This is a genomic window from Nonomuraea sp. NPDC048881 (assembly GCF_040649795.1).
Taxonomy (GTDB): domain Bacteria; phylum Actinomycetota; class Actinomycetes; order Streptosporangiales; family Streptosporangiaceae; genus Nonomuraea.
Map to the genome: position 1 here is coordinate 138,970 of NZ_JBEZGC010000011.1, position 110,750 is coordinate 249,719.

A 110,750-nucleotide genomic window follows, 5' to 3' on the forward strand; every position below is an offset into this window, starting at 1 on the left:
CCGGCGGGCGACGGTCCGGCGGGCGACGGTCCGGCGGGCGACGGTCCGGCGGGCGACGGTCCGGCGGGCGACGGTCCGGCGGGCGACGGTCCGGCGGGCGACGGTCCGGCCGCGGCCGCGCCCCTGGTGGAGTTGCGTGACGTGCACGTCGGCGACCGGCTCCACGTCGGGTCGCTGATCGTCCGGCCGGGCGAGCGGGTGCTGGTGAGCGGGCCCAACGGGGCGGGCAAGTCCACGTTGCTGCGGGTCCTGGCCGAGCGCGCCGGGCGCCGGGCCGGCCACCTCCCCCAGGACGACGACCTCGATCCCGGCCTGGCCGTGCTCGCCGCGTTCGGGCACGACGGCTACGCCGACGAGCGGCGCGCGGCCCTGCTGGACACCGGCCTCTTCCCCGCGCACGCGCTCGACCGGCGGGTGGGCGAGCTCTCGGTCGGCCAGCGGCGCCGGCTGTCGCTGGCCAGGCTGCTCATCAGGGAGCACGACCTGCTGCTGCTCGACGAACCGACCAACCATCTGTCGCCCGTCCTGGCCGACGAGCTCGACCACGCGCTCGCCGCCTACCCGGGGGCGGTGGTCATGGTCACGCACGACCGGGCGCTGAGGCGCCGTTTCACGGGCACCGAGATCCGACTGACAGGGGGACACATATGTTGACCATGATTTCCGCGGGCTCGCCCTACGGCGTGGCCACCGCCGCCGACGGCGCGCTCTGGTTCACGCTCGTCCACCAGGGCCGTGTCGGCAGGCTGGTGCCGGGGCACGAGCCGGTGATCCATCAGCTCGACCCGGCCGACGGGCAGCCCGGCGTGATCGTGCCCGGCCACGACGGCGCGATGTGGTTCACCGAGGGCAAGGGCGGCCGGGTCTGCCGCATCACCGGCGACGGCCAGGTCACCGCGTACCCGGCCGACTCGCCGTACGGGATCGTCGCCGGGCCCGACGGGGCGATGTGGTTCACCCAGATGGGCAGCGGGCGCATCGGGCGCATCGGCGCCGACGGCGAGCGCTCCGACTTCGACGTGCCGGTGGAGGGCGGTATGCCCGCCTTCATCACGGTGGGCGGCGACGACGCGCTCTGGTTCTCGATCAACCAGGGCCACGCCGTCGGCCGGATCTCGCTGTCCGGGGAGGTCACCGTGCATGCGCTGCCCACCGAGGGCGCCGCCCCCGTGGGCATCACGCTCGGGCCCGACGGGGCCGTGTGGTTCGTGGAGATCGGCGCGGGGCAGGTCGGCCGGATCGATCCGGCCGGGAAGATCACCGAGTTCCCGCTGCCCGATCGGGCCTGCCGTCCGCACGCCATCGTGGCCGGTCCCGACGGCGCGCTCTGGTTCACCGAGTGGGCCGCCGGGCGTCTCGGCCGCATCACGGTCGACGGCTCGATCGAGGAGCACCCGCTGCCCACGGTGCCGGTGCCGCCGTCCGCGACCGCCGGGCAGGGCGAGCCGACCGCCGGGCAGGGCGAGCCGGGCGCCGGGCAGGGCGAGCCGGGCGCCGCCGGCAGCAGTGAGCCGCACGGGCTGACGGTCGGTGCCGACGGAGCGATCTGGGTGGCCCTGGAAGCCGGCGCCCTGGCCCGCATCCTGCCCACCTCGCCCACCCCCGACCAGTGACGGTTGCGCCCAAGCGGTGAGCCGCGGGGGGCGTGGCCCAGACGACCGTGGCGGGTGCTGACAATCCTCCGGATCCCCTTGGCGGCGCGCTGGGGCCGGGGTGGCGGTGGGGGGCCGGGGCGGAGTTGACTGGGGGGATGCATGCCATCATCGTCTCCGCCCAGGGCGGTCCAGAGGTTCTCGAATACGTCGAGCGTCCCGATCCGGTGCCGGGTGACGGGGAGGTCGTGGTCGACGTCGCGGCCAGCGGGGTCAACTTCATCGACATCTACCACCGTTCCGGCGCCTACCCGCTCCCGGTGCCGACCCCGATCGGGTCCGAGGGGGCCGGCGTGGTCTCGGCCGTCGGGCCGGGGGTCGACGGGCCGGCCGTCGGCGACACCGTGGCCTGGGCCGGCGTGCTGGGCAGCTACGCGGAGAAGGCGGTGGTGCCGGCCGACCGGCTGGTGCCGGTGCCCGACGGCGTGTCCGCCGAGCTGGCCGCGGCGGCGATGCTCCAGGGCATGACGGCCCACTACCTCACCCACTCGACGTACGACGTCAAGGAGGGCGACCAGGTGCTGGTGCACGCCGGCGCCGGCGGCATGGGCCAGCTGCTGATCCAGGTCGCCAAGCTGCGCGGCGCCAAGGTCTACAGCACGGTCTCCACGCCGGAGAAGGAGAAGCTGGCCCGCGCGGCCGGGGCCGACGAGGTACTGGGCTACGACGAGTTCGCCGACGCGTTGCGCGGCCGGATCCACGTCGTCTACGACGGCGTCGGCAGGACGACGTTCGACGGCGGCCTGGAGGCGCTGCGCCCGCGCGGGCTCATGGCCCTCTACGGCGCGGCCAGCGGCCCGGTCCCGCCGTTCGATCCGCAGGTGCTCAACCGCGCCGGCTCGCTCTTCCTGACCAGGCCCACACTCGTCCATTACGTCGCCGAGCGCGAGGAGCTGCTCTGGCGGGCCGCCGACCTGTTCGGCTGGATCTCCTCGGGGCAGCTCAGGATCAACGTGTCCGAGCGCTACCCGCTGGCCCAAGCACGACGGGCCCACGAGGACCTGGCCGCCCGGCGTACGACCGGAAAGTTGCTGTTGATTCCCTAGCGCTACGCTCGCCCCTTGTGGACATCAATGCGGCAGTCTGGTCGTTCGCTGCCGTCGTCGCGCTCCTGACGATCACGCCGGGGCTCGACACGGCTCTCACCCTGCGCACGTCGCTGCTCACCGGCAGGCAGGCGGCCTGGGGGGTGGTGCTGGGCATCCAGCTCGGCACGCTGGTCTGGGGCGTGCTCACCGCGGCGGGGCTGTCGGCGCTGCTGGCGGCCTCGCGGTTCGCCTACGACGTCCTGCGCTGGGCGGGGGCGGCGTACCTGGTGTGGATGGGGGTGCGCATGCTCCTCGCCAAGGCGCGGGCGGGCGAGGAGGAGGACGGGCGGCACGCGTTCGGCTTCGGCAAGGGGTTGCGGCGCGGCCTGCTCACGAACCTGCTCAACCCCAAGGTGGGGGCGTTCTACGTGGCGATGTTGCCGCACTTCATCCCGGCCGGCGCGCCGCACGCGGCGATGGGGCTGCTGCTGGCCGGGGTGCACGTGGCCGAGGGGCTGGCCTGGAGCGCGGTGCTGATCGGGTTCGCCTCGCTGATGAGCGACGTCCTGCGGTCGGCCCGCGTACGGCGGATCCTCGACCGGGTGACCGGCGTGGTCATCGTCGGGTTCGGGCTCCGGCTCGCCCTTCACGACTGATCCCACGGCCAGTCCAGCAGCCGCGCGCCCAGGACCGCGGTCTCCAGGGTGAAGCGCTGGGTGGGGTCGTCGGGCGAGAAGCCGGTCAGCCGGCGGATGCGTTCCAGTCGGTACGTCACCGCCCGCGGGCTGATCCGCAGCCTGCGGGCGGCCGCCGCCTGGTTGCCGTGCGCGGCGAAGACCGCCTCCAGCGTCTCGACCAGCGGCTCGTGCCCGCCCCTGGCGTGCAGCAGCGGGCTCAGCACGCTGGTCACCAGGTCCTCGATCGCGCCGCGGTCGCGCAGCAGCACGGGGAAGACCAGCAGGTCGGCGGCCTTGACCACGTCGAGCGTGAGCCGCAGCGCGTCGGCCAGCTCCAGCGCCCCGGCCGCCTCCCTGAAGGAGGTCACGACGCCGCCCGGCCCGCGGTGCGGCCGTCCGACGCCGACCCGCCATCCGGCCGGGAAGCGGGCGCGTACGTGATGGGTGAACTCCCCCACGGCGGCGGGCAGCGTGGCGGGCACGACGCACACCAGCAGCCCTTCGCGCACCGCCACCAGCACGTTGTGCGAGCCGAACCGGGCGATCAGGTCGCGCTCGATGCGGTCCTGGTCGCCGTCGCGCAGCCCGCGGGCGGCGGCCACCACGTACGACTCGGCCAGCCGGAGGCCGAAGTGCTCGGCCCGTTCGGCCAGCCGCTCGGCCCGTCCCTGGAGCAGGTCGTCCACGAACTCCCTGCGGGCCGTCTCCTCGCCTCTGAGGGCGGCGAGCTGGGCCAGCTCGTACCCCTCCATGAGCGCCGAGACGGCCCTGCGCAGCGCGGGCAGCACGTCCGGCAGCCCCTCGGCGGCGGCGAGCGCGCCGTCGACCAGCGTCCGCAGTGGGACGCCCTGCTCGGCGGCGCGCGTGCCGTCGGCGCGGCAGGCGTCGAGCGCCGCCCGCGAGGGCGGACGCCCGGCGGCCGCCCCGGCCAGCACCTGGCGATGCCCGCCGAGCAGGTCGGCGGGCATCCTGGAGAGCACCATCACACTCCTACGTCACGCCTGTCGAAGGACAGGATCGCGGTGAGCGCGAGCACTGCCGTCGCTCCCGCCAGCACAAGGTAGTCCCCGACCGGCAGGCCCTCATAGAGCGGCCGGCCCTCGGCGTAGTAGTGGAACGGCGAGAGCCACTTCAGCCAGGCGATGGCCGCCACGCCACGGCCGAGCGTGACGACGATGTACCCGGCCGCCACCCACACGCCGACGACGGACGAGGCGATCATCCTGCGGCCGGTCACCGCGCCCACGGTCAGGGCCACGGTGCCGAAGAACAGCGCGAGCAGCAGCACCCCGACGTGCGCGGCCAGGACGCGGTCGAACGGCACCCCGAGCTCGGCCGCGTCCCCGGCCGCCCACGCCACGGCCAGCGTCACGGCGAACACCGCCAGCAGCGCCAGCGCCAGCGCGCAGAACCGCTGGAGCACCAGCCGCTTGCGGTCCACCGGCAGCGTGACGACGAGCTCCAGCGTCCCGGCCTCCTCCGGCTGGGCGATCGCCCGGTTGGCCAGCATGGTGGCGAGGACGACGAACAACATCGGGACGAAGAGCTGGTAGACGACCGTCTGCAGGAAGTTGACGCCGAGCGCCAGGTCGGGCATGCCGCCCATGAGGTCCCTGAGCGGGCCGGGGTACTTGGCCAGGGCCTGCTGGTTGAACGTTCTCGGGTCCTGGCTGACGCTGCGGAAGATGCTGATGTAGAGGGCCATGAACGCGCTGATGCCGACGGTCCACCAGATCAGGGCCCGGCGGTGGTCACGCAGACTCTTGGTGATCATGGTGCCGGTCCTCCTCGCTGTAGTAGGTCAGGAAGATCTCCTCCAGGTCGGGCTCGGCGCTGACCAGATGGACGACGGTGAACCGGGCGGCGGCCTTGACCAGGGCGTCCGGACGGCCGTCGATCGTGCACCGGACGCTGGCGCCCTCCACCCGCAGGTCGCGCACCCCCGGCAGGCCCTCGAACGCCGACGCCGGCACCGGGGCGTCGAAGTGCAGCTCCATCCGGCGTACGGCCTTCTCGCGCAGCGCGGCCACGTTCTCCACGGTCACCAGGCGGCCCGCGCGGACGATGCCGACCCGGTCGGAGACGCTCTCCACCTCGGCCAGCACGTGCGAGGACATGAGCACGGTCCGGCCGGCCGCCCGCACCTCCCGGACCATGGCCAGGAACTCCTGCTGGACGAGCGGGTCGAGCCCGCTGGTCGGCTCGTCGAGGATGAGGAACTCCGGCTCGTGCATGAACGCCTGGATCAGCCCGACCTTCTGCCTGTTGCCCTTGGAGAGCTTGCGCATCGGCACCGACAGGTCGGCGTCGAACCGTTCGGCCAGCTCCTCGATGCGGCTGCCCGGCACCCCGCCGCGGACGCGGCCGAGGAAGCCCAGGTAGTCGCGGGCCCGGTCGCGGCCTTCGAGGGCCAGCTCGCCGGGCAGGTAGCCGATGCGGGCGCGGGTGGCGGCGGCGCGCGGATCGTGGCCGAACACGCGGACCGTGCCGCGCGTGGGCCTGATCACGTCGAGCAGCAACCTGATCGTGGTGGTCTTGCCGGCGCCGTTGGGCCCGAGGTAGCCGAAGATCTCGCCGGGCCGGATCTCCAGCGTGAGGTCTTCGAGGCCGCGCCGCCCGCCGTAGTACTTGGTCAGCCCTTCGGCCTGTACCACTGCTGTCATGCCGGAATCGTCCCGCCGGGGCGGTGGTGGGGTCACTGGCCGAAGTCGGCAGCGTCATGGCCGGTTTTCTTCCGGGACACGGCAACGAGAATGGGCAGCGTGAGATGGGCAGGGTGAGGAACGTGGAGACGGCGTTCGTGCTCGGTGGCGGTGGCGTGCTGGGGGCTCACGAGGTGGGCATGCTCCAGGCGCTCGACGACTTCGGCATCCGGCCCGACGTGGTCGTCGGCACGTCGGTGGGGGCGCTCAACGGCGCGCTCATCGCCGCCGACCCCGCGCGGGCGGTCGACCGGCTGACCTCGTTGTGGCGGTCCGACGTCGTGCGCACGGCGTTCGCCGGGTCGTGGGTGACGCGGCTGTCCACGCTGGCCAGGACCGGCACCCACCTGCATCCCAACGGTCCCCTGCGGGAGGTGCTGGCCGGGACGGTGCGCACGGAGCTGATCGAGGAGCTGGCGGTGCCGTTCCAGTGCGTGGCGGCCTCGGTGGAGCGGGCCGCGGCCCACTGGTTCGCCAGCGGGCCGCTGGTGGAGGCGGTGCTGGCGTCGTGCGCGGTGCCGGGGCTGCTGCCGCCCGTGAAGATCGGCGGGGAGCACTTCTTCGACGGCGGGCTGGTGCACAGCATCCCCGTCGGGCGGGCCGTGCAGCTCGGGGCCAGGCGGGTCTACGTGCTGCACGTCGGCCGGATCGAGCGCCCGCTGACCGCGCCCCGGCGGTTCTGGGAGGTGGGGATGGTGGCGTTCGAGATCGCGCGGCGCTACCGGTTCGCCGAGGAGATGGCCACGTTGCCGCCGGGGGTGGAGGTGCACGTGCTGCCCGCCGGGGTCGCCGCGCCGCTGTCGACCCTGCGCTACCGCGACCTGTCCCAGATCTCCACCTACATCGAGCGGGCGCACCAGGCTTCTTCGCACTATCTGCGGACAAGAGGAGGATGAAGGCAGGGCCTCAGGGCAGGCAGACCTCAGGGAGGCGCCGTTGATCCCACCGCGTATCGTCCGCCGGATCGTGCTGGCTCCGCTCGTCATCGTGGTCACCGTGGTGGTGCTGGTGACGTTGCCGTTGTGGCTGCTGGTCACGTTCGGGGCGTCCTTGCGGCTGCCGCCGCCGCAGCGCAGGGGGTTGCGGTTCGTCTGGTTCGGCGCGGCCTGGCTGACGCTGGAGTCGGCGGTGCTCATCGCGTGCCTCGGGCTGTGGCTGTCGGGGGCGTTCGGGCGGGCCCGGCGCCAGGAGCGGCACTACGCGCTGATCCGCTGGTTCCTGGCCAAGGTGTACGCGGCGGCGGTGCGGATCTTCCGGCTGACCGTGGACGTCGAGGAGCCCGCGCCCACCCCGCAGGAGCGCGCCGCCCGGCTGAGCCGCCCGGTCGTGGTGCTCTCCCGGCACGCCGGGCCGGGCGACTCCTTCTTGCTGATCTATCACCTGCTGGCGGTGTACGGGCGGCACCCGCGCATCGTCATGAAGGCCGCCCTCCAGTACGACCCGTCGCTCGACGTCGTGGTCAACCGCCTGCCGAACGCTTTCGTGCCGCGGCGGTCCGGACGCGAGCGGGTGATCGAGGAGATCCGGCGGCTGTCGGCGACCATGGACGACCGCGACGCGCTGGTGATCTTCCCCGAGGGCGGCAACTTCACCCCGCGCCGGCGGCGGCTGGCGATCCGCCGGCTGGAGGACAAGGGGCTGGCCGAGGAGGCGGAGCGGGCGCGCGGCATGATCCACCTGCTGCCGCCCCGCCCGAACGGGGCCATCGCCGCGATCACCGCCTGCCCGGAGGCCGACGTGGTCTTCGTCGCGCACACCGGCCTGGACGACCTCGTCACCATCGGCGACGTGTGGCGCAGGCTGCCGTACGCGGCGCGGATCACGGCCAGGTGGTGGCGGGTGCCGGCGGCCGAGGTGCCCAGGGACGACCGGGAGAGCCAGGTCCGCTGGCTGTACTCCCACTGGGAGGAGATCGACGCCTGGATCACCGCCCAGGGCGAGCGTTCCCGGCGGGATCAGGCCGAGGGGGCGCCCGGCGGCAGGTAGGGCACGGGGGCCGGGCCGTCGCGCAGCAGGCCGAGCAGGGCGTCGGTGTCCAGGTGCTGCTCGACCAGGTCGCCCAGGGCGTCCAGGCGGGCCTCGCGCAGGCGGCCGAAGTCGGTGTCCGGGGCGGGGACGAAGGCGCGCCCGGCCCGTTCGGCCACGTCGGCCAGGAAGGCCCGGCGGAAGGCGTCGTTCTCCAGGGCGCCGTGCCAGGTGGTGCCCCAAACGTCGCCGGCACGGCAGCCGTCCAGGAAGGGTTCGCCGCCCTCGACCGTCGCCCGCCCGTGGTGGATCTCGTACGCGCTGACCGGCTGCCCGTAGGCCTGCCCGACCGGCCGGGCGAGCCGCTTGTCCGGTGCGAACTCGACGCGCACCGGCAGCAGCCCGAGCCCGTCCACCCGGCCCGCCCGCGACTCGACCTCGTCCACGATCTCCCGGCCGAGCATCTGGAACCCGCCGCAGATCCCGAGGACGGGCCCGCGCCGCGCGAGCAGGGCGTCGGCCAGGCCGGTGCGCCGCAGCCAGGCCAGGTCCTCGACCGTGGCCCGCGAGCCCGGCAGCACCACCAGGTCGGCGTCGTCCAGCTCGACCGGGTCGGTCACGAAGCGCACCACCACGCCGGGCTCGGCGGCCAGGGCGTCCAGGTCGGTGAAGTTGGAGATCCGGGGCAGCCGGACGACCGCCACGCGCAACGTCTGCCTGCCCAGCGGCCGGCCGGTCGCGACCCGGCGGTTGTCCAGCGCGAGGGAGTCCTCGACGTCCAGCCAGAGGCCGTCGAGCCAGGGCAGCACGCCGTACACCGACCGGCCGGTGAGCTTCCTGATCATGTCGAGGCCGGGTTCGAGCAGCTCGCGGGCGCCCCGGAACTTGTTCACCACGAACCCTGAGACAAGGGCCTGGTCGGCCGCGTCCAGGAGCGCGACCGTGCCGTGGAAGGCGGCGAACACGCCGCCCCTGTCGATGTCGCCGACCACGACGACGGGCAGCCCGGCGGCCCTGGCCAGGCCCATGTTCGCGATGTCGCCGCGGCGCAGGTTGATCTCCGCGGGGCTGCCGGCGCCCTCGCAGATCACCACGTCGTACTGGGCGCGCAGCCGGTCCAGCGAGGCCAGGGCGGTGGTCCGCAGGAGGTCCTTGAGCGCGCCGTACTCCATGGCGTCCACGTCCGCGACGGGCTCGCCCAGGAGCACGACCTGGCTGCGGCGGTCGCTGCCCGGCTTGAGCAGGACGGGGTTCATGTCGGCGACCGGTTCCAGCCCGGCGGCCTGGGCCTGCATGGCCTGGGCGCGGCCGATCTCGGCGCCGCCGGCGGTGACGTAGGAGTTGAGCGACATGTTCTGGGCCTTGAAGGGCGCCACGCGCACGCCCTGGCGGGCCAGCCAGCGGCAGATCCCGGCGGTGACCACGCTCTTGCCCGCGTCGGAGGTGGTGCCGGCGACCAGCATCGCGCCCGTGACCTGCCCAGGATTCATGCGATCACCGTACATGAGCCCCAAACTGCGAAATTTCCCAGAAAACGCCCATTTACGAATCGTGTGACTTCTGCCACTCTGGCTAGAACGTTCGCCTAGAACAGAATTCTAGATTTTCCTACGGGAAGGGTGGGCATGGTCAGGACGTTGGGTTCGCCGCGTGCCGGCGTCATCGACGCGCGGACCAGGGCGCCGTTCGGCTGGGCGCCGCTGGTCGTGCTCTTCGTCGTCGGGCTCGTGGACCGCATGGAGTACAACCTGCTGTCGGGGGTGCTGCCGCTCGTCCAGAAGGAGTGGGGCTTCAGCGACACCGCCGCGGGCTCGATCCCGACCGCCGCGGCGCTGGCCGCCGCGATCGTCTCCCTGCCCGCGGGCTTCCTGGCCGACCGGTTCAGCCGGACGCGGATCATCGCGGTGGTCGTGCTGCTGTGGGCCGTCGCCACGCTCGGCTCGGGCCTGGCCACCGGCTTCGTGATGTTCTACCTGATGCGGGTGCTGCTCGCGGCGGCCGAGAACATCGACAACCCGGCGGCCGGCAGCCTGCTCGCCGACTACTACCCGCCGGTCAGCCGGGCCAAGGCGTACGGGCTGACCCGCGTCACGACCTACCTCGGCGGCATCGGCACGCTGCTGGGCGGCGTGCTGGCCGAGGTGTTCTCCTGGCGCACCGCGTTCCTGGTGATGGTGGTGCCCGGCGTGCTCACGGCGGTGCTCGTGTGGTTCCTGCGCGAGCCGGGCCGCGGCGACCTGGACCGGATGGTCGCCGGAGCCCCCGCAGAAACCACAGGATCGCCTGAGGGCGCCGCGTCGCCCAAGGCGCCTTTCTGGCAGCAGTTCGGGCAGGTCATCCGCATCCCGACGCTGCTGTTCGTCTGCGTCGGGCTGGGCCTGCTCACCCTCGGCCTGGCCGGGATCTTCTACTGGCTGCCCACGCTCATGGTCCGCGAGTACGGCGTCGGCGTCGGCGCCGCCGGCTCGCTGAGCGGCCTGATCACCATCGCCGGAACGCTGGCCGGCACCCTGGTCGGCTCCTGGCTGGGCCGCAGGTGGCACGGCACCCGCAAGGGCGGCAGGCTGCTGGCCGGCGGCGGCGGCATCACGGCGGGCGCGGCCGTCCTGGCCGGCGCGCTGGCCATGGACTCGATCGGCCCGATGACCGCGCTGGTCCTGCTGGCCTGCTCGCTCATGTCGATCGCGATCCCGAACATGACGGCCTGCCTGGCCGACGTCGTCCCGGCCGCCGCGCGCGGTCTCGGCTTCGCCGTCCTGCAACTGCTCATCACGGCGGCCGGGGCGTTCGGCTCGCTCGTCGTCGGCATCGCCTCCGACCGGTTCGGCTCGCTGATCGGCGGCATGTACCTGCTGGTCGTCCCCATGATCGTGGGCGGCCTCCTGACGCTCGGCGCCCGCGCCTCCTTCGAGCGCGACGCCGCGCGGGTCATGGACGCCGCCCGCGCCGGCTAGGACGGCAGGCAGACGGTCAGCGCGCCCGGGGCCACCTTCGCCTTGATCTTGGTGGTGGCCTCGCGGTCGCCGCCGTCCAGCTCGTACGTCATCGGCGAGCCGAACCGGGCCGACACCTTGCGCGCCCGGGTGATGCGCACGAACGGCGAGTCCTCCGACCGTCCGGCGGCCATCTTGCCCATCACCCGGGCCCACTGGATCGGCCCCTTGGCCGTGGACAGCCCGACCTCCAGCCAGCCGTCGTCGGGCCGGGCGTCGTCGAACGCCTCGACCCCACCGGCGATCGTGCCCACGTTGCCGAGCAGCAGGCAGCTCGCCTCCCCCTCGAACCAGGTGGACCCGTCGACCTTGACCGTCATCGGCACCAGGGGCCCGCCGACGTGCCGGACGGCGGCCTTGACGTAGCTCAGCTTGCCGAACTTCCGCTTGGCCTTGCCGTCGGCCTCGGCGATCATCTCGGCCTCGAACCCGGCCCCGGCCATGACCGCGAAGTGCTCGCCGTTGAGCACCCCGAGGTCCAGCTCGGCACGGCGGCCCTCGAAGCCGATCCGTACGGACTCCTCCAGGTCGGTGGGGATGCCCAGGTTGCCGGCGAACAGGTTGGCCGTCCCGGCGGGCAGGATCGCCATCGGCACGCCGGAGCCGGCCATGGCGTCGGCGCAGCGTTGCACCATGCCGTCACCGCCCCAGACGAACACCAGCTCCGCGCCCGCCTTGAGCGCCTTGCGCACCTTCTTGGGCGCCTTCTTGCTCTTGGGCACCTCGTGCCAGATCAGCTCGCCGACGTCCCGCTCGGTGAGCAGCACGCGCAGCCGGTCCAGGCCGGCGCCGAGGATCTTCTTCTGATGTGCGACAACCGCGATAGTGGGGGACACTCCTCCCGCACTACCCGGGCTTTACCGGGTTATTGATGGCTTTTGTGCGGGTAGCGGTGGCCGAATGCGCATCCAGGACTGGTTCCTCACCGAGGAGGAACGCGACAACCGGGCGACCGGCCTCGACGCGTGGTCCAGCGGCAACGACGTACGGCCGCTGATCCACGGCGCCACGTACTTCGCCGAGCTGAAGAGCTGTCTGGAAGCGCTGCGCAAGGACGACCTGCTGCTGTTCGCCGACTGGCGGGGCGACCCCGACGAGCGGCTGACCGACGACGGCCCCACGGTGAGCGCCGCCCTCGGGGCGGCGGCCGAGCGCGGCGCCGTCGTCAGGGGCCTCATCTGGCGCTCCCACCTGGACCGCCTGCGGTTCAGCGCGGCCGAGAACCGGCACCTGGGCGAGAAGATCGAGAACGCGCACGGGCAGGCGCTGCTGGACACCCGGACCAAGCCGGGCGGCTCGCACCACCAGAAGTTCGTCATCCTCCGCCACGACCGCGACCCCTCGGCGGACGTGGCCTTCGTCGGCGGCATCGACCTGTGCCACAGCCGCCGCGACGACGCCGAACACCTGGGCGACCCGCAGTCCTGCCCGATGCCCGACGTGTACGGCCCCCGCCCGCCCTGGCACGACATCCAGCTCGCCATCCGCGGACCGGCGGTCGCCGAGGTGGAGAAGACCTTCTGCGAGCGCTGGGAGGACCCGGCCCCGGAGACCAGGGACCCGCTGCGCCGCCTGCGCGACCACTTCAGCAAGCTGGACGACGCTCCCCCGCTGCCCGACCCGGGCCCGCCGCCCCCGCCCGCGGGCACGCACCACGTGCAGCTCCTGCGCACCTATCCCGCCCGGCACAGCGCGTACCCGTTCGCGCCGGACGGCGAGCGCAGCATCGCGCACGCCTACCACAAGGTGCTCGGCAGGGCCCGGTCGCTGGTGTACCTGGAGGACCAGTACCTGTGGTCCACGGACGTGATCGAGCCGTTCGCCCAGGCGCTGGAGCGCGAGCCGGAGCTGCGCATGATCATCGTGGTGCCCCGCCACCCCGACCAGGACGGCTGGCTGGCCGGCCCGGCGAGCCTGATCGGCCGGGTCGAGGCGCTGGACCGGCTGATGCGGGCCGGCGGCGACCGGGTCGCGATCTACGATCTGGAGAACCACCAGGGCACCCCCGTCTACGTGCATGCCAAGGTGTGCGTGGTGGACGACGTGTGGGCGTCGGTCGGGTCGGACAACGTCAACCTGCGCTCGTGGACCTACGACTCGGAGCTGAGCTGCGCCGTCCTGGACGAGCGGGAGGACCCGAGACCGCCGCACGGCGCCCTGCGGTTCGCCCGCGACCTGCGGCTGGCGCTCATGGCCGAGCACCTGGACGAGGAGTCGGAGTCCGGCCGGGACGAGCTGTGCGACCCGGTCGCCGCGTTCGACGCGTTCGCCGAGTCGGCGGCCCGGCTGGAGGGTTGGCACTCGGCCGGCTGCCGGGGCCCGCGCCCGTCCGGCCGGTTACGCCCGCACCCGGCCCCCACGCTGTCCCGGGTGCGCAGGGCGATGGCCATGCCGCTCTACCGGTTCGCCGTCGACCCCGACGGCCGGCCGCCGGAGCTGCGGAGATCGCGGAGGTTCTGATGAAGACATTCCTGCTCGACAGGCTGGGACCACGGATGACGGTCGCGGCGTTCGCCGTCGCGCTCATCATGATCCCGTTCTCCCTGCTGCTCGTCGTGGCCAAGATGCCGCTCAACCGGCTGGACGCCGGGGTGGCCCATGAACTGCACGAGTACGCGCTCGCCCATCCCGGCGTGACCAGGGTGCTCATCGTCTGGACCGACCTGTTCGGGCCGTGGCCGTGGCGCGTCGCGGTGGCGGCGTTCACCGTCTGGCTGCTGATGCACGGCAGGCGCAGGCTGGCCCTGTGGGCGATCACGACCGTGACCGCGGGCGGCCTGATCGGGCTCGGCCTGAAGATCCTCGTCGCGCGGGTGCGGCCGCACCTGCCCGACCCCGTCGCGCTGGCGCCCGGCGACTCCTTCCCCTCCGGCCACGCGGTCAACGTGACGCTCGGGGCCGGGGTCGTCACCCTGCTCCTGCTGCCGATGCTGCCCCGGTGGGGGCGCCGGCTCGCCTGGGTGCTGGCCTGTTTCGTGGTGGTCTCGGTGGGCTTCACCAGGATCGCCCTCGGCGTGCACTGGGTGAGCGACGTCGTGGCGGGGGTCGTGCTGGGCGTGGCGGTGATCGCCGCGACCGCGGCGGCGTTCGAGACGTGGCGGCGCGACACGGGCAGACGGCCCACCGCGCCGCTGACCGAAGGTATGGAACCCGAACCGGTGAAGGTGCCCGATGAGCAAAGCTGAGCATGTCCGGTACTACGCGTTGACGCTGGTGTTACCTCTGGTGCTGATGGGCGCCGTCACGTACGGCATGGGGCTGCTCATCGTCGGCGTCCCCCAGCCCGGCGACGTGGCGGTGAGCAAGGACTTCGCCTCCATCCGCACGTCGCTGTGGAACACGCTCACCGACTACGGCACCAGCCTGTCGGACACGCCGTACGTCGTGGCGTTCACGGCGGTGGCGGTGATCCTGTTCCGGCTGGTCTACAAGCGCTGGCGGGAGTCGATCTTCATGATCGCGGCGGTCTGGGGCCAGTCGCTGGTCTTCCTGGCCACCACCGAGCCCGTCGGCCGCAGCCGTCCGCCGGTGCCCCACCTCGACCCCGCGCCGCCCACCTCCAGCTTCCCCTCGGGGCACGTCAGCGCCGCCGTCGCGTTCTACTGCGGGCTGGCGCTGGTGCTGACGACGCACGTGCGCAACCGGGCCCTGCAGGTGGTGATCTGGACGATCGGGATCGCCGCCCCGCTGATCGTCGCCTTCTCCCGGCTCTACCGCGGCATGCACTTCTTCTCGGACGTGACGTGGGGGCTGCTGCTCGGGGTGTTCTGCGTGGTGGTGGCCGCGCGGTCCGTCCTCTACCGCACCTGGGACAGAGGACCGGCGGCCGCGGAGGGCGACCGCCGGCGTCCCGCCTCCGTGCGGGACTAGCGGCGGTGGTGGGCGGGCTCGCGGCGCGCCCGCCGGCGGCCGGTCGGCCGTCCGGCGGGCCGCCCGGCCTGCCTCCTCCGCCGTCCGAGCAGGTAGGCGGCGGCCATGATCGCCAGCCCCCAGGGGGTACGGGCCAGCCAGCGCGCCACGAAGATCTTCATGAACTTCCTCATGCCCGCCCGCTGCCCCCGCCGGGCCCCGTGATGCGCAGGCCCGGCCCCACCAGGGACCATGCCGCCGCGGCGCCTACCATACGGCCCATGACCACGCACGGATTCACGCTCACCGCGAAGGGCCCGTTCGACTTCGGCGCCGCGCTGCGCTTCGTCGAGGACTGGCCGGCCACCAGCGCGCTGCCCTCCGACGGCCGGACGCTGCGCTTCGCCTACTGCGCCGAGTCCGACTGGCTGCCGATCGGGGTGAGCGTCACCGCCGCCCCCGGCGGCGTCGCCGTCACCACCACCCGCGCCCCCGGCCCGGCGATCCGGGGCGAGATCGCGCGCATCCTCTCCCTCGACGTGGACGCCACCGGCTTCGCCGAGCTCGGCGCGGCCGACCCGGTCCTCGGCGACGTGCAGCGGGACCGCCCCGGGCTGCGGCCGGTCTGCTTCTGGAGCCCGTGGGAGGCGGCCTGCTGGGCGGTGATCGTGCAGCGCTCGTCGATGCTCATTGCCTCGCGCGTCAAGCAGCGCATCGCCGACCGGTACGGCGCCGCCGTCACCGTGGACGGGCAGGCGTACCAGGCGTTCCCGCCGCCCGTGAGCCTGGTGGACGCGGGCGGTCTCGGCCTGCCCGCACAGAAGGAGGAGTGGCTGCGCGGCCTGGCGCGGGCGGCGCTCGACGGCGTGCTCACCACCGAGCACCTGCGCTCGCTCACCCCCGAGGACGCCCTGGCCGAACTGCGCGCGCTGCCCGGCGTGGGGCCGTTCTCGGCCGGGCTGATCCTGATCCGCGGAGCCGGCGCGCCCGACGCGTTCCCCGGCGACGAACCCCGGCTGTTCGGCATCCTGCGCGAGGCGTACGGGCTGCCCGAGGACGCCCCCGCGGGCGCCTACCGCAAGCTCGCCGAGTCGTGGCGGCCCTACCGGTCGTGGGCGTCGTTCCTGTTCCGCGCCACCGGCTACCGGGCCGCCGCAGACTGACCGAGCCCGCTCATGGCCCGCGCGCCCGATGATCCTTAGAGTGGTCGCCATGACGGACGACGCCGACATCCGGGCCGGCGACCACGACCGCGACCAGGTGGCCGACAGGCTGCGGCAGGCGGTCGCCGAAGGCCGCATCAGCCTCGACGAGTTACGCGAACGCATCGACCGCACGTACGCCGCGAGGACCGTAGGCGAGCTCAGTGCCCTCGTCGCCGATCTGCCCGCCCTCTCCCCCGCCCCCGCCTCTCCCTCGGACGTGCTGAGGATGCACACCGAGCACTGGCGGGTGAGCCGGGCCGGGCGGTGGGTGGTGCCGCCGCGCATCGACGTCCGGCTGGGCGTCTGGGGGACCGCGAAGCTCGACTTCCTCGCCGCCGAGTGTCCCCATCCCGAGGTGCTGGTGCAGGTGACGATCACCTCGTGGTTCGGCGACCTGCATCTGAAGGTGCCGCACGGCTGGCGGGTGCGGGCCGACGAGGTGGTCTCCCCCGGGCTCGGCCGGGTCCACAACAAACCGGTCGAACCGCCGGCCGCCGACGCGGTCGTGCTCCGCCTCTCCGGCCACAGCCAGGGCGACATCTGGATCCGCTACCGACCCACGGCTTGATGTCCGATCAGTTCGCGTTGATCACCTCACCGCTTGAGCACGGCCCGCCCCCGCCTGGGCGTGGTCGTCACGTCGTCACAAGGAGGTCAGGGCGGCGAGTTCGCGCCACTCCGGGAGGGGCACGTCGCCGGGGCGGTCGGTGAGGACCTGGAGGCACACGTGGTCGGCGCCCGCGTCGAGGTGGGCCCGTACGCGCTTCTCGATCGCCGCCGCGTCGCCGTGGGCCACGATCGCGTCCACCAGCCTGTCGCTGCCGTGCTCGATCTCGTCCTCGCCGAAGCCGAGCCTGCGCAGGCTGGCGGCCTGGTGGGGCGCGCCGGTGCGGTAGAAGGAGACGTGCTCCGCGGCCACCTCGCGGGCCCTGGCCGGGTCGCGGTGCAGCACGACGGCCTGCTCGACGGCCAGCAACGCGCCGGGCCCCATCGCCTCCCTGGCCCGCGCGGTGTGCTCGACGGGCACGAAGTACGTGTGGGCGCCGAGCGTACGCCGGGCCGCCAGGCCCAGCATCTTCGGGCCGAGCGCGGCCAGCATCCGGCGTGGCGCGTGCGCCGGGGCCGCCGATTCCAGCGGGACGGCGTCCATGGCGTCGAGGTAGCCGCCCATCGTGGTCACCGCCCGGCCCAGGCTGGGGATCTTGTAGCCGTCCATCTGGATCGGCTCGTCGCTGATGCGGTGGCCGCCGAGGCCGAGGAGGTACCGGCCGGGGTGGGCCTCGTTGAGCGCCCGTTCGGCGGCGGCCATGGCGATCGGGTCGCGCAGGGCGATGTTGGCGATGCCGGCGGCCACCGTGATCCGCCTGGTCGCCGAGAGCAGCAGCCACGACTGGCTCACCGAGTCGCGGCCGAACCCCTCGCCGAACCACAGGGCGCCGTACCCCAGCTCCTCGATCTCGGCCGCGGCCTCGCGCGCCTCCCCGGCGGGGCGGGCGTCGAGGGCGAACGTCCACAGGCCCACCTTGCCCAGGCGGGGTCCGTCGTCGGTCATGGGTCACCGTCCCGTCTATACGGAGAACTTCTCCGGTTACGTCGGGGACTATAATCGGAGACGTTCTCCGATTCAACCCGCGGGAGTGTCCAGTGCCGGCACGGGCCATGCGCGCCGACGCGCGCCGCAACTACGAGCAACTGGTGGCGGCGGCCATCGCCGTGGTCGCCGAGGAGGGGCCCGACGCCTCGCTCAACGAGATCGCCAGACGGGCCGGCGTCGGGGCGGGCACGCTCTACCGGCACTTCCCCACCCGCGAGGCGCTGCTCGCGGCCGTGTTCGAGGGGCGGCTGACCCGGCTGTGCGCACGGGCCGAGGAGGCGGGCCAGGCGCTGCCGCCCGGCGAGGCGCTGGTGGCCTGGCTGCGGTCGCTGGTCGCGCACGCCATGACCGACCGGGGGCTCGGGGCGCGGATGATGCTCACGCAGGACGGGGCCGGGGTCGACTGCTGGGCGATGTTGCGCGCCGCCGCCACCCGGCTGCTGCTGCCCGCCCAGGAGGCGGGGGCCGTGCGCGCGGACGTCGAGGTCGCCGACCTGGTCGAGCTGGCGGCGGGCATCGCCCAGGCCACCCCCGACCCGGCCCGCGCCGACCGCCTCCTCACCCTCACCCTGGACGGCCTCCACCCCCGCCCCTGAACCTCACGCGGACCCTCAGCGGGCCGCCGTCGTGAACGCGGACATCCCGGCGGTCCAGGCGGCCTCGATGTCGGCGCCGGGCGGGAAGCGGCCGTCGAGTTCGAGCATGACCAGGCCGTGGGCCAGCCCCCAGACCGCGCGGGCGGCGGCCTCGCCCCGCACGATCCGGACCAGCGGCAGCGCCGCCCGCTCCTCCACCCCGGCGGGCAGCAGGTCACGCGGCAGCGGCCCCGCGCTCATCAGCCGGTACAGATGCGGATGGCCCAGCGCGTACGCCCGGTAGGCCCGTCCGAGCGCCGCCAGCCCGCCCCCGTCGTGCTCGGCGCGTTCCAGGGCGGTGGCCAGTTCGGCGAGGGCGATGGCGATGAGTTCGGCCTCCACGGCGGACTTGTCGGGAAAGTGCTTGTAGAGCGACGGCGCGCGGATCCCCAGCCGCGCGGCCAGCGCGCGCATGGTCAGCGCGTCCGCCCCACCCGCCTCGACCAGCTCCCGCGCCGCCGCGACGATCTGCCCCGCGCGCGGCGACAGCTCAGCCACGCGCGCTCCTCGGACCGTGGCCGAGGAGCCGGGCGACGGCGACGTACGTCATCCAGGCCAGCCCCGCCGTGAAGACCGGCACCCAGCCCAGCGGCGAGACCGAGTAACCGACCAGCACGGCCAGCGGGATCCACGGACGGTGGGCGAGGTCGTGCACCACCGCAGGCCCGCCGAACCTGGTCGCGTACGGCGCCAGCACGAACAACGCCGAGCTGACCGGCGTGGCGCCCCCGTGCTTGACCACCTCGAAGACGAGGAACGCCAGGCAGAAGGCGGCGAGCACGGCCCACCCGGAACGGCCGGCCACCCGCCTGACGGTCACCGCGGTCATGATGCCCTCCCTCAGAAGCTAACGCTGTTAGCCGGACTCTAGGCTAACGACGTTAGCCTGTCCAGCACCAAATAGGGTGGAACCATGATCGATCGGGAGGTGGCCGTGCTCATCGGCCTGCAGGCCTCCGGCAAGTCCACCTTCTACCGGCGCTGCCTGGCCACCACGCACGCGCACGTGAGCAAGGACGACTTCCCCAACGCGCGCCGCCGTCAGCACCGCCAGCTCCGGCTGATCCGCGAGGCGCTGGAGGAGGACCGGAACGTGGCCGTGGACAACACCAACGCCTCGCCCGAGGAGTGGCAGCCGCTCATCGTGGCCGGCCGCGAGCACGGCGCGCGGGTGGTGGCCTACTGGTTCCCGCCCAACGTCAAGGCCTCCCTCCAGCGCAACGCCGAACGGACGGGCCGGGCCCGGGTCCCCGAGGTGGGCGTCTTCGCCACCCTCAGACGGCTGCGCCGGCCACGCGCCTCCGACGGCTTCGACGCGGTGTACGCGGTGGAGTTCGACGGCCGCGGCGGCTTCCTCGTCCGCAGGCAGGACGGCTGAACCGAGGCCGCGTCAGGGGCGGCGGGTGGCGAAGCGGTAGGCGATCTTGGCGGGGGTCAGCCAGCGTACGTGGGCGCCGTTCCGCGCCCGGCTGACCAGCCGCTCGGCCAGCCACGGCGCCACCGTCTCCACCGGGTCGGCCAGGATCGCGAAGATGCGGGCCGACCGTTCCCGCTCGGCCGCCGAGTAGCCGTGCGTCAGCAGGTCGGTGACCACCATGCCGGGGCTGAGCAGGCCCGCCGTCACCCCGTCGGGGGCTTCCTTGGCCAGCGCCCTGGTCAGGTACGTCACGGCCCGCTTGGTGGCGCCGTAGACGGCGAGTCCGGGCACCGCCCGGCCGTCGCCGCCCAGCCCCTCCATGTTCCAGACGTGGCCGCCGCCGTCCTGCGCCGCCATGCCCGCCACCGCCACCGCGCAGCCGTTGACCGTGCCCAGCAGGTTGACCTCGGTGACCGCGCGGGCCTCGGCGGCGGGCAGCCGCCACAGCGGGAGGCGGTCGTGGGAGATCCCGGCGTTGTTGACCCAGATGTCCACCCGGCCGTGCCGCCGTACGGCCTCGTCCCACAGGTCCTGGAGGCGGGCGCGGTCGGCGACGTCGGCCACGACGGCCGGCACGCCGAGCTCGGCCCCCGCCGCGGCCACGCGGTCCGGGTCGGTGCCGCACACGGTGACCCGGTGGCCGCGGGCGGTCAGCGAGCGGGCGAGGCCGAACCCGAGGCCGCGGGTGCCGCCGGTGATCACGATCGAACGGGACGCGCTCACGCCTCGTGCTCCTTCCTGGCCGCCACGGTCGCCTCGATCGCGTCCGCGAGGAACCTGCCGACGACCTCCCGCTCCGCCGGGGTGAACGCGTCGATCGCCGCGGTGAGCCGCCGGACCAGCGGCGCGAAGAAGGCGCCCGCCAGCTCGACGGCCTGCTCGTTCAGAACGACCTCGACCTTGCGGCGGTCGCCCTCGTCGCGCCGCCGCACGACGTGGCCGGCCTGCTCCAGCCGGCCGAGGAGGGCGGTCGTGGCGGGGGCGGAGAGGTTCAGCGCGGCCCCCAGCCCGCCGGGCGAGAGCGGCCGGCCGGCGAGGTGGGCGTCGAGGATGACCACCAGGGCGTTCATGTCCGTCCTGTGCAGCCGGTGCCCGACCGCGAAGCCCTCCACGAACCGGTCGCTCTCCACGTTGAGCCGGCGGATGAGGACCATCAGGTCATAGGCCGTCATGTCACCCCTTATATTTCTATCGTGGAAGTATTCCATCGTGGAAAGAAAACGTTAGCCGCGATCCGTCCTGAGACGGTACTCGTCGCCGGGGTGGTCGCGAGCGCCGTCCTGACCGGGCTGATCTGGTTCCTGGGCCGGTGGCTGGACGACGTCGTGCTGCTGCCCGACCAGGGCGCGTCCTGGTACTACTGGAAGCTGCCCGAGCCCACCGTGTGGACCAGGCTGTCGGCCTGGGCCGGTTACGCCGCCCACCAGCTCGTGTTCTGGTGGCTCATCCACCACGCCCAGACCCGGGTCCGCCGCTACTCCGCCGGCCTCCACCCGGTCAACGTCGTCGCGCTGGCGGCGAACGCCGGGTTCGTCGCCCTGCACACCGTCCAGACCCACCTGTTCTACGACGGCCTGGCCCAGGACGTGTCGATCTACAGCTCCCAGGGCTCGGTCGTCCTCCTGCTGGTGGTCGTCCTGATCATGGAGAACCGGCGGCGTGGCCTGTTCCTCGGCCGGCCCGCGCCCATCAGGCGGGAGATCGTCGACTTCGCCCGCCGGTACCACGGCTACCTGTTCAGCTGGGCGGCGGTCTACACCTTCTGGTACCACCCGGCCGAGTCCACGCCCGGCCACCTGATCGGCTTCTTCTACATGTTCCTGCTGCTGCTCCAGGGCAGCCTCTTCCTGACCAGGGCGCACACCAACCGCTACTGGACGGTGACGCTGGAGCTGGCCGTCGTGGTCCACGGCACCCTGGTGGCCGTCATGACCTCGGGCCCGGACGGGTTGTGGCCGATGTTCCTGTTCGGCTTCCTCGGCGTCTTCGTGATCACCCAGATGCACGGCCTGGGCCTGTCCCGCGCCGCCCGCTGGGCGCTGACCGGCTGCTACGCGGCGGCCCTGCTCGCCGTGTACGCCCTGCGCGGCGACCTGGCCGGCACGAACGAGGCGATCAGGATCCCGGCCATCGAATACCTGCTGGTCGGCGTGCTGGCCCTGCTCGCCTGGGGAGCCGGCCGCCTGTGGGCGCTCAGAGCGGGAGCGGGATCCGGTCGAGGAACCAGTACAGGCTGACCGCCACGATGGACAGCGACACCGCGGCCACCGTCCAGCGGGCCGCGGCCGTCCGCCGCAGCAGCACCAGCAGCGGGAAGAGCACGGCGATGATCGCGAGCTGGGTCACCTCGATCCCGACGTTGAAGCTCAGCAGCGACAGCAGCAGCTCCCACGACCCGCTCTCGCGGATGTCGAGCGCGCCCGCGAACCCCAGCCCGTGCATCAGGCCGAAGGCGAAGACGACGGGCAGCCGCCAGGCCCCCGGCCGGTCGCGGCCCAGCAGGTTCGCCAGCGCGACGACGACGATCGAGGCGGCGATCACCGGCTCGACCACCGCCGCCGGCACGGCCACCACGCCCATGGCGGCCAGCAGGAACGTGATGCTGTGGGCGACCGTGAAGGCCGAGGCGGTGACCACGACGTCACGCGCGCCGCGGGCGCCGATGATCAGGGTGAGCAGGAAGAAGACGTGGTCCAGCCCGAGCACGAGGTGCTCGACGCCGAGCAGGAAGAACTCCCCGATCTGCCCGGCCGCCGCCCGTTCGGCCAGGCGCAGGGTCGGGCTCGCGGCGGTCAGGACGGCCGAGCCCCGCTCGCCGGCGAGGTCGTAGCGCAGGAGCGTCTGGGTGCTGTGGACGAACGTCTCGGCGTCGGGGAACAGGGCGCTGGAGATCGTGTGCTCGCCCCCGTCCACCGCCGGGCAGGCGTAGGCGAGGGTCAGCGTCGCGAAGGCGGCCTTGCCGCGCGGGTGCACGTCCGCCCCGCCCACCTGCCGGGGGACGCACGCCCGGCCGGCGCGGGCGACGGCGAAGCGGCGGGTGACGTAGCCGAGCACGGCGTCGCGATTGACCGCGAGCTGCCGCAGCTGCTCGGCCCGCTCCTTGGCCTCGTACGCCTCGGCGTAGAGCCAGGCGGACTTCATCAGCAGGTCGTACTCCAGGTCGAGCACGACCCTGACGTCGGTGGCCGTGCCGGTCACCTCGGCGTGGGCCTTCGTGGTCGCGTCGTGCGCCGCCGCGGAGGCGGGATGCAGCAGGTCGGCCAGCGCCGCGCACAGGATGACGGCCAGGACGACGGCGTACGGCCAGCGCCAGCGAGGCATGTCTCGGGTCTCCAGGGTCAGGGGGAAGGGCGCCGCCCCGGGCGCGGGCCCGGGGCGGCGAGGGGGGCGGATCAGCGGGTGAACCAGCGGTACATGGGCGAGTCCTTGTCCCACTTGCCGGGACGGCCGTGCTCGTCCTTGGTGACGAAGACGCTGGGCTCGGACGCGGTGACGCCGCCGCCCGCGGAACGGGCCGTGACGAACCAGGCGTAGGCCGTGTCGTCCTTGAGGTGCTGCCACGTCACCGAGGCGACCTGGCCGGAGGCCGCGGTGCTCCTGCCGATGATCTTCGTCGGCTTGTAGAGCGCCAGGGAGTCGGTCCTGAAGCTCGTCGTCCGGGTGGTGAGGTCGACGGGCAGGACCATGTTGTCCTCGCGCCCGTCGTAGCGGCGCAGCGGGTCGAACTCGCCGGCGCCGAAGTCGCCGAGCAGCGGCGAGTAGGTGTCCACGCTCAGCTCGGCCCGCTTGACGTCGAACTGCAGCAGCCGGAAGTAGCTGGCCCCGAACTGGAGCTGGTCCTCCGGCTTGTAACCGCCGATCTCGGTGAGCCCGAGCCGATCGGCCGAGACCGTGTAGAACTGGTAGTCGGCCAGCAGCTCGACCACGCCGTTGCCGACCTGGCCGACCTTCGGCTTCACGTTGGTGCCCACGCCGTGCTCGTGACCGGCCAGGATGAGGAAGACGTTCGGGTTCTTCTCCACCACCGTCTTGTAGAGCATCGAGCCGTCGGGGGCGGAGAAGGCGGCGCCGCGGCCGTCGGGGTTGGCGCTCGGCACGAGGTAGTCGTGGGAGAGCAGGATGCCGTTGCGGTCCGGGAACTTCTTGAAGACCGAGTCGGCCCACTCGGCCTCCTCCCTGGTCACGCCGTACGACAGGCCGACGACCACGAAGTCCAGGCCGCCCGCGGAGAACAGGTCGTAGTGGTTCTGGTTGTCGCCCTCCTTCCACGGGCCGCCGTACTTCGCGTGCCGCCAGCCCTGGGAGGCGTCCTGGTAGCGGGACGGGCCGTAGTACTTGTTGTAGATCGCTCCGGGGCCGTCCTCGGTGCCCGACTGGTTGTCGTGGTTGCCGGCGATGACGCCGTTCGGGATGTTCGCCTGGTCGAGCACGCGCTGCTGCTTCGACGACACCTCGAACTCGCCGACGACCTCGCGCTGCGTGGCCTCGTCGGCGGGCTTGCGGATGTTGTTCTCGATGATGTCGCCGGTGTGGGCGACGTAGGAGATCTTGCGCTGGTCCTTGTTGGCGGTGATCCAGTTGACGATGCCGGCGTAGGCCGACTCCCACACCGCGCGCTCCTGCGGGGTCTCCTGCTCCACCGCGCCCTCGGAGATGTACTGGGTGTCGGTGAAGTGCACGATCGAGAAGTCGTACGTGGCGGGGTCGGCGAAGCCGTTCGGGGCGCCGGGGTCGATGTCGTCGGCGAACGGGTCCTCGCCGGTCACCATGACGTGCACCCGCTGCCGGTCCACGTACTCGGGGCCGACGACGGCGGTCAGGACGGTCCTGCCGTCGGCCCCGCCGCGGGCGCTGGTCAGCAGGTCCCACGCCTTGGCCTCGGTGTTCCAGGCCCGCAGCGAGGCCAGCCGCTCGGGGTCGACGACGCCCTCCCAGCGCAGCACGGGCGCGTCCACGTGGCCCTGCACCTTGACGTCGAAGCGCTGGTAGACGAGGTCGCGGCCGGTGGGGGCGTCGAGCGTGCGGCCGTCGCCGGGTTCGAGCCCGTCGGCCCTGATCCGCTGCTCGCCCGGCACCTTGAGCGTCGTGGGCAGCGTCGTGGCCGTGCCCTGGTACGCCTCGTCCGGGGTGAGAATCCTGGCCTCGGAGAACGTGGCCGTCACGGGGCCGCCGCCGGGCTCGCCGACCTTGGCCGACAGCGTGACGGGGTCGGTCACGTCGGCCGTCCCGGAGGCGGGGGTGAGCTCGGCGGGGGCGTCCGGGATGCCGGCCGACTCGAAGACGATCTCCCGGGCCGCGGTGTTGCCGAGCCCGTCGGCTCCGGTGACCGACAGCGTGTGCCGGCCCGCCTTGAGCCCGGGGCCGATCCGGGCGCCCAGCTCCACGGCCTGGCCGTCGAGCTTGACGTCCGGCCCGGACACCACGCCGGAGGCGTCTTCGAGCTTGACGTCCAGGACGACCGTCGCGGTGATCTTCTCGTCCGCGGCGGGGACGCTCCGCGCGACCTTCGGCGCGGAGTTGTCGGTGATCAGGACGCGTTCGGCGGTCTGGCCGGAGGTGGACCTGGCCGCCAGGGTGTGCCGGCCGTCCTTGATCGCGGTGGTGTCCAGGTCGGCGCGCAGGCCGCGAGCCGGGGCGTCCACCAGGAACTCCAGGTCGATCTCGGTCAGCGGGTTCGCCGTGTCGCCGCAGTTGCCGTCGCCCATGCCGTAGGACGGCTTGATCATCTGACCGGCCGCGGTGCCCTGCGCCGGGGTGAGGACGATGTTCGAGATCGCGAAGTCGTCCCGGTTGGCGCCGCACGACGTGGGGTACGTGCCGGCCACGAAGTCGATCGTGTTCCAGCCGGGCACGAGGTACTCGTTCGGGATCGGCAGGTCCACCCGGCGGCTCACGAAGTCGCCGTCGAGCACCACCTTCTGGCCGTTGACCAGCACGAAGTTCTGGTAGCGGGCCTCGATCGAGTTGCTGCCCACGGTGAAGCCGAGCGTCGCCTGGCCCGCGCCGAGCGTCTCGGTGACGTGCACGGCGGGGGCCTCGATCGTGTAGCGCAGCTCGGCCTCGCGCGGGAGGGCCTGGTCGCTGCCGCAGTCGCCGTCGCCCAGCGCGTACGAGGGCTTGACGTCCGTCCCGGTCACCGTGGCGCCGTCGAGGGTCAGGGCGAGGTTCGCGATCGTGAAGTCGTCGCGGTTGACGCCGCAGGCGTCCTTGTAGTCGCCGGTGACGACCTTGATCGTGTTCTCGCCCGGCGTCAGGAACCTGGCCGGGACCGCGACGGTCACGCGCCGGCTCGCATAGGTGCCGCCCAGGTCGATGCGCTTGCCGTTGACCAGCAGGAAGTCGTCGTACTTGTCGTCGATCGAGTCCGCGCCGACGTCGAAGGCGAGCATGGCGGCGCCGTTGCCGAGCGTGGCCCTGGTGACCGGCTTGCCGCCGTCCACGGTCAGCGACTCGACGCCGCCCGCGCCGGCCGCCGGGACGGTGGCGTTCACCGTCTTGACGCCGGCCACGAGGGTGCCGTCGGTGGGCAGCAGCCGCGGCGCGCCGGCCGGGGCGTTGTTCACCGTCACGGTGTTGCGGACGGTCGCGCCGGCCGCGGTGGCGGCGCTGAGGACGTGCTCACCGTTGGCCAGCTCGGTGGTGTCCAGGTCGGCGGCGAGGCCGGTCGTGCCGCGCGGGTCGGACTGGGTGAAGAACCTGAGCGTGGCGCGCTTGAGCAGCGTGCTGTTGCTGCCGCAGTTGCCGTCGCCGAAGTTGAGCGTGTACGGGTTGTCCTCGCCGTCGGCCACCTCGCCGAGCAGTTCGAGGCCCACGTCCGAGAGCACGAAGTCGTCGTAGTTCTGCCCGCAGGACGACTGGATCGTGCCGACCACGATCTCGACCGTGTTCTCGCCCTTGACCAGGTGCTCGTTCGGGATCTCGATGGTGGCCCGCTGGTTGGCGAAGTTGCCGATCTCGGCCTTGTACGCGCCGTTGACCTGCACGTAGCTGTGGTACTGCGCCTCGGTGGAGTTCGAGCCGACGTCGAAGGCCAGCTTGGAGACGCCCACCGTCGCGGTTGCGGTGACGGGGTTGCCGTCGAGGTCGAGCTTCGTGACGCTGTCGCCGGCCGTGACCGGGACGGCGGCGACCTTCGCGGTGCCCTCCAGGTAGGAGCCGGTGGCGGGGGTGAGGGCGGGTGGGGCGGGGGTGCTCGTGGGGGTGGGGGTCGGCCGTCCGCGGCCCTGCTCACCCGGGTCGGCGTGCGCCGCCGTCACGAAGCCGCCCACCAGCACCGCCGCGAGCGCGGTGGTGACGGCGAGCCGTCCCCTGCTCCTCGAACCGCCTGATAACTGTCGTGCTGCCATCGGCTGCATCGGGTCCTTCCATGACGTTCACGGGGCAGCCGATGAGGCGGCGTGCCCTTCGAGCGGACACGTTGGAGCGCACGGGTGAACGTTGTGCATGGAGAGACTGAAGGGGCGGGGAACTGTCTCCTCATTCTGGTCATCTGCCCACAGACGGGAACAACCCCGACAAGAGAGACGGCGTGACCCGCGGCCCGAAGGCCGGGTGTCACGCCGTCGTGCCGGTCAGGCTCAGCTCTGGTGCCCCGGGAGGTTCTTGCCGTCCTGGGGCTTGTTGCCGGAGGACTTCTTGTCGGCGCCGGTGCGGCTCTGGGTCGAGGAGCTCCGGCTCTTGTCCTTGTCCTTGTCGCCCGTCTTCGTCTTGCGGGCCTTGCTCTGCGCCATGACGGTTCCTTTCTTCGATACGCGGAGTCAGCGGGTCGCTTGGCTCCGTAACTGCGCGTGCCCGTGGTCCGGACGGTCATACGGCAGGCCGGTCAAGGTTTCCTCAATAGGCCGACATATCCATACATGTGCCGCCGGTCGTCAGATCTCGATCACGGACTTCCCCGGCACGCCGCCGCGCTTGTCACGGAACGCCCGACCGGTCTCGGCCAGCGGGTACACCGCGCCGACGTGGGCGCGCAGCAGCCCCGCGCCGGCCCGCGCGGCCAGCTCGGCGAGCTGGGCGCGGTCGGGCTCGACGATGAAGAACACCGCCCGCCCGCCCTCCGGCACGACCGGCGGCGGCGCGGTGATCGAGATCAGCGCGCCGCCCGGCCTCACCTTGGCCGCCGAGCGGGCGAGCAGGTCGCCGCCGATCGTGTCGAAGATCAGGTCCACCGGCTCGACCGCCTCCTCGAACGGCTGCCGCTCCAGGTCGACGAACTCGTGCGCCCCCAGCTCCACCGCCAGGCCCGCGACCCGTCCCCGTCCGGTGGCGATGACGTGCGCGCCGGCCCGGCGGGCGAGCTGGACGGCGAGCGTGCCCGTGCCGCCGCCCGCGCCGTGGATCACGACCCTCCGGCCCGCCTCCAGGCCGCCGTGCGTGAACAGGCCCTGCCAGGCGGTCAGCCCGGCGAGGGGCAGCGCGGCCGCCTCGGTGAAGGTGACGTTCGCGGGGATCGGGGCCAAATCGCGCGCCTCGACCGCCACATACTCCGCCGCGCCGCCGTCGCGGTGCCAGTCGGTCAGGCCGAAGACGCGGTCGCCCACGGACAGGCCGGTGGTGCCGTAGGCGACCTCGGACACCACGCCGGCCACCTCGTGGGCGGGCACGGACGGCGCCCGGTCCCGTCCGGCCCGGTCGGTCCAGGTGCCCGGCCAGTCCAGCTCGTCAGGGACGAAACCGGCCGCGTGCACGCGCACCACCACGTCGCCGGTGGCCGGGCGCGGCACGGGCACCTCCTCCAGGACCAGGTCGCCGCCGGGCCGGTGAACGCGTATCGCTCTCATGGTCATCGCCTCTCCGCTCATCGTCATTGTCGGCGACAGGACGGGACGGCGGCCCGGAGTGTGACAGCGACGCGCCGGTCAGGGCCAGGCCCACCGGATGCCGACCAGGCCCGGCTGGAGGGCGGCGGCCATCAGGTGGACGGCGTGCTGGGCGTTCAGCGTCAGCTCGGAGGCGGTCAGCTCGCCGCCGCCCGGACCGCGGCGGGCGAAGCGGTGGATGCGCACCGGCAGCTCGACCGGGTCGAAGGCGACGCGCAGCACGTACTGGCCGGCCGGGAAGCGGAAGCCGCGCTCGTAGAAGCAGGACTCGGCGCCGCTGAGGTCGGCGATCTCGTACCGCAGCACGTGGGTGTCGCCGACCCGCAGCGACCGGTCGAACAGCAGCTCGGCGACCACCGTGGCGGTCTCGCCGTCCCTGGTAACGCGGCCGACGCGGCAGTCCTCCAGGGCCGCGACGGTGACCCGGTCCACGTCGCAGCCGGCGTCGCCGCGGTAGATCATGATGTAGCGGTCGGCGCCCTCCTCGTGGGCCTGCACCACCTGCGTGGTCTCGCGGCTGGTGAGGCTGCGGTCGGGGCCGATGCGCAGCGACTCGTACATCACGGCGATGTGCAGGCGGCGGTCGTCGGCCACCGCGTCCAGCTCGTCCAGCATGGCGGAGACCACCTGGGCGGGCCGGAACAGTGTCGAGTACGCCACCCCGGGCGCGCGGCCGCGCGGCTTCGGCGGCCCGAGCAGCCCGATCAGCGAGCGCGGCGGCAGGTCGAGGATCTCCTCCAGGGCTCCCACGGCCCGCAACGACTCCTCGCGCTCCGGCCGGCGCAGGCCCTGCTGCCAGTAGCTCAGCGTGCTCACCCCGACGTGCAGGCCGCGCTGCGCCAGGCGGTGGCGCAGCCGTTCGAGGGTCAGCCCCCGCGCTCCGACCGCGGCCCGCAGGGCGACGTGAAAGGGGCCGGCGCGCAGCGCGGCCTGGAGCTCATCCGCCACGTTGTGAATGTTCACAGATTTCCACAGATTCGTCATCACTTCATGAACGTCATGAAATGTCACCTTCCACAGTGATCTGTCAGGGAAATCCGCTCCCCCTTGTACGGCCATCTCCGCAGGTCGAACATCCTTCGCAGCACCCCCCAGCAGAAGGAGCGCCTATGTTCCGCCTGGCCGTGGCCCTCGCCCTAGCGGCGGCCACCTGGATCGCGAGCGGCCCCCCGGCCGAGGCCGCGACCTGGTACAAGCTGAACTTCACCCAGCAGTCGCAGCAGTACTCCAACTGGTGCTGGGCCGCGACGGGCAACTCCGTCGCCGCCTACTACGGGTACTCCTACAGCCAGAACCAGTTCTGCAACCTGGCCTTCAACCGCGGCGTCAACACCAGCTGCCCGAACAACCAGGCCACCCTCGGCAACGACCAGACCGCCTTCCGCCAGATCGGCATCAACCCCGGCGTGTACGTCTACGACTACCTGACCTACGCCGCCATCGTCCGGGAGATCGACGCCGACCGCCCGATCATGGCCCGCATCCAGTGGACCAGCGGCGGCGGCCACATGGAGGTCATCTACGGCTACGACCAGAGCTCGTCGTACGTGTACTGGAGCAACCCGTGGCCGTCCAGCACCCGCTACAACTGGTCCACCTACAACTACTACGTCTCGAACTCCTCGTTCTTCTGGACCCACTCACTCGACTACATCGGCGCGTGAAGGAGGCCATCGACATGAAGCTCTTCGCAGCGGTCGCGGCCCTGACCGCGCTGTTCCTGTGGGTCCCGAGCCCGGCGCTGGCCGACCCCGGCGCGCCCACCCCGGCCGACGTCGACGCCGCCAGGGCCGCCGCCGCGGGCGCCGGCGACACGGTCGGCCGCTTCTTCGCCGGCCAGGGCAGGAAGACCAGCCTGGCGCCGGTGGCGGCGCGGGTCGACGGCCCCACGGTCGCCGTCAACGACCTCAACCCCGACTTCGTGGCCGGACGGTCGGCGGAGATCGCCCGCTTCGCCTTCCTCGCCACCGGCGCCACCGCGCCGGACGGGCAGACCGCCTCCGTCTGGACCACCCGCGACCGCCGGGGGACGTGGGTGGTCAGCAACATCGCCAGCGGCGGCGACGAACAGCGGTACGCGGGCCAGACCGGCACCGTGTTCCGCGAGCCGCAGCTCAACGCCTGGTACGCCCTGCGCGACGGCACGGTCGTGCCGCTCAACGACGAGGCAGCGCAGTCGGTGGGCCGGGCGGGCGTCCCCGTGGCCGACTACCGGCGGCTGGCGCAACAGCGCTACGCCGCCAAGCTCCCCGGCAGTTCCTACGCCAGGGACGGCTACGCGGGCGGCTACGGCGTCCCCGGCCCGGGGAGCACCCCCTTGCCCTGGGTCGTGGGCGCCGTGGTCCTGCTCGGCGCGGCGATCACCATTCGCCTGCTGCGCGCGCGCCGCACCTGACAAGATCCGGTGCACGGCCCGCGCCTCCGACGGCCATCTCGGCGGAGGCGCGGGCCGCCTTTTTCTGAGTAGCCCCTACTCATGCCCTCCCCCGCCGCCCGCCCGCACCATGGCGGCACAGCTGCTCATCCACGAGGGGGGACGACCATGGCAGACATCCACAGCGCGGCGGCCGCCGGGCCGCCGTCCCCGCCGGCCGCGCCGGTGCTGGACAACTCGGCGCGGGAGGTGCTGAAGGGCACGCTCGTTCCGCTGCGGGTGCCCAGCGCGCACGACGACCCACAGGACGGCGCGGGCGGCGGCATCGTCAAGCTGGGGGCGGTCCGGCAGCTCGCGCTGGCCCCCGGCGACACCGACGCGGTCCGTGACCGCCTCCGGGCCGGGAACGCCCAGGAAGGCGTCTCCGGCGAGGCGTTCGACCTGCTCAGGCGGTTCGAGGAGCAGCCGGTCGCGGCGCTGCGCCCCGATCCCGCCGCGCTGGCGCGGGTGCCGGCCGCCGAGCTGGCGCTGTTCGCCGCGACGCTCGTCGAGCTGCGCGCAGAACGGCTGCGCGAGGCGGAGGGCGCGGGCGCCCGGGAGGCGGCCGGCCGGGCCGCGCAGGCACTCAACACCGCCTCGGTGGCCCTGCGCGGCCTGGCGGTCAACACCGCGGCGCCGCCCATCGGCATGCTCAACCTGGAACGCATCGAGATGGTGCCGGTCGGGATCCAGCGCGGCGAGCTCGTCTCGACCATCCCGCTCGCGCCCGGCGAGGTGACCGCGGTCACGCACAAGGAGTGGTCGGTCACCTCGAAGGAGTTCACCACCATCGTCACCGACTCGCTGGAGGAGGTCAGCGAGACGGGCGTGACCGACAACACCGACCTGTCGCAGTCGACGGCGTCGCAGAGCCAGCACTCCAACCAGTTCAACATCACCGGGACGGTCCAGGGCGGCATCCCGATCATCTCCGGTTCGAGCACGACCGGGTTCACCGCGCAGGGCTCGGAGTCGGCCTCGGCCGCCGAGAGCATCAAGCACGCCCGCGCCACCACGCAGAAGGCGTCCTCGCGCTCCCGCCGCGAGCACAAGGTGACCATCTCCACCACCACCGTGACCGGGTCGGAGGAGACCTCGACCCGGGTGCTGAGGAACACCGGCAACGACCCCGTCCGGATCGACTACTTCAGCCTGATGCGCAAGTGGCGGGTCCGGCTCTACCGGTACGGGCTGCGCCTGACGTACGACATCGCGGTCCCCGAGCCGGGGGCGTCGATGCGGCGGGCGTACGCGGAGCTGGAACTGCTGCGCTCGCAGCAGGGCCCCTTCGAGTTCCCGGTCAAGCACGCCGACATCACCACCGAGCCGGTCGACCAGGACGGCCACCCGTCGCCGACCGGCGTCCCGAAGTACCAGTGGCTGGCCGACCGGCACGGCGTGACCGTCCGGCCGCACCCCGAGGAGCCGACGCCGCTGACCGTCAGCTCGCACGTCAACACCGACGGGAACTGGTGGTTCCTGGACCTGGAGTTCGACGTGCCCGGCGGCACGCACATCCGGGAGATCATGCTGGACGCCCAGGTCGGCAAGGACGACTCCGACGACAAGATGAACTTCGACGTCATCGGGGCCCGTTCGGAGCCGACGTGGCGCAACCTGTCGGACGCGCTCATCATCCGCGACCACCGGATCATGTCCTTCGACGGCGCCACGCCCTACATGCGCGGCTTCACCGGCCGCCACAAGATCACGTTCTTCTTCCACCACTCCGAGCGGGTGTTCGTCGGGCTCGGCGTGCGGCTCGACCTCACGGACGAGGCCGTCGAGCAGTGGCGCACCGACGTCTGGAACACGCTCTACAACGCCGCCCAGACCAGGTACTTCGCCGAGCAGGAGGACATCGCCGCGCGCATCGCGGCCATCGAGGACAAGCTGGCGAACGTCGACACCCTGACGCTGCGGCGGGAGGAGAGCGACGAGATCATGAAGTGCGTCCTGCGGTTCGTCCTCGGCAGCGACTTCGACTTCATGCCCGCCGACGTCCTGGCCGCCTTCCTGGCCGCGCACGTCGACCTCCAGCACGGCATCGGCTTCGACGGGCCCAGCCTCGGGCTCAGCGCCGAGCAGTGGACGCTGCTGCGGCGGCACGAGGACCTGGTGCGTTTCATCAACCAGGCGATCGAGTGGGAGAACGTGGTGACGTTCCTCTACTCCTACTTCTGGGACGTCCCGCCGAGCTGGCCGTTCATCCGGCAGTTGCGGCACCCGGACCCGACCAGGCAGGCGTTCCTGCGGGCCGGCAGCGCGCGGATCGTCCTGACCGTGCGCAAGGGCTGGGAGGAGGAGTGGATGCGCTTCGCCGAGGGGGGCGCGGTCGGCGCGCCGATCCCGGCGCCGTACCTGACGATCGCGCAGGAGATCGCGGCCTACGACGACCGCAACTATCCCGGCATCCCGCCCGCCAACCCCGAACGGGCGGCCGCCCGGCTCCAGGACGCCGCCTTCACCACGTCCTCGTCGGACCTGGCGCCGAGCCCGAACCCGGTGAACATCAAGGTCGGCAACAGCTCGGCGTTCGTCGTCGGGCTGCCGGTCGTGCTGGACGCCGAGGACGACCGCCGCGTCCAGGAGGCCCAGCTCGTCGTCGCCGTCCCGGACGCCACCCACCTCACGGTCGAGCGCCTGAGCTTCGCCCACCGCGGCACGCAGGCTCCCGTGCCGATCCTGCAACCGGGCGAGAAGGGGGCGCTCATCGCCGAGTGGCACGAGTACACGCCGTCGTCCGGCACCGACATCGCGCTCACGTCCAACCTCGCGACGATCTCGTAGGGCGGCGGACGGCCCGATGACGTACTTCTGCTTCCAGAGAAGCCAGAACGACCGGGTCTCCCGGATCTCCCTCACCGTCGGCGAGGAGACCCAGCCGATGATGTGGAAGGGCGAGCAGCCCGACGACAACGTGCACGCCGTGCTCTTCCACCACACCCCCGGCCTGGTGTTCCTGGAGGAGACCCGCGCCTCCTACGGCCCGCAGGGCTCCTACCGGGTGTTCGCGCTGACCGGCAGGACGCCCGGATCGGGCCGGTTCGAGGCCATTGAGGTACCCCGGACGGGCGCCCTGCGCACGCTCGGCCGGTTCGACCTCGACGTCCGCGACGCCACCGACGACCAGGCCGACCTGGTCTACACCGGCAAGTTCCTGTACTGGCGCAGATCCATGCCCGCCTCCCTCCAGGGCTCCGGCACGCTGCTGTACGCGGCCACGTCCGGCCTGGTGGGACACCAGATCGGCGCCATGCAGAACAGCAAGGACCACGGCCCGCTGCCGGAGGGCCTGTACACGTTCCTCACCCACGTCGACCCCCGGCAGAATTCCGTCGAGGCGGCGAACCAGCGGGGCGACAAGGCCGTCTCCAACCCCGGGGAGGGCATCCAGTTCCTGCCCGTGGGCGGCAACGGCCCGGTCTTCCCCGACTGGGGCACCTTCCGCGTCCGGCTCACCCCGATCCAGGGGAACATGTACGGCCGTGGCGGCTTCTACCTGCACAACTCGCACAAGGGGTACAGCCACGGCTGCGTCGAGGTCGGGGTGAACGCCGACGGCCTCGACTTCTTCTCGGGCCTGCTGGCCTACGCCGGCAGCCAGCCGCGCAAGGCCAAGCTCGTGCTGCGCGTCCGGTACTCCTACCCCGAGCAGGGCACCCTGGGCAGAACCCTGCGCTGACCCCTCAGGCCGCGCCGCCGGGTCACCAGCGGCAACGGGCGCGGGCGGCGGAGACCGTCACCTCGTGGGTGTCGTCGGCCGTGACGGGCTGGTTGCCGACCAGGACGGTGAGCCGGCCCGGGGCGGGCACCCGCCAGGTGCCGAGCGGGGCCCAGCGTCCCCGGAAGGCGCGCTGGTCCACGGTCACCGGCGGGCCGAGGTGCGGCGGGTTCGTGTTGTTGTCGTCCAGGTAGTAGAAGGCCAGGCCGGTCGAGCGGAGGTCGTCGGGGACGTGCACGTCGATCGTGCAGCGTGCGCCGCCGCGGGTGTCGAAGTACCAGTTGACCGCCTGGTTGAAGTGGGCCGGCTCGTTGCCGACGCGCAGCGCCAGCGCCGCGCCCGCGCAGCCGTCGCCCTTCCACCCGCCGGTGACGGGACGCCAGGCGGGGTCGGCGTAGAACCACTCGGCCGCGCACCGGGGGCCGTGCACGGCCTGCCACCGGACGGGGCCCGTGGGGGCGGGGCCGGGCGGCGGCTGGGTGACCACCACGGTCCCGGGATCGTCCGCCGCGGTCGCCCGGATGGCCACCGGGCCGCCCGTCGTGGGGGCCGTCGTGGGCGTGGTGAGCCGGGGGAACAGGACGGCGGCCGTCGCGCCCAGGGCCAGCAGGACGGCTCCGGCCGCCAGCGCCCGGCCCGGCCAGGACGTCCGCGCGGGCTGGGTCGTCCCGGTGGGACCGTCGTCGGCTGGGTCGTCCTTTGCGGGGCCGCCCTTGACCGGGTCGCCCTCGGTGGGGCCGGTCTCGGCGATGAGCGCCTGGTACTCCGCGTCCGAGGCCCAGGACAACGGGCCGGCGGCGCTTTCGGCGAGGGCCGCCGCGCGGTCGGACGTGATCCGCTCCGCCGGGTCGCGCGCGGCGCACGAGCGGATCAGCTCGGCGAGCGCGGGCTCGACGCCGTCCACGTCGATGTCGGCGTTCAGGCTGCTGTAGAGCACCGCCATCGGCTCGCCGCGCCCGAACGGCGGACGGCCGGTGGCGGCGTAGGCGATCGTGCCGGCCAGCGCGAAGACGTCCGCCGCCGCCGTGACCGGCTCCTGACGTACGGCCTCGGGGGCGATGTAGCCGGGGGTGCCGACGATCTCCCCCGACGTCGTGATCGTGCTCTGGCCGGGGGCCCGCGCGATGCCGAAGTCGATCAGCCGCGGGCCCTGCGGCGACAGGATGACGTTGTGCGGCTTGAGGTCACGGTGCTGCACACCGTGCCGGTGCACGTCGGCCAGGGCGGCGGCCAGCCCGGCGAGCAGCCGCCGGCACAACCCCGCCGGCAACGGCCCCCGTTCCGCCACCGCCCGCAACAGCGTCGGCCCCCGCACGTACGCCGTCGCCAGCCAGTACGGCGGCGCCGTCACCCGGGCGTCCACCAGCGGCGCCACGTACGGGCTGCGCAGACCGCGCAGGGTGGCCGCCTCGCGGCGGAAGCGTTCCATGGCCTCGGGGTCGGCCGGGTCGTGCTTGATGACCTTGATGGCCACCAGGCCCAGGCGGCGGCTTCTGGCCAGGTACACCACGCCCATGCCGCCCGCGCCGAGGCGCCCGAGCAGCCGGTGGCCGCCGATCTCGGGTGGGTCCGTCGCCTGTAACGCCTGCACGCTCATCCCAGTCGATCATTACAGACCGAGCGCTCGGGAGGCAGCCCCTACCACGGCCGGATCGGGCCGGACCGAGCGGGCAGCCTCCTGCCACGGCCGGATCGAGCGGGCGGGAGCCTGGGGTCAGACCGTGCCGTCCGGCACGGGGAGCAGGCCGCGTTCGGCGAAGACCTTCTTGGCGACGAACGTCGCGTTGAGCGCACGTGGCATGCCGCAGTAGACGGCCGAGTGCAACAGGGACTCCGTGATCTCATCGGGCGTCAGGCCGACATTCAGGGCGGCGTTGATGTGCACGTCGAGCTGGGGTTCGCAGCCGCCGAGCGCGGTGAGCGCGCCCAGGGTCACCAACTGGCGGTCGCGGGGAGCCAGGCCGGGACGGTCGTAGATCTCACCGAAGGCCCAGGCGACCACCTGGTGGGCCAGTTCGGGCGAGATGTCGGCAAGGGCGTCCACAACCCGCTGCCCGGCCTCGCCGTCGACCTTCCGCAGCACCTCCAGGCCATGCTCGTAGCGCTGTTCACGGTCGGATCCTTCAGCAATGTTCGTCATGTCCGAAACGGTAGAACTTCGAGCGCACTCAAACGCAAATCCCCCTCACAGCGACGGCGAGAGGCACGCCCCGACGGACGCGACGGCGGGGGGCAGCGAGGGGCGGGCGCGCAGCACGATGAGGCGCAGCGCGGGGGCGCAGCGCGGGGGCGCAGCGCGGGGGCGCAGCGCGGGGGCGCAGCGCGGGGGCGCAGCGCGGGGGCGCAGCGCGGCACGGTGAGAGCAGCGCGGGGGCGCAGCGCGGGGGCGCAGCGCGGGGGCGCAGCGCGGCACGGTGAGAGCAGCGCGGGGGGGTGGCGCGGGGGCGGCGCGGGGGGTGTTTGGGGGGTTATGTCTTTGGTTTGGGGGAGTTGTCTGAGGTTTCTTGGGGGTGATGTCTGGCTTATTTGATATTCGTGGGGATTTGTTCTGGATATCGGCACTAGTCTAGAGATTGCATGAAAGTTCGTGGTTATTCGGGGTTGATGAATACTACAACTCCCTCGTTCTCGCCCGCGCGTCGCCACCCCAGGCGCTCGTACAGGCGAATGGCGTCGGGGGCGTTCACGGAGGTCAGCAGCCAGCTTCGGTTTTCGCCGCACAGAAGGTTCAGAATGCGCCCGGCCAGACCCCGGCCGCGGGCGCGCGGAGCGACCGCCAGCTCGTCCACCTGGAGCGCGCCGGCCAGCATCCGGGACACCCCGTCCGGGCCGAGCGCCGCGAGCACCTTGCCGTAGCTGCGGGTGCGCGGCAGCGGGGTCGCGGTCGGCCAGGCCGTCCCGAACCCGCACGGACCCGCGTCATCGACGGCCAGCACCGCGCGGAAGCCGGGCCGGGCCGCGTCGGCGGCGAACCGGACGCCGAACTCGGCGACCTCGCCCTCCCCCTCGTTCCACGGCGGTCCGCTGAACACCTCGCGATAGAGGTCGATCAACTCCGCCCGGCGCGCGAGCGCCTGCTCGCCGGTCAGCAGTTCCAGCCGTGCGTCCGTACGTTCCGTCACCCTCAACCTCACTGTCTAGTCGTGGTACGACAGTGACGATAGCGGACGTCCGGTCAAACCGGCACCCCCGCCCCCGCGGCGCCGGCCGCCCGGAGCGCATGTTCCCGGCAGCGCCGCTTTTTCGGGGCGACAGTGCTAGGGAATGATCGAGTTACAGTAAAGCGACACCACCGCTCTTTGTCGCAATAAAACTGGACAAGTCGGCTGTAAGGGCCTGGTAAATCTGGTCAAGCTTTAGGAGCTCATGCCTGTCTTGTCAGAACTCCGAACTCAATGCGCGGGTAAGACTGCTCATGCCGGAGACCGACGGCAGTCGAGAAGTCCCGCGGCGGTTCTGGAAACTTCTGAACGGAAAGCGCGATGAAATCAATGATGAAGAAGCCGGCGGCCGTGCTCGCCACGAGCGCGTGCCTGCTGCTGGGTGGCGGCCAGATGCCGGCCGCCCAGGCCAGCACGGCCGGCACGGCGTCGTATCAGAGCCCAGCCGATGAGAAGCCGGTCCTCCGGGGCGGCTGCGGCTGGCGTCACTGCGGTCCTCGCTGGTGGGGCCCGCGCTGGGGCGGCTGGTGGGGCGGCGGTCACCACCACGACCACGACCATGACCACCACCACCGCGTAGGCCCGCGTGGTCCCCAGGGCCCGCGTGGTCCGGAAGGCCTTCCCGGCCGGTCCGTCCACAAGCCGGACCGCCACGACGACGACGACCACGGCCGCGAGGACCATGGCCACGACGACCACAACGAGGACGACGACTGGGGCGAGTGGGGCGAGAACTTCGACGGGTTCTAAATGACCCGCGGCGAAGTTCCCGCTGACACACCAGCACGCTGAACGGCGGGGTTCCCGGCGACATGCGCACACCGGCCGTCCGGACGAAGACCGGCTCCCGGTCCGGCGACCGGCCACGCGCCCATGTCCCGGCGAACCCCGCCCTGCTGCCCCACCCTGCTGTCCCCGCCCCGCACAGCCCTCGCCCCGCACATCCCCGCCTCTGCACATCCCCGCCTCTGCATGCCCCCGTCTCTGCATGCCCCCGTCTCTGCATGCCCCGGCCTCGCACGCTCCCGCCCCCACCAGCACCGGAAGCCCCTCCGGACGCCCCTGCCCCGCCTCCCCGTCGACCGCGCGCCATACCGCCGGAACGGGAAACCGGACGGTAATGCCTTTTCTCACCGGCTGGGCTATGGTCGGCCTTATGACGGGACCGTGCAGAGCGCCACGAGGCCCCATCGCGCTGTGTTGCGTGGTGGGCCTGGTTCTGCTGTCCCTGCTGGTCGCCGGCCCTTCCTACGCCGACGACCAGACGACCCCGCGCCCCCTGTCCGCCGGCCACGAATGGACCCCGGACAAGAGCGGCGACCGGATGCCCAGCCTGCCGCCCCAGGCGTCCAGCGGCCGTGAGCACCACGTGCTGTCGTTGTGGCCGCCGCTGCGCGGCGCGCGGCACGCCGAGGCCGCCCACCTCGCGCTGCTCCCGGCGCCCGGCTCCGACGCGGCCGCGATCCGCGACCCGCAGCAGGTCGGGCACCGCACCGCGGGCTCGCGCAGCCCGCCGCTGATCTAGCTCCCTCCCTCTTCACGAGTCGCCGCCTCCCGGCCCGCCGAGCGCGCCGCGGGGCCGGTCGTCGCGCCCGGCCTTCGCACGGCCGGGTCCACGCGTTGCCCGGCCGCCCGCGGGTTCCGCGCGTTCCCGTACGGCCGGAGGTCGCCGTCGTGGCGTGCCCGCGTGCGGGATGCGCCCTTTTCTCTCGTCTTTCGCGTACGAGTTCTCCGCGTCAGAGCAAGGAGCCGATCATCGTCATGTCCGACGCCGGATCAGTCCACCAACACTCACCGCGAACATCCGCGGTGCACCGCGCCCACGTGGTGCTCGACCTGGGCACCTCACGCACCCGTTCGCTGTCCCTGGACGGGTTCGCCATCGCCGACCGTCCCTCGGCGGTCGTCGTCCCGTCGCCGGAGAGCGCGGCCGGGATCCCGGTCCGCCCGATCCGCCGGGGCATGGTCGTCGACCCGGGCGCCTGCCTGCGGCTGGTGCATCTCGTGCTGCAGGACGCCTGGCTGGCCGGCGGCCGGCCGCTGGAGCACGTGATGGCCGCGGTGCCGAGGGCCGCGACGGGCAGCGACCGTCAGGCGGTGCGCGCGGCCGTCGCCGAGGCGGCCGGCTGCCAGGTGACGCTGGTCGAGGCGCCGCTGGCCGCCGCCGCTGGCGCCGGTCTGGACGTCGCGGGGCCGGGACCGTACCTGCTGCTGGACGTGGGGGCGGGCATCGTCGAGGCCGTCGTCGTCAGCGGCGGCGCGGTCAGCGACGCGGCGGCGCTCCAGCTCAGCGCCACGACGAGCACGGGCCTGCTGCCGGACGCCCTGGACGGCGTCGTGGAGATGACCGCGGGCCTGCTGCGCCGCCAGCCGGCCCACCTCCGTCCGGCCGTCCGCGACAACGGCCTGACCGTCACCGGCGGGGGCGCGCTCCAGACGCGGCTGCTGGACCGCCTGCACACCGCCCTTCGCACGCGGATCAACGCCGCGCCGGAGCCGCAGCACGCCACCGTCCGCGGCCTGCTGCGCCTGTGCCTGCGCCCCGCGGCGCCCGTCATCGCCCTCTGAACCCCCGCAATCACAGCGCGGAAAGGAAACCACCATGACCGACCACCTCAGCACCGTGCAGCTCCAGTCCCTGCGCCAGGACATCGACGAGCAGCTGGAGCGGCGCAGCCGCCACCTGCTGGGCCTGCAGGCCGCGGCCCAGGACGGCAACGGCGCGGACGACACCTGGCAGGAGCTGCTGGCCTCCCTCGCCACCGCCGACCGGGCCATCGCCGAGCTCACCCAGGCCCGCGACCGGCTGACGGCCGGCTCGTACGGCCGCTGCGCGCACTGCGAGGCGGGCATCCCGTTCGAACGGCTCAAGATCCGGCCGCTGGCCCGGTTCTGCATCAACTGCCAGCGCCAGCACGAAGCCGCCTGACCTCCGGGACCGGCCGCCCCTCACGACGTCGGGCGGCCGGTCCACCGCCGGCGGCCGTGTGGACAGGAATATGCAGACCGGTCTAGTGTGTGCCGCATGGCGGTCAAGGGGGACGAGACGCGGGCGCGCATCATCGCGGCGGCCCGCGCGCTGGTGGAGGCGCAGGGCAGTCACGGCACCGGCCTCAACGAGGTGCTGGCGGTGGCCGGCGCGCCTCGCGGGTCGCTCTACCACCACTTCCCCGGCGGCAAGGACCAGCTGGTGGGCGAGGCGCTCGCCGCCGCCGGGCGCGAGGTCGACGCCATGATCGACGATCTGGCCGGCACGTTGCCGGCCGCCCGGGACCTCGTGCCGGCCGTCCTCGACGCGCTGGCCGACAGGATGGTGGCGGCCGGGTACGCCAAGGGCTGCCCGGTGGCGACCGTGGCCCTGGAGGTCGCCTCCTCCAACGAGCAACTGCGGCGCGTCTGCGCCGGCATCTACGAAGGCTGGCAACGCAGGCTGGCCGACGCCCTGCGCGCCGACGGGCATGCCACGGCCGACGTCCTGCACACAGAGAAGCACGACGCGGGCGACGACACGGGCAACGACACAGCCGACGAGCTGGCGGCGACCGTGCTCGCGATGATCGAGGGCGCGCTGGTGCTGGCCCGCGCCAGTCGTTCCCGGCTGCCGGTCGAACGGGTCCGCCGCCAGGTCGTCAGGCTGCTGGCCTGAGCCGGCGGTTTTTCGTGCCCACAGAATATGCAGATCGGTCTAGAGAGGAATCGTCATGGAAGACGCCGTGGTGTTCGGCGCGACCGGCTTCATCGGCAGATGGACGGTCCTGCACCTGCTGGAACAGGGCCGCGCCGTGACGGCCGTCGCCCGCCGCGCGGACGACGGGCTGGGCCGCTGGCTGCGCGAGCGCGGCGTGCCCGGCACGCGGCTCACCGTCGTCGAGGGCGACGTCACCGCCGGGCCCGGCCTGGGGCTGAGCGCGGCCGTCGAAGGGGCGGGGGGCGTGCGGGACGTGTTCAACGCCGCCGGCGTCTACCGCTTCGGCATGGGACGCGAGGAGGCCAGGGCGGTCAACGTCGAAGGCGCGCTCAACGTGCTGAACTGGGCCGCCGCCCGTCCCGCGCTGCGCCGGCTGGTGCACGTGTCGGGCTACCGCGTCGGGCTGGACCCGCGGCCGCGCCACCCGCTCCCCGAGGCCGAGCTGGCGGCCCTGTACCGGGACAAAGGGGCGTACGAGGGCTCCAAGGCCGAGGGGGACGCCGCCGTACGGGTCGCCGCGGCGCGGCTCGGCGTGCCGCTGACCGTGGTGAACCCGAGCAGCGTCATCGGCCATTCGCTGACCGGCGAGGCCGGCCAGTACCTCGGGCTGGCCTCGCTGGTCCGCGACCTGTGGGCGGGGCGGCTGCCCGCGCTGCCGGGCGGCGCCCGTACGTTCGTCCCGGTGGTGACGGTGGACCATTTCGCCCGGTTCATGGCGGCCGTGCCCGAGCACGACCCCGAGCCCGGCGGCCTGCACTGGGTGCTCGATCCCGCCACGCCCGACCTGCCCGACCTGATCCGGCTGCTCGCGGACCACCTCGGCGTACCCGCGCCGCGCCTTCGCGTGCCGGCGGGCGTGATCCGCCGGCTGCCGTCCGCGCTGACCGGCGCCGAGCCCGAGACGCTGGGCTTCCTGACCGAGGACCGGTACGACACGGGCTCGGCCGACCGGGTCGCCGCGTCCGCGGGGCTCCGGCGGCCACCCGTGGAGGACGCGTTGCGCCGCTGGGCCGACCGGCTGGTCGCCGACCGCTTCGGGGCCGCGCCGGCCGCACGTCCCGGTGGTTTCCACAGCGTGGCGGGGTCGCGTACGTACGTGGCGGGTGAGCGTACGTCGCCGCGGCTGGTCCTGCTGCACGGGCTTCCGCTCGACGGCGACTCCTGGCACGGCGTGCTCGACGATCTCGACAGCACCCTGTCCGCGGCCCGCCCCGAAACCGCCGCGGACCGGTTTCCCGCGCTTGTCGCCGATCTGCCGGGGCTGGGGCGTTCCTCGCCGGCCGGGGGCGCGGCGTCGGACTGGCTGGCCGAGTTGCTGGAGCCCGTGCGCACCCGTCCGGTGATCGTCGCGCACTCGGCCGCCGCCGCCCCGGCGCTCCGGTACGCCGCCGCCCATCCTGGCCGGATCGCCGCCCTGATCCTGCTGTCGCCGTACTTCCTCCAGCGCCGGCCGTCCGCGCTCACGCTGCTGCTCGCGGCCCCTGCCCTCGGCAAGATGAACCCCGACCGGCTCGCGTCCACCCTCCTCGGCCCGGCGTCCCCGCCCGAGGACGCGCGGCGGGCGGTCGCGAGCGCCGCGGCCGGGCTCCGCCGTCCCGGGGTCGCCCGGCGCACCGCCCGCGTGCTGCGCGCCGCGCACCGCCCCGCCGAGCGCGCCGCCCTCCGCAGGCTGCTCGGCGGCCCCGTCCCCGTGCACCTCGTGGCCGGCGAGCTGGACCCGCTGACCGACAGCCCCCTCCCTGTGACGGTCATCCCGGGGGCCGGGCACCACCCGCACCTCACCCACCCGGCCGCCGTCGCGGAGATCGTGCGCCAGGTCCTCCTCCGGCCCGTCGTGGACGATTGCCCTCCGCCGCCCACGCCTGAAATCATGACCGGCCCGCTTCCTCACCACCTCAGGGAATCATGAGCTCCGTCACCTACACCGAGCCCGCCGAGCCCCAACCCGAGATCCCGCTCGTCGGCGGCGACGTCACCGAAGGCGTCGTACGCGTCGGCGACACCGTACGCCGCCCCGTCGGGCCCAACTCCCCGCTGGTCCACGCGCTGCTGGGGCACCTGGAGGAGGCCGGGTTCGCGGGCGCGCCGCGGTTCCTCGGCATCGACGCCGCCGGCCGTGAGGTGCTGACCTTCGTGCCCGGTGAGGTCGCCGGGCAGCCGCGGCCCGCGTGGCTGGCCGACGAGGAGCGGCTGGCCTCCGTGGGCCGGCTGATCCGGGCCTACCACGAGGCGGTGGCGGGGTTCGTCCCGCCCGACGGCGTGCGGGCGGACTTCGGGTTCACCGAGCCGCCGGGCATGCCGCCCGCGCCGCCGTACCCGACGGAGCTGGTCGGGCACCTGGACTACACGCCGGACAACATCGTGTTCCGCGACGGCGTGGCGGCCGGGCTGATCGACTTCGACATCGCCAGGCCGGCCACCCGGGTCGAGGAGCTGATGAGCGCGATGTTGTACTGGGCGCCGCTCGCCGACCCGGCCGACGCCGACCCGCCCCTGCGCGGGCTGGACGTGCCGCGCCGCTGCCGCCTGCTCGCCGACGCGTACGGGATGTCCGGCGTCGACCGTTCGCGCCTGGTCGAGGTGGCCGTGCTGCGTACCCGGCGGTCGTGGTTCTCGATGCGGCAGATCGCCGAGGAGCAGGGCGGCGGCTGGGCCCGGATGTGGGAGGAGGGCGTCGGCGACCTGATCAAGCGGCGCGAGGCGTGGCTGGAGCGCCACGGCCCGGCGATCGACGCCGCGCTCACCGCCCCCTGACCGCCCCTGCCCCGGAGGCGGCGTCCGCCTACTCCCCGGGCGGCGGCAGGCGCAGGGCGAGCAGCGCGATGTCGTCGGTACGCGGCGATGGCGCCAGCGCGAGCACCTGCTCGCAGAAGTCCTGGAGCGGGCGCCGGGCCAGCGTCGCGGCGTGCCGGCGCAGCCGGGCCAGGCTGTTGTCCAGGTTGACGCCGGGCACCTCGACCAGCCCGTCGGTGTAGAGCAGCAGCGTGCTGCCCGGCGGCAGCGGCGCCAGGGCGTCGTGGCGGGTCACGTCGTCGAGATGCACGCCCAGCAGCAGCGACTGCCCCTCCTCCAGGTAGCGGGCCTGCCCGTGCGCGGTGACCAGCAGCGGCGGCAGGTGGCCGGCGCTGGTCCAGCGCAGGATCCGCGTGTCGGGGTCGCTCTCCGGCTGGGGCGGCTCGATCCTGGCCAGGATGGCCGAGGCCGTGTGGGCGTCGCTGGCCACGGCCATGACCTTGTTGAGCCGGTCGAGGATCAGGCTGGGCGACTCCTTGTGGTCGCAGGCCAGGGCGCGCAGCATGTTGCGGAGCTGGGCCATCTGCCCGGCGGCCTCCAGGTCGTGGCCGGCGACGTCGCCGATGGCCAGCGCGGTGACGCCGTCGGGGAGCACGAACGCGTCGTACCAGTCGCCGCCCACCTGGGACCCGGCCGGGGCCGCCAGGTAGCGGGCGGCGAGCTGCAGGTGATCGACCTGGGGCAGCGCGGTCAGCAGGTGGCGCTGCATGGTGTCGACGATGTCGCGCTGCTGGCCGAACAGGCAGGCGTTGTCGGCGGCCAGCGCCGCGGTGCGGGCGATGTCGGCCACCAGCTCCACGTCGGCCTCCGTGTACGGCCGCGCCGGGTCGGTGCGCGCCACCGTCAGAGCACCCAGCACGCGGCGCGGCGTGCGCAGCGGCGCCACGATCGCCGACGAGCCGCCCAGCACGTTGAACAGGGAGTCGTGGGCGGCGGCCAGCGGCCCGTCGGGCGGCGCGGCGATCTGCTCGGGCCCCAGCAGCAGGGCCTGCTCCCCGCGCAGCACCCGGACCAGCGCCGACCGCGACGGGCCCTTCGGCAACGACGGCAGCTCGGCGAACCACGAGGGGTCCACCGGCGTGGCCCCGGCGCAGGCCATGGCCAGGCGGCGCAGCTCGCGCGGCCCGAGGAACATGTCCACCGCCGCCCAGTCGGCCAGGCGCGGCACCAGCAGCCGGCCGAGCCGCGTCATCGCCTCGCGCACGTCCAGCGTCTGGGTGAGGACGGTGCTGATCTCGGTCAGCAGGCGGAACTGCTCTGTCAGCTTCTGGGCGCGGACGAGCTCTTCGGCCTGCCGGCCGGCCGCGTCGAGGCGTTCGACGACGTCGATGAAGACCACGACGACGCCGGCCGGCTCGCCGTCGTGATGGATGGGCGAGGCCAGCCAGGCGACCGGGAGCAGCCGGCCGCCGGCGGTGGCGAAGGTGGCGAACTCGCTGCGTACGGACCGGTTCTGCCGGCACACCGTCACCAGCTCGCAGCCGGAGCGGGGCGGGAGGCTGCCGTCGAGGCGGCGGTGCAGCTTCTGGTGCGCGTCGGCGCCGCGCAGCTCGTCGGCGGGAAAGCCGAGCAGGGCCGTCGCCCCCTGGTTGACCCACGTGATGCGGCCGGCGAGATCGGTGAGGTAGATGCCCATGCCCGTGCCGTCGAAGGCCGCCCGCAGCAGCCACTCCGCCGGCCGGGCGCCGGAACCGGAGCCGTCCGGCCGGTGTCCGGCGTCGCCCCCATCAGCCATCATCACACTACGTTATCGGATGATTACTGACATGCCGACCTCGTGTACCCCGGAACGTGCCGGGCCGGCGCCGGCCGGGCTAGGACCAGGGGAAGGCGCCGCCGGCCATGGTGCTGCTGAGGCGGCGATCGGCGGCGCCGGGGGTCTCCGAGGGCACCAGCATGCGCAGCCGCAGCCGCGAGCCGAGGCCGGTCCGCTCCAGCGCGACCGAGTCGCACAGCTGCTGTATCACCCACAGGCCGAAGCCGTGGGACGCGGTCGGGTCGACGCCCGCGGTGTCGAGGTGGTCGGGGGTCAGGCGGCCCGCGGTGTCCAGGATCTCCACGCAGACGCCGATCGGGTCCCGGGTCGCGGTGACCAGGCCGGCCGAGCCGCCATGGTCGAGGACGTTGGTGACGGCCTCGTTCACCGCGAGCACCAGGTCCTCCAGCCGCTCGCCGGACAGTCCGCTGTGGTGGCCGTGGATGCGCACCAGGTCGCGGATGAACGCCAGATCGGCGCTGATGGGACAGCGCAGCTCGAACTCCACAAGCATGATCGTCTCGTCTGTCGGAGGTCGGGAAGGGGTACGCCGGCCCCTTTCAGCTTTCCCGTCGAGCGATCGTCAAACGCGCCGGCCGCTCGCCGTCGAGCTCCTGGGAGGGCTCACGGGATGACGGCCTGGGCGAGGGCGATGCCGCACCAGGCCGCTCCGAGGCCGGCCGCGATGCCGGCCACGGCGTTGAGCGCGGCGTAGGTGCGGGCGCCGTTCTGCAGCAGCCGCAGGGTCTCGTAGCCGAAGGTCGAGTACGTGGTCAGCGCCCCGCACAGGCCCGTGCCCAGCAGGGCCTGCGCCGCGCCGGCGGCGGGCAGCGCCAGCAGGAAGCCGAGCAGCGCCGAGCCCGTCACGTTCACGGTGAAGGTGCCCCACGGGAACAGGCTGTCGTGCCGGGCCTGGACGGCGCGGTCGATCAGGTAGCGGGCGGGCGCGCCCACGGCGGCGCCCAGCACCACCAGCAGCAACGTCGTCACGGACGCCTCCCGCCGCGCGGAGCCCGCGCGGCCCGGTCGGGACCGGTCTCGGCGGGGGTGGTCTCGGCAGGGGTGGTCTCGGCAGGAGTGGTCTCGGCGGGAGTGGCGAACCGGCCGAACAGCCCGCGGCCGAGCACCTGGCCCAGGAAGACCGCGGCCAGTGCCGCGAGCAGCGTGACCGCCAGGTAGGCGAGCGCCGTGCGCGGCTGCCCCGCGGCCAGCGCCCCGTGGGCGTCGGCGATGGTGGTGGAGAACGTGGTGAACCCGCCCAGCACCCCCACCCCCAGGAACGGCCGGGTCAGCGGATGGGCCCGCCAGACCTCGGTGATGGCCACCATCAGCAGCCCGATCAGCAGGCAGCCGGTGACGTTGACGGCCAGCGTCGGCCAGGCGAACCCGCCGGGCGGCACCGGGAAGGCGGTCAGGACGGCGTAGCGGGCGAGCGCGCCCAGCACGCCGCCGGCCGCGATGACGGCCAGCGTGGCGACCGGGGCGCGGGCCAGCTCGCCGCGCTGGGCGGGCACGTGGAGGTCGACGTCGGGATCGACCGCGGCCCGCGGATCGACCTGCGCGCCGGCGCCTCCGGCGGCATGCGCGCCACCGACCTCCTCCCCTTCGGCGGCGGCGTGCGCGCGGCCGGGTTCGGGTTCGGGTTCGGGGGGACGAGCATGGGTCATGAGGCATCTCCTACCAGCACATGAGCGTGGCACATCTCTGGCAGGGACCGTTGGCGGCGACACCGCGGTTACCCCCGGACGGGCGGGAGGCGGCGGGCCCCACCGCCGCGGCTCCCGGCACGGGAAGCCGCCCCCATCATACCGGCGACCACCCCACACCCCACCGCCGAGAGGTGTCCCCCACAGGCAACCAGCCCCCGGCGTCAACCGCCGAGCGACAACCAGACGCGGTCGGGCAGGACGCGGGCCGCCTCGTCCAGGTCGATGTCCGGCGCGCCCGCCAGCCACCGTCTGCTCACCTCGGCCACCGGCCCGATCAACAGCATCTCCACCTGCGCCGCCGGCAGCCGCGCCACCGTCCCCTCCGCCATGCGCGCCCCGATCCAGGCGTTCAGCCGGGCCAGCCGGGACGCCTTGGCCGCGGCGATGCGCTCGGCGTACGGGCCGAGGTCCAGCGCGTACGGCGCCGCGTGGATGAAGCGGGCCTTGTCCGGGTGCGAAGCGGTGAAGCCGAGGTAGGCCGTCACGGCGCGGCGCACGCCGTCACGGGCGTCGGCGGTCTGCTCGGTGACGGCGACCAGCGTGTCGAGCAGCTCGTCCATGCACCGGCTGTACAGCGCGGCGGCCAGCCCTTCCAGGCTGCCGAAGTGGTGGTAGACGCTGCCCATGCTGACGCCGCTGCGCGTGGTCACCGCCCGGAGGGTGAAGTCGGCGGGGTAGACCTCCAGGGCGGTGTCCAGGAGCCTGCGCACGGTCTCCTCGCTGCGCCGGTGCCGGGTCATCGCACCGCGGCCAGCGCCTCGGCCTCGTCCCAGACGCGCCGGGCCAGGTCGGCGTCCAGCGCCGGGCCCTGCAACGGGACCTGGCGGCCCTGGTCGAAGTACCGGCCGTTGCCGGCAGCCCCGGTCAGGGAGACGACGTGCCGCGCGCCTTCCTCGGGCGCGGCCCAGCTGCGCTTGGCGGCCTTGAGCAGCCAGCCGAGCGGGCCGCGGCGGTCGCCGAGCCCGGTGCGGATGACGCCGGGGTGCACGGCGTCGATCGTGATCCCGGCCGTCCGCCAGCGTTCGGCGAACAGGGGCACGGTCAGCAGGTTGCACAGCTTGGTGTCGGCGTACGTGCGCATCGGCGAGAAGGCTGCGCCCACGGCCGTGCGTCCGGGTTCGGCCCGGCCCTTGACGTACAGGCCGGCGGTGACCTGCACCACGCGTCCGAGCCGGTCCTCCAGCAGGTGGTTGAGCAGGAACGGCGCCAGGTGGTTGACCGCGAACGACTCCTCCAGCCCGTCCTCGGTCAGGACGCGGCGGGCGGGCCAGAGGCCGGCGTTGTGGACGAGCACGTCGATGCGCGGGCAGCGGTCCAGCAGGTCGCCGGCCAGCCGCCGGACCGACTCGGCCGTGGTGAGGTCGCCCGCCACGGCCTGGACGTCGCCCCCGATCCGCGCGGCGGCCTGCCGGCCCCGATCCGCGTCCCGCGCGACCAGCAGCACCGTGTGCCCGTCGCCGGCCAGCCGTTCGCACACCGCGTACCCGATGCCCCGGTTGCCGCCGGTCACCACCATGATCGACATATCAGAGCATTTTTCTAGAGAAATGATCTAATTTCAAGAAGATGGCCGGTCCGGCTTGACCTGGAGTTCGCTCCAGCCCCCAGACTCCCGTCCGGGGCCTCGTACAGAACGTGACGAACTGGGGAGACAGCATGAAGTATCGGACGATCGGCACGAACCCGGACACCCGCCGCGAGGTGAGCGCGCTCGCCCTCGGGGCGATGTTGTTCGGCTCGGTGACCGACGAGAAGACGTCGTTCGCCATCCTCGACCGCTACGCCGAGGCCGGCGGGACGTTCATCGACACGTCCGACAACTACGCCTTCTGGGTGGACGGCGGCCAGGGCGGGCAGAGCGAGGAGCTGCTCGGCCGCTGGCGGCGCAGCAGCGGCGCCGGGGACGAGATCGTGATCGCCACCAAGCTGGGCGCGCGGCCGCTCGCGCCGGGCACCAGCTATGTCGACAACGCCGAGGGCCTGTCCGCCAAGATCATCAGGGAGTCGGCCGAGCGCAGCCGCGAACGCCTCGGCGTGGACCGCATCGACCTGCTCTACGCCCACATCGAGGACCGCACGGTGGAGGTGGCCGAGACCGTCGAGGGCTTCGGCGCCCTGGTGGCCGAGGGCACGGTCGGCCTGCTCGGGGCGAGCAACCACGCGATCTGGCGGGTGGAGCGGGCCCGCGCCCTGGCCGCCGCCTCGCGGGTGGCCGGGTACGAGGTGCTGCAGTACCAGCACAGCCTGCTGCGCCCGCGCTTCGACGTGCCGGAGTCGATCTTCCAGGACGGCAGCCTCGGCCACGCCGGAGCCGAGCTGCTGAGCTACCTGCGTGCCGAGCCCGCCCTCACCCTGGTCGCCTACTCGCCGCTGCTCGGCGGGGCCTACACCCGGCAGGACAAGCAGGTGCCGCCGGACTACGACCACCCCGGCACCCCGGCCCGCATGGCGGTGCTGCGCGAGGTCGCGAAGGAGTGCGGGGCGAGCCTGAACCAGGTGGTGCTGGCCTGGCAGATCGGCTCGGCGTTCCCGGTGATCCCGCTGGTCGGGGCGTCGTCGGTGGCCCAGCTTGAGGAGAGCCTGGCCGCCGTGGACCTGGAGCTGACCGACGACCAGCGCGCCCGCCTGGACGCCGCCCACTGAAACCCCGCCCGCCCGATGCCGCATAGGGCTCGGGGAAGCGGCCGGGACGCCGTGCCTGAGCCCGATTCGCCCGGGTAAGGATGGGGCTCATGTTCATCAAAGCGTGTCTGAACGGAAGCCGGGCGGCGGGCGAGCACCCCCGGCTGCCCCTGACGCCCGCCGAGCTGGCCGCCGACGCCGTGGCCGTGCGGCGGGCGGGGGCGGGGGCGGTGCACGTCCATCCGCGGGACGCGGCGGGGCACGAGTCGCTGGCCGCCGCCGACGTCGGGGCGGCGACGTCGGCCGTCAGGGCGGCGGCGCCTGGGCTGCCCGTGGGCGTGTCCACCGGCCTGTGGATCACGGGCGGCGACGCCGCGGCCCGCCTGGACGCGGTGACCGCCTGGGCGGAGCTGCCCGCCGGCGCCCGTCCGGACTTCGCCTCGGTGAACCTGTCGGAGCCGGGGTTCGGCGAGCTGGCGCGGACGTTGCTGGCGGCCGGGATCGGGGTGGAGGCGGGGGTGTGGACGCCGGCCGACGCCGCGACGCTGACCGCCTCGGGCCTGGCCGGACGCATGACGCGCATCCTCGTCGAGGTGATCGACGCGCCGTCCGAGGAGGCCGTCCCCCGGGCTGCGGCCATTCTGGACCGCCTGGACGGGTCGCCCGCCCCCCGCCTGCTGCACGGCGAGGGGCCGGCGACGTGGCCGCTCGTGGCGGAGGCCGTACGGCGGGGCCTGGCCACCCGGATCGGCCTGGAGGATACGCTGCTCGACCCGGACGGCGGCCCGGCCGAGGACAACGCCGCCCTCGTCGGCCACGTCCTGGCCATCGCCCGCCCCGGCGGGTAGAAGGCAGCGCGCCGGGTGGTAGGGACAGCCCCCGGATGAGGGTGGGTGGTGCCGTGACTGTGGCGAAGCCGCCGATTCGCCACAGTCGGGACATAGCTTGATCGACGCGACAAGGAGTCCCGATGCCTTCCTCCGCCGCCCGGCGCGCACTCGCCCTGCTCGTGATCGTCCCGCTGGCGCTCGCACCGATGGCTCCGGCGTTCGCCGCCGAGCGGGCGCCGTCGGTGCAGTCGCGGCTGGACGCCCTCACCGCCTCCCCCGACGTGCCCGGCGCCGTGGCCTACATCCGCCACCCGGATGGCCGGACCACGACGGTCGTCTCCGGCACCGCGCGGCGCGGCACGAAGCAGCCCATGCCCGGCGCCGACGGCCGGTTCAGGATCGCCAGCGTGAGCAAGTCGATCATCGCGGCCACCGTGCTGAAACTGGCCGACCAGGGCAAGGTGAACCTGGACGAGCCGGTCGAGACGTACCTGCCGGGGGTCATCCGCGGCAAGGGCATCGACGGACGGGACATCACCGTGAAGATGCTCCTGCAGCAGACCAGCGGCCTGCCGGACTTCACCCCCGTCGCCGACTGGTCGAAGATCGGCAAGCAGGACCTGCTCAAGCTGGCCCTCTCCCTCGAACCGACGCCGCGCGGCCGGTTCGCCTACTCCAACACCAACTACATGGTCCTCGGCCTGGTCGCGCAGGCGGTGACCGGGCGCGACTTCCGCGTGGTCAGCCGTGACCTGGTGCTGAAGCCGCTGGGAATGCGGGACACGTACTGGCCGGCCGAGGGCGAGACCGGCATCCGCGGCCCGCACGCGCACACCTACGGCGTGCACCCGCTGCACCCGAAGGACGGCGTCGTCGACGTGACCCGGCTGCCCGGCCACGCGCTCGGCGCCAGCGGCGGGCTGGTCTCGACGCCGCGCGACCTGAGCACGTTCTGGCGGGCTCAGTCCGTCACATCCGGTTCGTACGTCGACGTCGACCGGCCCGGCTGGCCCAAGGGCGCCCGCTACGGCTACGGCGTCATGGAGATCCCGCTGAGCTGCGGCGGGAAGTTGTGGGGGCACGGCGGCGACGTCCCGGGCGTGTCCACCTTCAGCGGCCGCGACCGCGACGGCCGCACGGTCACCGTCTACGCCACGGGTTCGGCCAACGGCGGCAAGGCCCGCGATCTCCTGATCGCCGCCTTCGACACCGCCCTGTGCACCCGCTGACCGGCCCCGCGCGCCCGCTAGGCGGACCGCCGGCTCAGCACGGGATCGGCGACCAGCCGGGCCGCCGGGCACAACGTCTGGCCGTGCTCCCGGAACAGCTCGTCCCGAGAGCCGAAGTAGCCCGGGTCCGCGCGGACCCGGGCGGACAGATCGCACTTGGGTGAGGACGTGCCGTCCCAGTCCACGACCGTCCGGGTGACGGCGTCGAAGATGGTCTCGGGGCCGTCGTTGCTGAAGCCGGAGGTGACGCACAGGCCGTCGAACAGCTCGGAGATCGGCACCCAACCCCCTTCGAGCAGGAACTCCGGCCACGCCAGGATGACGTCGGCGGGGACCAGCGCCCGCATCCGGGGAAAGCGCGAGTGCCAGAACGCGCCGTCGACCACCCGGCCCCTGACCCGGGTGGCGATCCCCCGGGCGCGGGCCAGCGCCTCCAGCACGGCCATGCGCTGGCTGCACGAACCCCGGCCGCGGGCGACGGTCACGGAGACCGGCTGCTCGTCGTTCATCGCGTACACCGGGCGGACGGTCCGGCTGACCAGGGTGTGCGCGGCGCGTACCAGGGCGCGCGGCGGCGTCCCCTCTCCGGGGAGTCGCGCGGCCAGGGCGGTGACGCGGGGGTGATGCCAATCGAGGATGGCCGTGGCGGCGGTGCCGAATAGTCCACCTTCACTCATTCCCGCCACGGTAGCCCGCCCCCTTCGGGAACGTGCCGCCGCCCCCGTCGCGACGTGGGTCAGCGGTTCATGTCACGGCGCAGGGCCGGGAGCCGGGGCTCGTCGTCGGTCCAGGCGGCCGTCCTGATCGCCTCGTACGAGCGGTCCTGGCCGATCGTCGACTCCAGGGCCAGCGGCAGGCCGGTGGCGGTGTCCACGACGAACCGGTATCGCTCACCCGGCCCGGCCGGCCGGCTGACCGCCTGGCCCTTACGGCCGAGCGGGTCGGTGGCCTCGTTCTCCGCGCTCGCCCCCGGGAGCGCGGCCAGCATGCGGTACGTCGCCGCCCGCACCTCCGGCGAGGTCGGGAAGTTCATGACGAGCCGCACGCCGGTCTCGAAGAGCTGGGCGTTCATGTCCACCCGCTCCTTGCCGTACCCCTTGGACACGACGCGTTCGAGGGTGTCGCGCAGCCCTTCCGGGGTGGTCGGCAGGGCGTTCAGGGTGGCGGGCGTCATAGGCGTGCCCAGCAGGGTGAGCGTCTTGCCGCTGTCGTCGCGTACGGCGTCGCGCTCGCCGGGGCCGACCTGCAGCTTCACCGGGGGCGTGCCCCCGCTCAGGGTCCAGGTCCGGGGGGAGCCGGCGGCGCGCCAGGCCGTCTCGTCCTCGGGCGTCGCCGGCTCGGCGCCGAGGTCCTGGCGGATCACCCAGGTGGGGCGGTCGGCCGCCTTGGGGAGCCAGAGCTCGATCGAGCGGGTGGTCTTGAGGGTGTAGTGGCCGCCCGGCGCGCGTTCGTACCGGCCGATGACGCCGTCGCGCCTCCAGTACGCGCCGTCGCCTGCGACGGGGGTGACCGAGCCGGCGGCGGCCAGCAGGATGTCACCGGCCGAGAGCCGGGCGGGCGCCGCGGATGCCGTGGGTGTCGAAGGCGTCGAGGGGGCGGTGAGGAAGGTGGCGGCCACGGTGACGGCGGCCGCCCCGGCCAGGCTCGCCCCCACGAGCGGCCAGCGCCGCCGACGCCTCCCGCCGTCCGGCAGTGCCCGCAGCGCCGGGCGCCGCTCCTCCCCGCGGACGCCGGCGTCCATGGGGGAGGCGTAGGCGTCGGCGAGGCGGGCGCGGCCGTCGGCCAGCACCTCGGGGGTGGGGGGCGGGGCCGCGTAAAGGTCGCGGATCAGGGTCAGGTCCTGGTTCAGGTCATCCACGGGAGTCTCCAAGCAGGGGATTGACGCCGCCCAGGGCGGCGCGAAGCTTCCTTCTGATGCGGTTCAGCCGGGAACCGACCGTTCCCGACGGGATGTCGAGGGCCTGGCCGATCTCCTGGTAGCTCAGGTCGGCCAGCGCCAGGAGCAGCAGGACGTCGCGGTCGGCGTCCGGCATCGCCTGCAGGGCCGCCACCAGGTCGTCCTTGACGCCCGCCGCCGCCAGCCGTCCGGCGACCAGGTCCTCGTGCCCGTCCTCGGTCTGTTCGCCGGTGAGCGTCCCTTCCGGCGCCCGTTGCATCGCCTGCAACCGGCGCAGCTCGCTCCGGCGGTGCTGGGCGACGACGTTGGTGGCGATGCCGTACAACCAGCCGCGGACCACGCCACGGCCGGAGTCGAAGCCGGCCCGGCCGTGGAAGGCGGCCAGGAAGATCTCCGCGGTGAGGTCGTCGGCGGCCTGGGTGCCGAGGCGGCCGGCGACGTACCGGTGGATCTCGGGAAAGTAGCGGTCGTAGAGCACCCCGAACCTCTCGGGGAGGCGCAGGGACTCGGCGATCGCCTGCTCGTCCTCGACCGTCATGGTTTGTGTCACACCCCTACTTGGCGGGAGCGCCCGTCCTTCTTCACGCCCTCTCAGCCTGTGAAGAGGGGGCGGGCATTCCGCCAAGAAGACATGTGATCCTCAGAACGACAGCGGTCTCAGTGACCATCGCGCTCCTCGGAGCCGTCCCTTCCGGCCTGCCGGCCCCGCCGGGCGGCCCCGCCCGTACCGTGACGCTGATCACGGGAGACCGGGTGAGCCTCGTCGCCGACGGCGTGCGCGTCGCGCCCGGCAAGGGCCGTACGGGCGTCGTCTTCAGCACGGAGAAGATCGGCGACCGGCTCCGCGTCGTCCCCGGCGACGCCGTCCCCCTGCTGGCCGCCGGCCGGCTCGACCCCCGCCTGTTCGACGTGACGACCCTGCTGGAGTACGCCCCCGGCGCCCTGCCCCTCATCGTCGCGGGCCCGGACGCCGCCCGCCGGCCGGGCCTGGCCGCCAATGGCATGGCGGTGACCCGCGACCTGCCCGCCGTGAACGGCGCCGCCGTACGGTTCGACGCCGCCGCCGGCTCCTGGCCGGACCTCAGGGCCTCGCTCGCCTCCGGCACGGGAAAGATCTGGCTCGACGGCCGGGCGTCCCTGTCGCTGGACGCCAGCGTCAAGCAGATCGGCGCCCCCGCCGCCTGGGAGAAGGGCTACACGGGCGCCGGGGTGAAGGTCGCCGTCCTGGACTCCGGCATCGACGACACCCACCCCGACCTGGCCGGCAAGGTGGCGGCCCGCCGGAACTTCACCGACACGGACACCGCGGCCGACCTCACCGGGCACGGCACCCATGTGGCCTCGACCATCGCCGGGACCGGCGAGCGTTACCGCGGTGTCGCGCCGGGCGCCACCCTGCTGGACGCCAAGGTGTGCGCCGACCGCTGGTGCGCGGAGTCGGCGATCCTGGCCGGCATGCAGTGGGCCGCCGAGCAGGGGGCCAAGGTGGCCAACCTCAGCCTCGGCTCGCCGGACGCCCCCGGCCTGGACCCGCTGGAGGAGGCCGTCCGGACGCTGACCGAGCGGTACGGCGTGCTGTTCGTCGTGGCCGCCGGCAACTACGGCAAGCCGGGCACCGTCGCCTCGCCCTCCACCGCGGACGCGGCCCTGTCGGTCGGCGCGGTGGACCGTGCCGACCGCCTGGCCGTCTTCTCCAGCACCGGTCCCCGCACAGGCGACTCGGCGTTGAAGCCCGACATCACCGCGCCGGGCGTCGCCATCCGCGCCGCGCGTGGCAAGGACTCCCCCGGCGACGGCCCGTACGTCGAGATGTCGGGCACCTCCATGGCGGCCCCGCACGCCGCCGGGTCGGCTGCGATCCTGGCCGGGCTGCGCCCGGACTGGACGCCTGAGCAGCTCAAGGCCGCCCTCATGGCCACTGCCCGGCCGCAGCCCGGCACCGGGATCTACGCCCAGGGCGCGGGCCGCCTCGACGTGGGCCGCGCGATCGGCCAGACGGTGACCGCCTCCCCCGCGTCGGTCAGCTTCGGCGTGCTCGCCTGGCCGCACGACGACGACGAGCCGGTCACCAGGAAGCTGGCCTACCGCAACGACGGTCCTGAGCCGGTGACGCTGCGCCTGTCGGCGCGGGCCGGCGCGGACGTGTTCGAGGTGTCGCCCGGCACGCTGACCGTCCCCGCGGGCGGCCGGGCGGAGGCGACCGTCACCGCCAACACCCGGGGCGACGTGGCCGACGGGCCGCTCGGCGGCTACCTGGAGGCCACCGCCGAGGACGGCACGACCGTGAGCACGCCGCTCGCCGTGGTCAAGGAGGGCGAGAGCTACGACCTGACCCTCGACCGGCCGGGCGCCGCGGACGCGCAGACCACCCTCTACCGGACGGACGTCGACCGGAAGGACTGGAACCCGGTCACCGTCCAGCCTGGCGGCAGGGTCACGCTGCGGCTGGCCAAGGGCACCTACGTCGTCGACAGCCGGTCCACGGACGGCGAGGGTCTGACCATGCTCGTCCATCCCGGCCTGCGCCTGGACCGGGATCAGTCCCTGCGGCTGGACCCGGCTCAGGCGCGGCCGGTGTCCATCGCGCCGCCCGACCCGGCGGCCAGGCACCTGATGACCGAGGTGACCTACAGCGGCCGCACGCGGGACGGTTCCCCCTACTACCTGGGCGCGGAGGCCACCATGTTCGACGCCGCGCCGGGCATCCGCACCGCGCAGGTCGGGGCCGGCCGGTACGACCTGCTGACCAAGGTCGCCGGCCAGTGGGCGGTGCCGGGCCCGGACGGCGACCTGGCGGGCAGCGCTCAGGCGTACCGGCTGGCGTGGTTCGTCCAGGGCCAGGTGCCGACCGGCTTCAGCCGCCGGGTCGGGCGCGCGGACCTGGCCACGATCCGCAGGGACTACGGCGCGCCGGCGGCCGGCGCGGACGCGAGCGCCGCGAGCGCCGCCTGGCCCGCGGAGGGACGGTTCTTCAGCATCATGTTCGTGACCGACTTCCGGCCCCCCTTCACGCACACCGAGTACGTCAACACCGGCGGCGGTCTCCGCTGGCAGAACATGTACACGGAGACGGGCCCGACCTGGGGAGCCGACCTGATCTCGACCCCCCGCAGGTACGAGGCGGGACACGCCTACGACGAGACCTGGAACCGCGGCGTCTTCGGTCCCGCGCCGGTCACCGAGGAGGGCACTCCTCCCGTCTCCCGCGCGGGCGACGTGATCTCCGCGTTCCCCTTGCTGTACGCCGACGGGGCCGGTCATCCGGGGATGTCGAGCGTGTCCGGGGCGCGGATCGCCCTCTACCGGGACGGCGAGCTGGTGGCGGAGGAGCCCGCTCTGGGGGCGCGGTTCGGCGTGCCGGCCGGGGAGGCGGCCTACCGGCTGGAGGTGACGGCCGAGCGCGGCCCGGAGCTGCTCTCCACCCGTACGGCGGTCGCCTGGACGTTCCGCTCAGCCGGTGGCCGGGACGGCGCGCTGCCGCTGCCGGTCGTCGTCTTCTCGCCCCCGCTGGACCCGGCGAGCGGCGCGCCCGCCGGCCGGGCGTTCGCGGTGCCGGTGTCCGTGCGCGGGCAGGCGGGGGCGGCGCGGGAGCCGGCCGTGGAGGTCTCCTACGACGACGGCCGCACCTGGCGGGCGGCGAAGGTCGCGGGCGGCGCCGTACGGCTGCGCCATCCGGCCGGGGCGGGCTTCGTCTCCCTGCGCGCCCGCGCCGCCGACACCGGAGGCAACACCGTGGAGCAGACGGTGATCCGCGCCTACCGGATCGGGTGACCCACCGGCCGGTGAAGGGCGCGGGGCGCGTGGAGCGCTTGGGTAACTTTGGGGAAATTTCCGATTTTGCCGTCATTTCCAACCACAAACCGCGATGATCAAGGTCGGCCGGATGCCCACGGGGGGCGCACCGACCGTTGATTGGAGCCCCATTTTGCGGAGAAGACTCCCACTGTTCGCCACCGCCTTCGTGGCGCTGGCGGCGTTGATCCCGGTTCCGGCGGCGAACGCGGCGACGACCGCGAAGCCCGCCACCACCACGACGAACACCATCACCTGGGCGCCCTGCGAGGAGGAGCCCAGCGCCGAGTGCGGCAAGCTGACCGTGCCCATCGACTGGGCGCAGCCGAGCGGGCCCTCGATCGACCTCGCGGTCGCGCGGCGCAAGGCCACCGACCCGGCCGCCAGGGTCGGCTCGCTGGTGATCAACCCCGGCGGTCCGGGCGGGTCCGGCGTGGAGGCCGTCTACGGCGCTCCCGGGTCCTACACCGAGGAACTGCAGCAGCGGTTCGACATCGTCGGTTTCGACCCGCGCGGCGTGGGCCGCAGCCACCCGGTCATCTGCTCGGCGTCGGTCTACAACCAGATGCCGCCGACCGTCATGCGCAGCCAGGCCGACTTCGACGCCTGGAACGCCTTCACCAAGAAGCTGCACCCGGACTGCCGGGCCCGCACCGGCCCGCTCTACGACCACGTGGACTCCGTCTCCGTGGCCCGTGACATGGACGCCCTCCGCGCCGCCCTCGGCGAGGAGAAGCTCACCTACTACGGCATCTCGTACGGCACCCTGATCGGCCAGATGTACGCCGAGCTGTTCCCCGGCCGCATCCGGGCGCTCGCCCTCGACAGCAACATGGACCACAGCCTCGGCGTGAAGGGCTTCTTCGCCACCGAGGCCCTGGCCGTCGAGGACGGCTTCGACCAGTTCGTCGGCTGGTGCGAGCAGGACACCAGTTGCGTGCTGAACGGCCGCGACATCCGCGCGATCTGGAAGAGCCTGCTGGACAAGGCCCGCCGCGGCGAGCTGGTCTACCCCAGCACCGGTCAGCGGATGACCGAGCTGCAGGTCATCTACAACGCCGCGCTGGGCAACGAGGGACCCGACTGGCGCACGCTGAGCGAAGTGATCAACTGGCTGAACGGCGGCCCGGCCCCCGAGTGGGTGCCGCCGCTGCCCGGCCGGGGCCCGGTGGAGGGCGACGTCGCCGAACTGCCGACCCGGATCCTCTGCCAGGACTACAACCTCAAGGTGAACAGCTACGCCGAGTACGCCGACCTCATGCGTACCGCCGGCCTCCTGGCGCCGGACACGAAGTACCACCCGTACCCGACCGACGACCTGCCCATCTGCCTCAACTCGGGCGCCCCCGCCAACCCGCCGCACTCGCTGCGGTACACCGGCCAGGCCCCGCTGCTGCTCGGCAACTCCATCCACGACCCGGCCACGCCGTGGATCTGGGCGGCCAACGCCACCCGTCAGCTCGGCCCGAAGGCCGTGCTGCTCACGTACGAGGGCTGGGGTCACCGCATCTACGGCAAGGACAAGTGCCAGACCGACATCATCGACCAGTACCTCATCGACCTGAAGGTGCCGCCGCAGGGCACCCGATGCGCCGTGGGCACGCCTGAGGAGACGCTCAAGAAGCAGACGAAGCGGGCGTGGCCGTCCGACTCGCTGCCCTGGGCCGGATAGTCCGCACGGCACGGGTACGGCCCCACCGCGGGCCGTGCCCGTCCCCACAAAGGGATATTTGCCCTGGCCAACCCCTCGGTATGGACAATTCAGCGTAAGAAGGTAGCTGACGAGGGGGTGAGCCATGATTGAGGTCAAGAGCATCGACAAGCCCGACGAACGGCGCGACTTCCCCAAGGGCCACCTGGAGATCTGCGAGCTGAGCGGCCTGACCTTCGGGGTCGCCACGTTCGAGCCGGGATGGCGTTGGTCGGAGTCCGTCAGGCCGATCGCCGGCACGTCGTCCTGCCAGGTGCATCACAACGGGTTCGTGGTCTCGGGCCGGATGCGCCTGCGCATGGACGACGGCACCGAGGCCGAGGCGGGGCCGGGCGAGGTCTTCGTCTGCCCGCCCGGACACGACGCCTGGGTGGTCGGGGACGAACAGGTCGTCCTGTACGACTTCGCGGGCGGCGCCGCCGACTACGCCAAGGCGAGGAACGGCTGACGCCGCGCGCGCTCCGGACGGGCGCCGCTAGGCGGGCGCGTGCGTCCGTCTGGGAATGATCTCCTCCAGCGCCTCGGCGACGGTGGCGCGTACGCCGAGACGTCCTTCCAGGCCGGTGATGCGCATCAGTCTGGCCGGTTGCGGGGTCGGCGCGGCGACCATCACCGTCCGTCCCGTGGCGGTGATGCGTTTCCACGCGCCGATCAGCGCGCCGAGTCCGGCCGAATCCATGAAGCCGACGTCGGACAGGTCGATCAAGGTGACGGCGGCCGGCGTGCCGTCGAGATAGCCGGTCGCCCAATGCTCGATGGCGTCGGCGGTGTGCAGGTCAAGGTCCCCGGCCGGATGCAGCACGACCGTTTCTCCTGCGGAGTTGGCCAGGAGCCGGAAAGTGTCCACTTTCACTGCTATCACTTCCCCTCTTGGTCCGCTCTCCCCTGGTCATCGGCCGACAAACCCCGTGACCTGCCCGCTGGACGCAGCGCCGCTGCTCAATGCGGATTTTTTCGCGAAGCAATTAGCGATGCTCCGCGCGGCCATTCCCGATGCGAATGCGCGGCCATTTCCTCGACGCCGGGCGCACGCCCGTACATAAGTAAAGAAATGCTGGGCAGCGGCAATGAAACGTGATCGCCGACGTTCGAGGAGAGTGAGAACCATGGTCCTGCTCGGCCTGCTGCTCATGGTCGCCGGGTCGGCCGCCGTGGTCGTCCTGTTCACCCAGACGACGACCACCGCCACCGCCGCGCTGACGCTGATGGGCGTCACCTTCCGGGTGGGTGACCTGGAGCTGTTCGCCGCGGGAGCCGCCACCGCGGCCGCGTTCATCTTCGGCGCCTTCCTGATCGCCGCCGGGACGGGCCGCAGGCTGGCCCGGCGCCGCGAGCTGCGCCGCCTGCTGGCCGAGCGCACCGACGACCAGCCCGCCACGGACCAGGACGAGCGCCGCACGGCGGACCGGCCCGCCGACCGTTCGGTGGCCACCGGGCGCACCGCCGACCGGCAGCCCGACTCCGCCCCCGCCGCGCGGCACCGGACGCCGGCCGACCGCCTGGTCGCCGGCCGCCGCCGCCCGGCCACCGGCTGACCCCGGGCCCGGACGGGTCAGGCAGGCAGGGCGTCGGTCGTGGGGACCACCAGGCCGAACAGGTCGCCGATGGTCGTCAGGGCGGCCTCGTGCAGCACGTCGGCGGGCAGCGGCGCGCCGCCGGGGCCGGCCAGTGTGCGGGTGGCGCAGGCGTCGGCGACGACCGTGGGCCGGTAGCCCAGCCGGAAGGCCCCCTGAGCGGTGAAGGTGACGCACATGTGGGTCATGAACCCCGCCAGGACCAGGTCGGGCCCGGCCTCCATGCCCGCCAGGACGTCCTGGAGCTCGGTCTGGTGGAAGGCGTCGGGGAACGTCTTGACCACCACCGGCTCCCCCTCGCGCGGCGCGACCGGCGCGCTGATCGCCCCGATCTCGGCGCGGACGTCGTACGGGCTGCCGGGGCCGCCGTCGTTGACGACGTGCACGACGCGGGCCCCGGCGGCGCGGGCGCGCTCCAGCAGGCGGGCGCCGGCCGCGAGGGCCTGTCCGGCGTCCGGCAGGGCCATGACGCCGGTGCTGTAGGTGTTCTGGTAGTCGATCAGCACGAGGGTCGAGTCGGCCAGCCGGGCGGGCTCGGCCGGCAGGCCGACGACCTGGCGCAGGGTGGGCGAGACGGTGCTGCTCATGGCAGGGGTTTCCTTTCGGGCAGGCTCGCGCCGCCGCCCGGCTCGGACGGCGTACGCGCGGAGAGAGGGGATCAGGCCACCGTGCGGAAACGGCGGCGGTAGGTGCCGGGGCCGGTGCCCAGACGGCGGCGGAAGGCGCGGTGCAGGGTCTCCACCGAGCCGAGCCCGCTGTCGGCGGCCACCCGGGGCAGCGGCAGGTCGGTGGTCTCCAGCAGCCGGCGCGCCACCTCGACGCGCGCCGACTCGACGTACGCGGCCGGGGTGAAGCCGGTCTGCTGCCGGAACACCCGGGTGAACTGACGCTGACTCAGCCCCATCCGCGCCGCCAGCTCGACCGTGGTCAGCTCCTCGGCGAGGTGCTCGGCGATCCACAGGCGCAGGTCGTCGATGTCGCGGCGGCCCGAGGCGGCCCGGGTCAGCGGGACGCTGAACTGGCTCTGTCCGCCCTGACGCTTGAGGTAGACGACCAGTTCGCGGGCCACCGCGAGGGCCGTCTCCTCGCCGTGGTCCTCGGCCACCAGCGCGAGGGTCAGGTCGAGGCAGGCGCTGATGCCCGCGCCCGTCCAGATCCGGCCGCTGGAGCGCAGGAAGATCGGGTCGGGGTCGACGGTGACCCTGGGGTGGTCCGCGGCCAGTTGCCCGGCCGTGGACCAGTGGGTGGTGGCGGTCAGGCCGTCCAGGAGGCCGGCCTCGGCCAGGATGTGCGCGCCGACGCACACCGAGGCCACCCGGCGGGCGCCCGGAGCGGTCCGCCGTACCCAGGCGACCACCTCGGCGTCCGTCAGGGCGCGGGGCCCGTCGGGCGTGACGGTCACCGCGCCGGGCACCACCAGGGTGTCCACCTGGTCGCCGACCTGGTCGAACGTCAGATCGGCGACCAGCCGCACCCCGGCGGACGTGGTGACCTGGCCGCCCTGGGGCCCGGCCAGCCGCACGTCGTACAGGGCGCGACCGGCGACCCGGTTGGCCAGGGCGAACACCTCGGCCGGGCCGGTGACGTCGAGCAGGTCGACGTCCGGGAAGAGCGCGATGACGACGCGGTGGGCAGCGGGCATGACCCGATTCTCACCGAACTGGCGGAATGTCCGCAACGACAGTTATCTGGCACATCTGGCCATTGAGCAGGCGGCGGGGCCCGTCAGCCGGCGTGCAGGCCGGCCGGTTCGCCGAGCCGCAGGGCCAGCAGGGCGACGTCGTCGGTGAAGCGGTCGCCCCGGTGGACGAGCAGCAGCTCGCACATCTCCTCCAGGGGCAGGTGGCGCAGCCGGGAGGCGGTGCGGACCAGGCTCTCCATGCCCCGGTCGAGGCCGTGCGCGGGGTCCTCGACGAGCCCGTCGGTGTAGAGCAGCAGCGTGGACCCGGCCGGGATGACCTGCTCGTGGTCGGGCCGGGGCAGGTCGGGGGTGACGCCGAGCGGGTGGCCGCCCTCGGCCCGCAGGTAGCGGGCGGGGCCGTCGACGGGGAGCAGCAGCGGGGGCAGGTGCCCGGCGGTGGCCCACCTCAGCCGCCAGTCGGTGCCGCCGTACTCCTCCAGGCGGGCCAGCAGCACCGTCGCCATCGGGCCGCCGTGCAGGGCGTGCAGGATCTCGTCGAGGCGGCGCAGGACGCGGGACGGCGGCTCGCAGTGCTCGTAGGCGAGCACTCTCAGCATGTTGCTGATCTGGCTCATGACGGTGGCCGCGTGCAGGTCGTGGCCCATCACGTCGCCGACCATCAGGCAGGGCACGCCGTCGGGCAGGACGATCGCGTCGTACCAGTCGCCGCCGATGCGCGGGACGGTGCTGGAGGGCAGGTAGCGGGCGCAGGCCCACAGGCCGTTCAGGTCGGGCAGCGACGGGAGCAGGCTGCGCTGGAACTCCTCGGTGTTGCGGCGGATGCGCTCGTAGAGGCGGGCGTTCTCGATGGCGACGCCGGCCGCGCTGGCCAGCGCGGCGACGATCCGCTCGTCGTCGCCGGTGAACGGCAGGCCCGACCGTTTGTCGGCGAAGTACAGGTTGCCGTACACGGTGCCGCGGACCAGGATCGGCGTGCCCAGCAGGGTGCGCATCACCGGATGGCCGGCAGGGTATTCGCGGAAGCCGGGGTGGGCGAGCACGTCGTCCACGCGCAGCGGCCTCGGCCGGGCCATCAGCTCCTGGAGCAGGCCGTGGCTGGTCGGCAGGCGGCCGATGGCCTCGTGCACGTCTTCGGAGACGCCGTAGGTGAACAGGTCGGCGAACTCGCCCTCGTCGTTGAGCACGCCGAGGGCGCCGTACTGGGCGTCCACCAGGTCGGCCGAGACCTCCACGATCGTGCGGAGGGCGGTGTTCAGCTCCAGCTCGGAACTGATCGCGAGGACCGCCTCCAGCAGGCGCGCCATCCGGCCGTGCAGATCCTCGATCTGCGTCAGGCTCGCCTGCAGCCGCCGGAGCTTCTCGGCGCCGAACGGCCCCAGGTCCCCGCCGTACGCGCCGCCCTCCGGCCGCTGTCCGCCCACCCCACCCCCCGAGATGCCCTCGCCCAGGTCATGCCCCCGGTCACCGGCATGACACCTGGTCACGGGCACTGCGGGAGACGACTCAACGCGCCTCGGCGGGCTGGGCGTCAGCCGCTCACGGTGGTGACGTTCGGTTGCGGGGCGCTGCGGATCTCGGCGTCGGTGAAGCGTTCCGTGACCCAGCCTCCCCGGGAGAACAGGGCGGTCTGGTCGGTGTGGTGGGGGGAGTTCGGGTTGGCGGACAGGGAGTAGGTCAGGACGGTGCGGGTGCGCGGCCCGTCCGGGGTGAGCTCGACGGCCATCATGAAGCTGGAGCCGGTGTTCACGTCGCCGTAGCGCCCGTCCTTGCCGAGCGGGCCGGAGTTGCGGACGCGGTCGAAGCAGCCCTCCCCCTCGGTGCAGCCGGGGATCGGGACCGACGCGTAGTGCTGGGCCTGGCCGGTGGTCAGGGTCAGGGGCAGGCGGTTGTCGCGGAAGAACAGCACGGCGTCGGCCAGGGCGCGCCGCACGCCGGGGTCGTCCCGCTTGAGGCCGCGCGGCGTGGTGAGGGGCTGAGCCGGGTCGAACGGCACCCGCCACCAGCTCTGCGGCGGCTCCCCGGGCTTGACCGGGGCCTGGAGCCCGTCGAAGAACCGCCGCCACAGCACGGCCCCCTCGCCGTCCAGGGTGGCGCGTCCGTCCCAGCGGGTCAGGGTCCGGCAGGCGTCCCGTACGTCGACCCGCTCCCCCGAGGAGGCCCGCAGCTCGCGATGCTCCCGGCACAACGCCTTCAGGTCCGGACGCATGAGCTCGAAGCCGTGATTGCGCTTGCTCCGCGCGGTGGCCTGGAGCGTCTCCAGGGTGAAGCCGGGTGCGCCGAGCCCGTCGGCGCCCTTGAGCCGCCGGTCGATCATGTCCAGGCTGACCCGGGGCCGCAGCTCCACGTCGGTCCGTACGGCGCCCCAGACCTGGTCGTAGCCGGTCAGCGGCGCGGCCGGGTTCGTCATCCACGGGCTGTTGTTGGAGTTGGCGACGTAGTCGGCGCGGGTCAGGCGGGGCTGGTTGCGGGGGCCGAAGATGCCCGGCACGACCGCGTCGGCGTCCTTGCCCCACAGGCACGCCGAGGTCGAGCCGTCCAGGACGAACGCGTCGATCGACGGGTCGGGCGACGGCTTGGCGCACCGGCGGGCCTGCGCGTCGGTGACGTGCGGGACGACGGAGGCGTCGGCGAAGGACGCCGTCCCCCCGACGTCCGTGGCCAGCGTGTAGACGAACGGCAGGCCCTGGTGGGCGTCCTGGGCGGCGCGCAGCCCGCGCAGGTCGCCGGCCTTGGCCATCGCCAGCCACTCGTCGGCCGCCCGCAGGTTGGCGGCGTTGACGTCGGCCAGCGCGTACGCGTACTCCTCGCCGCGCCCGGCGGCCAGCACCGGGCCGTAGCGGGAGGTGAACAGGGTGCGCGAGACGAGGGTGCCGTCCTGGAGCGGCACCACGACCTCCTGTCGGCCCATCGGCTCGGGCCGGCCGTCGACCAGGTAGGTGGTGGGGTCGCCCTGGGCCAGTTGGAGCCGGTAGAGGGTGAACCGCTGGGCGTGGGAGACGGTGTGGGTCCAGGCGACGGTCCTGTTGTGGCCGATCTGCACGACGGGGGTGCCGTACAGGCTGCCGCCGGCGACGTCGAGCACGCCGGGGATGGTGAGCTGCACCTGGTAGAAGCGGCGGACGCCGTTCCACGGGAAGTGCGGGTCGGCCAGCAGCATGCCGTGGCCGTCGCGGGTGGCCTCGCGGCCCAGCGCCCAGCCGTTGCTGCCGGGGGCGCGGCGCGGGCCGTCGTCCCCGTCGTCGCCGCCGACGATGGCCTCCTTGAGCGCCGAGCTGCCCGACATGCGGCCGAGGTCGAGGAGGTTGGCCCAGACGTCCTCGGCGGTGATCGGGCCGACCCACGACTTGCCGCGGCAGGTGGGGTCGGGCAGGTTGGCCACGCCGGTGTCGTCGAGGTAGCGGTTGTAGCCGGCCACGTACCCGTCGACCAGCTCGCGCAGCTCGGCGCTCGGCCCGATGGGAGCGGGCCGGGCCAGCAGCCGCCGGACGACGCCGGAGTCGGCGACGCTGCGGTGGTAGAGATCGCTGGTGAGGTTGGCGACCGGGCGCACCGGGTCGTCGGACCGGGCCTGCGGGCCGAAGTGGCGGGATCGTTCGCCGCGCAACGTCACCACCCACGAGGCCAGCACGCACAGGTTGTCCTGGGCGAAGGCGTACCCGTAGCCGAAGCCGAGGCCGCCGTGGTCCTTGGCGGACACGTGCGGGATGCCATACTCGGTGCGCCGGATCTCGGCCGAGTAGCGGCCGTCGGCGGCCACGGCCGGCGGGGCCGTGAGCAGGCCGGCGACCAGCGCGAGCACGATCGTCGCGCCGGGCTTTCGCAGCTTCATGTGGCTCCTATTCGAAACGCGCGTTGTCGGGCGAGGTCATGCGCCGCAGCAGCGGCAGGACGGTCGAGATCACCAGCAGGGAGGCGACCAGCCCGCCGCCGACGCCGGCGAAGTAGGCGGGCCCCGGCATCGCCAGGGAGGCCCCCTTCATGGCGAGGGCGTCGATGAACGGCGCCGCCACCCCGAACCCGGCCCCGGCCGCCACGACGGCCGCCAGGACGAGCGGCAACGCCGACTCCAGCAGCACGACCGCGCCCAGGGTGCGGCCGGGCGTGCCGGCCAGCCGCAGCAGCGTGAACGGCTGCCGGCGTTCCACCAGCCCGCCGCCGACCGCCACCAGCAGGCTGCAGCCGCCGGCGAGCAGGGTCAGCGCGACCATGGCCAGCGCGATGTTCTCGGCCTGCGTGTAGAGCGCCGCCCGGACCTGGGCGACCTCGTCGAACGTCATCGGCGGGCCGGCGCTCTGCCCGGCCAGCAGGGTGCGGATCTCCTCCAGGGTCGCCGGGTCGGCCATGGTGACCAGCACGGAGGACAGGTTGAGCCCGTCGGCGGAGACGGGTTCGCTGTCCGGCCCGGCGAGGGGGATCAGCTTGTCGATGGTGAGCGGGTTGTCGGCCTCCACCACCCGGTCGAACCGTCCGGCGACCGCCCGCGCGCCAGGCGGGCACTGCCCGAGCGCCGGGAAGCGGGCCAGGTCGGCGCACTCGACGACCGCCCGGGGCGGCGGCGGCCGCTCGGGGTCGATCACCCGGTTCTCCTCCTCCTTCGCGGCGTGGATCGGCAGCACGCCGACGCCCGGGTAGGCGCGCAGCCGGGCCACCAGCTCGGCCCCGGCCCGCGGCGACAATCCGCCGCCGCCGAGATCGCCGAGCGGGGCGCGCAGCACGCCGGACAGCGTGCCGCCGGCCACCGCCCGCTGGCCGTCCACCACGGCGGGCACGATCCCGGCGATCGCCGTCCCGATGAACACCGCGAGGACGAGCCCGCTCACCGACCTGAAGGCGGCCTTCGGGTCGGCGGCCAGCCGCCGGGCGGCCAGCAGCGTCGCCGCCCCGCCGGTCAGCCGGGCGGCCAGGCGGGCGGCCAGCATCGTCAGCCAGGGGCCGGCCAGGATCAGCCCGATCATGATCAGCGCCAGGCCCGCCGAGGCCGGACCGGCGTTCGGTTTGCGGTCGTCGGTCTGGAACATCGGCACCGCGAACAGCGCCAGCCCGGCCAGCAGCGGGATCGCCCGCCAGGCCCGCGGCGGCCGTGGGGCGCCCTTCCTGAGCGCGCCCAGCGGCGAGATCCGGACGCGGCGCAGCGACCACAGCGCGCTCGCCCCGGCCAGCAGCGGGACGCCGGCGAGCACGGCCGCGTACTGCCAGGCGGCCGGGGCCACCGTGTCGGGGAAGAACCGGGAGCCGGTGACGCGGACGGCGGCGACGGCCGGACGTACCAGGAGGAAGAGCAGGATCCCGGCGAGGGCGCCGGTCAGCGCGCCGAGCGCGGAGTCCACCGCGGCGAACAGGTTGACCTGCCGGGACGTGCCGCCCACCAGCCGAATCGCGGCGAAGCGGGCCTCGCGGCGGGCGGCGGCCAGCCGGGTGGCGGTGTTGACCAGCACCAGCAGCGGCAGCAGCAGCCCGACGGCCGCGATCGCGAACCCGAAGTGGTAGATGTCGGCGTCGCCGTCGACGGCGGGCTCGTCGGCCGTCGTGTCGACCTGCCGGGTGCCGAGCAGGGCGGCGACCTGCTCGGGCGTGCGGCCGATCACGATGGTCAGGTCCTCGGGGCCGGTGAGCGCGGCGCGGCCGATCGTCCCGGCCCTCGTGCCGGGGAAACGGTCGGCGAGCTGCGCGCGCGGCGCCGAGTCCAGCAGTTCGGCCAGCGCCGGGGAGACGTGGTACTGGCCGGGCGCGGGCATGCGGGACAGCCCGGGGACGACGGGAGCCCGGCCGCCGAGCGCGGCGGCGTCGAGCCGCCTGATCGGGCGTCCGGCGTAGTAGTCCTCGTGGTAGTTCCACAGGGCGCCGGTGGCGGTGGCGTCGAGGGCCCAGCCGCTGGGGGCGGTGCCGCGGGTGCACTCCCAGCAGGTGCGCTCGCCGGCCGTCTGGAAGGCGTTGAACAGGGAGAGCGTGGCCAGCAGCACCGCCACGCCGACCGCCACGCCGGCGACGATCAGCGCGAGCCGGGCGGCCGCCTCCCTGCCTCCGGCCAGCGACAGCCGCAGGCCGAGGGCGATCACCGTGCGACCTGACCGGCGAAGGGGTCGGTGAGCCGGCCGTCGCGGACGATGACCTCCCGGTCGGCGCAGGAGGCGACGCGGGCGTCGTGGGTCACCACGAGCACGGTCGTGCCCTCCTCGCGCGCCAGGCCGACCAGCAGTTCCATGACGTGCTCGCCGGTCAGCGAGTCGAGCGAGCCGGTCGGCTCGTCGGCGAACAGCACCCGCGGCCCGGTCACCAGCGCCCTGGCGATCGCCACCCGCTGCGCCTGCCCGCCGGACAGCTCGCCGATGCGCCGCCCGCCCAGCTCGGCCAGCTCCAGCCGCTCCAGCCAGCCCGCCGCCCGCCGGTACGCCTCCTTGCGCCCGGTACGCGCGAGCAGCAGCGGCAGGGCGACGTTGTCGGCGGCAGTGAGCTCCGGCACGAGCTGCCCGAACTGAAAGACGAAGCCGAACGCGGTGCGCCGCAGCCGGGTGCGCCGGTCGTCGCTCATGGTGTCCAGGCGGCTGCCGTCGAACCACACCTCGCCGCTGTCGGGGGTGAAGATCCCGGCCAGGCAGTGCAGCAGCGTCGACTTGCCCGAGCCGCTGGGGCCCATGACCGCCACGATCTCCCCGGCCGCCACCTCCAGACTCGCCTCCCGCAGCGCCGGGGTGCGGCCGAAGGAGCGGCTGACCCCGCGGGCCTCCAGGATCACGACGACCCCCGCACCAGCTCGGCCAGCGCGTCCAGCCGCGCCTGGGTGACGTCGATCCAGCGCAGGTCGGCTTCCAGGTGGAACATGCCGTGGTCGGCGAGCAGCGCGTCGGCCAGCGAGTCCCCCCGCTTGATCTGCGCGAACTCGCGCATGCGCCGCAGGTGGGTGGCGCGCTGGAGGTCGAGGTAGGCCGCCGCGTCGCGGCCCAGCATCAGCGCCAGCACGACCTTGGTGAACAGCACGGTCTGCAGGTACGGCTCGGCCGCGACCGGCTCGCTCAGCCACGCCTCGACCTCACGCGCGCCGACGGGGGTGATCGCGTAGCGCTTGCGCTCGGGGCCGTCGCCGGGCTCGCTCTCCCCGGCGGTGACCTTGCCGTCCCTGGCCAGCCGGCCGAGGGTTGAGTACACCTGGCCGAAGGGCAGTGACTTGCCGCGGCCGAAGTAGGTGTCGTAGTCGCGCTTCAGGTCGTAGCCGTGGCTCGGCTCCCGCTCAAGGAGGCCGAGCAGCGCAAGAGGGACGCTCATGCCCCCGCACTATATACCGAGGGTATATACGGGGGGCATAACCGCGTGGATTCGGCCGGCGTCCCTCAGGAGGTGGCGCTGGGTGACGGCGTCGGCTGGTGGTCGCCGTGCCGGGGGCCACCCATGCCGCCGTCCCTGTCGCCGCTCCTGTCGCCGTCCCTGTCGCTGTTCCTGTCGCCCCAGCGGTCGTCGCCGTGAGGGTGCCGGCCGCGGCCGTCGAGGGCGGTCACGTCGTGGACGGTGACGGCGGTGGCCGTGCCGCCGGTGACCTTGGCGCTGACCATGACCTTCTGGCCGGCCTTGATCGCGTCGATGCCCTGGTCGCGGTTGATCCGGGTGTCGGCGTTGACGGCGTACTGCTTGGTGTAGCCGTCCTCGCTCTTGACCGTGACGGAGTCCTGGCCGACGGCGGTGACCTCGCCGTACTGGGTGGCCACCGTCACGTACGCGCCCTGCCCGTCGGGGACGACGAACTCGCCGTGGACGGGCGGGCCGCCGAACCCGCGCCCCCAGCCGCGTCCCTTGTCGGACGGTGAGCCCGATGGAACGGCCGACGGGCTCGCGGCGGACGAGGGCGTCCCGGTGGGCGACGGCGCCGGCGAGAGCGCCGAGGCGGCGGCCACGCCGGCGCCGGTGGCCAGGACGACCGCGGTGGTCGCGGCGAGCAGTACGGAGCGCGGGAATCGGCGCCTGGGCGGTTCGTTCTCCAGGGTCTCCGCCTTGCCGAATCCGTCAGGCCCAGAGGTCATGATCTTTCCTCTCTATGGGAGACAACACCACAACCCTGCCCAGAACCACCTAAAACGGTCGTAAACGCCCATCGACCTGCGGCCCGCGCCCCCGCACGCGGGCCGCGGGTGCCGCTAGGACGCCGAGACGCGCACCAGGGCGCGGTCCCCGTCACGCAGGACGGCGATCCGGGTGCCGGTGTCCGGCACCTTCACGCCGAGCTGCGGCAGATCGGGGTGCCAGTAGACGCCACGGCGGTCGTCGAACACCGGCACGCCCGGACGCGCCGGGAACACGGCGGGCACGCCGGCCGAATGCAGCCGCAGCCGGTCCGTGCGCGCGTTGCCGAACGGCGCGTCGAACACCTGCAGCCGCGCCCCGGCCGCCGCCCCACTGGCCCAGCGCAGCGGCTCGGGCCGGGCGTCGACGGGCAGGATCATGCCCTCGCCGGGGTGGTCGCGGGTGGTGTTGTCGCCGTACCAGGCGTCCCAGAGCCAGATGAGCACGCCCTGCTGGTACGGGTAGTGCTCGACCCGCTGGCTGCCGGTCCACCCGAAGTTGTACGGCCCGGTCCGCAGGTAGGCGTTGTACCCGGTGTAGCGCCGGTTCTCGGCGAGGTAGGCCCGGGAGAAGCGCTGCACGCCCACCTCGCCGCTGCGGGCGAAGCCCACCGCCGTCCACTCGCCCTCGCCCTGCTCGACGTCGTCGGCGAACACGCCGGGCACCTGGACGTCGTCCAGCCGGAAGCCGGACTCGGAGGTGTTGGAGTCGGTCGAGTAGCGGAAGCGGAACCAGATCCTGCCGCCCGCGTACGGGCTCAGGTCGTAGGCGATCTCCCGCCAGTCCGAGCTTCCGGTGAGCGGCTGCCCGACCGGCGTCCAGGCCGCGCCGTCGCGGGAGACCTCGGCGTACAGGAAGTCGTAGCCCTGCTCGATCGCGTAGGCCGCGTGCGCCTTGAGCGTCGGTTCCGTGGCCCGGGAGAGGTCGATCTGCTGGGTGAGCGTCTGCTCAAGGTTGTCGCCCTTGCCGCTCCACCACTGCCACTCCCCCTGGTACGGCCTGCCCAGCGGAGTGCTGATCTCGCGCGCCGGCAGGTCCACCACGAGCGCCTGCGGATCGCGGGTGTTGTAGGAGCCGACGCCGAGGGTGTGCGTGGAGGGGGTGGCCGCGCGGGCCCGGTCGTAGGCCAGCCAGCCGAGCTGGAGCTTGCTCCAGGCGTCCAGGTCGCCGGCGTACTCGCCGAGCGGGCCGGTCCGCGAGCTCAGGTAGGAGCCGGACGACATCAGCGACCAGAAGTTGACCGAGTTGTCCCCGCCGCCCGCGTACAGGTCCGGCAGGCCGAGGTCGTGGCCGAACTCGTGGGCGGTCAGGCCGACGCCGCTGTTCTCGCCGACCGTCAGGTAGTCGCCGACCCAGATGCCGGTGTCGCCGATCTGGGTGCCGCCGTTGCGGTTGCCCTCGGGGCCGGCCTGGCCGCGCTCGGGCCAGTAGGCGAAGTAGCGGTGGGCCCAGACGGCATCCGCGCCCTGCGCGCCGCCGCCCCAGGTCTCGTCCACGCCGGCGTGCACGACCTGGTAGTGGTCCAGGTAGCCGTCGGGCTCGTCGAAGTCGCCGTCGTTGTCGTGGTCGTAGCGGTCCCAGACGTCGTACTTGGCCAGTTCGGCGCGGATCTGCTCCACCGTCCTGCCCTTGGCCTTCTCGGCCTCGTACCAGGCGTTGGCCGAGTCGCGTACCAGGTCCCAGTTGTTCCAGCAGATGCCGCCCTCCTCGGGGGCGCACCGGTCGCTGCCGTAGCGGGCCTCGTTGTACGGCACGCGTACCCAGTCGCTGACGTAGCCGTCGAGGTCGTAGCGGCCGGAGGACTGGAGGCGGTAGTAGTCGCGCAGGGAGTTGCCGCCGGTCGCGAAGTAGGACTTCGCGTAGGAGGCGCGGTCGAAGTCCGGGCGCCAGAGGGTGTGGTTGTCGTCGGTGCCGCGCGGGTCGGGGATGGCGTTGTGGCGGGGGCCCGGCTGGCCGCCGTACTTGATCTGGCCGTCGATCTTCGTCTCGTCGTCCACCTTGTCGCCGAACTCTGCCAAGACGACGAAGACCTGGTCCTTGCGCTCCTGGGCGAGCTCGACGTAGCGGTGGCCGACCTTGACCGAGCGGCCGGGCCGCGCCTTGGCCGCCGCCGCGTCCGGGGATAAGACGCCTTCGACGGCCTGCCTGCGCAGCGCCGCCTGCTCGCGTTGCTGCGGGCTGAGCGGGGAGATCTCCCTGCTCACCTTTTTCGCGGGCGGCGCCGCGGTCTCCGCCGCCGCGGCGGAGACGGAAGGGACGCCGAGCGCGGCGATCGCCAGGAGGGCGGCCGCCGCGGAGAGAGTGATTCGCATGGCATGTAACATGTCACACTTCAAGTCTCTCGTCTCTACCTCCGGCCGATCTTCCGGGACGCGGATCCCGTCACTCGACGATCAGGTTGACCGGGATGTTGCCGCGGGTGGCGTTGGAGTAGGGGCAGACCTGGTGGGTGGCCTCGACCAGCTCGCGGGCGACCTCGGGGGCGATCTCGTCGGGCAGCTCGACGCGGAGCGTGGCGTCCAGCTGGAAGCCGCCCGCGCCGTTGGGCGACAGGCCGATCTCCGCCGTGACGGAGGCATCGGAGACGTCGATCTGCTTCTGCCCGGCCACCAGCCGCATGGCCGAGGCGAAGCAGGCTGCATAGCCGGCGGCGAAGAGCTGCTCGGGGTTGGTGCCCTCGCCGTCGCCGCCCAGCTCCTTCTGCAGGGCCAGCTTGACGTCCAGCCTGCCGTCGGAGGAGACCGCGCGCCCGTCGCGGCCCGCCGAGGTGGCGATGGCGGTGTACATGCTCATGACCGGTTGCCCTTCGTTTCATTTAACTAGACAGACCTGTCTGTCTGGTTCGTTGAGCCTGAGACTAGACAGGTCTGTCTGGTAGCGTCAAGGGGTGAGCGCAGAGACGGCGAAGGAGCCCCGCCCGAGCCCGGCCCGCATCCGGATCCTGGAGACGGCGGCGCGGCTGTTCTACGCCGAGGGCGTGCACTCGGTGGGGATCGACCGGATCATCGCGGCGGCGGGCGTCGCGAAGGCGACCTTCTACCACCACTTTCCGAGCAAGGACGAGCTGGTCCGGGCGTACATCGCCGAGCAGGGCGCGGTGCAGCGGGCCATGGTGGACACGCTGCGCGCGGACTCACCCCGGCAGACGCTGGCGGCCGTCTTCGCGTTCATGTGCGAGTTCGGGTCCGGCTCCGGCTACCGCGGTTGCCCGTTCGTCAACACGGCGGCCGAGTACCCGGATCCGGCGCATCCCGTACGGCAGGCCATCGCCGAGCACCGGCGCTGGCACCGCGACCTGTACCGCGACCTGCTGGCCACCGACGGCCACGCCGACGCCGAACGCACCGCCGACATCCTCCTCCTGGTCAGGGACGGCCTGGTGGTGGGCTTCGACCTGGACGACCCGGCCACCGTCCGCGCCACCGTCCAGGAAACCCTGACCCGCGTCCTCACCCCCTGACCCACCCACCCCCGGAACGGCGACGCCCCTTCGCCTTCGACGACCCTCGACTTCCCCACCCTCCCGCACCTTGCGGGCCTCCCCCTCTTCGGCCCCCTTGGCGCCCTCCGCACCCTTCGCGCCCTTCGCGCCCTTCGCGCCCTTCGCGCCCTTCGCGCCTTCCACCCTCCACCCCTTCGCTCTTCGCGCCCGAGGCTGCTGAGCTGCGGTGATGGGTGGGGTGGGTGTGGGAGGTTTTGTGCTTTGTGGGTAGTTTGTCTGGTATTAGTGGGCAGCGCCGTTGCTCCCCTACCACCGCTTACGAGGCAGTCATGTCGTTGTCCCGAAATATCAGGAGAAGCTTGGCTGCGGCGGTGGCCGCGACCCTCGCTCTGCTCATCGCCTCCCCCGCGCCCCCGGCATCCGCCGCCACCCCCACCCGGCCGAACATCATCTTCTTCCTGGTGGACGACCTGTCCGCCGACCTGCTGCCCTACATGGACACGGTCCGCGGGCTCGCCGAGGGCGGCACCACGTTCACCGACTACTACGTGTCCGACTCGCTCTGCTGCCCCTCCCGCGCCTCGATGTTCACCGGCCAGTTCCCCCACAACACCGGCGTACGGACCAACCAGGGCTACGACCGCGGCGGCTACGAGGCGTTCGCCCGGCACGAGGGCCGCACCTACGCCGTCCCCCTCCACCAGGCCGGCTATCGCACGGGCTACCTGGGCAAATACATCAACGAGTACCCCGCCCGCCCCGGCTACCAGGTGCCGGACGGCTGGGACGAGTGGCACGTCTCCGCGGGCGGCGGCTACAACGAGTTCAGGTACCAGCTCACCCGCTACATCAAGGAGGAGTCGGGCGACCGGCGCCCGATCGCCCCCTCCAAGGGCGACTACCTGGTCGACGAGCTGGCCCAGCGGGCGACCAGCTTCATCGAGCGCTCCCGCGAGCACGCCCCCGGCCGGCCGTTCTTCCTCCAGGTCTCGCCCTTCTCCCCGCACAACCGGGTGGACGTCCGGCCCGGCGACACCGAGCCGCGTTTCCCGCCCGCCCCGCGCGACCGTCCGAAGGACCGCTTCCCGGACGGCGAGTTCCCGCACGGCGACTGCGGCGGCCCCGACTGCGCCGGCATCGACGTGACCACCCTGCCCTCCTACGACGAGGACACCGCCGACAAGCCGTCCTGGGTGCGCCGGGCCCCGATCGAGGCGAAGCGCGCCGAGGAGCTGCGCGAGGACTTCCGTGACCGGATCCGCATGGTCCAGTCGGTCGACGACATGGTGGGACGGGTGCTGTCCACGCTCACCGAGCCGGAGCGCCGCAACACCTACGTCGTGTTCGCCAGCGACAACGGCTTCCACCTCGGCCAGCACCGCCTGGTCCGCGGCAAGTCCACCGCCTACGACCACGACGTACGGGTCCCGCTGCTGGTCAGGCGGCCGGTCACCGGAGAGCGCGACCGGCTGGTGACCGGCGCCATCGCCCAGAACGTGGACCTGTTCGCGACCTTCCTCGACATGGCCGGCGTCGCCCCGGCGATCCGCGACAGCCGGGACGGCCGCAGCCTGCTCCCCCTCGTCCAGGGCCGGCAGGTCGCGGACTGGCGGCAGGCGGCGCTGGTCGAGCACGTCAAGCCCGACCCTCGGACGCCCGGCAGGCCCGACCCCGACGCCGACCGGCTGAGGCAGGGCAACGCGCAGCCGCCCACCTACAACGCCGTGCGGACCGCGGGAGAGCTGTACGTCGAGTACGAGAACGACCCGAAGCCGGAGTACTACAACACCGTCACCGACCCCCGCCAGGAGTCCAACGACCCCGGCAACGCCCGGACGGTGTCCCTGGCCGGGGTGCTGCGCGGGCTGACGACGTGCGGCAGACCCGGCGCGCCCGACTGCTGGACGGCCGCGCACCTGCACTGACTCGTACGGCAGAAGCCGAGTCGTACGGCAGAAGTTGACCTCCTTCGGTCCGGCGGTTGACGCCCCGGCCGCCGGTCCCCCCGTACATTGGGGCGGTCGGGAGCCCGAACCGAAGGAGAGAGATGCGGTTCACGTCCGCCCTTGCCGGATTACTGATGGTCGCAGGCACGTTCGCAGGCACGGGAGCGGCGCAGGCGGCCACCGGGACGACCACTGAGACGACGGGGTGCGCGGCCGTGCTGCCCCGCCCCGACGGTCATGGCATCACCTGCGTCGACGTACGTCGTCGCCCGCAGAGCGACGGCTCGGAGCTGCGGGACGTCACGATGACCTCGACGGCGATCTTCCAGGCGTCCGGCGGCGCCCCCGTCATCGACCCGCTGACGCGCCCGATCACCGTCCGCGTCTACCTGCCGAAGGACTACGACCCCTCGCGGGCCACCCCCTACCGGGCGCTCTACCTGCTCAACGGCGGCGGCGACAACTACGACTCGTGGACCGTCAAGGCCGACCTCGTCTCCCTCGTCCGCACCGCGGGCTCCTTCGACGGCATCGTGGTGATGCCGACCGGCGGGATGACCGGCTGGTACGCGGACTGGGCCGGCCGTACGGACGGATATTTCGCACCGAAGTGGGAGACGTACCACATCGACCAGCTCATCCCGTGGATCGACAGCAACTTCAACACCGTCGCCGACCGGTCAGGACGCGGTCTGGCGGGCCTGTCCATGGGCGGCTACGGCACCCTGCGGTACGCGGCCGCGCACCCCGGCGTCTTCTCGGTGATCGGCGCGTTCTCGCCCGGCATCGACCTGCGCGCCAGGCCCGCCCAGCGCACGATCTCCGACTCCATGTGGCAGTCGGGCGCGGCGATCGAGCTGACCGACCTGGGCGAGTTCCGCGTCAACAAGTACGACAGCGGCAGCCCGCTGCCCGTCCTCGACCAGGAGGTGCAGCGCCGCTACCGCCTGGACACCCTGTTCGGCCCGCACACCACCACGGTCTTCCACGGCCGCACGGTCGACGACTGGCCCGCCGCCAACCCCGCCGACCTGGTCACCCAGGGCAGGTACGCCCCCTATGACGGACGGCTGGCCCTGTACGCCGGCGGCTGCGCGAGCCTCCCGAACGTCCCGGACGGCGCCGAGCCCGCCCCCGCCGCGTGCGGCTACGACACCAGGGCGAGCGACGACGCCGCGAGCGTCAGCGAGCCGATCCTCGGCGCGTACGCGAGCGAGTTCGACGCCACGCTGACCGGCCTCGGCGTCGGCCACCGCTACTGCTACAGCAGGGGCGGCCACGACTGGAACGCCTGGTCGGCCTACCTGGTCGACTTCCTCCGGTACGCCTACGGCACCGCCCCCGCCCGCTGCCCCGCACTCTGACGCCTCAGCCCGCTTCCAAGTCGGCCACAAGTACCGGCCGGTAGTCCTGGACCGGTGACGAACCATCTTCCGACCCGCGTCCTGACCGCCCTGGGCGCCGCCGTCCTCACGCTGACCGCGCTGAGCACGGCGGCCGCCGCCGACACCGCCGCCGACACCGCCGCCGACCCGGCGAGCTGGAGGTGGGGCGCCCTGCACTCGGCCGACGGCCTGGCGACCGCCCGGGGCAAGGTCGTGGCCGGCCAGTCGGGGCTGGCCGTGACCGGCACCCTCGACGACGACCGCGGCAAGGGCTGCTCGTGGCTCCTGATCAGGTACCAGAGCGCGAGCAACGGCCGCTGGCGCACGCACGGCGTCTACAACTGCCTGCCGGGCACCGGCTCCTTCCGCAAGAACGTCGGCGGCGCGCTGCAGATCCGGGCGCAGGTGTGCCGCGGCAACGGCGCGCGGCCCGTCGGCCGGTGCTCGCGGTGGCGGACGATCTACACCCAGGGCGGCTGACGCCCGTCCCGCCGGCCCCGGGCGTCAATCGGCGCGCTTCTTGCTGGCGATGATGTAGAGCACCAGCTCGCCGCAGGCGCGGCAGACCGTCCTGTCGCCGTCGGCGCCCAGGTGGGCGGGCACGGCCCGCGCGCCGCAGAACGCGCACGGCCGCTCCACCGGCTCCCGCTCGCCCCGCACCGCCCCGGCCGTCGCCAGCAGCGCGCATCCCAGGCAGATCGAGACCGACTTGCCGACGACGAGATCGGCGGGGTCGGGCGCCGAGCCGCAGAAACCGCACTGGAACACCGCCGTCACCCCGATCCAGTCGCTCGGGCGCGCGTGCTCGCCGGACAACACCATCCGCAGGACGCGCAGGCAGCGGCCGGCGACCTCGTCCGTGACGCCCGCCCGTTCGAGTTCGGCCCGGAGCTCCGCCCGCGCGCCGGGCTCCTCGGGCGGGAGCGCCTTCAGCAGGCCGAGCAGCGCCTCGTCGAGCGCGCGCAGGGCGTCCGCGGCGGAGGCGACGAGATCGCTCATGCCGCGCCGCCGATGAGCGGCGGGCCCGGAATGCCACGCGCTTCCTCGTACGCCCACTCGGCGCGGCTGGGCCATTTGCACTCGGGGCTTATGCGTAATATCGCGATCCGCATCCGCCGCGCGTTATCACCGGCCGCGCCGGAAACGCTTCCCGGCGATGACCGTTCTAGAATTCTGCACCACCCCGAGTCAATGGACCGGGCCTCCGGACCGAAGGGCATGAATTCATGCGCCCGGAAATCGGCGGCGAACTCGGGCCGGCCGGCGCGCAGGAGCGCCGTGGCGCCGGGCGCGGGCTTCATCTGCTCAGCCCCTGCCACCACCCGCCAAGAACCCGCAGCTCACGGCCGTGTACCGGCGCTCGGCGGGCACGCCGGCGGGCGCCCCGGGGTGTCGAGTATTCGCATCCTTAAGCAGGGTCACGCATTCCCTCATTTCCGGCGGAGGCGCGGGCGCCCCTTTCGCGGCCATCATCGCCCCGGCCCAATAAAGCGTCAACGGGCGACGGCCCTACATTTTCCCTATATTGCGGCGTGGCGCCGTCTTGCGCGCCCCGGGTTGTCCCGGCACGCTGGCAGACGTGGCGGATAACCGTACTGGAAAGGGCCGCGCGCGAGCGGCGCGCAGATGGTCGGCCGCGCCGCGCAGCCAAATGTTCAGCCTTCCGGAAATCCTCGCCAAGCTCGCCGACCCCGACCGCGAGACGCCCGGCGATCCGGAGCTGCGTGACTTGTTCGACCGCGACCAGGACGACCGGCGCGACGGCGTGCCCGGCGACGGCGGCGAGCGCGGCCTGGCCCGGCGGGCGCGCTGCATGGAGAAGTTCGCGGCCGGAGAGGTGCGCTCGCCGGGCGACTACTACCATCTGGCCGCGGTGATGCAGCACGGCGGGCTGGCCGAGCACTACCACCTGGCCTTCGAGCTGGCGCGGCGGGCGGCCGACGCCGGTTGCCGGCCCGCCCGCAGGCTGGCGGCCTCGGCCCTCGACCGGTGGCTGCTGCAGATGGGCCTGCCCCAGCGGTACGGCACCCAGTACGTCGACATCGGCGGCCGCTGGTCCCTCTACCGCGTCGACCCCGTCACCACGGACGCCGAGCGCACGGTCTGGGACGTCCCGCCCCTGGCCGAGGCGCTGGCCCGGGCCGAGGAGATGAACCAGGCCGACGGCCTGGGCTGACGCCCGCGCCGGAACGCCGGACGGGCCGCCGGCGGCGTCTCCCGTCGGAAACCGGACCCGACCTTTGCCACGGGTTTTCCCGGAATTCCCAGGTCGCGGCGGGCCGGCGGGCGAACCTGACCATGACATGTTCCCGTCCCGGTCGAAACAGGCAGGTTCCCATGGTCAGACGGGCTCTCGGGGCGCCGGTCCCGCTCGCTCTCTCGCTGGTCGCCGTTCTCGCGGTCGCGCCGCCGGCCCAGGCGGTGACGCTGGAGGAGAAGCTCGCCGCGCTCTCGGAGTTGACGCAACCCACCACGTCCAGCGCCGCGGCCTGGCGGGACGCCTGGGCCGACCGGGGTTCATGGTCCGACTTCGACTTCGACTGGTCGAGCGACGGCTGCACGAGCAGCCCCGACCAGCCGCTCGGCTTCGACTTCTCGATCCCGTGCCGGCGGCACGACTTCGGCTACCGGAACTACCAGGCCGTCGGCGACTTCCCGGCGAACAAGGAGCGCATCGACAAGGCGTTCTTCTTCGACCTCAAGCAGGTGTGCACCCAGTACTCGATCTTCCGTCAGCCGAGCTGCAACGCGCTGGCCAAGCTGTACTACCAGGCGGTCCGCCACTACGGCGCCCCTCGCGGCACCGGCGGGGAGATCGTGCGCGTACCGGACAGGGACGCTCTAAGACAGCAGGGCGCCGCTGAGTCCGCAGACGGCGGTGACAAGATGTTCGCCCAGAGCCCGCCAGGATTCTTCGACTGAACCGGCGGCGGCGTGGCCGGCCGCCAGGTCGGCCTCCAGCTCTGCGCTCATGTGCACGACGAGCAGCCGGATCATCGCCGCCTGCCGCTCGGACAGCTCGTGCTCCCGGTCGCGCATCGACGGCGGGCGCAGCAGCTCCAGCCGGCGGAACGAGGGCGTGCTCAACGTCGCCCGCGCCGCGTACTCGCGCAGGGACGGCTCCACGACGGCCTGGGCGAGGAACCGCCCGTACCAGGACGGGGTGCCCAGCTCGATGTGGTGCTCGATGCTCGGCGCGATCGCGCACGTGATCCAGTCGCGCAGCGACACCTCGCCCGAGGTCTCCAGCGCGGCCACCATCGGCAGGCGGTGCCGGTCGACGGCGGCCGCGTGACGGGACAGGATCGCGTGGATCAGCTCGTCACGGGTGCTGAAGTGGTATTGGACGGCGGACTTGTTCCGCTGGCCCGCGGCCTCGCGGATCATCCTGATCGACACGTGCGCGAAGCCGTGCTCGGCGTAGAGCCGCTCCGCGGTCTGCATGATCCTGTCCTTGGCCCGGATCGAGCGGGGAGACGGCGCGGCGACCGCCGTACTGACGTCCATGACCAGTCCTCGATCTTGTTTCCACCACCGTCCCCGAACGCTATCCCATGCCGCCGGCTGAGGTCAGCGGGTCACCAGGTGACCCACACGTCCTGGAGGCCGCCGGACAGGCCGCCCGTGCGCAGCCGCAGCTCGCGGGGGTCGTCGCGGAGCCGCAGGCCGGGCAGCCGCCGCGCCAGCAGGCCCAGGACGACCTGCAGCTCCACCCTGGCCAGCGGCTGGCCGAGGCAGTAGTGCCGGCCGGCGCCGAAGGTGAGGTGCTGGCCGCTGTTCTCCCGGCGCGGGTCGAACCGGTCGGGGTCGGCGAACTTGGCCGGGTCGCGGTTGGCCGCCGGGATGTTGGGGATCAGCGTGCTGCCGGCGGGCACGGTGATCTCGCTCAGCTCGACGTCCTCGGTGATGAAGCGGGGCACGCCGCCGATGGCCGACAACGTGCTGTCCAGCCGCAGGACCTCCTCCACGGTGCCCGGGATCAGGTCGGGGTCGTCGATCACGGCCTCGTAGCGCTGGCGGTCGGACAGCAGCATCGCCGTCATGATGGCGATCATGTTGGACGTGGTCTCGTGGCCGGCCAGCAGCAGCCCGCGCACGGTGGCGATGAGCTCGTCCTGGCTGAGCCTGCCGTCCTCGGCGTCGGTGATCTGGGTCAGCTCGCTGAGCAGGTCGTCGCCGGGGTCGGCGCGGTTGCGGTCGATCAGGTCCGACACGTACGCGTTGAACTCCCGGTAGGCCGTGTCGACCTCTTCCTGCGTGTTGCGCGTCAGGGTCAGCATCGTGCGCGACCAGTGCGCGAACTTGTCCTGGTCCGAGCTCGGCGCGCCGACCAGCGCGCAGATGACCCGTACCGGCAGGGGCAGGGCCAGGCCGGACGACAGGTTGCCCGGGGAGCCCTTGGCCAGCATGGAGTCGAGGAGGTCCTCGGCCATGGCCTGGACGCGGGGGCGCCAGACCTCCATCTTGCGGGCCGTGAACCAGCGGCTCAGCAGGCGTCGCCACCGCATGTGGCCCTCGCCCTCGCCGATGTCGCCGGCGCCGTCCTTGCGGCGGTTGAACAGGCCGCCGTCCTCGGTGGTGGACAGCCGGGCGGCGCCCTCGCGGGCGAGGTTGCGGCTGAAGCGGGGGTCGGCCATGACGGCGCGGGCGTCGTCGTACCTGGTCACCAGCGCCGCCACGTCGCCGCTGGGCAGGCGCACGTGGGCCACGGGGCATTTCTCCCGCAGGTCGGCGAGTTGTGGCGGTGGTTCCAGCGCCGTGGGGCGGTCGAAGGGGAAATCGGGGATCGCGTCAGCGGTCATGCGTCCTCCAGCTTGAAAGCCCGACACTTCGGAATATAAGGCGATCGACTTATTTGAGGCAATCGTCTTGACTGGATGGATTACTTCGAGTGCGAGAAATCTACCGAGGCCTTGCCTCCCCTTGGGGACCCGCGCGGGCGCCGAGCTGGCATGCATCGAATTACCCCGATACGTCGATGGCTCACTATGCTGGCATCCATGGCGGAAGCTCCACTGATGACCGATTCCGAGCTGTCCGACGCGTTGCGGGCGCTGGCGAACCCGACCCGGCTGCAACTCCTGACCTGGTTGCGGGAGCCGGAGCGCCACTTCTCGCTGGAGGGGGCGATCGCCGACCCGGTGGAGGTCGGGGTGTGCGTGACGCACATCCAGGCCAGGGTGGGGCTGGCGCAGTCCACGGTGTCGGCGTACCTGAGCGAGCTGCAGCGTGCGGGGTTGGTACGCGCCACGCGTGTGGGCAAGTGGACGCACTACAAGCGCGACGAGCGGCGCATCGCCCAGCTCGTCGCCACCCTCGGCCGCACGCTGTAGAGACAGCACGCCGTAGAAGCAGCACGCTGTAGAGGCAGCACGCCGTAGAGGCGGCACCCTCCCGCGAAAGAGGCCGGCCGGTTTCCATGTATCGACATTTTGCGATATGTCTATGTACCTGAGGATCGACACACGATGAGGGGACGTCCCATGGGCAGCATCGACGGCCTGGATCTCGGCACGTTCGGGATCTACACGTTCGACTTCGAGCACGTGCCGGCAGCGCAGATGCGCGAGTCGATCCAGGAGCTGGAGGAGCAGGGGTGGCGGGCGTTCTGGATGCCCGAGCTGCTCGGGCGCGAGGCGCTCACGCACGCCGGCTTCCTGCTGTCGTGCACGCGGCGGATGCACATCGTGAACGGCATCGCCCAGATCTGGGCCCGCGAGGCCAGGTGGACGTACGGCGCCGCCCTGCTGCTGGCCGACGCCTACCCCGACCGGCACGTCCTCGGCCTGGGTTTCGGCGGCGCCCCCCGCCCCGGCACGACCCCGCTGACCGCCATGCGGACCTACCTCGACGAGCTGGACGAGCTGGAGACCGTCAACCCGGCTCCGAAGTCAGGCGTGCGCCGCCTGCTGGCCGCGTACGGGCCCAAGATGCTCGAACTGGCCCGCGACCGCGCGGCGGGCGCCCAGACCTACCACGTCAACGTCCCGCACACCGCCGAGTCACGGCAGCTCCTCGGCCCGGACGCGTTCCTGGCCGTCGAGCATCCGGTGCTGTTCGAGACCGACCCCGCCAAGGCCCGCGCCGCCGCCCGCGAGCACCTGCGCCCCTACCTGAGCACGCCGTACAACGTGGCGAAATTCCGGCGGCTCGGGTACGCGGAGGACGAGATCACCGGCGGCGGCAGCGACCGCCTGGTGGACGACTTCGTCTTCTGGGGCGATCTGGACACCGTCATCGGCAAGCTGCGCGCCCACGTGGACGCCGGCGCCGACCACGTCGCCGTGCAGGTGATCGGGATCGAGCCAGGCCGGACGGCGATGCCCCACTGGCGCGAGCTGGCCGCCGCCCTCTCCCCCGGCCGTGACTGACCGCACCCCTCAGACATACAAACGATCGGTCGTTAATATAGTTTGACGGCATGACCTCCGAGTCCGGCCGGTGCGCCGCATGCTGACCTCACGCTGGATCCCCGGCCCCGAGAGCGACCGGCCGGGGCCGCTGGTCGCCGCCCTGACGGACTTCCGCATGCGGCGGCTGCTCGACCTGCCCGGCATCGCCCGGCACGGCCGGTCCCTGAGCCGCCACTGGCCCGGCCTGCCCGGCGCGGTGGGCATGTGGCTCTGGGCTGACCTCACCGGCCGCCGGGTCGGCTCGCTGTCGGTGTGGCGGAGCGAGGAGGACCTGCGGGGGTTCGTCCGGTTGCCCGAACACGTCGCCATCATGCGCGCCTATCGCGACCGGGGCACCCTGCGCTCCCGCACGTGGCCCGTGGACGCCCTCGACCGCGGCGCCCTGCTGCGGTCGCTGCGCTGACCCGCCGGTCGATCCGGCCGGCCGGCCCGCTCATGGCGGACCGTTCCGCGGGCACGCTAGGGTCGGGCGGGAACGGCAGCCGGAAGGCGGGGACGGATGGCGTGGGCAGCCCGGGTGGTCGCCGTCGTCCTGGCCGTGGTCTCGCCGGTGCTGGTGCTCGCGGCGGTCCTGATGTACGCGGCGCTGCCGCCGGAGTGGCGGCTGCCGGAGATCTTCAGCCCGCTGGCCGCGGCGGGGGTCACCTTCCCGGCCTTCAGCGCGTTCCTCATCGTGCACCGGCCGCGGCTCAGGCTGGCGTGGCTGATGTGCGCGGGCGGTCTGGGCGGCGCGGTCAACACGTTCTGCCAGTCGGCGATGCTGGCCGCCGCGGCGGGCGGGGATCTCCCGCTGGCGGGGTTGCTGAGGTTCCCCGCGCAGGTCGGCTGGGCGGTGTCCGGGCTGCTGCTGGAGATGTTGCTGCCGCTGTACTCCCCCGACGGCAGGCTGCCCTCGCGGCGCTGGCGTCTGGTGGTGCTGCTCGGCGCGGTGTCGACCGCGGTGGAGCTGGCCCACATGTTCCTGCGTCCCGACCCGCCGGCCGAGGGTTATCCGCTGCCCGCGGTCATCCCCAACCCGTTACAGGTCCCGGAGCTGGCGCCGATCTGGCCGGTGGTCACGGTGGTGGCCTGGACCGGGATCCTCTCGACGCTGCCGCTGGCGGCGTGGTCGATGTTGCTGCGCTTCCGGCGGGCCGACCCGGTCGTGCGGCGGCAGATCGGCTGGCCGCTGTTCTCCTTCGGCGGGTACATCGTCTTCATGCTCGCCGGCGTCGTCGTGCCGGAGCTGTACTGGTTGTCGATCGGGTGGGCGGCGGTCATCCCCGTGTCGATGGTGATCTCGGTGACCCGCTACCGGCTCTACGGCATCGACACCGTCGTCAGCCGGACGTTCGTCGCCGCCGGGCTGCTGGCCGTGGTCGGCGGGGTCTACTTCGGGATGGCCACGCTGTCGAGCCTGCTGGTGTCGGGGTACCACCAGGTCGCCGGGCTCGCCTCCGCGCTGCTCACCGGCGCGTTCTTCCAGCCGTTGCGGCGGGCGCTGCAACGCGCGGTCGACCGCCTGCTCTACGGGCCGGTGGGCGATCCGCGCGTCCTGGCCGAGCGGCTGGCGCAGGAGGTGCGCCGGGGCGATCCGGCGCAGGCGCTGGCGGCGGTGATCGGCGTGCTGCGCGAGGGCCTGGCGGTACGCGGCGTCGCCGTCGAGGTGACCAGCGGCGAGCCAGGCCATCCGGTCACCGTGGCGGGCACGGACCGCGGGCAGGTCGGCGACTCCCCGCGCGAGGTGCCCCTGATCTGGCACGGCGAATGGGTGGGCCGGCTGCTGGTCGGCCCGCCCGCCGCGCGGCGCTTCCCCGCCGCGCACGACGAGCGGGTGCTGGACACGCTGGTCCCGTACGCGGCCGACGTGGCCCACGCGGTCCGCCTGGCCGCCGACCTGCAACGTTCTCGCGAACGCCTGCTGGCCGCCCGCGAGGAGGAGCGCCGCCGGCTGCGCCGGGACCTGCACGACGGCCTCGGCCAGACGCTCAGCGGGCTGGCGATGACCGTCAACATGGCCCGCGTCAGCCTCAAGAGCTCGCCGGAGGCGGCCGACGGGCTGCTGCGCGAGCTGCGTACCGGCATGGACGCCGTCACCGGCGACCTGCGGCAGCTCGTCTACGGCCTGCGCCCGCCCGCCCTGGACGACCTGGGCCTGGCCGCCGCCGTGCGGGCGCTGGCCGCGCCGGACGGCCCGGCCGCGGAGGTGATCGCCGAGGGCGACCTGACCGGCCTGCCCGCCGCCGTCGAGGTGGCCGTCTACCGGATCGCGCAGGAGGCGCTGACGAACGTGCGGCGGCACGCGCGGGCCACCCGCGTCCGGGTCGAGCTGCGCCGCGAGCCCGGCGCGCTGCGCCTGCTGGTCGCCGACGACGGCCGCGGCCTGCCGCCCGAGCACCGTTCCGGCGTCGGCCTGACCTCGATGCGCGAGCGCACGGCCGAACTGGGCGGCATCTGCCTGGTCGGCGGCGCGCCGGGGACGGGCACCACGGTGGAGGTCATGCTCCCCGTCCAGCCCTGACCGTGCGCCTTACCGGCCGGACACCCTCCTGTCACGTAGAGTGCTGGACGATCACTCTCGGTAACTCCCATGGAGGTGTCCATGAAGCTCAAGGGCCGTCTCACCTGCGCCGTGGCCGGTGGCGCGCTGCTGACCGTCGCGCTCACCACTCCGGCCGCGGCCGACTCGCTGGCCGCCGGCGGGCCCGTCGGCGCGCTGCTCCAGCCGGTGCTGGACGTGTTCAACATGGTCAACGACACGTCCACCCTCGGCGCCCTGCTGCCCGGCGGCATCATCTCCGCCCGCTGACGCTCGCCCTCCCCCCGGGGCGACCGCGCACCGCCCTGCGGGCCCGGCCGGGGCGTACCGTGGTTCGCGGCGGTCACGGCGGAGGGCGGGAGCAACGTGCAGGGGTGGGAGCCGTCCACTGTCGTCAGTGACGAACTGGTCGACCCGACGCCGGTCGCCGCGCTCGCGGCCCTGTTCGACGACGGTGTGCCGGTGCCGGGACCGGGCTCGGAGCTGCCGCCGCTGTGGCATTGGGCGGCGCTGGCGCGCTGGCCCGTCTCGTCCGTGCTGGGGGGCGACGGGCATCCCGTACGCGGCTCGTTCCTGCCACCCGTCGGCCTGCCGCGGCGGATGTTCGCCGGGGGCGAGGTCGTCTTCCACGGGCCCCTGCGGGTGGGCGAGACCGTACGCAGGCAGAGCACGGTGGAGTCGGTCACCGAGAAGTCCGGGCGGTCGGGACGGCTGGTCGTGGTGGTCGTGCGCACCCGGCTGACCGGCCAGGACGGCAGCTCCGGGCTGGAGGAGCGGCAGGACCTGATCTACCGGGAGGCCGTGGCCCCCACCGGTCCGGCGGCGGCCGAGGAGGCCATGGCGGCGCGGGCCGCCGGTTCCCCGTTCCGCAGGGCGGGCGCCTGGGAGTGGCACTTCGACACCAATCCGACCCTGCTCATGCGTTTCTCGGCGGCCACCGCCAACGCCCACCGCATCCACTACGACTGGCCGTACGCCACCCGCGTGGAGGGCTATCCCGGCCTGGTGGTGCACGGGCCGCTGATGACGCTGGCCCTGGCCGAGACGCTGCGGCTGGAGGGGCGTCCCGAGCGGGTGACGCGCATCGCGCATCGCAACAACCGCCCGCTGTTCTGCGGACAGCGGGCCCGGCTGCTCGGCCGCAGGACGGCGGACGGCTTCGCGCTCGACCTGACCGGCCCGGCTGCCGCGACGACCGGGCCGCACACCACCCTGACCGTGACGGCCCGGTAGGCGCCGCTCGGGGGCTGCGCCGCGACGGCCCGCGCCGCCCTGCCCCCGGCCCGCGCGGGCCCGTCAGGGGGTGATGACGTGTTCGGCCAGCTCGCGGGCGGCGGCGGCCGGGTTCGTGCCGGGGCGGGTCGCGCCGACGGCGAGGGTGCCGTCGATGAGGATGAGGAGCTGGTCGGCGGCGTGGCCGGGGCGCGGGTGGCCGAGCGCGGTCAGCTCGCGCGCCAGCAGCTCGTGCACCTGCCGGCGGTAGTCGCGGGTGATCTCGTGCGCGGGATGGGCGGGGTCGGTCAGGCCGAGGTCGGCGGCCAGGTAGCGGCAGCCGTGGAAGCCGGGCATGGCGACGATCTCGCCGATGCGGTCGAAGACGGCCAGCAGGCGCTCGCGCGGGTCGTGGCCGGCGGCGTCCATGGTGCGGCGGTAGTCGGCGGCGTCGGAGTCGGCAGCTGACCTGAGCACCTCGACGATCAGGCCGTCCTTGCCGCCGAAGTGCTCGTACAGCGAGCGCCGGGCCACGTGGGCCGCCTTGAGCAGCGCGTCGACGCCGACATTGACGCCCTGGCTGTAGATCAGCTGGTCGGCGGCCGTCAGCAGGCGCTCCCGGGGGCCCGGTCCCGTACGAACAGTCATGGATTCAGGTTGCCACGGGTTGACGAGTAGATCAACCGGTCGATATACATAGATAGACCGATCGATCTACCCGCTTCCTTCTGGAGGAACCGTGTCCTTCCCATCCACCGCCGACGTCATGGAGCGCTTCAACCGGGCCTTCGTCGAGCGTGACCGCCACCTGCTCGACGACCTGGTCGCCGAGGACTGCGTGATGGAGTCCGTGCAGCCGGCCCCCACCGGCGAACGCGTCACCGGCCGCCAGGCGTGCCTGGACTGGTGGGGCGCGCTCGTGGACGACCTGACCAGCGCGTTCGAGCCGCAGGAGGTCATCGTCGCCGGTGACCGCGCCACCATCCACTGGCACTACCGCTACGGCACCGGCCCCTCCGACTGGGTCAGCGGCGTCAACCTCATGCGCGTCCGCGACGGGCAGATCGTCGAGGCGCTCGGCTTCAGCAAGACCGCCGGCGAAGTTCCCCTGGCGACCGCCTGATGAACGTCATGCGCAGCTACCACGTCGACAGCGGAGCCGGCATCGAGGGCCTGTCGATCAAGGAACACCCCGTCCCCACTCCCGGCCCCGGGCGGGTGTTGGTCGCGGTACGGGCCACCTCCCTCAGCTTCCGCGAGCTGATGATCCTGCGCGGCGACTACGTGCTCCCGGTCAAACCGGACGTGGTGCCGGTCTCCGACGGCGCCGGCGAGGTCGTCGCGACCGGCCCCGGCGTCGAGTCGGTCGGCGTCGGCGACCGGGTCACCGCCACCCTGTTCCCGAGCTGGCAGGACGGCCCGTTCGCGCTGCGGCACCTGCCGCAGCTCGGCGGCTCGCTGGACGGCATGCTCACCGAGTACGCGCTGCTCGACGAGCACGCGCTCGTGCCGATCCCGGCCCACCTGTCCTACGAGGAGGCCGCGACGCTGCCCTGCGCCGCGGTCACCGCCTGGAACGCCCTGACCGGCGACGGCACCGGCCCGGTGCCCGGCCGGACCGTCGTCACCCAGGGCACCGGCGGGGTGTCGCTGTTCGCGCTGCAGTTCGCCAAGGCGCTGGGCGCCCGGGTGATCGCCACGACCAGCAGCCCGGCCAAGGCCGAACGCCTGTACGCGCTGGGCGCCGACGAGGTCGTCGACTACCGGGCCACCCCCGACTGGCCGGTCAGGGTGCGCGAGCTGACCGGGGGCGAGGGCGCGGAACACGTCATCGACGTCGCCGGCGACCTCGGGCGGTCGCTGGCGGCCACCGCGATCGGGGGCCAGGTGGCCAGTGTCGGGTTCGTCCTCGGCGACCCGCCGCCCCTCGACGCGCGGGCGGTCTTCAGCGCGGGAGCCACGCTGCGGGGCATCGCCGTCGGCAGCCGCGCGCAGTTCCTGGCCATGAACCGGCTCATCGAGGCCCACCGGCTGCGCCCGGTCATCGACCGCGTCTTCCCCTTCGACCAGGCGCCCGACGCCTACCGCCACTACGCGTCGGGCAGCCCGTTCGGCAAGGTCGTGATCACGGTGTGAGCCTGCTGGAGCCGCGCGCGACTTCGCCCTAGCAGGGGGTCTCGTGGAACTCCGGGTACGAGCCGCGGGTGCCCACCCACGTCACGTCGCCCACGCAGTTCTCGTACTTGACGCCGACCACCGTGGTCCGGGTGGAGTCGCTGTAGTAGTACGTCTCGCAGTGGTAGTCGATCTGGCAGGCGCGGGCCTGGGCGGGGGAGCCGACGACGGTGAGCGTGCCGAGGGCGAGCAGGACGGCGAGCGATGCGCGACGAATCATGGAGATCCTCTCTGACGCGAGGAAGCGCTACTGCCCCTGATGATCGATCGCCGGAGCGAACAGTTCAATACGGTTCATCACAGTTCAATGCACCAGATGCCGGGTACCCGTCGCGAAGGCGAAATGATCGCCCCTGTCACCGACATAGGATCTTTTCATCTGGTAGATGGCCGATTGTCGAAAGGCTTCCATGACCCACCCCCTCAGCCGCCGGTCCGCCCTGCTGGGGGCCGCGGCCGTGGCCGGTATCGCCCTGTGGGAGAAGCCGGCCGAGGCGACCGGCGCCGCCGCGTTCGACGCGGCCCGGGAGCGATGGGTGAGCCTGCTGGCCGGCGCCACGTACGACCCGGCGTACCTGGACAAGACGCAGGCCGTCGAGGGTTCGGCCAACGCGGTGCTGCGCAAGATGGACCCCGCTCCCGGCCGGCCGAGCCTGTGGCCCGACCTGCCGCTCGACGACCCCCGTACGGGCAACTTCAACCGCGCCTACAACCGCATGCGCACGCTGGCGCTCGGCTGGGCCACGCCGGGCACCGACATGCACCGGGACCAGCGGGTCGCCGAGACCGCGGCCAGGGCTCTGGACTTCCTGTACGAGCACGCCTACCGCGAAGGCCTCGACCGCCGCGGCAGCAACTGGTACTGGTGGGAGATCGGCGTCCCGCGCGCGCTGACCGACACCTGCGCCCTGCTCTACGACGGCCTGCCCAAGGACGACCTGCGCCGCTGGCTGCGCCCGCTGCGCCACTGGTGCCCCGACCCCGAGCGCCGCGTCAGCCACCCCGGCGTGGTCGAGACCGGCGCCAACCGGGCGAGCAAGGCCATGGCGGTGGCGATGCGCGGGCTGCTCACCCACGACGCCCGCCTGCTCAAACGGGCCAGGAAGGCCGTCTCCGACCTGCTGCGCCGCACCGGCGGGCCGGGCGACGGCTTCTACCGCGACGGCTCCTTCATCCAGCACGGCGTGTTCCCCTACAACGGCAGCTACGGCGTGGACTACCTGGAGAGCGTGGCCAAGCTGATCGCCATGCTGGCCAGGTCGCCGTGGGAGATCCGCGACGTCGGGAACGTCTACGACATCGTCGACCGCTCGTTCACGCCGTTCATCTTCGACGGGCTGATGATGGACTGCGTGCGCGGCCGGCAGATCTCGGTGCAGGGCCACCGCGACCACCACTCCGGGCAGAAGGCGGTCGAGGCCATCCTGACGCTGCTGGAGACGGCGCCCGAGCGCCACGCCCGGCGCTGGCGGCCGATGGTGAAGGGCTGGCTCACGCGCAACCAGGCCGTCCCGTACGCCGCGGTCGCCCCGCTGGCGAGCGTCGCGCGGGCGGAGGCGCTGCTGGCGGACGCGTCCGTGCCGGTCGGCCCCCGCACGACCGGCACGTACGTCTTCGCCGACATGGACCGGGTCGTGCACCGGCGTCCCACCTGGGCGTACGCGATCGCTATGAGCTCGGAGCGCATCGGCGCGGCCGAGGGCATGAACCAGGAGAACCTGCACGGCTGGTACACCGGCGACGGCATGACGTACCTCTACACCGCCGACCTGACCCACTGGAACGACGACCTGTGGCCGACGATCGACCCGTACCGGCTGCCGGGCACCACGGTCGACACCCGCGGGCGCGCCGACCTCCCGCACGGCGCGCGCCGCCTGCCGCCCACCCCGTGGGCGGGCGGCGCGGCGCTCGACGGCGAGTACGGCGTGGCGGCGATGAGGCTGATCGCCGACGGCTCCTCGCTGCGGGCCAGGAAGGCGTGGTTCCTGCTCGACGACGGCGTGATCGCCCTCGGCGCCGGCATCACCGCCTCCGACGGCCGCCGCGTCGAGACCGTCGTGGAGAACCGCAACACCCACGGCGCCCATCCCCCGCTGACCCGCGGCGACGGCTGGATCCACCTGTCCGGCGTGGCCGGGTACGCGCTGCTCGACGGCGCCGAGGCCAAGGTGATCCGCGAGCGGCGCACCGGGCGCTGGCGCGACATCGACACCGGCGCCACCACCGGCGGCGACCGGACCCCCGTCACCCGGCACTACACGACGATCCTGGTGGACCACGGCGTCGATCCGCGCCGGGCCCGCTACGCCTACGCCGTGCTGCCCGACGCCACCGCCGAGCAGACCGCGGCCTACCGCGAGCGGGTCCAGATCCTGGCCAACTCCCGCACGGTGCAGGCCGTCAGCCGGGACGACCTGATCGCCGCCGTGTTCTGGCGCGCGGGGACCGTCGAGACCCCGCACGGGCCGCTGGCCGCCGACGGGCCGTGCGCCGTGCTGCTCCGCCACGACCGTCACCGGGTCCGGCTGGCCGTCGCGGACCCGTCCAGGACCGCCGACGAGGTGCGGATCAAGCTGCCGTGGCCGGTCAGGTCGGTCAAGGAGGGCGACCGGGGGGTGCGCCGGTCCAAGCGGGCGGTCAAGGTCGAGGTCGGCGGCAGCCGCGGGCACACCCGCGCGGCGGTCCTGCGCGTCTGAGCCGGGGCGTCGCCGTTCAGGAGACGCCGGTGGGGGCGTGCGGCAGGAGCTCCGCCATCGGGACGCCGGGGTCGGCCAGCCGGCGCGGATCGGCGGTGTGCCCGGCGGCGACCAGGGCCCGGAGGTGGCCGGCGGCGTCCTGGCCGTCCGTCTGGCCGTCCATGGTCAGGGCGGCCACCGGGACGCCGCGGTCGAGCCAGAAGGCGGTGAATCCGGGCTCCCCCGGCTCGCCCCTGGTGACGACGCGGTCGGAGGTGGTGGGCAGGCCGACGTATTCGAGGGTGGACCCGTACTGCGTGGAGAAGAAGTACGGGACGTGGTCGATGGTGACCGGCTCGCCCACCAGCGTGGCCGCGGCGGCGGTCCCGTGGACGACGGCGTTGTCCCAATGCTCGATCCGGACCGGTTTCAGGTAGCGCGGGTGCCGGTGGCGGGCGACGTCGCCGGCGGCCAGCGCGGCCGGGTGCGAGGTGCGCAGGCAGCCGTCGGTGACGATGCCGCCGTCGACGCGCAACCCCGCCGCCTCGGCCAGCTCGGTGCGGGGGACGGCGCCCACGGCGACCACGACGAGGTCGGCCGGGACGCGCCGCCCGGCGACCGTGCGCACCGCCTCGACCGAGCGCGTCCCGAGCACGGCCTCGACGCCGTCGCCGGTGAGCAGCTCGACGCCGTGGTCGAGGTGCCGGCGGGCGACGGCGCCGCCGATCCGGTCGCCCAGCACGTGGTAGAGCGGCGTGGGCAGCGGGTCGACGACGGTCGTGCGCACGCCGAACGCGCGGGCGGCGGCGGCGACCTCGCAGCCGAGCCAGCCGGCTCCGACCACGACGACGGCGGAGGCCGCGCGCAGGGCCGCGCCGAGGCGTTCGCTGTCCTCGCGGTCGCGCAAGTAGTGGACGCCGTCGAGGTCGGCGCCCGGCACCCGGAGGCGGCGCGGGCGGGCGCCGGTGGCGATCAGCACCTGCCCGAACGGCAACTCCACGTTGCGCCCCAGCTTCACCCGCCGGCCGTCGAGGTCGAGCAGGGTGGCGGGGGCGCCGAGGGCGAGGGCGACGTCCTGGGCGGCGTAGAACCGCGGGTCCAGGACGTCGAGCTCGGCGGCCTCGGTGGTGCCCAGCAGGTAGCCCTTGGACAGCGCGGGACGCTGGTAGGGCAGGTGGTGCTCGGCGCCGACGAGCGTGAGCGGCCCGTCGTAGCCGTGGTCGAGCCGCAGGGCCCGCGCGGCCTGGGCGCCGGCGAGACTCGCGCCGATGATGACGATGCCGGGATCGGCGGGCATGGGGACACTCCTTGTGAACGGGACCGGGGTGGCGCGCGGGGTCAGACGACCTGGAGGCCGGCGCGGGGGTGTCAGACGACCTGGAGGTTGGCCATCATGGCCATGTCCTCGTGCTCGGCGTTGTGGCAGTGGAAGAGGTAGCGGCCGCGGTAGCCGTCGAACCGGGTGATGATCTCCACCGACTCGCCCGGACGCAGGGAGACGGTGTCCTTCAGCCCAGCGTCATGGGGCAACGGCGGCCGGCCGCTGCGCGCGAGCACCCGGAAGCCGACCAGGTGCAGGTGTACGGGGTGGTGGACGTCGGCGACCATCCGCCACACCTCGACGTCGCCGAGGCCCACGGTGACGTCGGACCGGGCGGGGTCGAACGGCAGCCCGCCGATCAGCCAGCCGCGGCCGTCGTGCATCCGGCCGGCGCGGAAGGACAGCTCGCGCACCCGGACGGCGTCCGCCCGCCGCCACTCCGGCAGGTCGGTGGACAACACGCGCGGGACCCGGCTGTCGTCGGCCGCGGCGCGCGCGACCCGGAAGGCCATCACGTCCCGGGTGCGGCCCGAGCCGAGCCGGTTGACGATCCGGACCCGCCCGCCGACCGGGACGCGGGCGAAGTCCACGACCACGTCGTAGCGCTCGGCCGGCGCGATCGGCAGGACCTGGTGGGTGACGGGGGCCGCGAGCAGCCCCTGGTCGGCGCCGATCTGCACGAGGTCGAGCCGCCGCCCGTCGTCGAGCACGGCTTCGAGCTCGTAGTGGCGGGCGTTGGAGGCGTTCAGCAGGCGCAGCCGGTAGCGGGCCGCGTCCACCTCGTGGACGGGCCAGGGGGCGCCGTTGACCAGGATCACGTCCCCGAGCACCCCGGCCAGGTACGGTTCGAGCACGCCAGGCCGCTCCCGCAGGGTGGGGTCGAGGGCGGGGTAGGCGAGCTCGCCCTCGGCGGTGAACGCCCGGTCGGCGATCATGAGCGGCAGCTCGCGCGGCCCCGCGGGCAGGCCGAGCGCCTGCTCGGCGTCGTCGCGGACGATCTGCAGCCCGGCCAGGCCGCGCCAGATCGCGGGGGCGGTGAAGTCCATCCGGTGGTCGTGGTACCACAGCAGCGTCGGCCGCTGGTCCAGCGGGAAGGTGTAGTCCCTGGTCCGCCTGCTCAGCACGGCCCGGGGGTCGCGCATGTTCCCCATGCCGGAGCCGTGCGCCATGTGCATGGTGGGCTCCGTCCAGCCCTCGGGCAGTACGAGGTCGGTCGGGTAGCCGTCGGAGGCGGCCGGGGTGCGCCCGCCGTGCAGGTGGACGACGGTCGGCACGGGCAGGTCGTTGCGGTGCGTCACGGTGATCGGCCGGCCCCGGCGGGCCTCGATGGTCGGCCCGGGGAAGGTGCCCCCGTACGTCCAGGCCCGGGTGCGCACGCCGGGCAGGATCTCCAGGGTCGTCTCGCGCTGGACGATCTCGTAACGGTCGGCGCCGCCCGCGGTGCCGGACGGCGCCAGCACGGCGGGGATCGGCAGCGGCACCTGGAACGGCGGCGGCAGCGGCAGGTCGCTGCGCAGCTCGGCGCCGGTGATCGAGGGCCGCCGGGCCATCGCGGCCGAGGCGCCGAGCCCGGTGGCCGCCATCAGCCCGAGCGCGCCGCCGATGCCGAGCGCCTGCCGCCTGGTCACGCCGCGCGCCGGCCGGTCGAGCTCAGGCATCGCGGGCCGCCCGACGCGGGAAGGGGCGGCGCCAGACGTCGATGAACTGCACCGTGAGCGCGGCGACGGTCGCCACCCCCAGCGGGATGTGCAGCCACAAAGCGCCGTCGAGCCCGGCGAAGTACTGCGCCGTCTCGGCCGCCACCACCGCCGCCGTGGCCAGGAACGGCCCGCTGCGGCGCAGGCGCGCCCACACCACGATCGTCACGATCAGCTGCAGGTAGCCGATGGAGGTGACCACGTCGGCGCCGAGGGAGTGCCAGCGCAGGCTGTCGTAGTCGCCGGTCAGGTAGACGCCGGCGAACACCGGCTGCCCGGCGATCGCCACCATGTGGGCGCTGACCGTCGCCCGCAACGTCCAGCCCACGGGTGCCGTGCGGCGCGTGGCATCGGCTCGCGGTCCGTCGACCACGCTGAGCATCGGGGGTCCTCCTCATGTCCGTCCTGGTGGAACGCCTCCGACGCTATGGCTCCTGAGTTATCTTGTCCAAGATCTATATTGCTATGGTGTTATGCGTTGGGAGGCATGATGGATCTGAACGCCCTCCGCCAGTTCCTGGTGGTGGCCCGGCTCGAACACCTCAGCGCCGCCGCCGAGGAGCTGCGCGTCGCGCAGCCGTCCCTGAGCCGGACGATCGCCCGCCTGGAGAGCGAGCTGGGCACGCCGCTGTTCGACCGCGGCGGCCGGCTCCGCCTGAACGGCGCGGGCACGCTGTTCCGCGGCTTCGTCGAACGGGCGCTCGGCGAGCTCGACGCCGGACGGCGAGCCGTCGCCGAGGCCGCCGAGGGGTTCGGCACCGTACGCCTGGCCTCGGAGACCTTCCTGACCCTCACCGGGCCGCTCGCGGCCTACAAGCGCGCCCATCCCGCCGCCGAGATCGAGCTCCACTGGGCCCCCGCCGACGACATGACCCGCCGCCTGCGCGCCCAGGAGTTCGACCTGTGCGTCGCCTCCCAGCCGATCCACGCCGACGGGCTGGAGGCGGCCGAGCTGCTGGACGAGCCGGTCGGGCTGGCCACCGCGCTCGACCACCCGCTGGCCGGCCGTACGTCGGTGACCATCGACGACCTCGCCGACCAGCCCTTCGTCACCGCCCGCAAGGGACACTGGCAGCGCCGGCTGCTCGACCGGCTCTTCGCCGCCAGGGGCCGCACGCCGCGGATCGTCTGCGAGGGCGACGAGTCCAGCGCCATCGCCGACCTGATCAGCACGGGGCTCGGCATCGGGCTCGTCCCGTCCCTCGCCCGCCGCTCCACCACCCGCGCCCCGCTGGCCTGGGTGGACGTCGACGACCCCGACTGCCGCCGCACGCTCACCCTGTTCTGGGGCGCCGACAGCCACCTGTCCACCGCCGCCCGCCTGATGCGCACCACCATCACCAGCTGGGACTGGCTGGCCGGCGAACCCCAGGAGAAACGCTCCTGACCGGCTCGGCGTGATCCGGCCGGTTGATCACCCGTGCCCGGTTCCGCCACGCTGGGCACGTGGTGTACGGGAAGCGGGCCAGGATCAGGCTCCCGGTGGTGGAGCTGGGCGACCGCCGTGCCCTGGAACGATGGCGGCCGGCCGACGAGGAGACGGTGGCGCGGGCCCGGCGACTGAAGGAGCAGGCGCTGCTCGATCTCGGCATGACGCACAGCGCGATCGCGTCCTGGATCTACAGCAAGTGCTCGCACCAGATCCCGACCACGGCCGTGGACACCGCGGCCGTGCTCGCCTCCGGGGACGGCACCTGCCTGCTGCTGTACAACCCCGGCTTCTTCGTCGCCCTGGGGCTGGAGGGCGTGCGCTTCGTGCTGTTCCACGAGGCCCGGCACTTGGTGCAGCGGCATCTCTTCGCCGATCCCGTCCTGCGCGACGACCCGGTCTTCACGCTGGCCTGCGAGGTGACGATCAACCACGTCGCCATGGTCCGGCTGCGCCAGACCGGGCTGCCGGAGATCGGCGGCCAGCCGGTGGGCGTCGATCCCGCGCTGATCCACCGCGCCTACCGCGACGACCTGACGGCGCAGGGGCTCGACTGGCTGCCCTACGACGACTTCGTGGCCACGGACTTGGACGTCTACCGGGAGCTGCGCCGGATGCGGCACCCGCCCGTACCGGGGCCGCTCTGCGTGCACCTGCTGCTGGAGGGCGCCGGGCTCGACCAGGAGACGGTGGACAGGATCAGCTCCGACGTGCTGCGCAGCGTGCTGATCGCGGCCCGGCGCGGCGGCGCGCTCGCCCGCGGCGAACTGCTCGACCTGCTCGACCGCACCCGGGGCGGCGGCGATCGCGCCGACCGAATCTGGGGCGACCTCGGCGCGCACGCCCTGCGCGGCCGGACCGTCGCCACCCGCCGGGTGCACTGGTGGCAACAGTGGCTGGTGGACGTGCTGGCCTCCAAGCTCCGTCCCGGCGAGCGGCTGGTCTACCCGAAGAAGCGCGGAGCGCTGCTGGCCGCGCTCGGCCACGATCCCGTCCTCGCGCGGCGTGGCCCTGAGCGGGTGAGGAGGCTGGTCATCGCCCTGGACACGTCGGGGTCGATGCCGGACCCGGTGGTGCGATGGGTGACCGACCTGGTCGGACAGGTGGACGGCGTGGAGGCGCGCTGGCTGAGCTTCGACGGCGCGATCATGCCGTTCCGTCCCGGCGAGCGCGTGCACGGAGGCGGCGGGACGGACTTCGGCCTGGTCCGCGACTACGTCGAAGGCCGGCACGCGGTGAACGGCGAACGGGTCGAGGAACCTCCCGACGCGGTGATCGTGCTCACCGACGGCCACGCCCCGCCGATCACGCCCGCCGAGCCCGACAAGTGGATCTGGCTGATCACGCCGGGCGGCGACGACTGGCCGGACCGGCACCGGCCGCCGATGGCCTGCCACCGCGTACGCCCGTTGGCGCCGGAAGATCTCAGCCCCTAGCGTGTCGGATCGTGAATGCCACGACCGTCACCTCCGTCAGGGCCCTCGACATCCACGGGTGCGCCGCCGGTCTGCTGCGCTTCGCGGCCCCGTACGAGGTGGACTCCCTCCTTGGCGATCCGCTCGCGCAGGGCGCCTTCGTCAGCCACGGCATGCTCAACCGGGTCGTCGCCGAGGCGCTGCTGCGCCGTCCCGGCCCGAAGCGGCTCCCGCCCGCGGACGTGCTCCTCGACCTCGGGACGTGCCTGCCCGGCCGGCTGCTCGACCTGGACGATCCCCAGGTCAACGGCCAGCTGTTCCTCTCCCCCGGGATGCCGCGCAACCTCCTCAGGCAGCTAGCGCACCAGACCTCCCGCCACGACGGCCGCACCCCGCTGCCGTTTCCCCAGGACGTGCTGGAGGCGGCGGTCACCCAGAGACACCAGTCGTTCCTGCTGCACGCCGCCGACCCCGGCCTCGCGGCCCGCGCCCTGCGGACCCTGGGCAGGGGCGCGGACCCGCACGGCGCGATCCAGGCCTGCCGTACCCTGCTGGACGCCGGGCGCACCGCCGAGCTCGCCGAGCTGGTGAAGCACGACCTGCTGCCCGATGTCCGCTGGGGCGCCGGGGAGGCGGAGCCGAGCGTGAGCGCGTACGCGCGGGCCGCCCTGACCAGCGAGGAGGGCGCGACGCGGCTGCGTGAGGCGAGCGAGCGCCTGCGGCGTCCCGAACGGCTGCGTTCGGCCGCCGAGCTGGCCGACGCCGCCGCCCGCACGCCGTACGGCGCGCGGGCCCGCTCGGTCGTCCACCGGCGGCACCCGTCGATCCCCCGGGTGGACTGGGCCGCCGTGCTCGACGGCGAGCCGGAGCGGCGGCGACGCGAAGGCCCGCTGCCCTACCGCGCGGCCAGGCTCATGGCGCAGCGCGCGGACGTCCCTGAGGGGCTGCTGCTCCTGGCCGTCGCCGACCATCCCGAGCTGGCGCCGCTCGTCCCCAGCCCGTCACCCGCGCTGCTCGCCCTGGTCCGCGACCGTTTTCCGGCGGTCGGCGCGGGCGCGGTGGCGAAGGTCGCCGGGAACGGCTACGTCGCCGGCACGCTGACCGCCGAGGAGATCGTCGCCGGCCTGCCGCCCGAGGCGCTCGACCGGTACGCGGAGTCGCTGTGGCTGCCCGGCCTGCGCGGCACGGCGGCGGTCCGCACGCTGCTCGGCCGGGACGGCGACGTGCCGCTGCGCCCGTTCGTCGTGGACGAGACCGGTTCCGGCCCGCGCCGCCGCCTGCGGACCCCCGGCGTACGGGCCCACTGGGACGCCGAGACCCTCTACGGCCAGCTGGCCGCCGCCGAGCTGCGGCGGCTCGGCGAGCTGACCGCCGACGAGCTGCTGTCCATGGTCAGGCCCGAAGCGGTGCTCGCGCCCCCGCCCGGCGTGCTGCCGGATCCGCGTGTGCTGCGCCGGCTGGCCGAGCTGGTCCACCGGCACCTCGGCGGCAGTCCCGAGGCGTGGATGGTGGCGCTGCGGCTGCTCACGGAGGGTTTCGTCGGCACCTTGCCCGAACTGCTGGCCACGGCGGGCGCGGTCGCCGGCTGACACCTCACCAGGGTGCGACCCGGTAGTCCTTCAGCAGGCATCCGTACGGCGGGTCGCCGGCCTCGCCGCGCACGATCGGGTCGTACACGCGGGCGGCGGCGTCCACCGCGTCCAGCGGCGGGCGGAACCCGGCGGCGGCCCGGCGGCGCCGGTCCGGGTCCGGTTGCTGGTCGGAGAACCAGCCCGGGTCCACGCTGGTGACGTAGACCCCGGCGGCGGCCAGCTCGGCGGCGCTGGTGAGGGTCAGCATGTTCAGCGCGGCCTTGGCCATGTTGGTGTGCGGGTGCTCGGGCCCCTTGTACACCCGGCCGAACTGACCCTCGGCGGCCGAGACGTTCACCACGTACCTGCGCGGGCGCGGCGAGCCCACGAGCAGCGGGCGCAGCCTGCCGATCAGCAGGAAGGGCGCGGTCACGTTGATGAGCTGCACCTCCAGCAGCTCCACCGGGTCGACCTCGTGCACCAGCCGGGTCCAGGAGTTGTCCGGCGCGGGGTCGGGGAGCAGTCCCGCGACGTCCACGGCGACGTTCACCGCGGTGTCCGGCGCGCCCTCCTGCGGCGGAGGCGTCTGCCCAGCGGTCAGCTCGGCCGTGTGCTCGCCCGCGAGCAGCGCCTCGTAGGAGGCGGCGGGCGGGCGCACGGTCTGGGCGGCCAGGTTCACCAGGATGTCCAGCGGCTCTCCCGCGGCCACCTGCTCGTCGCACCACCGCACCACCGCCGGGACATCCCGCAGGTCCATGCCGGTGACCGTGAGCCGGTCGGCCCACTTCTCGTGACCGGGCACGGCGGCGAAGCGGCGGCGCGCGTCCTGCGGGAACCGGGTCAGCGCGGTCACCGCGGCCCCGTCCCGCAGCAGCTTCAGCACCAGCTCGAACCCGGCCTTCACCCGGCCGCCGGTGACGACGGCACGCCTGCCGGTGAGGTCCGTGCGGGCCGTGCGCCGCCGCGCGTTCTCCTCGGCGCACACCGGGCAGAGCCGTTCGTACCGCTTGTCGGCCGCCCGGAAATGGGCCTTGCAGACGTAACACGTGATCAGGCCGTCGATGCGCGAGGACGGCTCGGCCGTGCGGGCGACGGCCCCGGCGGCCGGGCCGGGGACGCCGGTGGTGACGGCCGGAGCGGGGACGCCGGTCGTGACGGCCGGAGCCGGGACGCCGGTCGTGACGGCCGGAGCGGGGGCGCCGGCGAGCGCGGCCGCGTCCCGCTCGACGAGCCGCCGCCGCGTCCCGGCCCGCTCGTGGTGCCGCGTCCTGCTGAGGAAGGCTCGGGCCGCTTCCCGGACGCGGACGCGATCGGGATCATCCTCGGGCGCCTCGGCCAGCTCGGAGAGCACTCTCAGGCACGCCTGCAGGTCGTCGTCGCGCACAAATCAGATGATATTGCTGGGTCTGCCCCGCTCTACTGAGATCCATGGGAGGAACACGGGTGACGTCGAAGCTGGCCGACTTCATCGACGCGATGATCGATCTGGGCATGACCGGCCAGGTCTTCGGCGCGCACGGCATCGGCAAGACCTCGACGTTCTTCTCCCACCTCAGGGACCGGTACCGCCTGGTGTACGTGCCTGCCGCCAACCTGACCCCCGACGACCTGCTCGTCAACGCCCCGGTACGGCAGGACGGCCGGCTCGTCCTGCGCCAGCTCATCATGAGCCGGCTCAAACCCGGCCGCCCCTTCGTCCTGCTGATCGACGACTCGCTGCAGGCCGGCGACCTCATCCAGGCGCAGCTCATGCAGATCGCCTCCTCGTGGACGCTGGGCGAGCACGACCTGCGCGCGCTCGGCTGCGTGGGCGTCTTCCTCACCGACAACGAGTCGGCGGAGGAGACCGCCGCACGCCGTACCGACCTCGCGATCCTGGACCGCATGACGACGCTGCGGATCACCGCGGCGGACACGGCCTGGCGGCAGGCGCTCTCCCGCAGGTTCCGCGGCACCGACCTGTCCGGGGTCTTCCGCGTGTGGGCCTCCCTGCCGGCCGAGCTGCGCCACCGGTTCTCCCCGCGCACGCTGGAGCACGTACTCGACTGCGCGCTGGCCGGGTTGCCGCCGCACTGGGGCCTGCCGCTGCTCAACGGCGAGCGGCTGCGTCTGGCGGCGCCCCGGGCCGACGGCACGCCCGGCCCCGACCAGGCGCCGGAGATCCTGGAGCGGATCGTCGCGGAGCTGCGCCGGGCGGGCGCGGACGTGCCCGCGCCCGGCCATCTGCCCGACGCGGTCCGCAGGGTGGTGCGCGAGGCGCTGCGGCGGCGCTGGGCCGTGCTGGTCCAGGGCCCGCCGGGGTGCGGCAAGACCGAGGTGGTCAAGGAGGTCGTACGGGAGGAGCTGGGCCGCGACCCGATCTACTTCTCGCTGCCGGTCACCAACGTCGAGGACCTCTGCGTGCCGCTCCCCACCGCCGACGGCACGCTCGACAACCTGCTCGCCGGGATCTTCGTCGGCCCCGAGCCCAAGGCGATCGTGTGGGACGAGTACAACCGGCCCAAGGATCGGTCGGCCTTCGCCAGGCTCATGGAGGTCACCCAGGAATGGTCGCTGGCCGGGCGGCGCATCGAAGGGCTCCAGGCGCAGGTCGCGCTGCAGAACCCGCCGTACCATCTGGGCCGCAGGCTGCTGGTCGCGCGCAACACGATCGCGCAGGCCTCCCGCTTCACCGTCTCCCTGGACATCGGCCCGGACGACATCCCGGCGAACGAGTGGCTGATCGCGCGGTACGGCGCGGTCGCCGAGACCGTCCTGGAGTGGTGGAAGAACGACATCGACGACGAAGGTCGCGCCTGGCTCACCAAGCGCACCCTGGAACGCCTGATCAAACTGCACGGCCGCGGGCTGCCACTGGAGATGGCGAAGATCTACCTGGGCGACGGCGAGTACGCGCCCGTCCCGCTCACCGACCTGGAGGCCAGGCTCGCCGACCGCCGGGTGACCGGGCTTCGCGAGCTGACCGACGACCTCGACCGCTGGGCCGAGCGACTGCGCCGGGCGGCGGACGAGGGCCCCGAGGGCACGGACGCGAGCGACGTCGTGCACCGCGTCCTGGCCAACGCCGAGCTGTCGCAGCTGCGCGCCCACCGGGGCACCGCCGCCCGTCTGGCGCCCCTGCTTCCGCCCAAGCTCAAGGCCACCTACCTGATGGGGGTGGACGGCGAGCGCCAGCGCTTCTGGATCGACGTCTTCACCGGCCGGCCCTGACCTTCCGAGGCGCCGTCCGCGCCGGGAAGCGGTCGTGGTCTACGGCGGGGGTGCGCCGATCCGGCGGCGGTAGGCGTCCATGTCGACGTTGGCGCCGCAGACGATGGTGACCACGTGCCGACCGGCGAAGCGGTCGCGGTCTTCGAGGATCGCCGCGACGCCCAGCGCGGCCGACGGCTCCACCACCAGGCCGGCGTGGTCGAGGAGCAGCCGCATGCCAGCCACGATCGACTCCTCCCGCACCAGGACGGCGTCGTCGGCGACCACGAGGAGGTCGGCCAGGACGGCCGGGATCGGACGCCGGCCCGCGACGCCGTCGGCGATGGTGCGGGTCGGGCCGGTGGCGACGACGCGCCGCTGTCGCCACGAGAGGGTCATCGCGGGCGCGCCCAGCGGCTGGACGCAGATCACCTCGACGCCGGGCGCGAGCTCCTTCAGCACGTGCCCCACGCCGGTGGCCAGCGCCCCGCCGCCGAGGGCGATCAGCACGGCGTCGTACGGCGGCACGGCGTCGTACGGCGGCACGGCGTCGTGCGACGGCACGGCGTCGTGCCGCGGCAGGGCTCCGGCCAGTTCCAGGCCGATGGTCGCGGCGCCCTCGCAGGTCTCGATGTCGAGGCTGTCCTCGACCAGCCGGATGCCGTGGTGCCGGGCCATGGCCGCCGCCCGCTCCCGGGCCAGGTCGAAGTCGCCGTCCACGAGCTCCAGCCCGGCGTCCAGGGCGCGGATGCGGTCGAGCTTGGCGGCGGGCGCGGAGCGGGGGGCCACGACGGTGACGTCGAGGCCCCGCCGGCGGCCGGACCAGGCGAGAGCCTGGCCGAGGTTGCCCGCGCTGGCGCACACCACGGCCCGTGCGCCGCCGTAGGCGAGCAGGCTCGCGACCAGCTCCGTGCCGCGGGCCTTGAAGCTGCGCACCGGGTTCGCCGTCTCCAGCTTGACGCTCACCGCGCACCCGAGGTGGGGCTCCAGCGCCGGGCAGGGGAACAGCGGCGTGTCGAGGAACATGGGGTCGATCATCGGGCGTGCCGCCCGGATCCGAGCAGTGTCGAGCCGCGTCTCCCGCACGGCACAGGAGCGTAGCAACGGCTGGGCCGTGAGAAGCCGGACACGCGGCGCGACCGTCCGTACACTTTCTGTCGCTGGTCTGCGGGGGCTTACGGCCCGGTCAAGAGAGGGCGGGGTGGGGAGCGATGAGCGAGGTCCACGGCGGCGGGCCGCCGCCGGGCGCCGCGGAGGCCGCCGGGCCGGAGTCGGTGACCTGTCACGAGGATCTGGTGAGGCTGCTGGCCGAGCAGTTCGCCCGGGCCGACGTGTCGCTGCGGGAGTTGCAGGCGCGGGCCGACAGGTCGGGCGGCGCCCGGTTGCCGCGCAGCACGTGCGCGGACATGCTGGCCGGTCGGCGCTTTCCCAAGAAGGCGGTCATGGTGGCGTTCCTGCGGGGGTGCCGCGTGCCCGAGCACCAGCTGCCCGCGTGGGAGCGGGCCTGGGACCGGGTGCGGATCAGCCGGCTGCCCGCCGGGTCCTGGGACGACCGCGGCTCGCCGGCGTCCGACGGCCCGCATACGTTCGGCAGCCCGCAGGCGTCCAGCAGCCCGCAGACGGCTGGCAGCTCGCAGGCGTCCGGTGGCATGCTGTCGGCCGCGGTCGGCTCGGCGGGGCCGGTGCTGCCGGGCGGGGCGGTGTCGGACGTGGGCGGTGGCGGGCTGCGGCGGGCCGTCCTGTTCGCCGGGATCGCCGTGCCGGTGGCCGCCGCGCTGGTCCTGGCCGTCGTCGTCGCCCTGCGGCTGTCGGGACGGCCAGAGCCGCGGCCCGAAGGCGCGTCCGGGCAGACCGTGGACCCCGGCCAGATCGTCACCGACGACGGCCGCGCGTTCCCCCGCGGCGGGTCGAGCCGGTTCACCGTGAGCGTCAGCCCGGCCAACACCGGCGTACGGCTGATCCGCCGGCTCGACGCCGGCGTCGGCCTGCAGGACGCGACCATCGCCGTGGACGGCGTGCCCGCGGCGAGGTGGCGGCCGCTGCTGGAGGACGCCGTCCACAAGTGGCGGAACCAGATCGTCGATCTTCCGCCGAGGCTGACGGCGGGCCGGCGGGCGCTCACCGTCGTCAACACGTGCGTGTCCGAGACGGGGTTCAACGAGTTCCTCTACACCGTGGAGCACCGGATCAACGGCGTCTGGTCGGTCGCCGACCGGGTCGACGTGGGCCCCGACCACCCCGCCAGCGAGGCGGCGCACGACTACCGCGTCGTGCGCGGCGACTGGGCCCACCACCAGACCTTCGCTTACCCGCCACGAAAGGAGGACTGGGACGTTCGCTAACATAGCGAAGTACTTCATAATGAAGTGCGTAAACAAAGGATCCCCATGGCCTCCATCCGGCACGAAGTCGTCATCGACGCCTCCCCCGACCACATCTGGGACGTCCTGCGTGACGTCGGAGCCGTGCACGAACGGCTGCTCCCGGGCCGCGTCGAGGACACCAGGCTGGACGGCGACCAGCGGTTCCTGACGTTCCCCGACGGGCACGTGATCCGCGAGCTGATCGTGGCGATCGACGACGACGCCCGCCGTCTGGCCTACGCGGTCGTGGAGGGCGCGAGGCCGCCGCTGGCCCACCATCACGCCTCCTTCGAGGTCCGTCCGGAGGGCGAGGGGGCCGGCCGGCTGATCTGGATCACCGACGTGCTGCCCGACGCGCGAGCCGCCGAGGTCGGCCTGCGGATGCAGTACGGCGCGGCGGAGATGAAACAGACGATCGAAACCACGTCCCGCCACTAACCCCCGCGCCACCGACCGCCGCCGCCCCACCGCGACCCGCCGCTGCGCCGCCACAAAGGCCCGCACGGGTACTGGCTCAGAACCCTGTGCCGCGCCCGGCACAGGGCCCAGCACAAGGGGGCCAGCACAAGGGGCCCAGCACAAGGGGGCCCGGCACAGAGGCGGGGCATGGGAGTCGGCACAAGGCCCGGCCACAGGGGCACCGTGGCGAGGTCATTAGGATGACCGGCGCCGGATGACCCCCCGTCCCTCCAGCCGGCTCCCCCGTACCACCCGAGAGGCGCACACCACGATGGCGGACCGCGACGCCACCCCGCTCGACGACCCGGTAGGCGCGTCACTGCGCGGCCGTCACACGCACCTCGCCCGGCGGCTGGGCGCGGCGGTCACGTACCAGGCGGAGGTGGCGACCTTCTCCTCGGTCCCTGCCGAGCCGGACGAGCGGGCGTGGGCCGACCTGGCCCGGCTGCTCGGGCCGGGTGAGCTCGCCGACCTGTTCAGCTCCCCGGCGACCCCGCCGCCCGGCTGGGAGCCGGTGTTCGCCCTCGACGGCCGCCAGCTGATCTGGGACGGCGGCGACCGCGTCCCCGCCGCGCCGGGCGACGTCACCGAGCTGGGCGCGGACGACGTCCCGCACATGCTCGACCTCGTCGCCAGGACGCGACCGGGGCCGTTCTGGGCGCGTACCCGCGAAATGGGCGCCTACCTCGGCGTCTTCGACGGCGGGAAGCTGGTCGCGATGGCGGGCGAGCGGCTGCGGCCGCCGGGCTGGACCGAGATCAGCGCCGTGTGCACCGCACCCGAGGCGCGCGGCCGAGGCCACGCGGGCCGCCTGGTCGGCGCGCTCGTCTCGCGGATCGTGGCCCGCGGCGAGCGCCCGTTCCTGCACGTGGCCGAGGCCAACACCGGCGCGATCGCCCTCTACGAGCGACTCGGCTTCCGAACCCGCCGAACCGTGACCTTCCGAGGCTTCCGCACCCCCTGACACCCCCGGGAGAGACCGTAACGGCTCGGGACGGTCCGGACGGCCAGGGGCTCTCGGGGCGGCCCCGGGTGGGCGATGCGGTCCTGGTGGAAAACGCGTTGCCCTGGACGCTCGGTGAAACGTATGGTTTTGCGCTCGTGGTCACAGTCGTGGAACGGGTCCTGCCGGCCCGGTTGGGGACAGGGTTCCGATGGTTGCTGGCGTCGAGCTGGCTGACGAATCTCGGTGACGGGATCGCGGCCGCCGCCGGCCCGCTGCTGATCGCGACGCTGACCCGCGACCCCCTGATGATCTCACTGTCCGCCCTGGTGAGCTGGGCGCCGCCGCTGGCGTTCGGCCTGTACGCCGGCGTCCTGTCCGACCGGTACGACCGCCGCAGGATCGTGCTGGTCGCGAACGCCGTGCGCGCCGTGGTGCTGGCGGCGCTCGTCGTGCTCATGGCGACCGGCACCGTGACCGTGGCGACGGCGCTGGCGGCGCTCACGCTCCGGTCCATCGCCGAGGTGTTCGCCGACAACGCGACGTCCACGCTGACGCCGATGATGGTCTCCAGGGACGACCTGATCGTCGCCAACGCCCGCCTCGGCACCGGGTTCATCACGCTCAACCAGCTCGCCGGACCGCCGATCGGCGCGGCGCTGTTCGGACTGGGCCTGACCTGGCCGTTCGCGAGCCAGCTGCTCCTGGTGCTGGCGGGGATGGTCCTGGTCTCCCGCATCGCGCTGCCGGCGCGGGTCCGGCCGGACGACGCGCCGCGTCCGAACACCGTACGTGAGCTCGTCGCCGGGTTCAGCTGGACCGTGCGGCACCCGGCGGTCCGCACGCTGGCGCTCACCATCCTGATCTTCAACTTCACCTTCGGCGCGGCCTGGTCGGTGCTCGTCCTCTACACCCAGCAGCAGCTCGGCCTCGGCGCGATGGGGTTCGGCCTGATGACCACCATCGGCGGGATCGGCGGCCTGATCGGCACCGGCCTGTACGGGACCATCACCCGCAGGGTCAGCCTCGGCGCCCTGATGCGGATCGGGCTCATCATCGAGACGTTCACCCACCTGGGCCTGGCCCTGACCCGTTCGCCGTGGGTCGCCGGAGCCATCTTCCTGGTCTTCGGCGCGCACGCCTTCATCTGGGGCACCACCTCGGGCACCGTCCGCCAGCGCGCGGTCCCGCAGGAGCTGCAGGGACGGGTGGGCAGCGTCAACACCGTCTGCGTCTACGCCGGCCTGGTGGTCGGCTCGCTGATCGGCGGCGTGCTGGCCACCCGGTTCGGCGTCGCGGCGCCCTTCTGGTTCGCCTTCGCCGGTTCGGCGGTGTTCGTGGTGCTGCTGTGGCGGCAGCTCATGCTCATCGCCCACGACGACTGAGCAGCGAGCGCCGCACGCCGCTCGTCCGTCTCACTTGAGCGGGTCGTGCCCCCAGTTCATCAGCGAGTAGCGCCACCGGGTCTCCCGGACGTCACCGGACGGGCGTTGCGCCAGGTGCCGGTGGATGTAGCCGATCACCTTGGTCATGTGCTCGTAGTCGTGGCCGGTCCAGGCGGACCTGCCCTTGCGCAGGAGCCGGACGATCTCGCGGCCGGAGGCGTGGCCGGTCGACTCGCCGCCGCCGTCCTGCTTCTGGCCGACCTCCTTCGACTCCTCGGTGTCCAGCCAGCGTTCCAGCTCGTGCGCGGTCATGTTGACGGCCTGGCCGAACTCGGCCGCCACGTCCCGGTCATCGCTCACTTCGCGCCCTTGCCCTTGTCCTTGCGCAGGGCGGACGGCTTGTGCACGGCCTCGCGCCCGCTCTTGTCGCTGCGCACGACGTACTGCGGGTCGTCGGGCGAGGCCGCCACCGTACGGCCGGCCTCCTTCGTCCTCTTGGTGATCTTCTTCTCCACCTTGCCGCGGGCCGTGGATCCGTGGCTCTTCCAGGAGACCTCGTCACCCACGGACGGATCGTCCTTGCGCTTGCCGGTCATGGGATCCGCGCTACCCCACCGCCCTCCCGCACTCGGTCAGGCGGGCAAACCTTCCTTTACCGGCGCCGTCCCGGGTCCGGCGACGGCGTCCTCGGGGCGGGGCGGCTGCTGCTCACGCGTGGCCGAATCGTAAAGTGAGCAGGATCGCACCAGTGATGTAGGGAGCCCTTGTTGCACGAGAAACTGTCGTCGACCTACGACAACGTCCTGCGCCGGAACCCCGGCGAGGTCGAGTTCCACCAGGCCGTGCGCGAGGTGCTCGAAAGCATCGGCCCAGTTCTCGGCAAGCATCCCGAGTACGCCGAATCGAAGATCATCGAGCGGATCTGCGAGCCCGAGCGGCAGATCATCTTCCGCGTGCCGTGGCTGGACGACCGGGGCGAGGTGCAGATCAACCGCGGCTTCCGGGTGGAGTTCAACAGCGCGCTCGGGCCGTACAAGGGCGGGCTGCGCTTCCACCCGTCGGTCTACCTGGGCATCGTGAAGTTCCTCGGGTTCGAGCAGATCTTCAAGAACGGCCTGACCGGCCTGCCCATCGGCGGCGGCAAGGGCGGCTCGGACTTCGACCCCAAGGGCCGCTCCGACCGCGAGGTGATGAACTTCTGCCAGAGCTTCATGACCGAGCTCTACCGGCACATCGGCGAGTACACCGACGTCCCGGCCGGTGACATCGGCGTCGGCGGGCGCGAGATCGGCTACCTGTTCGGCCAGTACAAGCGCATCACCAACCGCTACGAATCCGGCGTGATCACCGGCAAGGGCCTGGTCTACGGCGGCGCCCAGGTACGCACCGAGGCCACCGGCTACGGCTGCACGTTCTTCGTCGAGGAGATGCTCAAGGCCCGCGGCACGTCGTTCGACGGCAAGCGGGTCGTCGTGTCGGGCTCCGGCAACGTGGCCGTCTACACGATCGAGAAGATCGAGCAGCTCGGCGGCGTCGTGGTGGCCTGCTCCGACTCCTCCGGCTACGTGCTCGACGAGAAGGGCATCGACCTCGACCTGCTCAAGCAGGTCAAGCAGGTCGAGCGGGGCCGTCTGGAGACGTACGCCGAGCGCCGGGGCGAGCAGGCCGTCTTCGTCCCGGACCGCAGCGTGTGGGAGGTGCCCTGCGAGGTGGCGATGCCGTCCGCCACGCAGAACGAGATCACCGGCCGGGACGCCGCGTTCCTGGTGGACAACGGCTTGGTCGCGGTCGGCGAGGGGGCCAACATGCCGACCACGCCGGAGGGCATCAAGGTGTTCCTGGAGGCGGGCGTCGCGTTCGGGCCGGGCAAGGCGGCCAACGCGGGCGGGGTGGCCACCAGCGCGCTGGAGATGCAGCAGAACGCCAGCCGCGACTCCTGGACGTTCGAGTTCTCCGAGCGCCGCCTCCAGGAGATCATGCAGGACATCCACGGCCGCTGCCTGCAGACCGCCGACGAGTACGGCATGCCGGGCAACTACGTGGCCGGCGCCAACATCGACGGCTTCCGCCGGGTCGCCGACGC

At 73.2% G+C, this 110,750-nt stretch carries 109 protein-coding genes (1 of these 109 running past the window's edge); 57 read left to right on the forward strand and 52 right to left on the reverse strand.

The features are described from left to right. The 4 genes from AB0C33_RS34065 to AB0C33_RS34080 all read left to right on the forward strand — a co-directional run. Positions 1-654 (forward strand): ATP-binding cassette domain-containing protein (locus tag AB0C33_RS34065; RefSeq protein ID WP_358294840.1); only part of this gene is annotated, 654 nt, incomplete at its 5' end. Then, positions 648-1,613, forward strand: a complete 966-nt coding sequence (locus AB0C33_RS34070; RefSeq protein WP_358294842.1) for a virginiamycin B lyase — start codon at positions 648-650, stop codon at positions 1,611-1,613. The genes AB0C33_RS34065 and AB0C33_RS34070, both read left to right, overlap by 7 nt. Before the next feature lie 137 nt (positions 1,614-1,750). Further along, positions 1,751-2,698, forward strand: coding sequence for a quinone oxidoreductase (locus AB0C33_RS34075; RefSeq protein WP_358294843.1), 948 nt, complete (start codon positions 1,751-1,753; stop codon positions 2,696-2,698). 17 nt (positions 2,699-2,715) lie between these two features. Further along, positions 2,716-3,336 carry a LysE family translocator gene (locus AB0C33_RS34080; protein WP_358294845.1) on the forward strand — a complete coding sequence of 207 codons (621 nt, stop codon included), beginning with the start codon at positions 2,716-2,718 and terminating at the stop codon, positions 3,334-3,336. Here the strand turns inward: AB0C33_RS34080 and AB0C33_RS34085 are convergent. Genes AB0C33_RS34085 through AB0C33_RS34095 form a run of 3 tightly spaced genes read right to left on the reverse strand, consistent with a single transcriptional unit; the run spans position 3,327 to position 6,020 of the window. Continuing rightward, a complete protein-coding gene (locus AB0C33_RS34085; RefSeq protein WP_352323507.1) occupies positions 3,327-4,340 on the reverse strand; it encodes a helix-turn-helix domain-containing protein in 1,014 nt (337 codons plus the stop codon). The genes AB0C33_RS34080 and AB0C33_RS34085 overlap by 10 nt on opposite strands. Continuing rightward, entirely contained in the window at positions 4,340-5,131 is a 792-nt protein-coding gene (locus AB0C33_RS34090) for an ABC transporter permease subunit (RefSeq protein ID WP_358294847.1), read from the reverse strand. The genes AB0C33_RS34085 and AB0C33_RS34090 overlap by 1 nt, the downstream gene beginning before the upstream one ends. Continuing rightward, complete coding sequence (locus AB0C33_RS34095; RefSeq protein ID WP_358294849.1) at positions 5,109-6,020, reverse strand: ABC transporter ATP-binding protein; 912 nt, start codon at positions 6,018-6,020, stop codon at positions 5,109-5,111. The genes AB0C33_RS34090 and AB0C33_RS34095 overlap by 23 nt, the downstream gene beginning before the upstream one ends. Before the next feature lie 122 nt (positions 6,021-6,142). On the opposite strand from AB0C33_RS34095, the gene AB0C33_RS34100 reads away from it, so the two are divergent. Continuing rightward, on the forward strand, positions 6,143-6,955 hold the full coding sequence (locus tag AB0C33_RS34100; RefSeq protein WP_358294851.1) for a patatin-like phospholipase family protein: 813 nt from the start codon (positions 6,143-6,145) through the stop codon (positions 6,953-6,955). Positions 6,956-6,995: 40 nt separating this feature from the next. Further along, the gene (locus AB0C33_RS34105; protein ID WP_358294853.1) at positions 6,996-8,045 is read left to right on the forward strand and encodes a 1-acyl-sn-glycerol-3-phosphate acyltransferase; all 1,050 of its coding nucleotides are present in this window, start codon (positions 6,996-6,998) and stop codon (positions 8,043-8,045) included. On the opposite strand, the gene AB0C33_RS34110 is transcribed toward AB0C33_RS34105, so the two are convergent. Continuing rightward, positions 8,015-9,514 (reverse strand): cobyric acid synthase, encoded by a 1,500-nt coding sequence (locus tag AB0C33_RS34110; RefSeq protein ID WP_358294855.1) that lies wholly within the window; start codon positions 9,512-9,514, stop codon positions 8,015-8,017. The two genes, AB0C33_RS34105 and AB0C33_RS34110, sit on opposite strands and share 31 nt — an antisense overlap. Before the next feature lie 135 nt (positions 9,515-9,649). Between AB0C33_RS34110 and AB0C33_RS34115 the strand changes: the two genes are divergently transcribed. After that, positions 9,650-10,978 (forward strand): MFS transporter, encoded by a 1,329-nt coding sequence (locus AB0C33_RS34115; RefSeq protein WP_358294857.1) that lies wholly within the window; start codon positions 9,650-9,652, stop codon positions 10,976-10,978. Here AB0C33_RS34115 and AB0C33_RS34120 read toward each other — a convergent pair. Continuing rightward, positions 10,975-11,853 carry a diacylglycerol kinase family protein gene (locus tag AB0C33_RS34120; RefSeq protein WP_352323514.1) on the reverse strand — a complete coding sequence of 293 codons (879 nt, stop codon included), beginning with the start codon at positions 11,851-11,853 and terminating at the stop codon, positions 10,975-10,977. The genes AB0C33_RS34115 and AB0C33_RS34120 overlap by 4 nt on opposite strands. A gap of 64 nt (positions 11,854-11,917) precedes the next feature. On the opposite strand from AB0C33_RS34120, the gene AB0C33_RS34125 reads away from it, so the two are divergent. The 3 genes from AB0C33_RS34125 to AB0C33_RS34135 are packed head-to-tail and all read left to right on the forward strand — an operon-like array spanning position 11,918 to position 14,887. Then, on the forward strand, positions 11,918-13,477 hold the full coding sequence (locus AB0C33_RS34125; RefSeq protein WP_358294860.1) for a phospholipase D family protein: 1,560 nt from the start codon (positions 11,918-11,920) through the stop codon (positions 13,475-13,477). After that, the gene (locus AB0C33_RS34130; protein WP_357980818.1) at positions 13,477-14,202 is read left to right on the forward strand and encodes a phosphatase PAP2 family protein; all 726 of its coding nucleotides are present in this window, start codon (positions 13,477-13,479) and stop codon (positions 14,200-14,202) included. The genes AB0C33_RS34125 and AB0C33_RS34130 overlap by 1 nt, the downstream gene beginning before the upstream one ends. Then, positions 14,189-14,887, forward strand: coding sequence for a phosphatase PAP2 family protein (locus AB0C33_RS34135; protein WP_358294862.1), 699 nt, complete (start codon positions 14,189-14,191; stop codon positions 14,885-14,887). Before AB0C33_RS34130 ends, AB0C33_RS34135 begins: the two co-directional genes overlap by 14 nt. Here the strand turns inward: AB0C33_RS34135 and AB0C33_RS34140 are convergent. Then, positions 14,884-15,060, reverse strand: coding sequence for a DUF6203 family protein (locus tag AB0C33_RS34140; protein ID WP_358294864.1), 177 nt, complete (start codon positions 15,058-15,060; stop codon positions 14,884-14,886). The two genes, AB0C33_RS34135 and AB0C33_RS34140, sit on opposite strands and share 4 nt — an antisense overlap. Positions 15,061-15,147: 87 nt before the next feature. On the opposite strand from AB0C33_RS34140, the gene AB0C33_RS34145 reads away from it, so the two are divergent. Together AB0C33_RS34145 and AB0C33_RS34150 are read left to right on the forward strand one after the other, a co-directional pair. Next, positions 15,148-16,029: a hypothetical protein gene (locus tag AB0C33_RS34145; RefSeq protein WP_358294866.1), complete on the forward strand. Its 882-nt coding sequence runs from the start codon at positions 15,148-15,150 to the stop codon at positions 16,027-16,029. Between the two features lie 49 nt (positions 16,030-16,078). Then, the gene (locus tag AB0C33_RS34150) at positions 16,079-16,639 is read left to right on the forward strand and encodes a DUF1707 domain-containing protein (RefSeq protein ID WP_358294868.1); all 561 of its coding nucleotides are present in this window, start codon (positions 16,079-16,081) and stop codon (positions 16,637-16,639) included. Positions 16,640-16,714: 75 nt separating this feature from the next. On the opposite strand, the gene AB0C33_RS34155 is transcribed toward AB0C33_RS34150, so the two are convergent. After that, complete coding sequence (locus tag AB0C33_RS34155) at positions 16,715-17,623, reverse strand: TIGR03620 family F420-dependent LLM class oxidoreductase (protein WP_358294870.1); 909 nt, start codon at positions 17,621-17,623, stop codon at positions 16,715-16,717. A gap of 92 nt (positions 17,624-17,715) precedes the next feature. On the opposite strand from AB0C33_RS34155, the gene AB0C33_RS34160 reads away from it, so the two are divergent. Further along, the gene (locus AB0C33_RS34160; RefSeq protein ID WP_358294871.1) at positions 17,716-18,261 is read left to right on the forward strand and encodes a helix-turn-helix domain-containing protein; all 546 of its coding nucleotides are present in this window, start codon (positions 17,716-17,718) and stop codon (positions 18,259-18,261) included. Positions 18,262-18,276: 15 nt separating this feature from the next. On the opposite strand, the gene AB0C33_RS34165 is transcribed toward AB0C33_RS34160, so the two are convergent. Continuing rightward, complete coding sequence (locus AB0C33_RS34165; protein WP_358294873.1) at positions 18,277-18,798, reverse strand: TetR/AcrR family transcriptional regulator; 522 nt, start codon at positions 18,796-18,798, stop codon at positions 18,277-18,279. Then, entirely contained in the window at positions 18,791-19,129 is a 339-nt protein-coding gene (locus AB0C33_RS34170) for a hypothetical protein (protein ID WP_358294875.1), read from the reverse strand. Before AB0C33_RS34170 ends, AB0C33_RS34165 begins: the two co-directional genes overlap by 8 nt. A gap of 84 nt (positions 19,130-19,213) precedes the next feature. Between AB0C33_RS34170 and AB0C33_RS34175 the strand changes: the two genes are divergently transcribed. Next, the gene (locus tag AB0C33_RS34175) at positions 19,214-19,678 is read left to right on the forward strand and encodes an AAA family ATPase (RefSeq protein WP_352360690.1); all 465 of its coding nucleotides are present in this window, start codon (positions 19,214-19,216) and stop codon (positions 19,676-19,678) included. A gap of 12 nt (positions 19,679-19,690) precedes the next feature. On the opposite strand, the gene AB0C33_RS34180 is transcribed toward AB0C33_RS34175, so the two are convergent. Next, positions 19,691-20,440 carry an SDR family oxidoreductase gene (locus AB0C33_RS34180; protein WP_358294876.1) on the reverse strand — a complete coding sequence of 250 codons (750 nt, stop codon included), beginning with the start codon at positions 20,438-20,440 and terminating at the stop codon, positions 19,691-19,693. After that, positions 20,437-20,889 (reverse strand): MarR family transcriptional regulator, encoded by a 453-nt coding sequence (locus AB0C33_RS34185; protein ID WP_358294878.1) that lies wholly within the window; start codon positions 20,887-20,889, stop codon positions 20,437-20,439. The genes AB0C33_RS34180 and AB0C33_RS34185 overlap by 4 nt, the downstream gene beginning before the upstream one ends. Before the next feature lie 90 nt (positions 20,890-20,979). On the opposite strand from AB0C33_RS34185, the gene AB0C33_RS34190 reads away from it, so the two are divergent. After that, on the forward strand, positions 20,980-21,954 hold the full coding sequence (locus AB0C33_RS34190; protein ID WP_358294880.1) for a hypothetical protein: 975 nt from the start codon (positions 20,980-20,982) through the stop codon (positions 21,952-21,954). Here the strand turns inward: AB0C33_RS34190 and AB0C33_RS34195 are convergent. The 5 genes from AB0C33_RS34195 to AB0C33_RS34215 all read right to left on the reverse strand — a co-directional run bounded on the left by AB0C33_RS34195 (position 21,911) and on the right by AB0C33_RS34215 (position 29,484). Further along, positions 21,911-23,038 (reverse strand): HupE/UreJ family protein, encoded by a 1,128-nt coding sequence (locus AB0C33_RS34195; RefSeq protein WP_358294882.1) that lies wholly within the window; start codon positions 23,036-23,038, stop codon positions 21,911-21,913. The two genes, AB0C33_RS34190 and AB0C33_RS34195, sit on opposite strands and share 44 nt — an antisense overlap. Before the next feature lie 71 nt (positions 23,039-23,109). Beyond that, positions 23,110-27,063, reverse strand: coding sequence for a metallophosphoesterase (locus AB0C33_RS34200; protein WP_358294884.1), 3,954 nt, complete (start codon positions 27,061-27,063; stop codon positions 23,110-23,112). Positions 27,064-27,294: 231 nt separating this feature from the next. Beyond that, positions 27,295-27,447 (reverse strand): hypothetical protein, encoded by a 153-nt coding sequence (locus AB0C33_RS34205; protein WP_358294886.1) that lies wholly within the window; start codon positions 27,445-27,447, stop codon positions 27,295-27,297. A gap of 141 nt (positions 27,448-27,588) precedes the next feature. Next, positions 27,589-28,497 carry an NADP-dependent oxidoreductase gene (locus AB0C33_RS34210; protein WP_358294888.1) on the reverse strand — a complete coding sequence of 303 codons (909 nt, stop codon included), beginning with the start codon at positions 28,495-28,497 and terminating at the stop codon, positions 27,589-27,591. 78 nt (positions 28,498-28,575) lie between these two features. Beyond that, positions 28,576-29,484: a hypothetical protein gene (locus tag AB0C33_RS34215; protein WP_358294890.1), complete on the reverse strand. Its 909-nt coding sequence runs from the start codon at positions 29,482-29,484 to the stop codon at positions 28,576-28,578. A 161-nt stretch (positions 29,485-29,645) separates the two neighbouring features. On the opposite strand from AB0C33_RS34215, the gene AB0C33_RS34220 reads away from it, so the two are divergent. The 4 genes from AB0C33_RS34220 (at position 29,646) to AB0C33_RS34235 (ending at position 34,634) form a co-directional block, all read left to right on the forward strand. Further along, positions 29,646-30,200 carry a papain-like cysteine protease family protein gene (locus tag AB0C33_RS34220; protein ID WP_358294892.1) on the forward strand — a complete coding sequence of 185 codons (555 nt, stop codon included), beginning with the start codon at positions 29,646-29,648 and terminating at the stop codon, positions 30,198-30,200. Positions 30,201-30,214: 14 nt separating this feature from the next. Beyond that, positions 30,215-30,931 (forward strand): hypothetical protein, encoded by a 717-nt coding sequence (locus AB0C33_RS34225; protein WP_358294894.1) that lies wholly within the window; start codon positions 30,215-30,217, stop codon positions 30,929-30,931. 147 nt (positions 30,932-31,078) lie between these two features. After that, positions 31,079-33,739 carry a hypothetical protein gene (locus AB0C33_RS34230; RefSeq protein ID WP_358294896.1) on the forward strand — a complete coding sequence of 887 codons (2,661 nt, stop codon included), beginning with the start codon at positions 31,079-31,081 and terminating at the stop codon, positions 33,737-33,739. 16 nt (positions 33,740-33,755) lie between these two features. Next, positions 33,756-34,634 (forward strand): hypothetical protein, encoded by an 879-nt coding sequence (locus tag AB0C33_RS34235; RefSeq protein ID WP_358294898.1) that lies wholly within the window; start codon positions 33,756-33,758, stop codon positions 34,632-34,634. 22 nt (positions 34,635-34,656) lie between these two features. On the opposite strand, the gene AB0C33_RS34240 is transcribed toward AB0C33_RS34235, so the two are convergent. From AB0C33_RS34240 to AB0C33_RS34250, 3 genes are all read right to left on the reverse strand, one after another. Further along, on the reverse strand, positions 34,657-36,270 hold the full coding sequence (locus AB0C33_RS34240; RefSeq protein WP_358294900.1) for a serine/threonine-protein kinase: 1,614 nt from the start codon (positions 36,268-36,270) through the stop codon (positions 34,657-34,659). Positions 36,271-36,387: 117 nt separating this feature from the next. Next, positions 36,388-36,813 (reverse strand): carboxymuconolactone decarboxylase family protein, encoded by a 426-nt coding sequence (locus tag AB0C33_RS34245; RefSeq protein ID WP_358294901.1) that lies wholly within the window; start codon positions 36,811-36,813, stop codon positions 36,388-36,390. A gap of 451 nt (positions 36,814-37,264) precedes the next feature. Further along, the gene (locus AB0C33_RS34250; protein ID WP_358294903.1) at positions 37,265-37,795 is read right to left on the reverse strand and encodes a GNAT family N-acetyltransferase; all 531 of its coding nucleotides are present in this window, start codon (positions 37,793-37,795) and stop codon (positions 37,265-37,267) included. Positions 37,796-38,155: 360 nt separating this feature from the next. Here AB0C33_RS34250 and AB0C33_RS34255 point away from each other — a divergent pair, with 360 nt between their 5' ends. The 7 genes from AB0C33_RS34255 to AB0C33_RS34285 all read left to right on the forward strand — a co-directional run bounded on the left by AB0C33_RS34255 (position 38,156) and on the right by AB0C33_RS34285 (position 44,276). Continuing rightward, a complete protein-coding gene (locus AB0C33_RS34255) occupies positions 38,156-38,584 on the forward strand; it encodes a hypothetical protein (protein ID WP_358294905.1) in 429 nt (142 codons plus the stop codon). A 454-nt stretch (positions 38,585-39,038) separates the two neighbouring features. After that, complete coding sequence (locus AB0C33_RS34260; RefSeq protein ID WP_352325705.1) at positions 39,039-39,359, forward strand: hypothetical protein; 321 nt, start codon at positions 39,039-39,041, stop codon at positions 39,357-39,359. A 284-nt stretch (positions 39,360-39,643) separates the two neighbouring features. Then, positions 39,644-40,402: a rod shape-determining protein gene (locus AB0C33_RS34265; protein ID WP_358294908.1), complete on the forward strand. Its 759-nt coding sequence runs from the start codon at positions 39,644-39,646 to the stop codon at positions 40,400-40,402. 34 nt (positions 40,403-40,436) lie between these two features. Beyond that, entirely contained in the window at positions 40,437-40,763 is a 327-nt protein-coding gene (locus AB0C33_RS34270; protein WP_358294910.1) for a TraR/DksA C4-type zinc finger protein, read from the forward strand. A gap of 96 nt (positions 40,764-40,859) precedes the next feature. After that, the gene (locus AB0C33_RS34275; protein WP_358294912.1) at positions 40,860-41,480 is read left to right on the forward strand and encodes a TetR family transcriptional regulator; all 621 of its coding nucleotides are present in this window, start codon (positions 40,860-40,862) and stop codon (positions 41,478-41,480) included. Between the two features lie 55 nt (positions 41,481-41,535). Beyond that, a complete protein-coding gene (locus AB0C33_RS34280) occupies positions 41,536-43,431 on the forward strand; it encodes an alpha/beta fold hydrolase (protein WP_358294914.1) in 1,896 nt (631 codons plus the stop codon). Beyond that, positions 43,428-44,276 carry a phosphotransferase gene (locus AB0C33_RS34285; RefSeq protein WP_358294916.1) on the forward strand — a complete coding sequence of 283 codons (849 nt, stop codon included), beginning with the start codon at positions 43,428-43,430 and terminating at the stop codon, positions 44,274-44,276. Before AB0C33_RS34280 ends, AB0C33_RS34285 begins: the two co-directional genes overlap by 4 nt. 28 nt (positions 44,277-44,304) lie before the next feature. Here the strand turns inward: AB0C33_RS34285 and AB0C33_RS34290 are convergent, their stop codons facing one another. The 6 genes from AB0C33_RS34290 to AB0C33_RS34315 form a co-directional block, all read right to left on the reverse strand. Next, positions 44,305-46,053 carry a SpoIIE family protein phosphatase gene (locus AB0C33_RS34290; RefSeq protein WP_358294918.1) on the reverse strand — a complete coding sequence of 583 codons (1,749 nt, stop codon included), beginning with the start codon at positions 46,051-46,053 and terminating at the stop codon, positions 44,305-44,307. 76 nt (positions 46,054-46,129) lie between these two features. Continuing rightward, positions 46,130-46,585 carry an ATP-binding protein gene (locus AB0C33_RS34295; protein WP_358294920.1) on the reverse strand — a complete coding sequence of 152 codons (456 nt, stop codon included), beginning with the start codon at positions 46,583-46,585 and terminating at the stop codon, positions 46,130-46,132. A 110-nt stretch (positions 46,586-46,695) separates the two neighbouring features. Continuing rightward, positions 46,696-47,061, reverse strand: a complete 366-nt coding sequence (crcB, locus tag AB0C33_RS34300; RefSeq protein ID WP_358294922.1) for a fluoride efflux transporter CrcB — start codon at positions 47,059-47,061, stop codon at positions 46,696-46,698. After that, positions 47,058-47,738, reverse strand: coding sequence for a CrcB family protein (locus AB0C33_RS34305; protein ID WP_358294924.1), 681 nt, complete (start codon positions 47,736-47,738; stop codon positions 47,058-47,060). The genes crcB and AB0C33_RS34305 overlap by 4 nt, the downstream gene beginning before the upstream one ends. 203 nt (positions 47,739-47,941) lie before the next feature. After that, the gene (locus AB0C33_RS34310) at positions 47,942-48,520 is read right to left on the reverse strand and encodes a TetR/AcrR family transcriptional regulator (protein ID WP_358294926.1); all 579 of its coding nucleotides are present in this window, start codon (positions 48,518-48,520) and stop codon (positions 47,942-47,944) included. After that, entirely contained in the window at positions 48,517-49,305 is a 789-nt protein-coding gene (locus AB0C33_RS34315) for an SDR family NAD(P)-dependent oxidoreductase (RefSeq protein ID WP_358294927.1), read from the reverse strand. The genes AB0C33_RS34310 and AB0C33_RS34315 overlap by 4 nt, the downstream gene beginning before the upstream one ends. Before the next feature lie 131 nt (positions 49,306-49,436). Here AB0C33_RS34315 and AB0C33_RS34320 point away from each other — a divergent pair, with 131 nt between their 5' ends. From AB0C33_RS34320 to AB0C33_RS34330, 3 genes are all read left to right on the forward strand, one after another. Continuing rightward, on the forward strand, positions 49,437-50,423 hold the full coding sequence (locus AB0C33_RS34320; RefSeq protein ID WP_358294929.1) for an aldo/keto reductase: 987 nt from the start codon (positions 49,437-49,439) through the stop codon (positions 50,421-50,423). Positions 50,424-50,512: 89 nt separating this feature from the next. Continuing rightward, on the forward strand, positions 50,513-51,250 hold the full coding sequence (locus AB0C33_RS34325) for a 3-keto-5-aminohexanoate cleavage protein (protein ID WP_358294931.1): 738 nt from the start codon (positions 50,513-50,515) through the stop codon (positions 51,248-51,250). A 122-nt stretch (positions 51,251-51,372) separates the two neighbouring features. Then, positions 51,373-52,461: a serine hydrolase domain-containing protein gene (locus AB0C33_RS34330; RefSeq protein WP_358294933.1), complete on the forward strand. Its 1,089-nt coding sequence runs from the start codon at positions 51,373-51,375 to the stop codon at positions 52,459-52,461. 17 nt (positions 52,462-52,478) lie between these two features. Here AB0C33_RS34330 and AB0C33_RS34335 read toward each other — a convergent pair whose 3' ends face one another. The 3 genes from AB0C33_RS34335 to AB0C33_RS34345 are packed head-to-tail and all read right to left on the reverse strand — an operon-like array spanning position 52,479 to position 54,896. Further along, a complete protein-coding gene (locus AB0C33_RS34335) occupies positions 52,479-53,138 on the reverse strand; it encodes a transglutaminase-like domain-containing protein (RefSeq protein ID WP_358294935.1) in 660 nt (219 codons plus the stop codon). Between the two features lie 59 nt (positions 53,139-53,197). Further along, complete coding sequence (locus AB0C33_RS34340) at positions 53,198-54,319, reverse strand: CU044_5270 family protein (protein WP_358294936.1); 1,122 nt, start codon at positions 54,317-54,319, stop codon at positions 53,198-53,200. Continuing rightward, a complete protein-coding gene (locus AB0C33_RS34345) occupies positions 54,312-54,896 on the reverse strand; it encodes an RNA polymerase sigma factor (protein WP_358294937.1) in 585 nt (194 codons plus the stop codon). The genes AB0C33_RS34340 and AB0C33_RS34345 overlap by 8 nt, the downstream gene beginning before the upstream one ends. Before the next feature lie 122 nt (positions 54,897-55,018). On the opposite strand from AB0C33_RS34345, the gene AB0C33_RS34350 reads away from it, so the two are divergent. The 3 genes from AB0C33_RS34350 (at position 55,019) to AB0C33_RS34360 (ending at position 60,309) form a co-directional block, all read left to right on the forward strand. After that, on the forward strand, positions 55,019-58,129 hold the full coding sequence (locus tag AB0C33_RS34350) for a S8 family serine peptidase (RefSeq protein ID WP_358294938.1): 3,111 nt from the start codon (positions 55,019-55,021) through the stop codon (positions 58,127-58,129). A gap of 154 nt (positions 58,130-58,283) precedes the next feature. After that, positions 58,284-59,822 (forward strand): alpha/beta fold hydrolase, encoded by a 1,539-nt coding sequence (locus AB0C33_RS34355; RefSeq protein ID WP_358294939.1) that lies wholly within the window; start codon positions 58,284-58,286, stop codon positions 59,820-59,822. Between the two features lie 124 nt (positions 59,823-59,946). Further along, entirely contained in the window at positions 59,947-60,309 is a 363-nt protein-coding gene (locus tag AB0C33_RS34360; RefSeq protein ID WP_352360762.1) for a cupin domain-containing protein, read from the forward strand. Between the two features lie 27 nt (positions 60,310-60,336). Here the strand turns inward: AB0C33_RS34360 and AB0C33_RS34365 are convergent, their stop codons facing one another. Beyond that, positions 60,337-60,723 carry an STAS domain-containing protein gene (locus tag AB0C33_RS34365; protein WP_358294940.1) on the reverse strand — a complete coding sequence of 129 codons (387 nt, stop codon included), beginning with the start codon at positions 60,721-60,723 and terminating at the stop codon, positions 60,337-60,339. A 235-nt stretch (positions 60,724-60,958) separates the two neighbouring features. On the opposite strand from AB0C33_RS34365, the gene AB0C33_RS34370 reads away from it, so the two are divergent. Further along, positions 60,959-61,396: a hypothetical protein gene (locus tag AB0C33_RS34370; RefSeq protein ID WP_358294942.1), complete on the forward strand. Its 438-nt coding sequence runs from the start codon at positions 60,959-60,961 to the stop codon at positions 61,394-61,396. A 17-nt stretch (positions 61,397-61,413) separates the two neighbouring features. On the opposite strand, the gene AB0C33_RS34375 is transcribed toward AB0C33_RS34370, so the two are convergent. From AB0C33_RS34375 to AB0C33_RS34420, 10 genes are all read right to left on the reverse strand, one after another. Next, the gene (locus AB0C33_RS34375; RefSeq protein ID WP_358294943.1) at positions 61,414-62,022 is read right to left on the reverse strand and encodes a cysteine hydrolase family protein; all 609 of its coding nucleotides are present in this window, start codon (positions 62,020-62,022) and stop codon (positions 61,414-61,416) included. 71 nt (positions 62,023-62,093) lie between these two features. Further along, complete coding sequence (locus AB0C33_RS34380; RefSeq protein ID WP_358294945.1) at positions 62,094-63,077, reverse strand: helix-turn-helix domain-containing protein; 984 nt, start codon at positions 63,075-63,077, stop codon at positions 62,094-62,096. An 83-nt stretch (positions 63,078-63,160) separates the two neighbouring features. After that, positions 63,161-64,498, reverse strand: coding sequence for a GAF domain-containing SpoIIE family protein phosphatase (locus AB0C33_RS34385; protein WP_358294946.1), 1,338 nt, complete (start codon positions 64,496-64,498; stop codon positions 63,161-63,163). 107 nt (positions 64,499-64,605) lie between these two features. Continuing rightward, on the reverse strand, positions 64,606-66,906 hold the full coding sequence (locus AB0C33_RS34390; protein WP_358294948.1) for a penicillin acylase family protein: 2,301 nt from the start codon (positions 66,904-66,906) through the stop codon (positions 64,606-64,608). Between the two features lie 7 nt (positions 66,907-66,913). Then, complete coding sequence (locus AB0C33_RS34395) at positions 66,914-69,133, reverse strand: FtsX-like permease family protein (RefSeq protein WP_358294950.1); 2,220 nt, start codon at positions 69,131-69,133, stop codon at positions 66,914-66,916. After that, on the reverse strand, positions 69,130-69,810 hold the full coding sequence (locus AB0C33_RS34400; RefSeq protein ID WP_358294952.1) for an ABC transporter ATP-binding protein: 681 nt from the start codon (positions 69,808-69,810) through the stop codon (positions 69,130-69,132). The genes AB0C33_RS34395 and AB0C33_RS34400 overlap by 4 nt, the downstream gene beginning before the upstream one ends. Beyond that, on the reverse strand, positions 69,807-70,337 hold the full coding sequence (locus tag AB0C33_RS34405; protein WP_352328448.1) for a PadR family transcriptional regulator: 531 nt from the start codon (positions 70,335-70,337) through the stop codon (positions 69,807-69,809). Before AB0C33_RS34405 ends, AB0C33_RS34400 begins: the two co-directional genes overlap by 4 nt. 65 nt (positions 70,338-70,402) lie before the next feature. Beyond that, on the reverse strand, positions 70,403-71,086 hold the full coding sequence (locus AB0C33_RS34410) for a hypothetical protein (RefSeq protein WP_358294954.1): 684 nt from the start codon (positions 71,084-71,086) through the stop codon (positions 70,403-70,405). A gap of 114 nt (positions 71,087-71,200) precedes the next feature. Then, entirely contained in the window at positions 71,201-73,438 is a 2,238-nt protein-coding gene (locus tag AB0C33_RS34415) for an immune inhibitor A domain-containing protein (protein WP_358294956.1), read from the reverse strand. Positions 73,439-73,508: 70 nt separating this feature from the next. Beyond that, positions 73,509-73,919 (reverse strand): organic hydroperoxide resistance protein, encoded by a 411-nt coding sequence (locus AB0C33_RS34420; RefSeq protein WP_358294958.1) that lies wholly within the window; start codon positions 73,917-73,919, stop codon positions 73,509-73,511. Between the two features lie 94 nt (positions 73,920-74,013). On the opposite strand from AB0C33_RS34420, the gene AB0C33_RS34425 reads away from it, so the two are divergent. The 4 genes from AB0C33_RS34425 (at position 74,014) to AB0C33_RS34440 (ending at position 78,379) form a co-directional block, all read left to right on the forward strand. After that, positions 74,014-74,586 carry a TetR/AcrR family transcriptional regulator gene (locus tag AB0C33_RS34425; protein WP_358294960.1) on the forward strand — a complete coding sequence of 191 codons (573 nt, stop codon included), beginning with the start codon at positions 74,014-74,016 and terminating at the stop codon, positions 74,584-74,586. Positions 74,587-74,927: 341 nt separating this feature from the next. Further along, positions 74,928-76,493 carry a sulfatase gene (locus tag AB0C33_RS34430; RefSeq protein ID WP_358294962.1) on the forward strand — a complete coding sequence of 522 codons (1,566 nt, stop codon included), beginning with the start codon at positions 74,928-74,930 and terminating at the stop codon, positions 76,491-76,493. Between the two features lie 122 nt (positions 76,494-76,615). Next, a complete protein-coding gene (locus AB0C33_RS34435) occupies positions 76,616-77,878 on the forward strand; it encodes an alpha/beta hydrolase-fold protein (RefSeq protein WP_358294964.1) in 1,263 nt (420 codons plus the stop codon). A gap of 54 nt (positions 77,879-77,932) precedes the next feature. After that, a complete protein-coding gene (locus AB0C33_RS34440; RefSeq protein ID WP_358294966.1) occupies positions 77,933-78,379 on the forward strand; it encodes a hypothetical protein in 447 nt (148 codons plus the stop codon). 24 nt (positions 78,380-78,403) lie between these two features. On the opposite strand, the gene AB0C33_RS34445 is transcribed toward AB0C33_RS34440, so the two are convergent. Both AB0C33_RS34445 and AB0C33_RS34450 read right to left on the reverse strand, forming a co-directional pair. After that, a complete protein-coding gene (locus AB0C33_RS34445; RefSeq protein WP_358294968.1) occupies positions 78,404-78,898 on the reverse strand; it encodes a hypothetical protein in 495 nt (164 codons plus the stop codon). Beyond that, positions 78,895-79,200, reverse strand: coding sequence for a hypothetical protein (locus AB0C33_RS34450; protein ID WP_358294970.1), 306 nt, complete (start codon positions 79,198-79,200; stop codon positions 78,895-78,897). The genes AB0C33_RS34445 and AB0C33_RS34450 overlap by 4 nt, the downstream gene beginning before the upstream one ends. A 350-nt stretch (positions 79,201-79,550) precedes the next feature. Between AB0C33_RS34450 and AB0C33_RS34455 the strand changes: the two genes are divergently transcribed. Both AB0C33_RS34455 and AB0C33_RS34460 read left to right on the forward strand, forming a co-directional pair. Beyond that, positions 79,551-80,075 (forward strand): hypothetical protein, encoded by a 525-nt coding sequence (locus tag AB0C33_RS34455; RefSeq protein WP_358294972.1) that lies wholly within the window; start codon positions 79,551-79,553, stop codon positions 80,073-80,075. A gap of 161 nt (positions 80,076-80,236) precedes the next feature. Further along, positions 80,237-80,821 carry a phospholipase gene (locus AB0C33_RS34460; protein ID WP_358294974.1) on the forward strand — a complete coding sequence of 195 codons (585 nt, stop codon included), beginning with the start codon at positions 80,237-80,239 and terminating at the stop codon, positions 80,819-80,821. Here the strand turns inward: AB0C33_RS34460 and AB0C33_RS34465 are convergent. Together AB0C33_RS34465 and AB0C33_RS34470 are read right to left on the reverse strand one after the other, a co-directional pair. Beyond that, positions 80,741-81,406, reverse strand: coding sequence for a helix-turn-helix domain-containing protein (locus tag AB0C33_RS34465; RefSeq protein ID WP_358294976.1), 666 nt, complete (start codon positions 81,404-81,406; stop codon positions 80,741-80,743). The genes AB0C33_RS34460 and AB0C33_RS34465 overlap by 81 nt on opposite strands. Before the next feature lie 71 nt (positions 81,407-81,477). Further along, the gene (locus AB0C33_RS34470; RefSeq protein WP_358294978.1) at positions 81,478-82,701 is read right to left on the reverse strand and encodes a cytochrome P450; all 1,224 of its coding nucleotides are present in this window, start codon (positions 82,699-82,701) and stop codon (positions 81,478-81,480) included. A gap of 198 nt (positions 82,702-82,899) precedes the next feature. On the opposite strand from AB0C33_RS34470, the gene AB0C33_RS34475 reads away from it, so the two are divergent. The 6 genes from AB0C33_RS34475 (at position 82,900) to AB0C33_RS34500 (ending at position 88,063) form a co-directional block, all read left to right on the forward strand. Next, on the forward strand, positions 82,900-83,232 hold the full coding sequence (locus tag AB0C33_RS34475) for a metalloregulator ArsR/SmtB family transcription factor (protein ID WP_358294980.1): 333 nt from the start codon (positions 82,900-82,902) through the stop codon (positions 83,230-83,232). 135 nt (positions 83,233-83,367) lie between these two features. After that, positions 83,368-84,270, forward strand: a complete 903-nt coding sequence (locus AB0C33_RS34480; RefSeq protein ID WP_358294982.1) for a TIGR03620 family F420-dependent LLM class oxidoreductase — start codon at positions 83,368-83,370, stop codon at positions 84,268-84,270. Between the two features lie 79 nt (positions 84,271-84,349). Continuing rightward, positions 84,350-84,715, forward strand: coding sequence for a hypothetical protein (locus AB0C33_RS34485; protein ID WP_358294984.1), 366 nt, complete (start codon positions 84,350-84,352; stop codon positions 84,713-84,715). 96 nt (positions 84,716-84,811) lie between these two features. Continuing rightward, complete coding sequence (locus tag AB0C33_RS34490) at positions 84,812-86,812, forward strand: sensor histidine kinase (protein WP_358294986.1); 2,001 nt, start codon at positions 84,812-84,814, stop codon at positions 86,810-86,812. 81 nt (positions 86,813-86,893) lie between these two features. Further along, positions 86,894-87,100 carry a hypothetical protein gene (locus tag AB0C33_RS34495; RefSeq protein WP_358294988.1) on the forward strand — a complete coding sequence of 69 codons (207 nt, stop codon included), beginning with the start codon at positions 86,894-86,896 and terminating at the stop codon, positions 87,098-87,100. 96 nt (positions 87,101-87,196) lie between these two features. Beyond that, positions 87,197-88,063: a MaoC family dehydratase N-terminal domain-containing protein gene (locus AB0C33_RS34500; RefSeq protein ID WP_358294989.1), complete on the forward strand. Its 867-nt coding sequence runs from the start codon at positions 87,197-87,199 to the stop codon at positions 88,061-88,063. Positions 88,064-88,126: 63 nt separating this feature from the next. Here the strand turns inward: AB0C33_RS34500 and AB0C33_RS34505 are convergent, their stop codons facing one another. Continuing rightward, on the reverse strand, positions 88,127-88,690 hold the full coding sequence (locus AB0C33_RS34505; protein WP_358294990.1) for a TetR/AcrR family transcriptional regulator: 564 nt from the start codon (positions 88,688-88,690) through the stop codon (positions 88,127-88,129). A 91-nt stretch (positions 88,691-88,781) separates the two neighbouring features. Between AB0C33_RS34505 and AB0C33_RS34510 the strand changes: the two genes are divergently transcribed. Both AB0C33_RS34510 and AB0C33_RS34515 read left to right on the forward strand, forming a co-directional pair. Further along, positions 88,782-89,165, forward strand: a complete 384-nt coding sequence (locus tag AB0C33_RS34510; RefSeq protein WP_358294991.1) for a nuclear transport factor 2 family protein — start codon at positions 88,782-88,784, stop codon at positions 89,163-89,165. A gap of 8 nt (positions 89,166-89,173) precedes the next feature. Further along, positions 89,174-90,178 (forward strand): NAD(P)-dependent alcohol dehydrogenase, encoded by a 1,005-nt coding sequence (locus AB0C33_RS34515; protein WP_358294992.1) that lies wholly within the window; start codon positions 89,174-89,176, stop codon positions 90,176-90,178. Positions 90,179-90,206: 28 nt separating this feature from the next. Here the strand turns inward: AB0C33_RS34515 and AB0C33_RS34520 are convergent, their stop codons facing one another. Continuing rightward, entirely contained in the window at positions 90,207-90,437 is a 231-nt protein-coding gene (locus AB0C33_RS34520) for a DUF6289 family protein (protein ID WP_358294993.1), read from the reverse strand. Positions 90,438-90,627: 190 nt separating this feature from the next. Here AB0C33_RS34520 and AB0C33_RS34525 point away from each other — a divergent pair, with 190 nt between their 5' ends. Then, positions 90,628-92,916: a polysaccharide lyase 8 family protein gene (locus tag AB0C33_RS34525; RefSeq protein WP_358294994.1), complete on the forward strand. Its 2,289-nt coding sequence runs from the start codon at positions 90,628-90,630 to the stop codon at positions 92,914-92,916. 16 nt (positions 92,917-92,932) lie between these two features. Here AB0C33_RS34525 and AB0C33_RS34530 read toward each other — a convergent pair whose 3' ends face one another. The 3 genes from AB0C33_RS34530 to AB0C33_RS34540 all read right to left on the reverse strand — a co-directional run bounded on the left by AB0C33_RS34530 (position 92,933) and on the right by AB0C33_RS34540 (position 96,295). Then, on the reverse strand, positions 92,933-94,192 hold the full coding sequence (locus AB0C33_RS34530; protein ID WP_358294995.1) for an FAD-dependent oxidoreductase: 1,260 nt from the start codon (positions 94,190-94,192) through the stop codon (positions 92,933-92,935). A gap of 71 nt (positions 94,193-94,263) precedes the next feature. Then, positions 94,264-95,874, reverse strand: coding sequence for a multicopper oxidase family protein (locus AB0C33_RS34535; RefSeq protein ID WP_358294996.1), 1,611 nt, complete (start codon positions 95,872-95,874; stop codon positions 94,264-94,266). Then, positions 95,867-96,295 carry a hypothetical protein gene (locus AB0C33_RS34540; protein WP_358294998.1) on the reverse strand — a complete coding sequence of 143 codons (429 nt, stop codon included), beginning with the start codon at positions 96,293-96,295 and terminating at the stop codon, positions 95,867-95,869. Before AB0C33_RS34540 ends, AB0C33_RS34535 begins: the two co-directional genes overlap by 8 nt. Before the next feature lie 105 nt (positions 96,296-96,400). Between AB0C33_RS34540 and AB0C33_RS34545 the strand changes: the two genes are divergently transcribed. Genes AB0C33_RS34545 through AB0C33_RS34555 form a run of 3 tightly spaced genes read left to right on the forward strand, consistent with a single transcriptional unit; the run spans position 96,401 to position 100,346 of the window. After that, complete coding sequence (locus AB0C33_RS34545; protein WP_358295000.1) at positions 96,401-97,300, forward strand: LysR family transcriptional regulator; 900 nt, start codon at positions 96,401-96,403, stop codon at positions 97,298-97,300. Between the two features lie 59 nt (positions 97,301-97,359). Further along, positions 97,360-98,778, forward strand: a complete 1,419-nt coding sequence (locus AB0C33_RS34550) for a hypothetical protein (protein WP_358295002.1) — start codon at positions 97,360-97,362, stop codon at positions 98,776-98,778. 11 nt (positions 98,779-98,789) lie between these two features. Next, on the forward strand, positions 98,790-100,346 hold the full coding sequence (locus AB0C33_RS34555) for a hypothetical protein (protein WP_358295004.1): 1,557 nt from the start codon (positions 98,790-98,792) through the stop codon (positions 100,344-100,346). Positions 100,347-100,350: 4 nt separating this feature from the next. Here AB0C33_RS34555 and AB0C33_RS34560 read toward each other — a convergent pair whose 3' ends face one another. Then, positions 100,351-101,712 carry an SDR family NAD(P)-dependent oxidoreductase gene (locus tag AB0C33_RS34560; RefSeq protein ID WP_358295006.1) on the reverse strand — a complete coding sequence of 454 codons (1,362 nt, stop codon included), beginning with the start codon at positions 101,710-101,712 and terminating at the stop codon, positions 100,351-100,353. 59 nt (positions 101,713-101,771) lie between these two features. On the opposite strand from AB0C33_RS34560, the gene AB0C33_RS34565 reads away from it, so the two are divergent. Next, a complete protein-coding gene (locus tag AB0C33_RS34565) occupies positions 101,772-103,538 on the forward strand; it encodes an AAA family ATPase (RefSeq protein WP_358295007.1) in 1,767 nt (588 codons plus the stop codon). A 39-nt stretch (positions 103,539-103,577) separates the two neighbouring features. On the opposite strand, the gene AB0C33_RS34570 is transcribed toward AB0C33_RS34565, so the two are convergent. Then, positions 103,578-104,603, reverse strand: a complete 1,026-nt coding sequence (locus AB0C33_RS34570) for a pyridoxal-phosphate dependent enzyme (RefSeq protein ID WP_358295009.1) — start codon at positions 104,601-104,603, stop codon at positions 103,578-103,580. Between the two features lie 125 nt (positions 104,604-104,728). On the opposite strand from AB0C33_RS34570, the gene AB0C33_RS34575 reads away from it, so the two are divergent. The 4 genes from AB0C33_RS34575 to AB0C33_RS34590 all read left to right on the forward strand — a co-directional run bounded on the left by AB0C33_RS34575 (position 104,729) and on the right by AB0C33_RS34590 (position 108,667). Then, positions 104,729-105,859, forward strand: coding sequence for a hypothetical protein (locus AB0C33_RS34575; protein ID WP_358295011.1), 1,131 nt, complete (start codon positions 104,729-104,731; stop codon positions 105,857-105,859). A 45-nt stretch (positions 105,860-105,904) separates the two neighbouring features. After that, positions 105,905-106,318: an SRPBCC family protein gene (locus AB0C33_RS34580; RefSeq protein WP_358295012.1), complete on the forward strand. Its 414-nt coding sequence runs from the start codon at positions 105,905-105,907 to the stop codon at positions 106,316-106,318. Between the two features lie 235 nt (positions 106,319-106,553). Then, the gene (locus AB0C33_RS34585) at positions 106,554-107,303 is read left to right on the forward strand and encodes a GNAT family N-acetyltransferase (protein WP_358295014.1); all 750 of its coding nucleotides are present in this window, start codon (positions 106,554-106,556) and stop codon (positions 107,301-107,303) included. Positions 107,304-107,497: 194 nt separating this feature from the next. Then, positions 107,498-108,667: an MFS transporter gene (locus tag AB0C33_RS34590; RefSeq protein WP_358295016.1), complete on the forward strand. Its 1,170-nt coding sequence runs from the start codon at positions 107,498-107,500 to the stop codon at positions 108,665-108,667. A gap of 30 nt (positions 108,668-108,697) precedes the next feature. Here AB0C33_RS34590 and AB0C33_RS34595 read toward each other — a convergent pair whose 3' ends face one another. Together AB0C33_RS34595 and AB0C33_RS34600 are read right to left on the reverse strand one after the other, a co-directional pair. Next, a complete protein-coding gene (locus AB0C33_RS34595) occupies positions 108,698-109,027 on the reverse strand; it encodes a DUF3140 domain-containing protein (protein ID WP_358295018.1) in 330 nt (109 codons plus the stop codon). Further along, positions 109,024-109,263 (reverse strand): DUF2945 domain-containing protein, encoded by a 240-nt coding sequence (locus AB0C33_RS34600; protein ID WP_358295020.1) that lies wholly within the window; start codon positions 109,261-109,263, stop codon positions 109,024-109,026. Before AB0C33_RS34600 ends, AB0C33_RS34595 begins: the two co-directional genes overlap by 4 nt. Before the next feature lie 168 nt (positions 109,264-109,431). Between AB0C33_RS34600 and gdhA the strand changes: the two genes are divergently transcribed. Then, positions 109,432-110,750 carry the 5' portion of an NADP-specific glutamate dehydrogenase gene (gdhA, locus tag AB0C33_RS34605; protein ID WP_358295022.1) on the forward strand. It continues 25 nt past the right edge of the window, so the window shows 1,319 of its 1,344 coding nt (coding positions 1-1,319); the start codon lies at positions 109,432-109,434; its stop codon lies beyond the right edge, outside the window.

Coding starts and splice junctions, on each gene's coding strand:
- AB0C33_RS34070 (WP_358294842.1), top strand. CDS start 648: ATGTTGACCATGATTTCCGCGGGCTCGCCCTACGGCGTGGCCACCGCC.
- AB0C33_RS34075 (WP_358294843.1), top strand. CDS start 1,751: ATGCATGCCATCATCGTCTCCGCCCAGGGCGGTCCAGAGGTTCTCGAA.
- AB0C33_RS34085 (WP_352323507.1), bottom strand. CDS start 4,340: ATGGTGCTCTCCAGGATGCCCGCCGACCTGCTCGGCGGGCATCGCCAG.
- AB0C33_RS34090 (WP_358294847.1), bottom strand. CDS start 5,131: ATGATCACCAAGAGTCTGCGTGACCACCGCCGGGCCCTGATCTGGTGG.
- AB0C33_RS34095 (WP_358294849.1), bottom strand. CDS start 6,020: ATGACAGCAGTGGTACAGGCCGAAGGGCTGACCAAGTACTACGGCGGG.
- AB0C33_RS34110 (WP_358294855.1), bottom strand. CDS start 9,514: ATGAATCCTGGGCAGGTCACGGGCGCGATGCTGGTCGCCGGCACCACC.
- AB0C33_RS34115 (WP_358294857.1), top strand. CDS start 9,650: ATGGTCAGGACGTTGGGTTCGCCGCGTGCCGGCGTCATCGACGCGCGG.
- AB0C33_RS34125 (WP_358294860.1), top strand. CDS start 11,918: ATGCGCATCCAGGACTGGTTCCTCACCGAGGAGGAACGCGACAACCGG.
- AB0C33_RS34130 (WP_357980818.1), top strand. CDS start 13,477: ATGAAGACATTCCTGCTCGACAGGCTGGGACCACGGATGACGGTCGCG.
- AB0C33_RS34135 (WP_358294862.1), top strand. CDS start 14,189: ATGAGCAAAGCTGAGCATGTCCGGTACTACGCGTTGACGCTGGTGTTA.
- AB0C33_RS34140 (WP_358294864.1), bottom strand. CDS start 15,060: ATGAGGAAGTTCATGAAGATCTTCGTGGCGCGCTGGCTGGCCCGTACC.
- AB0C33_RS34145 (WP_358294866.1), top strand. CDS start 15,148: ATGACCACGCACGGATTCACGCTCACCGCGAAGGGCCCGTTCGACTTC.
- AB0C33_RS34150 (WP_358294868.1), top strand. CDS start 16,079: ATGACGGACGACGCCGACATCCGGGCCGGCGACCACGACCGCGACCAG.
- AB0C33_RS34155 (WP_358294870.1), bottom strand. CDS start 17,623: ATGACCGACGACGGACCCCGCCTGGGCAAGGTGGGCCTGTGGACGTTC.
- AB0C33_RS34170 (WP_358294875.1), bottom strand. CDS start 19,129: ATGACCGCGGTGACCGTCAGGCGGGTGGCCGGCCGTTCCGGGTGGGCC.
- AB0C33_RS34175 (WP_352360690.1), top strand. CDS start 19,214: ATGATCGATCGGGAGGTGGCCGTGCTCATCGGCCTGCAGGCCTCCGGC.
- AB0C33_RS34185 (WP_358294878.1), bottom strand. CDS start 20,889: ATGACGGCCTATGACCTGATGGTCCTCATCCGCCGGCTCAACGTGGAG.
- AB0C33_RS34195 (WP_358294882.1), bottom strand. CDS start 23,038: ATGCCTCGCTGGCGCTGGCCGTACGCCGTCGTCCTGGCCGTCATCCTG.
- AB0C33_RS34200 (WP_358294884.1), bottom strand. CDS start 27,063: ATGGCAGCACGACAGTTATCAGGCGGTTCGAGGAGCAGGGGACGGCTC.
- AB0C33_RS34205 (WP_358294886.1), bottom strand. CDS start 27,447: ATGGCGCAGAGCAAGGCCCGCAAGACGAAGACGGGCGACAAGGACAAG.
- AB0C33_RS34210 (WP_358294888.1), bottom strand. CDS start 28,497: ATGAGAGCGATACGCGTTCACCGGCCCGGCGGCGACCTGGTCCTGGAG.
- AB0C33_RS34220 (WP_358294892.1), top strand. CDS start 29,646: ATGTTCCGCCTGGCCGTGGCCCTCGCCCTAGCGGCGGCCACCTGGATC.
- AB0C33_RS34225 (WP_358294894.1), top strand. CDS start 30,215: ATGAAGCTCTTCGCAGCGGTCGCGGCCCTGACCGCGCTGTTCCTGTGG.
- AB0C33_RS34230 (WP_358294896.1), top strand. CDS start 31,079: ATGGCAGACATCCACAGCGCGGCGGCCGCCGGGCCGCCGTCCCCGCCG.
- AB0C33_RS34235 (WP_358294898.1), top strand. CDS start 33,756: ATGACGTACTTCTGCTTCCAGAGAAGCCAGAACGACCGGGTCTCCCGG.
- AB0C33_RS34240 (WP_358294900.1), bottom strand. CDS start 36,270: ATGAGCGTGCAGGCGTTACAGGCGACGGACCCACCCGAGATCGGCGGC.
- AB0C33_RS34245 (WP_358294901.1), bottom strand. CDS start 36,813: ATGACGAACATTGCTGAAGGATCCGACCGTGAACAGCGCTACGAGCAT.
- AB0C33_RS34255 (WP_358294905.1), top strand. CDS start 38,156: ATGAAATCAATGATGAAGAAGCCGGCGGCCGTGCTCGCCACGAGCGCG.
- AB0C33_RS34270 (WP_358294910.1), top strand. CDS start 40,437: ATGACCGACCACCTCAGCACCGTGCAGCTCCAGTCCCTGCGCCAGGAC.
- AB0C33_RS34275 (WP_358294912.1), top strand. CDS start 40,860: ATGGCGGTCAAGGGGGACGAGACGCGGGCGCGCATCATCGCGGCGGCC.
- AB0C33_RS34280 (WP_358294914.1), top strand. CDS start 41,536: ATGGAAGACGCCGTGGTGTTCGGCGCGACCGGCTTCATCGGCAGATGG.
- AB0C33_RS34285 (WP_358294916.1), top strand. CDS start 43,428: ATGAGCTCCGTCACCTACACCGAGCCCGCCGAGCCCCAACCCGAGATC.
- AB0C33_RS34290 (WP_358294918.1), bottom strand. CDS start 46,053: ATGATGGCTGATGGGGGCGACGCCGGACACCGGCCGGACGGCTCCGGT.
- AB0C33_RS34295 (WP_358294920.1), bottom strand. CDS start 46,585: ATGCTTGTGGAGTTCGAGCTGCGCTGTCCCATCAGCGCCGATCTGGCG.
- AB0C33_RS34305 (WP_358294924.1), bottom strand. CDS start 47,738: ATGACCCATGCTCGTCCCCCCGAACCCGAACCCGAACCCGGCCGCGCG.
- AB0C33_RS34310 (WP_358294926.1), bottom strand. CDS start 48,520: ATGACCCGGCACCGGCGCAGCGAGGAGACCGTGCGCAGGCTCCTGGAC.
- AB0C33_RS34315 (WP_358294927.1), bottom strand. CDS start 49,305: ATGTCGATCATGGTGGTGACCGGCGGCAACCGGGGCATCGGGTACGCG.
- AB0C33_RS34320 (WP_358294929.1), top strand. CDS start 49,437: ATGAAGTATCGGACGATCGGCACGAACCCGGACACCCGCCGCGAGGTG.
- AB0C33_RS34325 (WP_358294931.1), top strand. CDS start 50,513: ATGTTCATCAAAGCGTGTCTGAACGGAAGCCGGGCGGCGGGCGAGCAC.
- AB0C33_RS34330 (WP_358294933.1), top strand. CDS start 51,373: ATGCCTTCCTCCGCCGCCCGGCGCGCACTCGCCCTGCTCGTGATCGTC.
- AB0C33_RS34335 (WP_358294935.1), bottom strand. CDS start 53,138: ATGAGTGAAGGTGGACTATTCGGCACCGCCGCCACGGCCATCCTCGAT.
- AB0C33_RS34345 (WP_358294937.1), bottom strand. CDS start 54,896: ATGACGGTCGAGGACGAGCAGGCGATCGCCGAGTCCCTGCGCCTCCCC.
- AB0C33_RS34360 (WP_352360762.1), top strand. CDS start 59,947: ATGATTGAGGTCAAGAGCATCGACAAGCCCGACGAACGGCGCGACTTC.
- AB0C33_RS34375 (WP_358294943.1), bottom strand. CDS start 62,022: ATGAGCAGCACCGTCTCGCCCACCCTGCGCCAGGTCGTCGGCCTGCCG.
- AB0C33_RS34380 (WP_358294945.1), bottom strand. CDS start 63,077: ATGCCCGCTGCCCACCGCGTCGTCATCGCGCTCTTCCCGGACGTCGAC.
- AB0C33_RS34390 (WP_358294948.1), bottom strand. CDS start 66,906: ATGAAGCTGCGAAAGCCCGGCGCGACGATCGTGCTCGCGCTGGTCGCC.
- AB0C33_RS34405 (WP_352328448.1), bottom strand. CDS start 70,337: ATGAGCGTCCCTCTTGCGCTGCTCGGCCTCCTTGAGCGGGAGCCGAGC.
- AB0C33_RS34410 (WP_358294954.1), bottom strand. CDS start 71,086: ATGACCTCTGGGCCTGACGGATTCGGCAAGGCGGAGACCCTGGAGAAC.
- AB0C33_RS34415 (WP_358294956.1), bottom strand. CDS start 73,438: ATGCGAATCACTCTCTCCGCGGCGGCCGCCCTCCTGGCGATCGCCGCG.
- AB0C33_RS34420 (WP_358294958.1), bottom strand. CDS start 73,919: ATGAGCATGTACACCGCCATCGCCACCTCGGCGGGCCGCGACGGGCGC.
- AB0C33_RS34435 (WP_358294964.1), top strand. CDS start 76,616: ATGCGGTTCACGTCCGCCCTTGCCGGATTACTGATGGTCGCAGGCACG.
- AB0C33_RS34445 (WP_358294968.1), bottom strand. CDS start 78,898: ATGAGCGATCTCGTCGCCTCCGCCGCGGACGCCCTGCGCGCGCTCGAC.
- AB0C33_RS34450 (WP_358294970.1), bottom strand. CDS start 79,200: ATGAAGCCCGCGCCCGGCGCCACGGCGCTCCTGCGCGCCGGCCGGCCC.
- AB0C33_RS34455 (WP_358294972.1), top strand. CDS start 79,551: ATGTTCAGCCTTCCGGAAATCCTCGCCAAGCTCGCCGACCCCGACCGC.
- AB0C33_RS34460 (WP_358294974.1), top strand. CDS start 80,237: ATGGTCAGACGGGCTCTCGGGGCGCCGGTCCCGCTCGCTCTCTCGCTG.
- AB0C33_RS34465 (WP_358294976.1), bottom strand. CDS start 81,406: ATGGACGTCAGTACGGCGGTCGCCGCGCCGTCTCCCCGCTCGATCCGG.
- AB0C33_RS34470 (WP_358294978.1), bottom strand. CDS start 82,701: ATGACCGCTGACGCGATCCCCGATTTCCCCTTCGACCGCCCCACGGCG.
- AB0C33_RS34475 (WP_358294980.1), top strand. CDS start 82,900: ATGGCGGAAGCTCCACTGATGACCGATTCCGAGCTGTCCGACGCGTTG.
- AB0C33_RS34480 (WP_358294982.1), top strand. CDS start 83,368: ATGAGGGGACGTCCCATGGGCAGCATCGACGGCCTGGATCTCGGCACG.
- AB0C33_RS34485 (WP_358294984.1), top strand. CDS start 84,350: ATGCTGACCTCACGCTGGATCCCCGGCCCCGAGAGCGACCGGCCGGGG.
- AB0C33_RS34490 (WP_358294986.1), top strand. CDS start 84,812: ATGGCGTGGGCAGCCCGGGTGGTCGCCGTCGTCCTGGCCGTGGTCTCG.
- AB0C33_RS34495 (WP_358294988.1), top strand. CDS start 86,894: ATGAAGCTCAAGGGCCGTCTCACCTGCGCCGTGGCCGGTGGCGCGCTG.
- AB0C33_RS34505 (WP_358294990.1), bottom strand. CDS start 88,690: ATGACTGTTCGTACGGGACCGGGCCCCCGGGAGCGCCTGCTGACGGCC.
- AB0C33_RS34515 (WP_358294992.1), top strand. CDS start 89,174: ATGCGCAGCTACCACGTCGACAGCGGAGCCGGCATCGAGGGCCTGTCG.
- AB0C33_RS34520 (WP_358294993.1), bottom strand. CDS start 90,437: ATGATTCGTCGCGCATCGCTCGCCGTCCTGCTCGCCCTCGGCACGCTC.
- AB0C33_RS34525 (WP_358294994.1), top strand. CDS start 90,628: ATGACCCACCCCCTCAGCCGCCGGTCCGCCCTGCTGGGGGCCGCGGCC.
- AB0C33_RS34530 (WP_358294995.1), bottom strand. CDS start 94,192: ATGCCCGCCGATCCCGGCATCGTCATCATCGGCGCGAGTCTCGCCGGC.
- AB0C33_RS34535 (WP_358294996.1), bottom strand. CDS start 95,874: ATGCCTGAGCTCGACCGGCCGGCGCGCGGCGTGACCAGGCGGCAGGCG.
- AB0C33_RS34540 (WP_358294998.1), bottom strand. CDS start 96,295: ATGCTCAGCGTGGTCGACGGACCGCGAGCCGATGCCACGCGCCGCACG.
- AB0C33_RS34545 (WP_358295000.1), top strand. CDS start 96,401: ATGATGGATCTGAACGCCCTCCGCCAGTTCCTGGTGGTGGCCCGGCTC.
- AB0C33_RS34575 (WP_358295011.1), top strand. CDS start 104,729: ATGAGCGAGGTCCACGGCGGCGGGCCGCCGCCGGGCGCCGCGGAGGCC.
- AB0C33_RS34580 (WP_358295012.1), top strand. CDS start 105,905: ATGGCCTCCATCCGGCACGAAGTCGTCATCGACGCCTCCCCCGACCAC.
- AB0C33_RS34585 (WP_358295014.1), top strand. CDS start 106,554: ATGACCCCCCGTCCCTCCAGCCGGCTCCCCCGTACCACCCGAGAGGCG.
- AB0C33_RS34600 (WP_358295020.1), bottom strand. CDS start 109,263: ATGACCGGCAAGCGCAAGGACGATCCGTCCGTGGGTGACGAGGTCTCC.